The following is a 112,049-nucleotide window of genomic DNA, read 5'->3' on the forward strand; positions in this document are numbered from 1 at the left end:
GCCCGAACCCGAATTGGTGCCGTCGACGTCGAAGCCGATGATGCTGACGTAGTTGCCGCGGTTGTCCCAGGCGTTGTTGTTGCTCGAGCTCGAAGGCGGAACGATTTTGGCGCCCCACTTGGTGGTCGAAACCCAGTAGATGCGTGCCGCGGCGGTGCCGTTGGCGGTGGTCTTGATGCCGCCGGCATAGGTGCCCGGGGCCACCCAGACCGTGGTGCCGGCCTTGGTCGCGGCTTTTGCTGCGCGGGCCAGGGTCTTGAACGGCGCGGCCTTGGTGCCGGCGGCGGTATCCGAACCGGTCGGCGACACATAATAGTTATAGGTGGTGGCCGGGGTCGTGGTCGCGGCGCTCACGGTCGGGCTCGATGCCGAGATCGACGCCAGCAGGCGCGGCGAGCCGTCGGCCGGCGCATCGGCTTGCGAGGAAGCGGCGCCGGTCGAGGCCAGGCTGCCATCGTAAGCGCTCAGTTCGAAGCTGCCTGCAGCGGCTTCGGTCGCCCGGGCGCCGGCGGCGTCGGCAGCGTTCGGCGTGGTGGCGGCACTATTTGCGACGGTGGTGTCGGCGCTGGACATGAGCGCGGCGGCGGTCTGCGATTGCTGGCCGCTGCAGGCGTCGCTCATGCCGCCGCCACAGGCGGTCAGGAGCACGGTGACGCTGGCGCACAGCAGGGCGTTGACACGGCTATCCGAAGCAAAAGTAACGAGTTTTTTCATAAGAAAGTTCCTAGCAGCAAAAAGAGAATGCACCCCTTTGAGCGTAGGAAACTTCCTTGGTTCAATCTTTTTTAAAGAAAATTTTCTCGTTGCAATTAAATATTTACAGAAAATATTTCTGTAAACCGTATAACGCAAAACGGATCAGCTTGTGCGAACAAGGTTATGAGCTACATCGTATTGCGCGCAGCAACTGACTCGCAGTGAAGATGGTCTTAGTACAGAGACCTAAGACCACATGCGAGGACGACGCGATGGGCGAATACCTGAGAATTCAAGAAATGCTCAAGGAAGGCGAGGATTATGCCGGCCTGATCCTGGGCAAGGACGGGGAAGCGGACTACCACCTGGTGCTGCTGCCGGACGACGTCTCGGACGTCAGCTGGCCGACCGCACGCGAGTGGGCGGGCTCGCAGGAAGGCGACCTGCCCACGCGGCGCGAGCTTGCCCTCCTGTTCGCCAACCTGCGCGAACGCTTCGACAGGGTGTGGTACTGGTCGAGCGAACAGCACGACACGCGGCCGCAGCTGGTGTGGGGGCAGAATTTCGCCAGCGGCATCCAGACCGTGTATGGCCGGCCTTTCCGCGGCCACGCGCGAGCGGTGCGGCGGATCGTCGGCGGCTGAGCCGCCGGACTATCCGCGCACCGGGCGCAGCGGTGCGCCGGCAGGGCCCGCCTTATTTGGCGGATGCCGCCGGTGCTGCCGTCACGGGCACGGCCACGTTCGAACGGCCGATTTGTTGGTCCATGTTCGCCAGGAACCAGGCCGTCGTTGCCATGACGGCCGTGTGGCGGCGCAGGTTGTCGGGATCGACCTTGTCGAAGGTGTCGGCCGGCGTATGGTGGTAATTGAAGTAGCTCGCCGAGTCGATCCACGGCTCGAAGCTCGGCACGCCCGAAGTTTCCAGTTCGTGCAGGTCGCCCGACGCAATCACGTCTTCGCGGCGGAAGGCGCCTGCGCCGATCGGGTAGAGCGCTGCCTGCAGCGGGGCCATCAGCTTGGCCGACTGCAGGCCGACGCCGGCGCGCAGGCCGAAGGGGCGGCCCGAGCCGCTGTCGTCTTCGTAGGCGGCGAAATGCTGCTCGGCAGCCGATTTGTAGGCGTCGTTATAGCCCCTGCCGCCGCGGCCGCCGTTTTCTTCGTTCATCCACGCCACCACGCGGATGGTGCGGCGCGGACGGTAGTCGAGCTTGCGCAGGGTATCGATCACGCCCATGGCGCTGACCACACCCGAGGCGTCGTCGTTGGCGCCCGTGGCGAGGTCCCAGGAATCGAGGTGGCCGGACACCAGCACGATCTCGTCCGCCTTGTCGGTGCCGGGCCAGTCGGCGATCACGTTGTAGCTGTCGGCGTCGGGCAGGATCTGCGGGGTCAGGGTCAGGTGCAGGCGCACCGGGCCGCGCTTGGACAGGCGGGTGATCAGCATCGAGTCCTCGATCGTGATCGCGGCTGCCGGGATACGCTTGCCTTCCGGCAGGTTTGTGGCGCCGGTATGGACGATGCGATAGGCGGCGCCGCCGACGGCGCGCACCAGCGCGGCTTGCGCGCCCATCTCGGCCGCCATGCGCGGACCGGCGCCACGGAAGGCGACGGCTTGTCCGTAGGCGGTGCCGGCCAGGCCGCGGTCGGCCATGTCCTGGTCGAAAGGCACGTCGAACAGCACGATGCGGCCCTTCACCTCGGCTGCGCGCGCTTTCAGTTCGTCGAAGGTGCGCACCACGATCACCTCGGCCGTGATGCCGGCCGCCGGGGTCGCGCCCGAGCCGCCGAGGGCGGTCAGCACGACTTTCTGGGTCACGCCGGCCGGACGGCCCTGGTAGTCGACCACTTCGCCTGTCTCGGCGCCGCGCACCCAGTGCGGCACCTTGACCGGCTGCAGGGTGACCTTGGCGCCCAGCTTGCGCAGCTCGCCGGCCACCTGGGTGACGGCGGCGGCGGCGCCGGCGGAACCGGACAGGCGCGGGCCGACCAGGTCGGTCAGGTCTTCGAGGCGCTGGTAGGCATAGTCGCTCTGCATCGCCGTGTCACGCACCTTGGCGAGCGCGGCCGGGTCGTTGCCAGGCGTGGCAGCATTGACGCTGCTGCCCAGCAGGCTGGCGGCGATCAGGGTCAAGGCGGGAAGGCAGATGCGGCGGTTCATGCGTTTGTCCTTTGGTTCGGGTCGAAATGACCGAAACAATAACGCAATCGCCGCCGTTTTAGGAAAATTATTGCGGTAAATACATTGTTGATGGAAGCTCAAGCCGGGACCAGCCGGACCAGGGTGATTTCCGACGGCGCCCCGAAGCGCTTCGGCGGTCCCCAATACCCGGTGCCGCGGCTGGTGTACACCCACAGCGAGCGCACCCGGTTCAGACCGGCAACGAAGGGCTGCTGCAGCGGCACGAAGAAATTCCAGGGGAAGAACTGGCCGCCATGCGTATGGCCGGACAGCTGCAGATCGAAGCCGGCGTCGGCGGCAGCCGGCGCGCTGCGCGGCTGGTGGGCCAGCAGGACCTTCACGGCCACGCCGGCCGGCGCCCCGGCCGCGGCCTGCTGCGGATCGCTCCTGTGGGCCGGGTTGAAATGCTGGGCCGTGTAGTCGGTCACGCCGGCGATCATCAGCGAGGCCGCGCCGCGGTGGCGGATCACGTGCTCGTTCAGCAGCACGCGCAGGCCCAGGCGGCGCACCTCGGCGATCCACTGTTCGGCGCCGGAATAATATTCGTGGTTGCCGGTCACAAAGAACACGCCGTCAGGCGCAGCAAGGCGGGCCAGCGGCGCCGTGTGCAGGGCCAGCCGCTGCACGCTGCCGTCGACCAGGTCGCCGGTCACGGCAATGGCATCCGGCTTGAGCCCGTTGACCTTGTTGACGATGGCATTCAGGTAGGCGCGCTTGATGGTGGGGCCGACGTGGATATCGGAAATCTGGGCGATCGCATAGCCGGCCAGTTCCTCGGGCAAATTGACGATCGGCACGTTCACAGTAACCACACGCGCGAGACGGCGTGCGTTGACGAAGCCGATGACGGACACGAGCAGCGCCAGCAGGGGCACGGCCAAGGCGCTATCGTGCTTGATGGCCGGGCTGCCGGCGCCTGCAAGCGCGATCACCAGCAGGATCACATCGCGCAGCAGGGTCAGCACCAGCAGCGAGGAAAAGAAACCCATCGCCAGCAGGCCGGCCCAGGCCAGCGGTCCGGACCAGCGGCTGCGGCGCAGGCTGGGCGCGACCAGGCCGAGACGCACCAGCACGGCCGAGGCCGCGAGCAAGACGATGCCCAGCAGCATGCCGAACAGGCCGACGTCCATGCCTGGAAGCAAGCGGAGACCGATATACAGGTGCACCAGCACCAGGATTGCAAGAACAGAAATGGAAGATCGTCGGCGCGCCATGGACCTGAGGAGTGAAGGATAGACAGCTGTTAGATGGGGCAAGCGGAAGCGAGTGCAAGTGCTGCACGTTCGAAATGTTACGTCCTCTGATGCAGGTGTAAGAATCTGTATTAACGCGTGGCAGCCTCGCCGGTGGGGAATATAGTACGTTCATGCCTGGCGTCGTTGAGATCATCCTGATCCCCCGTTGAGGCTAAGGAAATAGCCATGTTGAACAAAAAATGCTTTGGTGCGGTACTCCTGGCCGCGGCCGCCGTGTCCTCCACGGCAATGGCTCAAGATCGGGGAGCGAACACTGTCATCGGCGCACTGGCCGGTGCAGCCATCGGTGGCGGCGCGGCAGGTCGCGACGGCGCCCTGGTCGGCGCGGCGATCGGCGCGGCCGTGGGTAACTCGGTGCGCACGAACGACGACTATTATTACCGCGACCGCGGCAACTACGGCTACGCGAACAATTACTACTCGGGTAACTACTACCAGCCGGCGCCGGCCGCCGTCTACGTGGAATCGCGTCCGCGCTACTACTACGAACCGCGCCCGGTGTATGTCGAATCGCGCCCGTACTACGACCGTGGCCGTTACTACGATCGGGGCAGCTACTACGACCGCGACCGCGGTGACCGTCACCACGACCGTGGCGGCTGGGATCGCCACCGCTGATCGGCTCCCGCTGACAAAAACCGCGCTCCGGCGCGGTTTTTTCTTGCCTGCCCTTTCCATCTCCCCCCGCTAGCCGCTCACGGCGGCGCCTGTGCCGCCTTGACGGGAGGACACATGCTCGAAGCGGGCGACATCATCACCCTGACGGCCGGCGCCTGGCGCCTGCGTGAACCGCTGGCCAGTTCCAGCTATGGCCTCCTGTGGCATGCCGAGCCCTCGGGCGGCGGCCCGCCGGCCGTGCTCAAGCTGGTCAACACCGAACAGATGGCGCTGGCACTCCCGCCGCAGCGCGTCCGCTGGTCGGCCTGCCTGCATGCCGAAATCGCCTTCCTGGGCGCCCTGCGTCCCTGGGACCAGCGCCACATCGTGCGCCTGCTCGACAGCGGCGAGCACCTTGGCCAGCCGGCGATGGCGCTCGAACGGCTCGACACCGACCTCGCGCGCCACCTGGATGCGCTGCGCAGCCGCGGCGACGCGCCCTCCTTCCTGCAGGCGCTGGACTGGGCCGCCCAGGCCAACCAGGCGCTGGCGAAAGTCCACCAGTACGGCTGGCGCCACCTCGACCTGAAGCCCGCCAACCTGCTGCTGGACCGCCACGGCGCGCTCAAGCTGGCCGACTTCGGCACCAACCGCCCGCTACTGGACCGCAACGCCCATTCCTATGCGGGCAGCGCCAACTGGCAGGCGCCCGAACAATTCTTCCCCGGCGCCGACGGCCTTTACCTGACGGACGCGCGTAGCGACTACTTCGCGCTCGGCGCCCTGCTCTACCATGTGGTCTCCGGCGCGATGCTGCGCTTCTGCAGCGCCTGCGGCGGCGCCTGGCGCGAGCACGGCCCGGACGCCGCGGCGTCCCTGCGCGCCCGGCACGCCGGCGGGCTACCCGCCATCCTCGCGCCCGACGAGGCGGCGCTCTACCTGCGCCACGCCGGCCTCGCCACCGCCGCTGCCGCCGACGCGGCACTCGGCCTGCTGCGCGCCCTGCTGGCGCCGCGCCCGGAACGGCGGCCCCGCCATGCCCTCGAGATCAGCCGCCTGATCGAACGCGCGCGCAGCGCCTGCGCCAAGGACACGATGCGGAGCGCGGCATGAGCGGCGCCGCCGTGTTGCGCGGCGCCGCGCGCGAAGCCGCGGCGGCTGCCAGGCCGCGCATCCGGATCGACAGCGGCCGGATCATCGCCGGCGCCCTGCTCCTGCTGCTGTGCGCCCTGCAGCTGCTTTGCCTGCTGCGCGCGCCGGCCGCGTGGATGCCGGCGCGGGTCGCGGTGGCGCTGGATGCGGGCAAGGACATGCTGCTGGACGGCGCCGCCCTCGGCTTGCCGCCGGCGGAGGGTGCGCGCATCCGGCTGCGCCGCGATGCCGCGGGAAGCTGGTGGGCCGCGGCCGCCGGACCGTCGCCGCTGCAGGTCCAGCACGGCGACACCCGGCGCCGCGCCGGCAGCGTGCTGCTGGCGCAAGGCCAGCGCTTCCAGCTGGGCGCCTCCAGCTTCAGCGTCGACGCCGCCGACGCCGTCAGCGTCGCCTTCACGCGCGGCGCGACGCGTTGGCGGTACGACGGCGCCGTCTTGTCGAAGGACGGCCTGGCCCAGCCCAGCTGCCCGGACGCGCGGCTGGCCGCGCGCCTGGCCGGCGCCTGGAACCGCTGGCTGCCGTCCGCACTGGGCATGCCGCGACCGCTGGTCTTCGGCGGCAACCTCGATTGCGGCAACCGCATCGCCATCGCCGGCGTGCCGGCGCCGGCCGCCACCATCAAACCGACGCCGGAGGGGATGCTGCTGGCCGGCGGCGCCGGCGCCCAGCAGGCGCCCCTGCTGCTGCAAAGCGCTGGCCGGGCGCAGGATGCCGTCCTGCTGGCGGAGCGCGAGGAAGGGCTGGACCAGGCCGGCGCGCTGCAGTTGGGCCGCACCCGCCTGCTCCTCGAACGCAACGGCGACCTGCTGCACCTGCAGCCGGCATCGCACGTCGCCCTCTACCGCGAAGCCCAGCTGCGCCTGCCCGAAGGCGTCAGCTGGACCTGGTCCCGGCGCGCGGACTGGCGCCTGCCGGAACAGGCCTTCCTGCCGCTTGGCCTGGTTTTCGGCGTGAGCGCGATCGCCGGCGCAGCCATGCTGCTGAGCGGCGCCGCAGCTCGCCTGGGCCGCACCCGCGCGCTGGCTGCGGCGGGCGCCCTGCTGCTGTGCGGCGCCGGCCTGACCCTGCTGTATCTGCAGAAGAGCGGCGCGCCGGCCGGCGCCGGCGTCGGCCTGCTGGTGGCCTGGGCCGCCCTGTGCTGCCTGTGGCTGGCCGGCGGGCGCTCGCTGGCCGCCGGCGCCGCGGTGCTGCTGCTGGCCGCCGGCCTGCTCTCGCAACTGGAGCTGGGACTGGGCGCGCCGGAATCCTCCTGGCTGCGCCACGCCGGCAAGACCGGCGCCCTGCTGGCGATCGGCGCCGGCGCTTTCGGCATGCTGCGCGCGCTGCGTCCGGAACGCGACGCGCGTCCGCTGCCGCAGGCCCGCGTGGAACTGGCCCTGCTGCTCATGAGCGGCGTCGCGCTGCTGTTCCTGCTGCTGCAGGTGGCCTTCGGCGACGAGACCGGGGTCTTCGACCTGCAGCCGGTGGAATTCGCCAAGCTCGCGCTGGCCGCCCTCAGCGCCCACTGCCTCGCGCTGGCGACCGGCGGCCAGCCCGCGCCCGGCGGCGCCCTGCTGCGGGTGCTGCGCCTGGGCGCGCCGGCCCTGCTGTTCCTGGTGCTGCTGGCGGTGGCGCTGGTGCAGGTCGACGATTATTCGCCGCTGGTCCTGCTGACGGTTTGGGGCTGCGCGATGGCGCTGGCCTACGCGCTGGCCAGCCGCAAATACCTGCTGCTTGGCGCCGTGCTGGCCGCCGCGCTGGCCGCGGTGGCGGGGGTGGCGCTGCTGCGCGCCGCCGGGCCGGCCGAGTTCGCGCGCTGGAATTTCTACGCCGACCGCTTCATGGTCTGGCTCGATCCGGGCTCGCATCCACACACCGGCCAGCAGCTGCTGCTGGGCGCGCAGGCCATCGCCGGCGGCGGCTGGTTCGGCGCCGACCACGCCTTCGGCCTGCTGGCGCTGGGCCAGGACCCCGGCGCCGCGCTGCGCATCCCGGCGGTGCAGGACGACTTCGCCCCCTCCTTCTTCCTGAACCGGCACGGCCTGCTCGCCGCCTTGCTGCTGTGGATGCTGCAGGCGCTGTTCCTGGCCGGGCTGCTGCACACGGCGGTGCGCTGCTGGCTCGCGAGCGCCGGCGCGCGCGACTTCCGCCTGGCCTGGTTCGCCCGCTTCCGCTGCTTCCTGCTGTGCGGCGGCGCGGCCTTCGTCGCCGGCCACTTCCTGCTCTCGTGGGGCACTAACCTCGCGATCTTTCCGGTGATGGGCCAGCCGATGAGCTTCCTGTCGGCGGGCGGCTCGCACCTGCTGTTTTTCATCTGCCCCCTGCTAGTCGCGGGTGTCGCCAGCGAACCCGAACATCATTGAAGGAGAACGAATCATGCCAGTCTACGTGCAGCACGAAACCCTAGCCCGGATCAACGATGTGTTCAGCCCCGAGGCGATCTGGCAGGCGCCGGGGCTGGCCCTGTTCTCGCGCCGTCCGCTGCTGCGCGACCTGCTCGAACGCGCGCCGCGCGAACAGCGCGGCCGCGCCGCCACCCGCTGCTTCTCCCACGTGACGCTGGCGCTGCCGCAGGAAGAGGTCGACGACGACCGCCATCTCACGCGCGGCGCCCGCGTGCGCGACCTGGCCGAGGGCCTGGCGGCGCTGCACCAGAAGGATTTCGGCGACCTGTTGAAGGGCGACGAGGTGCGCTACCACGTGGTCGGCGCCGAAGCGCTGGCCCCGGGCGAGGTCGAGGTGCGCTTTGGCCACGCGGTCTACCTGCCGGCGCCCGGCGAAAAGGTCCAGTACACGGTCAGCGTCTCGCGCGACAGCGCGGTCTGGAAAACCGTCTGCCCGATCTACCCGAACCAGCGCCTGACCCTGATCGGCCACGACGAACACGAAGCCACCCACGTCGCGCCCGGCTGGCCCTTCGGCGCGGACGGCGCGATCCTCCTGATCAACGACGGACCGGAATCGCCGCTCGAAATCCAGGTGCGGCCCAAGGACGCCTTCGAATGCAGCTGGGAACAGGCCGGCGGCTACTACGCGATCCGGTCGCGCCGCGGCGGCGTCGACGCCACCGGCGCGCCGCTGCGCCTGCTGCTGCGCGTCACGCCGGCGCCGGGCGCGCGCAGCGTTCCCGCGCCATCCGCACAACCCGCGGCACAGCGCGCCGCCGCGCCGATTCCCGCACCGCTGCGCACTCCGGCCGCACCATCGGCCCGGCCCGCCGTCTGGAAGCCGCGCCAGGCCCTGGCCGCCGACATGACCGCGGTGCCGCTGGCCGCTCAGCCCTCGCCGGCGCCAATGCCGGCAACCGCGGAAGCCGACGCCACCTACGCGCCGGTCGCGCGCCAGCGGGTCGCGCTGGCGGCGCTGGCCCTGCCGCGCCTGTCGCGCTACCGCGAAACCGGCGCCCAGGCGCTGGAGATCGGCCTGAACCGCGCGCTGACGCCGTCCGCACCGGGCCATGAAGCGGTGCTGGGCTTCGCCATCGACGATGCCGACACCATGCACGCGGTCACCAGCGCCGGCCGCGAGCCGGTGGCGGCGCCCTCCTCCTTCAGCCCCCTCGACGGCGCCCGGGTCGACCTGCTGGCGGTCGCGCCCGAGATGGCCGAGCGCTACCTGGCCCTGCTGCGCCTGCCGCAGGCGCCGGCGCTGCCGGTGGCGCCGGGGGCGCGCTTCCTGTTCGGCCGCAGCGCGCCGATGCTGGCCGCGCTGCGCGTGCTCGATTCGCCGCGCTTCCTGCGCGCGGCAGGCGGCGTTGCGCCCTCCAGCGCCGACCGCCTCGGCCTGTCGCGCAATGCCTTCAGCTTCGAGGCGGGGCCCGACGGCTACCGCATCGCCCGCGCCAGCGCCACCCAGGCCCTGTACCACCTCGACGAACAGCTGGGCTTCGTGGCGGCGATTGGCGAGGCCACGCCGGAGCAGCCCTATCTGCTGCCGCCGGGCCACCACCTGGTCGCCGGCCACTACGTGCTGCGCTTCGACGCCTGACGCGCCATGCCTCTCAGCGCACCGACCCCGGCCGCAACGGCGGCCGCCTACGCCCTTGGACTGGCGCTGACCCTGGCGCTGGCCGGCTGCCTGACGCCGCGCCATTGGTGGCGGCGGCCGACCGCTGGCAATGTCTTGTTGACGGGCGCCGCCACGCTGGCCCTCGGTGTTTTATTCTGCCTGATGTTCGCCGCATTGATGCCGCCGGCGCGGCCCGCAAGGCTGGGGGAGCCGCTGCCTTTCGCGGAGAAATTTCCGCCGCCCCCTGCGCACCTGGCGCCGGCAACGCGCTACCGCGTCATCGACGACCTGAACCTGCGCGCAGCCAGGGCCACCGGCGCCCCGCGCCTGGCGGTGCTGCCGGCCGGGACCCTGGTCACGCCGACCGGCGCCCTCGATGGCGACTGGCTGCAGGTGCGCGCCCGCGTCCGGGGACAGCCCGTCGAAGGCTGGGCCAGCAGCCTGTGGCTACGCCGGGTCGACGAGCGCAGGCTGGGCGAGGACTAGGCGCATCGGGTTGTAGCGCACGATGCCGTCCTGCGTCGGCGCGGTCGGCACGAAACCCAGCGAGGCATAGAAGGGCAAGGCGTGGTTGGATGCGTTGACCGTGAAGGCGCCAGGGTGACCGGGTCCGAGGGCGGCCTCGCGCGCGGTCTCCCAAAGCTTGCGTGCGACCCCGCGCCGATGAAACCGGCGGTCGACATAAAGGCTGTAGACATGGCTGCGCTGGCGCATCGCGATGAAGCCGGCCAGCTCGCCCTCGACCTCGGCCACGTGATAGACGAAGCCTTGCGCGAGGAAGCCGCGCATGCCGTCCTCGCCCTGCTCAGCCAGGAATACGGCGGCATCCGCCGGCGTCGATTCGTGCAGGATGAACGCCTCCGCGGCGCGCCGCAGCAGCACGCAAGCAGAGGGAATGTCGTCGGGCGTGAGGGAACGGATCTTCATGGTCTGGTAAGTGTAAGGGAAAAGTGCCGCTAATCGTCGCTTGGCTTTTTGCTATTTGCGGTTAGAGTAAGGGGATGCTGACTCCAGAAGTTTCGATCGCTTCCTCCCTGCGCTTCGGCGCCCTCGACGTCGCCGCCGCCTCGCGGCTGGGCGCCGGGCCGCGCCTGCGCGAAGAAAACCAGGACAACTTGCTGCTGATCGACAGCGGCGGCCGGGCCGTCTGGCTGCAGAACCAGCAGCCGCAACGCCGCCAGCTGGCGCGCTGGCGCCAGGGCCATGCGCGCCTCGCCGTGCTGGACGGGATGGGCGGGCATGGTCACGGACGCGAGGCGGCGGAAGCGGTGGTGGCCGGCCTGCTGGCGATCCCGCCGATGGATTCCGCGGCCGAGCTGGCGCGCCGCCTCGACAGCCTGCACGCCGAGCTGCAGCGTCATTTCGCCCAGCTGGCCGGGCCGGGGCCGCGTCCCGGCACCACGCTCACCATGCTCGAGCTGCCGGAAGGCGCCGACCCCATCCTCTACCACGTGGGCGACTCGCGCCTGTACGAGATCACCCGCGAACGGGTGGCCCCGCTCACCGCCGACCACGTCCCGGCCACCGCCTTCGCGATGGGCGGCCTGCTGGGCGAGCAGGAATGGTGGCAGCAGGTCCACGGCGAGCACCGGCCGCAGGTGTCGCAAGCCTTCATTCTCGGGAACGCCTTCGCCAATCCGGCCCAGTTGAATGATCCGCTGTTCGAACTGACGCCGCTGAACCTGCCGTCCTGGCTGTGCGCCCTGCCGGACCGCCGCGCGCTCCACCTGCGTCCGGACGCCAGCTACCTGCTGGCCACCGACGGCCTGTGGTCCTGTTCCGATCCCTATGGCTGGGTGGGCCAGTGGCCGCAGCTGCTGGGCGGGCGGCTGGATGCGGCCGGCATGCTGGCCACCTTGCTGCGCGCCTACGAATCGCACCCGCCTGCCTTTTTCTACCCGGACAACGTGACGGCCATCCTGCTGCGCACGCCGGGCGCCGGCGCGCGCGAGGAAACCGTGCTGCCGGGCGCCTGAGGCGTTCCGCTTCAGTGTGGCAAAAAAATGCTTTTTAGCAAAAAATCTTGCCGAATGATGAATACGGCGCGCCGCCTCGGCTTAAAATCACGTAAGCTCGACCCGACCGTCCACCGTGTAACCCGCCGCCCATGAAACGCTGCTGCAGCCCCGACCATCCGCACTGTACCGCCTGGGTCATGCCCGGCGATCAGGCCTGCGCGCATGGCCACGGCCAGCCCGCTTTGGCGCCTGCGACGGCGGCGGACGCCCTCGGCTCCAGCTTCGACATGCTGCAATCGGTGCGGGCCCGGCGCGACGCCCCCGACGCCATCCGTCCGAACGCGGCGCCCGCCGCGCGTGCGGAAATCCGGCCGCACCTGCACATCAGCGGCTTCGACCCGCGCGCCGCCGGCGGCCGCCAGGCCATCAAGCTGGAGTTGCGCGGCATGCCGGACGATACCCCGGCCGAACTCACGCTGCTGCTGCAATCGGCCCTGCTGCCCCAGGGCGGCGGCCGCCAGACCTTCACACGCAGCCTGCGCGGCGGCTGGCGGCCACTGGTGGTCGAATTTTCCTCGCGCGGCCGCGAACATGGCCAGTACCGCGTGGACGTCGAGCTGCACGCCCGCGATGAGCAGCACAGCGGCAGTGTCCGCACCTGGGTCGCGACCGTGGTGCTGCTGGTGCCGCGCGCGGACGCGTCCCTGGCCGAGATCCACCAGACCTACCTGGCGGCGCGCAAGAACGTGCGCATCCATGCCGACGACGCCTCGATCGCCCGCCTGCACGGCCTCGACGGCGCCGGCCCGCTCGACATCGCGATCGACGCCCGCAACGCGTCGATCGCCCAGCTGAACTTCGGCGCCCGGCAGGGCAAGATCGACATGGCCCTGCCGACCATCGCCTGGGACGAAGACCTGATCGAAATCGACCTGCCGGCCACGCGCCCGGCCCACCCCTGCCCGGCTTCGAGCGCCTGCCTGGTCTACGCCGAGCCGGATGCGGGCATGCAGCGCCACCTGCGCCTGTTCGCGCTGGACGAGTGGGTCGTCGGCAGGATGGAAGCGGGGCCGGGCGGCAGCCTGCTCGAAGCCGAGGCCGACGTCCTGCTATGCCATTACGGCGAGCACGGCCCGGAGCACGAGGGCCTGACCCGGCGCATCTCGGGACGCCATGCCGTGATCCGCCAGGGCCGGCAAGGATTCGAGATCGAGGATGTGTCGCGCTACGGGGTGCTGCTGGACGGTGTCTGGCCCGGCAAGCACAGCCCGGTCGCGTTGCGGCTCGGCATGCGCATCGAGCTGACCGCCAGCATCAAGGGCGTGGCGGCGCTGGTGGTGACGGCCTTGCTGCCGCATGCCGTGGTCCTGCACCGCATCGACGCCGGCGGCGCCGCCGAGTGCATCATGCTGGTCGCGCCCGACACGGCCCCCTCGGCAAGCGCCGGCGCAGCATTGCCACGCGCAGCCGTGCTGCCGCAACTCTTCCACCGCGACGGTGGCTTCTGGCACCGCGATCCATCCACCGGCGCCGACACCCCGCTCGGCCCGACGGCCGCACTCGAGCGCCTGGCCGGTTTCCACGGCCGGGTTCGTTTTACGGCAAGTCCCTATCCCGACTACCGGGCCGCCCGCGGCGCCGACCGCCGCGCGGCGCTCCAGCTGTCGGGCGCCTGACTCAGCCCGGCCGCAGCACCAGGAAGATCAGGGCCGCACCTGTCAACAGCACGGCCTGCAGCGAAAATACGATCAAGGGAATGCGGATATCGTCGGGGATGCGCATCGCAACCTCCAGTCACAGAAATTACCTGACCGATTATCCCACCATCAGCTCGCGCACGACACGGAAACCGACGATGTCGTTCGACAAGGCGCTCGAAAAGCCGTTGCGCAACGCCGAGCGCAGATAGCGCGGATTGTAGAGCCAGGAACCGCCGCGCAGGATGCGGCGGGCCTGGTCGCCCCCCTCTTCCCAGGCGCTGCCGTCGAGGGGTGCGCCCTCGTAGTTGTCGTGCACCACGTCCTGCACCCACTCCCACACATTCCCGTGCATGTCGAACAGGCCCCAGGGGTTGGGCGGGAACATGCCGGCCGGGGTCGTCCCGCGCCGGTATTCGCCGCGCACGCCGCCATTCCAGGTGAAGTTGCCGTCGTAGTTGGCCTGCTCGGTCGAGATGCTGTCGCCGAAGCTGAAAGCAGTCCTGGTGCCGGCGCGGCAGGCGTATTCCCACTCGGCCTCGCTCGGCAGGCGGTAGTTGCGCCCGGTGGCGTCCGACAGCCAGCGCAGGTATTCCAGCGCGTCGTACCAGTTGACGCCGACCACCGGGTGGGCGTCGGTCTGCGGGAAGCCCGGCGCTTCCCAGTTCACTTCGCCGCTCTGGCGCCAGCCGGTGGCGCGCACGAAGACGCGCCATTCGCCCACCGTCACCGGATAGCGGCCCATCGCGACCGGCTTCTCGATGCCGACCCAGTGCTGCGGCAGCTCGCGCGCCAGCCAGCCCTTCTGCGAGCCGGCTTCCATCGCGATCTTGCGTTCATGATCCGGTGAACCCATCTGGAAGCGCCCGGTCGGCAGCAGCACCAGTTCCGGGCCCTTGCCCTCGCCATCCAGGAAGCGGTCGCGCAGAATGCCTTCGAGGTCGGCCACCGGGCTGGCCGGGGTCGGCAGCATGACCTCGAGCTCGGCCTGGCTGCGCGCCGCCTGCTCGGCGCGGGCGCGCTGCTGCTGGGCGAGATAGGCTGCGGCGGCCTTGGCCTGGGCCAGCTTGCGCTGGGCCTGCTCGGCTTCCTGCCGCGTTTTTTCCGCTTCCTCGGCGCGGCGTTCCGCCAGCTGGCGCCGCAGTTCTTCCTTGCGCACGCGGCGGGCTTCCTCGGCCGCGAGCCGGACCAGCTTTTCCTGCTCGCGGCGCTGGCGGTCGACCGCCGCCTGGGCGGCGGCCCTGGCTTCCGCTTCGATGCGCTTGCGGGCCGCGGCTTCCTGGGCGCGGCGCCGGGTTTCCGCCTCGCCGGCCGCGCGCGCGGCTTGTGCGGCATCGCTTTGGGCGCGCTGCTCGTCCTCGCTGGGTCCGGTCGCCTGCTCCAGGCGGTCGAGCAGCTCGGCGACGCTGCCGGGCCGCTCGGCGGCGCTGGGCGCGAAGCCGGCCTGCAGGGCTGCCCACTGGCCCTCGTTCAGGCCTTCCGGCCGCGCCGGCGTTCCGCGTTCCGCCTGGCCGGGATCGAAAGGCAGGCGTCCGCTCAGCATCCGGTAGACCATGGCCGCCACCGCGTGCACGTCCAGTCCGCGCGCCGGCGCCTCCTGGCCCTGTCCCGCCTCGGGCGCGCGATAGCCGGCGGTGCCGGAACTGGCCGGGGCCTCCAGCGCACCCTTGCCGCCTGCGCCGCTACCGCGCGCGCGCGCGGCGATGCCGAAGTCGAGCAGTTTGACCTCGCCGTCATGGGTCAGGAAGACATTCGCCGGCTTGATGTCGCGGTGGACCAGGTGATGGCGCTCCCAGGCATGGTCGAGGGCAGCCGCCACCGGCCGCAGCAGGGCCAGGGTGCGCGCCAGTCCCAGCCTGCCCTCGCGCGCCAGCAGGCTGTCGAGGTCCTCGCCCTCCAGGCATTCCATGATGATGAAGTAGCTGGACGTGGCCGGATCCTGGGCCCAGTCGTAGACCCGCACGATATGCTCATGCGCCAGCTGGCGCGCGCGCGCCGCTTCCTCGATCAGCAGGCGCGCATGCGCCGTGTGCTGGGTCAGCTGGGGCGGCAGGATCTTCAGCGCGACCTGGGCGCTGTGGCCCAGTTCCGCCTGGGTGGCGAGGTCGGTGGCCTGCCAGACCTGGCCCATGCCGCCGTGGGCGATCAGGCGCTCGAGGCGGTAGCGGCGTTCGAAGGGGCCGACTTCCTGGCCGGCCATCAGGCCGATCTCGGTGCCGCGCAGCGGCGCCGGCGCCGCAACCGCTGCCGGCGCGGACGCAGACGCGCCTTCCGCCTGCGGCGGCGCATAGGCGGCGTCGAGAATGGCGTTCTTGCGGCTGTCGAATTCCTGGCGGCTCAGCAGGCCGTCTTCGTGCAGGGCGAGCAGCTCGCGCAGCTTGTCGATCGCGGTCTGCATCATCCCCGTGCCGGCAGCGCGGCGCCGCAGGCCGCGCAGAAGCGGTCGCCCCGATGCGCGCTCTCGTGGCCGCAGGCCTGGACGGCGCCCGCGAGCGCACCCGCAAGCCCGGCGCCCAGCTGGGCCTGGGTCGCCAGCGCGGTCTTGTTGACGTCGTTCTGCAGCGCCAGCAGCTCGAGCTGGTGGCGCCGCTCGCGCTCCGCTTCGGCAGTGCGGCGGGCGCGTTCCTGCTCGACCTGCTCCTGGGCGAGGCGCCAGGCATCCGTATTCGCGGCGCCGACCACCCCGGCCAGGGCCGCCAGCTGCTCGGCGCTCATGTTGCCATGCTCGCGCGTTTTCATCACGTCCGCCAGCAGGGCCGCGTTGGCGGGGTTCACCAGCGCCAGCTTTGCGCTGTCGTCGAGCGCGCCCAGCGCCTGCGCGCGTTCGATCTCGGCGCGCGCAAGGTCCAGCTCATGGGCCCGCTGTTCGCGCAGGCCTTCGCGCTCGTAGCTGCCGGCCAGCGCCTCGGCCTCGATGGTGCGCAGCAGCTTTTCGTGCTGGGACAGGGCGTCCTGCGAGGCGCCTTGGCGGCGCAGGCTTTCCACCTGCTGGCGCACCTGTTCGGCGTCCACCGACAGGCGGCCCGCGGCCTGGGCTTCCTGCCAATCGAGCACGCGCTCGGCCTCGCGCCGGCGGGCTTCGTTCTCGACCTGCAGCAACTTCAGGCCGGCCACGTGTTCCTCGTCCTCGATCTCTTTCGCGCGCCGCGCCGCGGCCTGCTCGGCTTGGTGCAGGCGGGCGAGTTCCGCGCGCTGGCGGCTGGCGTCCTCGATGCCGCGCGCCTGCTCGATCTTGTTGCGGATCTGCTGCTGCAGCAGCTGGTGCGTGAAGCGCTGCTGGGCGATGGCGCGCCCCTGCGCCGCATCCTGCTTCGCCACCTCGAGCTCGGTGCGCATGTGGATGCCGGCCAGTTCGCGCAGTTGCTGCCATTGCGCGGCCTCGTCCTGGCGCGCGCCGCGCTTGCCGGCCAGCTCGTGCTCCAGCGCCGCCACGGCATCCACGGCGCCGCGCTCGATCGCCTGCTTGCGCGTACGCGATTCGACGATGCGGCCGTACAGCTCGATCTGGCGGCCGCGGATCGCCTGGGCGCGCTCGGCGTTCTTCAGCGACAGGCCGGCGCGTTCCAGGCTCGCGTCCTGGGCCAGCTCGGCGCGGCGGTGGCGCAGGCGTCCTTCCTGCTCCTCGCGGCGGATGCGGTTCCATTCCTGCTCGTCGTACAACTCATCCAGCTGCTTCGCGTGCTCGATGCGTACGCGCTGCTCGTCGGCGGCCAGCCACAGGGTGCCGATGCGGGCGCGGTTGGCGTCGAACTTGTCGTGGCGCAGGGCGATGGTGTCGACCCGCGTCACCGCCAGGCCGTACTGGGAGAGCAGCAGCGCCAGCCCGCCCTGCAGGTGCTGGTCGAGTTCCAGGCGCAGCTCGCTCTTGCCGGCCCGCTGTTCAGCCATATCGCGCAGCGAGCGCGCGGCGACGAATTCGCGCGCCAGTTGGGCGACTTGCGGTGCGATCAGCTCGCGCAGCTGCACGTCCTTGATCGTGCCCGGCATGGTCATGAAGTGGCGCGCGAAGGCCGGCACGTTCTCGATCTTCACCGACAGGGTGAGCGTGGCCTCGACCTGCAGGTGTTCGCAGGTGGCCAGGCCTTCCAGGCTGAATTCGACCGGCAGCGCGCCGCTGCGCGTGACCAGGATCTCGGCATGCTGGTCGCGCAGCAGGTTGTTCAGGCGCGTGAAGAAGCCTTCGATCTCGTATTCGCCCTGCGGCACCTCGGTGGCCTGCTCGCCCTGCAGGATGTAGGCGCGCGCGGTAGCCGGCACGTGCAGGGTCTTGACGAAGATGCCTGACAGTTCGCGCACGCCGAAGAACACGGCCAGCTCGTCCGGTCCCGGCGCCCAGCGGTTATCGACCAGCACGGGCTTGTGGCGCGGCGCGCCCAGCAGCAGGCCGCAGCCGGCGCAGTAAGCGGCTTCGCCGCGGTTCCCGTGCTCGCAGCGGGGACAGGCGCTTCCGCCGATTCCGAACATCTTGAACATACCCTACTCCTTCTTCTACCCACTCAGCAGCCCGACGATTCTAGCAGCCGCCGGACCAGGCCGTTTTGCGCACGCCTATCGTGCGACACCTTCAAATGATCCCGATCCGCTCCACGCAGGCGAGGCTCGCCCCCTGCATGCGCAGCTGTTCCGCAAAGCCGGCCGGCAGCTGCTCCTGCCAGGCGCGCGGCAGCAGGATGCGGTCCCCTGGCCCGGCTTCGCGCAGCAGCAGCGCGCACTTGGGGGGCAGGCCGTCGACCGTGTCGACCCGCCCCGCGTGCCAGGCGCTCGAGCAGCCGCTGGCGATCAGGCGCCCGCGCGGCACGAATTCCCTTCCCCGCGCCAGCCGGTCGGCCATCACCAGCGCCAGCTCCCAGGAGCGGCCGGCGAACTCCCCGGCGCCGAACCGCACCACGCTGCGCCAGCGGCCCAGCGCGCGGCCGTCGAAGTGGCGCGCGCCGCTCAAGACCTGGCGCACGGCCAGCTGGCGCGCCGCGTCCTGGCCTGGCGCGGCGATGGTCTGCTCTTCCTCGACCGCGTCCTGGCCGGCGCCGCGGGCCAGCGGATGTACGCTGACCTCGACCCAGCCCATGCCGCCTTCCGCGCCGCTGTGCAGCGGGAACCAGGCGCGCGCGCTCGATACCGCCGCCGACGGATCCGCATGGCCGCTCAGCAGGCCCAGATGCGGTAGGCCGTCCGGGCCGCCGAACAGCAGCCCGCCAGCCGGCGCCGCGTCCAGCGTATGCCCGTCGATACGGCCGCGCTCCCAGGCGTCCGACCAGCCGTTCGCCGCCGGCGCCGCATCCGGACGCAGCAAGCCGCGCACCATGCGGTCGGCCAGCACCGCCGCCAGCTCCCAGCCACGGTCTCCTTCCGGCGGACGGCGGTCGATGCTGAGCACCACCTGATCGCGGCTGTCGAAACCGGCTTCGGTCAGGCGCGCCAGGCGCAGCACCTGCTGCATGCGCTCGGCCAGGCGCGCATCGTCCGGCACGCTGCATTTGACGTCGGCGCGGTTCATGCGCGGACGCCGGGTGGCGGTCACGGTCAAGCTGGCGCCGTCGGCCAGCGGGCAGCGGCATTGCACGGTGTCCGGCGTCATGGCGTCTCCTCGTCGCTGGACACGCTGCGCCGTCCCGCGCAATCCGCTTCCAGGTTGGCGACGATGCGCTCGGCTTCGCCGTACAGCTGGGGCAGCGCCGCTTCGCCGGCCTGGCGCAGGCGCGCCAGCAAGGCCCAGGCTTCGCCCAGCGAGACGCAGGCGCGGCGGCTGTGGCGCGCGCGGCGCAGCTGCTCGTCCGCCGGCAAAGCCTGCCCGGGCGCCGCCAGCGCCAGCGCCGGCATCGCGTTGACGCCCACCGACACCAGGTCCAGCCGCTGCAGCAAGGCCTGCTGGCGGTGGAACTGCTCCTGGGCGGCCGGCATCGCCGCCAGGCGCAGGCCGCACATCAGGCAAGGCAGTTCCAGGAACAGGCGGCGCAGCGCTCTGGCATCTTCCAGCGCCGGGTCGACATACCCGGCCGCGGCGGGCCTGGCGTCCACGCTTGCGGGCGGCGCCTCGGCGACAGCCAGCGCACGCGCCGAAAGTTCGCGCGCGAAGTCGAGGGTATCGCCCAGGTCGACCGGCACGCAATCGTCGACGGTCACGCCGAAGCGCATGTAGAGCAGCTGGTTCAGGCCCTGGCGGAAGGCGTTCCACTCGTCCAGGGTCGTACAGGGCGGCAGTTCGAGCCCCCCCAGGGCAAGCTCGTGGCGCAGCGCGGCTTCGATCGCCGTTACCAGCGCCGCCAGTTCCAGCCGGCCCGGCACCTCCGACGACAGGTAAAGATCGAAACGCTGCTGGGAAGCCTGCGGGTCCGGCGCGTCGATGGCGAAGCTGGTGCGCAGCCCGATCTCCGGCGCCGTCTCGAAAGGCTGCAAGTCGGCGGTGTACGGGCCGGGGTGGAAGACGTAGGCCGTCTCGCCCTCGCGCGCCTCGATGCGGCGCGCGGCCTGCAGGCGCCGCGTTCGGCCATCGGCGCCGACGACGACCGCCTGGCAGCCTGGCGGCGGCGCGCCGCCCGCCGGCAGCGTCAGCGCGACCACGGTCCGGCCCAGCTCACAGGCATCGACGGCGGGTGCGGCGCGCTTGAAGAAACCCAACCTCATGTTCTCATCCTGTCCTCATCCGGGCAGCGCTTCGACGCTGAAAGCCGCGTCGTGCGCCTGCAAATGGCTGGCCGGCGAGGCGGCGAAGGGCCAGGCCGCTTCGCACTCGCCGTCCGCATCCAGCCGGCCTTCCAGGATCGTGCGGCCGGCGCCGTCGCGTACGCGCAGCGGCGCGCGGGCCGCCAGCAGCGCCGGCGCGAACGGTGCATCGGCGGCCAGCTGGAGGATGGTGCGCCAGCCGCTGCCTTCGGCGAGCAGGTGCAGGGTGAACCAGCCGTCGTCGGTGCGCAGGGCATCGACCTCGCCGCTGCTGGCCGCGCGCAGGCGCCCGTGGCTGCCGCGCCACCCTTGCATGGCGACCTCGCCCGCTTGCGACGCGCGGCGCTCGATCGCCAGCTGGCGCAGTCGCCTTGTGGTCAGCGGCGAGGCCTGCAGGGCCGCGCGTTCGTTCGCCGTCAGCGGCCGGGTGCCGTCCAGCGCCGCCAGCAGCGTCGCGTCAAGCAGCACCAGGCGGTCGCCCTCGACGCGCCGGTCCAGCAGCAGGCTTTCCTGCACGCGCTGCTCCAGCGTGGATTGCGCTGCGGTCTTCGTGTTCATCCGGTTCTCCTCATGGTTGCCGTCTCCAGGCGGGCGATCGCCGCGTCGCGCCGCTTGCGCAGCGTCGGCAGCGATACCTGGGCCAGGCCGGCCAGCTGCTGCATGGTCGGCAGCTCGCCGCTGGCCGGATCGCGCCAGGCGTCCGGGTAGGAATCGTCGCCCGGCCCCAGCAGCTTCGCATACACGGCCAGCCTGACGGCCAGGCCATCGCCGGCCAGCTCGCGCGCCACCCAGCCGGCGCGCTGCTCGGCTTCGCCCGCTGCCTGGATGTAGCCGGGGGGGAGTGAAACCGCCGCGGCCAGCACGTCCAGTTGCGGGTCGTGGACCGGCGCTTCAAGCGGCTCCGGTTCGGGCTCCGCCACGCCGCCAGCGTCCAACGCATCTTCGCATGCTTCGAGGATGCGGTCGGGCCCGGGCGTCGAAGCCTCTTCCGATTCCTGCAGCACGCGCCAGTAATCTTCCATCCACAGCGCGGCATCGTCGCGGTCCCGCAGCCAGTCGCGGTCCTGGTTCGAGGACAGCGCTTCGTACTCGCCGATCTCACGCAGCATCTCACAAATCTTGTCCGGCGCGGTCTTCAGGCTGGCGAAACGCTTGGAACGGGTGTGCAGCGGGCCTGGGCTGCCCGTAAAGGATTCGAGCGTCCCGCTCCAGCGCATCACCCACTCGGCGCGGCAGTCGGCGATGCTGCGCAGCTGGCGGACCTCGATCGGCGTGCCGTGCAGCTCGCGCCCGAGGACGGCGCCGACCTGGGCGCGGTGCTGTTCCCAGTCCGCGAACAGGCGCGCGATCTCGCCATAAGCCGTGTCCAGCATGCGGTAGGCGTAGATGCGGTTGGCGCTGCAGGGACGGCCGCACGCGGCCTGGTAATGATCGGCGTCGACCTTGTCGCGCAGGACCGCGTACATGTCGTTCAGCTTCTTGCGCAGCAGGGCTTCGCCGCCGGCCTCACGCCAGAAGGCTTCGATGCGCGCATGCTCGGCGGCGGCGGCCGTACAAAAGGCGTCCCAATCGGCGCGGCGCGCCTGCAATTCGTAGAGCAGGCCGAGCGCCAGTTCCAGCACGGTGTCGCCATAGCTGTTGCCCGCTGCCACTGCGCGCGGACTGCGGCGGGCCTGGCGCAGGCGCTCGCCGGTCAGCTCGACGTAGTCGGCCAGGAGCCCGTCGCGCGCCTCGGGATCGCGCAGGCGCGCGGGATCGCAGGTGCGCAAGGCCGCCAGCGAGCATTGCCCCAACAGCTTGCGCACTTCTTCCCAACCAGGCTCCTGGTACCGGGTTCCCGGCAGACGCATACCTTCCTCTTTCGTGTGTTCAGCAAATGATGCCATACAAACACAAAAGCGAGGCGCGCTGAAGGACGGTAATCACCCTTCTATTAGTACTAAGGCGTCCATTTGCTGCCTTGCATGGCGCGCAGCACGGCGGCGGCCACCGGCGCGGCATGGGCGCCGCCCGTCTCTTCCGAGCGGCTGACGAACACCGCGAAGGCCAGGCGCCGGGTCTGTCCGGGCAGGCTGCCGGGTTCGAGCCAGCCGGTGAACCAGACCGTGGCCAGCTCGCCGTCGCCGACCGGGGCGGTGCCGGTCTTGCCGTACAGACCGGGGCGCAGCGCCGCCAGCTCGCCACCGCGGAAGGCGCCGGCGGCAGTGCCGGTGTCGATCACGCCCTTCATGCCGGCGCGGATGCGGTCCAGGCGCACGTCCAGCGCCGGCCCCGTCGAGGCCTGCGCCGCGCGCCCATCCAGGCTGGCCAGCAGGCGCGGCGCGACGACCCTGCCCTCGCCCACCGAGGCCGCCACCAGCGCCATCTGCAGCGGCGTGGCCTGCATGCGCAGACCGATCGCCATCTGGCGCAACTCGTGGCGGGTGTGGACCGGGTCGATGCCGCTGGGACTGGCCTGCAGCGCGTCCCAGGCCGACCACGCATAGTCCGCGGGCAGCAGCCCGCCGTCCAGCCGCAGCGCCTGGCCGAAGCCCAGCCGGCGCGCCATCGCGACGATCGGCCGCACCTGGTCCAGCGCCCCCGGGCTCAGGGGCTGCAAGTCGGGCGCGCCGCCCTCGGGCCGGCCCAGCAGGCTGCGGTCGGAAAGCTCCCCGGTCCAGGCGAACCAGGTATTCAGGCTATAGGTCAGAGCCTGCTGCAGGCCGAGACGGCCGTCCTGGGCGCGGCGGTCGAGGCCCTGGTCGCGGAAATTCGTGATGCGCGCGCGGCCGTCGACCGGATAGGTGGGCGCATCGGTGCGGAAGGCGTAGCCGCGCGACGCCGCGCCGGCGTTGATGGCGGCCAGCGGCTCTCCGGCCAGCAGGTTTTCCAGGCGCGGATCCTGGCGCGCCGCCAGCTCCAGTCCGAGGGCGCTGACGATTTTAAACGTCGAGCCGGGACTGCGCTCGGCGCCGCCGTCGTGCTGGAAGGCCGGCAGGCGCAGCGGGCTGGCGGCCGGATCGATGCGGTCGAAGTCGCGCGCCTCCGCCCAGTTGGCGGCGTCGACCTGGCCCGCGCCCGCGCCGGCCGCGGCCAGGATGTCGCCGCTGGACGCATCCAGCAGCACCATGCCGGCCTGGCGCCCGGCCGGGACCGCGGCGCCGCCGCTGCAGCGCCGCCCATCCCAGGCGCCGCGCCGCATCGCGATGCAGTCCAGCGCCCCTTGCGCCTGCGCCTGCAGTTCGAGATCCAGGGTCAGCCCGGCCCGGTGGCCGCCGGCGCCGGGCAGGCGCGCCAGCATGCCCGCCACGCTGTTGGCATGCCCGGCCTGCACGCCCAGCAGCGGCGCCAGGCCGGCCAGGCGCGCGGCTTCGCTAGGGGCGCCATCGGCCCACAGGCTGCGCCCGCGGCGGTCCGCCAGCGCCACTTCGGCCTGCGCGCCGCCGCGCCGTCCCTGCGCCGCCGGCAGTTGCTGCCAGGCGAGCGCACCGTCCTTGAGCGCCAGATGGCGGTAGCGCGCATCGCCCGGCGCCGCCAGCGCGTCCATGCCCAGCGGCGCGGCGTCCAGGACCAGTTCGCGCGCGCCCGGCTCCAGCGCCAGGTCGAGGATCTGCACTTCGCCGGCGCCGGTGCAGGCGCGCCCTCCGCAGGCCGGTGTGGCGGAACGCAGACGCGCGCCGGTCACGCCGGCCAGGCGCCCGACCAGCATCAGCTGCAGCGCCTCGCCCTCGCGCGCCGGCGAAGGCAGGGACAGGCGCAGGCGGGCAAGCTCGCCGCCGAGCGGCCAGGCGGCGACCCGCTGCCAGCCGCCCCAGCCCTGCGGCAGGCGCGCGAACAGGCGGGTCGCGGCGGCCGGCAGGTCGCGGGCCAGCGGCGCCGGCGCACCGGCGGCTTCGACCCGCCAGCTGGGCGCATCGAAGCCTGGCGCGGGACGCAGGCGCCAGGCCAGCAGCCGGCGCTCGCTGTTGAAGATGCGGACCTGCTCGCGCACGAAGTCGCCGTCGGCGTGGCGGTAGAGACGCTCGAGCAGGCGCTGGGTGTCGGGGCCCATGTCCACCTGGTCCCAGCCGGTGCGGCCCTGTGTGCGCCAGGCCGCCAGATCGGGCGGCGCCAGCTCGGCCAGGCCGTCCGCTGTCATGCGCACCAGGCCATGCGCGAGCAAGGCCTCGAACAGGCGCTGGTCTTCCATGGCCGGCGCGGCCTGCCGGGGCACGCGGTAAGCGCCCGGCGCCAGCCAGGCTTCCACCGGCGCGCCCGCGGCCGGGAAAGCCAGCACCAGTGCGCGGGGGCCGGGCGCGCCCGATGGACGGAACAGCTGCAGCACCAGTTCGCCAGCCGCGCAGGCGCTGCTCGGCCGGCGCAGGATGCGCATTGCCTTGCGGTCCCACAGCAGCCAGCCCTGGCGGCCAAGCCGCGCCTGGCCGGCGGCCGCGGCCGCGAACGAAGCAGCGCCGGCATCGCCGGCCCAGCGCGCCGGATAGCCCTCCCAGCGCAGCTCGGGCGCCGCGGCGCTGCCGCTGACCAGCACGTGCGGCATGGCCTCATCCGCCAGCATCACATTGCGCAGCGCGACCGGGCTGCTTGCCGTGGCGTTGCGCGCCGCCAGCGCCGCGACCTCGTCGAAGCGGTAGCCGATCCGCAGCGGCAGCAGGCGTCCGTGCGCCGGGTCCGGCATCTGGCTGCACAGGTCGATGCGCTGGGCCGGTTCGGGACGCAGGCCGGAAAGGATCAGCAGCGCGGCGCCGGCGTGCGGCTCGAGCACGGCCGCCGGCCCGGACGGCACCGTGAAGGCGGCGCCCGGCAGGACAGCCTGCAGCGCTGCCAGCCCGGCTGGTCCTGCAGCCGCCGCTTCGCCCGAGGCCGCGATCCAGCGCGCATGCACGGCAATCGCAGCGGCGCCGGCCAAAGCCAGCAGGCAGCAGGCCGCGCCCAGCCAGCGCAGGGCGCGTGGGCCGCCCGGCAGCGCGCGCGCCGGCGCCTGCTTGCGCGGCCCCGCGCCTGCCTGTCCCGCCCGCAGGTTGCGCGCGCGCCGCCAGCGCGCCTGTCCCGCCGCCAGGGCCTCGAACACCGTCCCCATCATGCCCGCTCTCCCACTCGTCTTTGTCGAGCGTCCCTAGCCGGGGGCGCCGGAAAGGGCGTGGCTTCGGCCGCGCTTTTTCGCATTTCATCCCGCTTTTTTGACCGCCTGTCGCAAGCCGCTGGAGACCAAAGGCCGGCGTGGATACAGTGCTCACATCGAAACACGATTTACCACCCCAACCGAAAGGAGAATCATCATGAACGTCCTCAAGCACATGGAAGCCGCCTTCCTGTTTTCGCTCAGCGTCGCCGGCGTGGCCAGCGTGGCTGTCGATGCGATCCCGCCCGCCCAGGCCGGCGTGCCTGCCAGGATCGAAGTCGCCGTCCAGCCAGACATGCCGATCGTGCACGTGTCCGCCAAGCGCATGACCGAGGCCGAAAAACGCGCCTCGCTGCAGGCCGAACGCGCCGGGAGCAAGATTTGAACGCCGGCGTCCGCGGGCGGCACCGGCATCCCTGCCGGACCCTGCCCGCGGCCGTTTGAATCGCCGCCTCAGCTTCACCGCCCTACCTCCTCCGTCTCACCTCCCCGTTTCATCCCCTTTCCACCGCGCCTCCAGGCCGCGCAGGTTTCCGTACGCTCATTTCCATACGCAATGTGGCTGCCAGGCATCGCAGAACGGCTGAATTCTGTTTCAGATGTAAGCGAGTCTTTCAAGCACGCACAGCCGCTGTGCAGCGGGCTATAGTGGAATCGTCGCAAACGCATCTTGATCCGCACTGGACTGGAGACCGAACATGAAATCTACCTATACCCTCGCAGCATTGATCCTTGCCGGCGCAGCCGCCGCTCCCCTGCCTTCGCTTGCCGCGAGCAACGTGAGCCTCTACATCGGCAGCGCGCCGCCGGCGCCCCTGTACGAACGCGTCCCGGCGCCGCGCCACGGCTATGTCTGGGCGCCGGGTTACTGGAACTGGAACGGCCACCGCCACGTGTGGGCGCCGGGCTACTGGATTGCCGAACGCCCGGGCTATGTCTACAACGCGCCGACCTGGTACCAGGACCGCGGCGGCTGGGCCATGCGCCCGGCAGCCTGGAGCGCCTATGGCGGCTACGACCGCGGCTACCGCGACCGTGACCGCGACGGCATCCCGGACCGTTACGAAGTGCGCCGTGGCTACGACCGCGACCGCGACGGCATTCCCGACCGCTACGAGCACGGCCGCCGCGGCGGGCGCGGCGACCAGGACCATGATGGTGTCCCGAACCGCTATGACCGCGATCGCGACGGCGACGGCGTGCCGAACCGCTACGACCACCGTCCGGAGAACCCCTATCGCCGCTAATCGGCTAGAGCGATCCCTTCCCTTGAAAGCGCCGCTTTGCCGGCGCTTTTTTCATTTTCAGGTATCCTGCCGGCATGATTGAGCATTACCGTCTTCAACAAATCGCCTACAAGGGCGAACGCGCGGCCAGCCGGCGCCTGGCCGCCGCCCAGGGCCTCAGCGACGAACAGGCGCTGCGCCGCACACTGGAGCTCAAGGCCGGCCAGGCCGGTCTCGCCGCCCTGGTCGACGCCCGCACCGCCGACCAGCAGGCGCAGGCCAGCCGGAACGCCGCCCGCGACGCCCTGCGCGAACAGTCGCGCCAGCGCCAGGCCCGCCGCCATGAGGGCGCCGCCAGCACCTGGCGCGCCTGGTTCGACGGCTCGGCGCGCCCCAATCCGGGCCGCTGCGGCATCGGCGCCCGGCTGGAAGGCCCGGACGGCAGCGTCGAGATCTCCCAGCCGGCCGGCTACGGCAACAGCAGCGAAGCCGAGTACCGTGCGCTGATCGCCCTGCTCGACGCCGCGGTCGCGCGCGGCGTGTCCAGCCTGACGGTGTACGGCGACAGCCAGGTCGTGATCGGCGACGTCTCCGGTTCCGATTTCGAGGCCGCGCCGTCCTTGCACGATTACCGCGCCGCCGCGCGCGCCCTGATGGCCCGCATCGACGGCCTCGCGCTGCGCTGGATCCCGCGCCACAAGAACACCCAGGCGGACGCGCTGTCGCAGCGCGCCTTCGACGACTCAACCACTTCCAATACTGATGCAGCTGAACACCCCTGAACTGGACGCCTGGCGCACACGCCTGGCCGCCCTTGCCCTCGAATGCGCCGCCGGCGACACCGACGGCGCCCATGACGCCAGCCACCTGGACCGGGTCTGGCGCAACGCGCAATCGCTGCTGGCCGACCACCCGGAAGCCGACGTGCTGGTGGTGCTGGCCGCCTGCTACCTGCACGACCTGGTCAACCTGCCGAAGAACGACCCGGCCCGCGCCACCGCCTCGCGACTTTCGGCCGAGCTGGCGCGCGAACGCCTGCCGGCGCTCGGCTTCCCGTTCGAGAAAATGGACGCGCTGGCCCATGCGATCGAGGCCCACAGCTTTTCCGCTGCGATCACGGCGCGCACGCTGGAAGCGCAAATCGTGCAGGACGCCGACCGCCTCGACGGCCTTGGCCTGGTCGGGCTGGCGCGCATGTTCTATATTTCCGGGAAAATGGGGCGCGGCCTGGCGCACGGCAGCGACCCGCTGGCGCGCGACCGCCCGCTCGACGACCAGGCGTATTCGCTCGACCACATCATGGTCAAGCTGGCGCGCCTGCCGGGGATGATGCAGACCGCGGCCGGACGGCGGCTCGGCGAAAAGCGCCTTGCCGCGCTGATGGACTTCCGCGACGATTTTGCCGCCGAGTGGTGCGGCGGCTGACTCCTGACAGGATCTGTCGTTGACAGTGCTACCATTAGGGGATGACCAGCACCGCGACCCTCACCAAGCCCTCGGCCGGCAACCTGAACTTCGTCCTGATCTGCGTGTTCATCGACATGCTGGGCATCGGCCTGATCGTGCCGGTGCTGCCGGCGCTGGTCGGCGAATTCGTCCACGGTAACGAGCAGCAGTCGCTGTGGTACGGCTTGATGGCGGCGGTGTTCGGCCTGATGCAGTTTTTGTTCATGCCCATGGTCGGCGCGGCCAGCGACCGCCTCGGACGCCGGCCCATCCTGCTGTATTCGATGGGCGGCATGTGCATCAACTTCCTGGCCACGGCCTGGGCGCCCAACCTGGCCTGCCTGTTCATCGGCCGTGTGATCGGCGGCGCCTCCTCGGCCAGCATGTCGGTGGCCTCGGCCTATGCCTCGGACGTGACCCGCCCCGAAGACCGCGCCAAAAGCTTCGGCAAGATCGGCGCCGCCTTCGGCATGGGTTTCGTCTGCGGCCCGGTGCTGGGCGGCCTGCTCGGCAACGTCTCGCTGCACCTGCCCTTCTACGTGGCCGCCGCGCTGTCGGCCGCCAACTTCGTCTACGGCTGGATCGCGGTGCCGGAATCGCTGGCGCCCGGCCAGCGCAAGCCGTTCCGCTTGAGCGACATTCACCCCTTCGGCGGCCTGGCGCGCCTGCTGCGAAGGCGCGAGATCCGCGGCCTGGTCCTCACCTACACGCTGGTCACCTTCGCCCAGATGATGCTGCAATCGATCTGGGTGCTGTACACCACCTTCCGCTTCGGCTGGACGCCGCGCGACAACGGCATCGCCATGTTCTGCGTCGGCATCGCCAGCATCGTGGTGCAGGCCGGCCTGCTGTCCGCGCTGATCCGGCGCTTCGGCGAAGTGCGCCTTTCCCTGCTGGGTCTTGCCTCGGGCGCCATCACCTACCTGCTGTACGCCCTTGCCACCCAGGGCTGGATGATGTACGTCTTCATCCTGTGTAACCTGCTGGCCTTCGCCGCCGGACCGGCCCTGCAGGGCATCATCTCCAAGACCAGCGGCAGCGCCGAACAGGGCGAGCTGATGGGCTCCCTGCAGTCGGTCGGCAGCCTGGGCGTGATCCTGATGCCGCTGCTCGGCACCTGGCTGCTGGGCGCCGCCAGCCACCTGCCGCCGCAGGACTGGCGCCTGGGCGGGCCCTTCTTCCTGTGCGCGGCCATGCAGGCGGCGGCGATCGTCGTCGCGCGCCGTTACTTCCGCGCCCACGCCCACGCGTGAGCACCGGCATACCGGCTTATGTGATCGCCGCGGTGCTGGGCGCCGCGCTGCTGCATGCCACCTGGAACGCGCTGGTCAAGGGCCGCGCCGGCCAGGGCGATCCGCTGCTGTCCACGGTGCTGGTGGTGGCCGGCGGCGCGCTGGCGAGCGGGCTGCTGCTGCCCTTCCTCGCCGCGCCCGCCGCCGCCAGCTGGCCCTTCATCGCCGCCTCCAGCCTGACCCAGACCGTCTACTACCTGCTGCTGATCGAAACCTACCAGCACGGCGACATGAGCCACGCCTACCCGCTGATGCGCGGCAGCGCGCCGCTGCTGGTGGCGCTGTCGAACGGCCTGCTGACCGGCGAGCGCCTGAGCGGCGCACAGTGGCTGGCCGTCTGCCTGATCTGCGGCGGCGTGCTGGCGATGCTCCTTTCGGCGCCCGCGGCCGCGCAGCCGGCGCGGCACCAGCGCCGCGCCACCGTGTTCGCGCTGGTGACGGCCTGCGTGATCGCGCTGTACACCCTCATCGACGGCGCCGGCGTGCGCCGCTCGGGTGCGCCGGCCGCCTACACGATGTGGATCTTCCTGCTGACCGGTGCGGCGGTCCTTGCCTGGGCGGCGCGCGGGCGCATACGCGCGCTGGCGGCGCTGGCTCGCGCCCGGCCGCTGCTGCTGCCGGTCGGCGGCGTCAGTACCCTCGGTTCCTACGTCATCGCTCTGTGGGCCATGACGCTGGCGCCGGTGGCGGCCATCGCGGCATTGAGAGAGTCGTCGATCCTGTTCGCCACCGCGATCGCGGCGCTGTTCCTGCGCGAGCACGTGGGCCGCGGACGCCTGCTGGCGGCCGGGCTGATCGCCTGTGGCGCGATTGCCATGCGGCTGGCATGAACACGATGAATTCGTGACAATTTGCGTATTTTCGATTCGTCGGATTTGCTAAGGTCGTGTGGCGGGCTCTGCCGGCCCACCATCAACCCGACGGAGGTTTCATGCAAGTCCGTAACAAGCCCCTGCTTGCCGCAGCGTTCCTGCTGGCATCGGCATCGAACCCTGCCTTGGCGGCAAAAGACTATACGTATTCGTATCTGGGAAATCCGGACTATGCGAAATCGAGTCCCACCCCTATCTCGTGCGCGCAGGGCGACTGCAGCCCCTCGGTCGCGCTGGTCGGCGGCGGCTACGACGTCGGCGAGGCATTCCGCTGGATGATTGCGCGGGCCGGCATCACGAAAGTCACGGGCGGCCGCTTCGTGATCATCCGCGCCACCGGATCCGATGCCTACAACCCCTACATCTACAGCCGCCTCGGCGAGGTCGATACGACCACCTCGCGTAATTATGAAATGGTCGGCGGCGTCGACCTGGGACTCACCTCGGTCGAAACCCTGGTCATCCCCAACCGCGCGGCGGCCGAGGATCCCTTCGTGCTGAACGTGATCGCCCGCGCCAGCGCCATCTTTATCGCCGGCGGCGACCAGGCCGATTACTACAACAAGTGGCAGGAAACCTCGCTGAACAAAGCAATCCAGAAAGCCATCCGCGCCGGCATTCCGGTCGGCGGCACCAGCGCCGGCACGGCGATGCTGGGCGAATATGCGTTCGCGGCGCTGAATGGCTCGGTCGAGTCGACGAAGGCCTTGAAGGACCCGTTCAACAAGTACATGACGATCGATCCCTTGAACACCTCGTCGGACAAATTCGTGCAAAAGGGGCCGTTCCTGAATGTCTCTTCGCTGGACAATACCATCACCGACCCGCATTTCAATACCCGCGACCGGCTCGGCCGCCTGTTTTCCTTCGTCGCTCGTATCGGCAACGGCTGCACCGGCGGCGTGGAGAATTTCAGTGACGTGGTGGGCATGGGCATCGACGAGGAGACGGCGCTGCTCATCTCCGGCAAGCCGGGCAAGGCGCGCGCGGAACTGGCGGTGAATCCCTACAATCCGGAAAACACGACGCCCGCCTACACCGCACAGAATTCCGCCTATTTCATCAAGTACAACCGGGCGCCGAGCAAGTGCGTGGACGGCAAGCCGCTGGTCGATAACACCGGCATCCAGGTATATCGCCTGAGCGCGCAGCCGGCCAAGCCTTCGCCTTATCCGGCGGCGCCTCAATTCAGCTTCCGGGTCGCCGCGACTTTCAATGTGGCGGATTGGGCGGCGCAGGCGGTGCAGACTTATGGGGATGGGTCGTCGCTGAGCGGCCCTTACTACTACGGTACTGCGGACGGGAAAGTGCTTGGCAATGCGGTGTACTGACAATCAAACCCTCTTGACGGTACGGCCATGAGCAACCCATTAGTAGAACAAAAACACGTCGAGTTTCATTCACAGACTCTCAACGCGTGGTACGCGTCCGCCCTGGAACACGATCGAAGCATATTGACGTTGGCTGCGGGCGCAACAGGCTGGCTGATAACGCTGTTAACGACCAGGGAGATGACGTCCTCCGGTATCCTTTCCCTATATGTCGCGGCGCTTTTATGCTTTGCCGGAGTAATTGGCGTAATCCTCGTTATGTTCCGTAAAAATCAGATTTATCTCGAAAAGGTTCTAAGGGGTCAGCGCGGCCAGGATCCCGTCCTGGGGTATTTGGATCGCGCTGTGCTCGTGCTGTTTGGGAGTGGGGTAGTTCTTTCGGCATTGATAGGAATAAGCGTCGGTTTAGATTCTCTTGAGAAAGGAAAAAACATGGCAAAACAACACGGTGAGCGCGAGGCAATGGCGCACGTACTCAATAACCCAAACGCCGTTCGGAAAAGTATGAATCGCGCGGGCGGACTGATCGACACAGCATTGAGCCCGGCGCCCACACCTGTGCTGCCAGCCGCGCTCACTGCTTCGCAAGCCGCAGATTCGCCTGACCCGGCTGAAGCGCAGCAGCGTAGCGGCCATACTGCGGGCGCATCCGGTACAAGAGAGCATCCTTAAACCGAATCCGCCACCACCGCCGTCACCTCGATCTCCACCCGGGCCCGATCCTCGATCAGGGCCCGGACTTCCACCGCCGTCATCGCCGGATAATGCTTGCCGATGATCTCCCGGTAAGCCGCTCCCAGATCGGCGGACGCCGCCAGGTACTCGCACTTGTCGACCACATACCAGGTCATGCGCACGATATGTTCAGGCCCGGCGCCTGCTTCGCGCAAGACCTCGACCACGTTCAGCAAAGCCTGGCGCGCCTGCATCGCAAAATCGTCGCTCTCGAAGCGGCCATCGGCATTCCAGCCGATCATCCCGCTCACGAACACCTGGCGGCCGCTCGCCGCGACGCCGTTCGAATAGCCGCGCGGACGCGGCCAGCCTGGGGGTTGGAGTACATCCATCACGTCGATTCCTTTGCTTCGCGCAGCAGTTCGCGCGCGATGATCAGTTGCTGCACTTCGGTCGCGCCCTCGTAGATGCGCAGGGCGCGGATCTCGCGGTAGAGCTGCTCGGCCGGATGCCCACTGGTGACGCCCAGGCCGCCGAACATCTGAACGGCGGCGTCGATGACCTGCTGGGCCGATTCGGTGGCCGTCATCTTGGCCATCGCCGCTTCCTTGGTCACCTTGCCGCCACGGTCGCGCTGCCAGGCGGCGCGGTAGGTCAGCAGCGCGCTGGCGTCGATCCGGGTCGCCATCTCGGCGAGTTTCGCCTGGGTCAGCTGGAAGTCCGACAGCACGCCGCCGAACATCCGGCGCGTCGTCGCATGCGCCAGCGCTTCATCCATGGCGCGGCGCGCGAAGCCGAGCGCGGCGGCGGCCACCGAGGTCCGGAACACGTCCAGCGTCGCCATCGCCACCTTGAAGCCCTGCCCGGCCCCGCCGATGCGCTGCGATGCCGGAATGCGGCAGTTGTCGAAGCGCAGGCGCGCCAGCGGGTGCGGCGCGATCACCTCGATGCGCTCGGCGATCTCGAAGCCCTTTGTTCCGGCATCGACGATGAAGGCGCTGATGCCGCGCGCGCCAGGCGCCTCGCCGGTGCGGGCGAATACGATGTAAAAGTCGGCGATACCGCCGTTCGAGATCCAGGTCTTTTCGCCGTCCAGCACGTAGGCATCGCCGTCCAGCCGGGCCGCGCACTGCATCGCCGCGACGTCCGAGCCGGCGCCGGGTTCGGACAGCGCGAAGGCCGCGATGGCCTCGCCGCGTGCGACGCGCGGCAGATAATGCTCGCGCTGCTCCGCAGTGCCGAACAGGCTGATCGCACCGGCGCCGAGGCCCTGCATGGCGAAGGCGAAATCCGCCAGGCCGTTATGCCGCGCCAGCGTTTCGCGGATCAGGCAGATGGCGCGCGTGTCGATCGCCTCTCCATCGCCGGCGATCGCATGGCGCAGCCAGCCGCCCTCGCCCAGCAGGCGCACCAGCTGGCGGCAGCCGGCATCGACATCATGTCCGTGCACGCCGCGCACGTGATCGCCGGCCCAGCCGTCGAGCGCCGCTTCCAGGTCGGCGTGGCGGCCGTCGAAGAAGGGCCACGCCAGATAAGATTTGTCCGCCATCTCAGTCTCCTTCGAACAGGGGCGTCTGCCTGGCCACGAAAGCGTGGTAGGCGCGGTGGAAGTCGTTGGTCGCCATGCAGATCGCCTGGGCCTGGGCCTCGGCTTCGATGGCTTCGTCGATGCCCATGTTCCACTCCTGCTGCAGCATCTTCTTGGTCATGCCGTGGGCAAAGGTCGGGCCGCCGGCGAGGCCGCGCGCCAGGGCCTGCGCTTCCGCCAGCACCGCGTCCGGGGCGCACAGGCGGTTGAAGAAGCCCCAGCGCTCGCCCTCCTCGGCCGTCATCGAGCGGCCGGTGTACAGCAGCTCGGCCGCCCGTCCCTGGCCGATCAGGCGCGGCAGGATCGAGCAGGCGCCCATGTCGCAGCCGGCCAGGCCGACGCGCGCGAACAGGAAGGCGGTCTTGCTGCGGGTGCTGCCGAGGCGCAGGTCGGAGGCCATCGCCAGGATCGCGCCCGCGCCAGCACACACGCCGTCCACGGCTGCCACGATGGGCTGCGGACAGGCGCGCATGGCCTTGACGGTGTCGCCGGTCATGCGGGTGAAGGCTAGCAGGCCGGGCATGTCCAGCTTCGTCAACGGACCGATGATCTCGTGGACGTCGCCGCCCGAGCAGAAATTGCCGCCCGCGCCGGCGATCACCACGGCTTTCACATCGTCGGCGTAGGCCAGCGCGCGAAACAGGTCGCGCAGTTCCGCGTAAGACTCGAAGGTCAGCGGGTTCTTGCGCTCCGGGCGGTCGAGGGTGATGGTGGCGACGCCATCGACGGCCTCGTACAGGAAATGCTCGGCGCGGTAGCCCGCCAGGTTATTGCGGTTGCGCGGCAGCGTATGCGGTTCGCCGGCTAGGTGTCGCATGGTCTTACTCCTTGTGCTCGTTCAGGTGCCGCTTCATGGTGTCGAGCAGCGATATCATCTTGTTCTTGTCCGAAGGCGGAATGTCGGCAAACAGTTCTGCGATCCAGCCTTCGTGGACGGTGGCCATTTCGGCAAAGGCGCTGCGCCCGGCCGGCGTCAGCGTCACCATCGACGCGCGCTTGTCGAGCGGGTCCGGCACCCGCGCCACCAGCTGCTCGCGTTCGAGCTGGTCGACGATGCCGGTGACGTTGCCGCCGGTGACCATCATGCGCTTCGACAGCTCGCCCATGCGCAGGCCTTCCGGTTCGCGTTCCAGCTGCGCCATCAGGTCGAAGCGCGGCAGCGTGATGCTGAAGGTGGTGCGCAGGCGGCTGCGGATGGCGTCCTCGACCCGCACCGTGCAGGCCAGCATGCGCAGCCACAGCTTGAGCGCCTGGTGGTGCTCGCCGGTCAGGCGCGCTGTCATGTCCGGCGATGCCTCGCCCTGCGGCTTCACATCACCTCCCCGCCGGCCACGGCGATGGCCTGGCCGTTCATGGCGGACGCCGCGGGCAGGCACAGCATCGTCACCGCATGCGCCACCTCGTCGGGCTGCACCAGCCGTCCCTGCGGATTCGCCGACGCCAGCTCGGCGCGCGCCTGTTCTTCGCTGCGGCCGGTCTTGCGCACGATATTGGCGACCGCGTCCTGCACGATGTCGGTGTCGGTATAGCCCGGGCAGACCGCGTTCACGGTCACGCCTTTCGCGGCCAGCTCCAGCGCCAGCGCGCGCGTCAGGCCGACCAGCCCGTGCTTGGCCGCGCAATAGGCGGCGACGTAGCGGTAGCCGGTCAGCCCGGCCGTCGAGGCGAGGTTGACGATCCGCCCCCAACCGGCGTCCAGCATGCCCGGCAGCGCGGCCTGGATGCAGTGATAAGCGCCGCTCAGATTCACGTCCAGCATGCGCTGCCACGTTGCCGCGTCGGTGCGCAGGAAGGGACTCGATACCGCCTGGCCGGCATTGTTGACCAGGATGTCGACCGCGCCTGCCAGCTTGAAGGCTTGTTCGACGCTGGCAGGGTCGGTCACGTCCACCGTCTGCCATGCCACGCCGCCGCCCAAGCCGCGCGCCGCCGCGTCCAGTGCTTCGGCGGAGCGCGCCATCAGCGTGACCCGCGCGCCCTGTTCCAGCAAGCCGCGCGCGATCGCCAGCCCGATCCCGCGGCTGGCGCCCGTCACCACGGCATGTTTCCCCTTGAGCGTTTCCATCAACCCTCCAGCAGCCGCGCCGCGACCTGCTGCGGCGACAGGCCGGTATTCGCGGCCGCCAGCTGGCGTTCGCGCTCCAGGTTACGCTCCAGCTGCGCCTTGCCGGCCAGGTACTGCTTCGGCCAGGCGATGGCGGTGAAGCCGATCTTCGCCGCCTCGTGCAGGGTCCAGGCCGGATCGGCAAGGTGCGGTCGCCCGACCGCGCACAGGTCGGCGCGGCCCGCCGCGATGATGCTGTTGGCGTGGTCGGCCTCGAAGATGGCGCCGACGGCGATGGCCGGAATGCCGGCTTCGTTGCGGATGCGGTCCGCGAACGGGGTCTGGTACATGCGCCCGAACACCGGCTTCTCCTGCTTGCTCACCTGTCCCGACGAGCAGTCGATCATGTCGGCGCCGGCGTCCTTGAACAGGCGCGCGATCTGCACCGCGTCTTCCGGCGTGATGCCGCCCTCGACCCAGTCATGGGCCGAGATGCGCACGCTCATCGGCTTGTGCTCAGGCCAGACGGCGCGCATCGCGCGGAACACGCGCAAGGGATAACGGCAGCGGTTTTCAAGACTGCCGCCGTATTCGTCGGTGCGGCGGTTGGTCAGCGGCGAGATGAAGGAGGACAGCAGGTAGCCGTGGGCGCAGTGCAGTTCCAGCCAGTCGAAGCCGGCTTCATGGGACGCCAGCGTGGCGCGCACGAAGTCGGCTTCCACACGGTCCAGGTCCTCCGCCGTCGCCGCGCGCGCCATCTGGGAGATGCCGGGCAGGTACTGCTGCTCCGAGGCGGAAATCAGCGGCCAGTTGCCGGCGGCGAGCGGCTGGTCGATCCCATCCCACATCGCCCGCGTCGAGCCCTTGGCCCCTGCGTGGCCGAGCTGGATCGCGATCTTCGCATCGGTATGCCCATGCACGAAACCGGCGATGCGCTTCCACGCGGCCGTGTGCTCCGGCGTGTACATCCCCGGACAGTCCGGCGTGATGCGGGCGTCCGCCGAAACGCAGGTCATCTCCGCGAACACCATCGCCGCGCCGCCCATGGCGCGCGCGCCCAGGTGCACCAGGTGGTAATCGCCGGGAACGCCGTCGACGGCCGAATACTGGGCCATCGGCGAGACCACGATGCGGTTCTTCAGCACCACCTCGCGCATGCGGTAAGGCGTCAGCATCGGCGGCACATGGGCGCCCGCGGGGAGCGGGACGCCGGCCTGCGCGCAGGCGCGCTGCGCGAACCAGTCCTCGAAGCGCGCCACATAGCCGGGGTCGCGCAGGCGCAGGTTTTCGTGCGAGATGCGCTGGCTGCGGGTCAGCATCGAGTAGGCGAACTGCTCGGCTTCCAGCGCGCTGTAGCGTTCGACGTTCTCGAACCATTCCATCGAATTGCGTGCCGCGGACTGGATCTTCAGCACTTCCACCGAGCGGCTGGCCTGGTAGGCGGCCAGGGCGGCTTTAAAATCGTCGGCGTGCGCGGAGAAACAGCGCGCCAGCTCGATCGCATCCTCCAGCGCCAGCTTGGTGCCGGAGCCGATCGAGAAGTGGGCCGTGTGCGCAGCGTCGCCCATCAGCACGACCGGCACGCCGCCATGCCAGTGCACCCACCGCTCGCAGACGATGCGCGGGAAGGCGATCCAGTTGCTCGATCCGCGCTGGTGGCGGGCATTCGACATCAGCGGGTGGCCGTCCAGGTGCTCGGCGAACAGGCGCTCGCAGAAGGCGATGGCATCGGTCTGCGGCATGTCGGCCAGGCCGGCCTTGCGCCACACGTCTTCCGGCGTCTCGACGATGAAGGTCGAGGTGTCGCCGTCGAACTGGTAGATGTGGGCCTGGAACCAGCCGAACGCCGTCTCCTTGAACACGAAGGTGAAGGCGTCGAACTTCTTCTTCGTGCCCAGCCAGACGAAGCGACAGCGGCGCGTCTCGACAAAGGGTTGGTAGGTCTCCGCGTAGCGCGTGCGGATGCGGCTGTTCAGGCCATCGGCGGCGATCACCAGGTCGGCGGCGTAGCGCGCCGCGATCGCCTGGTCGTCCCGCACATCGGTCTCGAACACCAGCTCGACGCCCAGCTCCTCGCAGCGCTGCTGCAGGATGTTCAGCAGGCGCTTGCGGCCGATGCCGCAGAAGCCGTGGCCGCCGGAGGTCACGCGCGCGCCCTTGTAGAAGACGTCGATGTCGTCCCAGTGGTTGAAGGCCTGCAGGATCGAACGCGCGGTCGGCTCGTCGCTGGCCTCCAGCTTGCCCAGGGTCTGGTCGGAGAACACCACCCCCCAGCCGAAGGTGTCGTAGGGCCGGTTGCGCTCGACCACGACGATCCGGTGATCGGGACTCTGCTTCTTCATCAGCAGGGCAAAATACAGGCCGGCCGGTCCGCCGCCTATGCAAACGATATTCATAAGATAGTCACTGAGCTCTCAACTTGAAACGCTGCAGCTTGCCCGTTTCCGTGCGCGGCAGCTTGTCGGTAAAGCGCACGGCGCGCGGATACTTGTAGGGCGCGATGTGCTGCTTGGCGTAGTCCTGCAGTGCGCGCACCATGTCGGCGGATGCCTCGTGGCCTGGCTTGAGCACCACATGGGCTTCGACGATCTGGCCGCGCTCCTCGTCCGCCCGGCCGACCACGCCGCACTCGAGCACCGCCGGATGGGTGAGCAGGACGTCCTCGACCTCGGCGCCGGCGATGTTGTAGCCGGCCGAGATGATCATGTCGTCGGTGCGCGCGCGGTAGTGGAAATAGCCGTCGCCGTCCATTTCGTAGGCGTCGCCGGTCAGGTTCCAGCCGTTCAGCACGTAGTTGCGCTGGCGCTCGTCCGCCAGGTAGCGGCAGCCGGTCGGCCCCTTGACCGCCAGGCGTCCTATCGTGCCAGGCCCCACTGGCTGGCCGTCCTTGTCGAGGATGCAGGCGCGGTAGCCCGGCACCGGCTTGCCGGTCGCGCCGGGGCGGATCTCGTCGCCGCTGGCGGAAATGAAGATGTGCAGGATCTCGGTGGCGCCGATGCCATCGATCATGGCGATGCCGGTGGCGGACTGCCACGCCTCGCGGGTGGCCAGCGGCAGCGCCTCGCCGGCCGACACGCATTTCTGCAAGGAGCCCAGGTCGAAGCGCGGCGCCAGGGGCGTCATCTGCCGATAGAAGGTGGGCGCGGTAAAGCAGACCGTGGCTTCGTAGGCCTCGATGGCCGCCAGCAGGCCCTCGGGCGTCAGCTTTTCGAGCAGCACGCCGGCCGCGCCGAAGCGCAGCGGGAACAGCAGCAGCCCGCCCAGGCCGAAGGTGAAGGCCAGCGGCGGCGTGCCGATGAAGACATCGTCCGCGCTTGCCTTGAGCGTGTGGCGCGGGAAGCAGTCGCAGATCGCCAGGATGTCGCGGTGGAAGTGCATGGTGCCCTTGGGGACGCCCGTGGTGCCCGAGGTGAAGCTGATCAGGCAGACGTCGTCGGCGGCCGTATCGACCGCCGCGAAGGGATCCGCATGCCGCGCCATGCGCGCTTCAAGCCCGTCCGCATTGCCGGGATCGTCGAACCAGACGACCGGCGGATGCCCCGCCAGCTGTTCGAGCTCGCCGGCCAGGGACCGCGCGCACAGCACCGCGTTCACCTGCGCCTTGTCGAAGATGACGCCCAGTTCGCGGGCGCGCAGCAGCGGCATCGTCGGCACGGCCACCAGCCCGGCCTTGAGCACCGCGAGAATCGAGGCCGCCATCATCGGGCAATTCGCACCGCGCAGCAGCACGCGGTTTCCCGGCACCAGGCCCATGTCGATGCGCAGCACGCGGGCGATGCGGTCGACCTGGCGCTGCAGGTCCGCATAGGTCCAGCGCAGGCGATCGCCGATGACGGCCGTGCGTTCGCCGCGGCCCGCGGCCACGTGGGCGTCCAGCAGTTCGGCCACGCAGTTCAGCCGCGCCGGGTACTGGAGTTCGGATAGATCGAACACGAGGTCCGGCCATTGCTCGCGTGGCGGAAGGTGGTCCCGCGCGAAGGTGTCGACGTGGGCCGTGAAACTTGATTCTGCAGCGGAAGAGCTTGTAACTGGGCTTGTCATGAAGCGGCTCCGGAGAAAAGATCGTTCGGTGGACACCGGCAGATACTTTAAGCCTAAAGCAAATTCAGGACAAGGGGAATTGCGTTTTTGCAAAAACCCGGCGTATCATCAAACGGTTCGCTGGTTCGCGAATCCTGCCCCACTCCATCGAAAGGTTAGCCCGTGGCTCTGAAAGATGAGATTCAAGCAGCACAAGACCGCCTTGCCGACGCCGTCGCGGCGCGCGACCCTGCACGAGCTGCGGCGCTCTACACCGACGATGCGCGCCTGATCCCCCAGGGCGCGCCCGCCTGCGCCGACCGCGCCGCGATCGCCGCCTTCTTTGCCGGCGCCTTCGACAAGGGCATCGCCGGCGCACGCTTCACCACCGACGAAGTGGACGGCGACGATGCGCTTGCTACCGAGCTCGGCCGCTACCAGCTCTACGCGGCGGCGCCGGGCGGCGACCGTGTCCTCGCGGCGGAGGGTCGCTACCTGGTGGTCTGGCGCAAGGTCGACGGCGCATGGCGCATGCACCGCGACATGTTCAACACAGCTTAGAACTTCATCTCCACCGTCGCCCGCACACTGCGATGCACCGGGTTCAAGGTACGGCTGGTCTGGGTCCCGGCCGCCGTCGTATAGCTGCTCTGGCTGATGTTGTCCTGGGCCAGCAGGTTGGCGGTCGCCACCCGCAGCTGCAGCTTGGGCGTGAACTTCCACAGCGCGTACAGGTCGAGATCGCGGCGCACCGACTGGTAGCTGATCTGGTTGCCCGAGACGCGCACGAAGCCGCCGTTCTTGAAGACATAGCTGCCGCCCAGGGTCAACGCGCCGGTCTTGTAGTCGGCGCCCAGGGTCGCGGACAGCGGGGTCTGGCCGTCCAGGCGGTTGTCCGGGCCCGGCACCGAGTCCACCGTCGACCAGTTGCGCGACAGGCTGGCGCGCAGGTCGAGGTTGGTCGTCGTTTCCATCACCGCCTTCAGCGGGAACTTGGCTTCCAGTTCGACGCCGTAGGTTTTCGCATTGCCGCTGTTGGTCGGGGTCGAGACCCAGCGCGCGCCGTCGAACACCACCAGGCTGCGTGTGTAGTCGGTGATGCGGCGGCTCGACACGCTGGCCGACAGCAGCGCTCCCTCGGCCCAGTAATGCTCGTAGGAGGCGTCGATGCCCAGCGCCAGCTCCGGCTTCAGGTTCGGGTTGCCGATCGAATCGGGTTCGGTCTGGCTGTTGTTCACCGAGGTGAAGCGGTGCGGGATGATCTGCTGCTGGTTCGGCGCCTTGTAGGTGCGGGTCACGGCCAGGCGCAGCTGGTCGCCTTTGGTGCCCGGGATCTTGTACAGGGTCTGCGCGATCGGGCTCAGGACCGAGGAATTGTTCTTCACCTGGGCATAGGTATTCCCTTCGGTCGAGGTGCGGATGCCTTCCCAGCGCGCGCCCAGGTACACCGACCAGGCCGGCGTCACGTTCCACTCGTCCTGGCCATACACGGCCAGGCGCGACACCGCCGATTCATAGAACTCGTCGCCGCCCGGCAGCGGGACCGCCGGCGCGGCGGCGTCGCGTTCGAGACGCCGGTCGTCGCCGCTCTGGTAGCCGCCGTCCCAGCCGAAGGCCAGCGCGTGGCCCTCGAAACGGCTGCTGGTGTACTTGCCGGTCGAGGTCAGGCCGCGGATCGCGGCGTCGGATTCGATGAAGGCGCGCAGCGGCGTGGCGGCCGGATTGCCGCCGCCGAAGCGGTACATCGAGTTGCCGGCGCCGACATACAGGCCGCTCAGCTTCGCATCCAGCTTGGCGCCGGATTCGAACTTGTGGACCCAGTTCAGCTCTTCGCGGAACACGTGGTTATGGTTGGTCATGCTCTGGTCGAGCCGCGGATAGGCGGGGATAGGACCGAGGAGCGTCTCGATACGGCCGGCTTCGACCTGGCTGAAGTTTGCCCAGTTGGCAAAAGTTTGCGAGGTCAGCGTATCGCCGTTCTCGAACGTATAGTTGATGCGCGGGGTCAGGTTCACCGCACTGATACGGGCGTCCTGCGGGGTTTCGCTCTGGCGCAGGCCGGTCATGACGCCGGCCGGATTGAAGAAGCTTTCAGTCGTCTCCGGCTCGTTGGTGAAACGGTTCTGGAACACGTTCATCGCAAACGAGTAGGAGAGCTTGCCGAGCTTGTCCGACAGCTGCAGGCTGGCGGTCGGGCTGTTCTGCGCCGCGCCATGGCCATAGCCCAGCTTCAGTTCGCGCTGCGCGGCCTTGACCGACTTCTTCAGCACCACGTTGATGGTGCCGGCGATCGACTGGGTCGAGAACTCGGCGCTGGCGGCGCGCAGCACCTCGATGCGCTCGATCACTTCCGGCGACAGCGAGCTGATGTCGAAGCCGGCCGGCGCGCGTTCGCCGTTCAACAGGATCTGCGTGTAGCCGTTACCGAGGCCGCGCATGCGGATCTCGCCGCCGCGGCCGCTGCTGCTGACGGTCACGCCGGGCACGCGCTTGAGCACGTCGAGCACGTTGGTGTCGCCGTATTTGACGATCTCCTCGTTATTGACGACGATCTTGCTGGCGGTGTCGTCGCGGCGCGGGTCGTAGGAAGCGGCGGCGCCTTTCACTTCGACCTGCTGGATTTTCCGGGATTCCCCGGCCGGCGCCTGTTCTTTCGAAACAGGCGCCTGCTGGGCGTGGACGGGAGCCATGGCGGCCGCAACGGCGGCAGCGACGAGGCTCAAACGGCATGGAAAGGCGGCTGGCATGTCAATCTGTTCAAAGTTGAAATGGAGCGCCATTTTCCGTCATCTTCACGGGCTTCAGTTGCCGACACGTAAATATTTTTGATATGCATGCATCAAATTAATATGCATGCATATCAAAAACGATGTCAGAATGCAACGCTGTTCCTTTGTCCGGGCCGCCCGTTATAATCAGACATCTTCTATTCGAGGTTTTACCGTGTCCGATCGCATCAAAGTCCTGCCGCAATATTTGCTGCCCAAGCAGCGCCTGACGACCTTTGCCGGCCGCGTCGCCGGCGCCAAGGGCGGCACGATGACGACCAGGCTGATCCGCTGGTTCGTCGGCAAGTACGGCGTCAACATGGAAGAAGCCGAGAATTCGGACATCGCCAGCTACACCAGCTTCAACGACTTCTTCACCCGCCCGCTGAAAGCCGGCGCGCGGCCGCTGGCCGATGCCGCCTTCGTCTGCCCGGTCGACGGTGCGATCAGCCAGTTCGGTGCGATCGACGACCACCACATCCTGCAGGCCAAGGGCCACCGTTTCACCACCACCGAACTGGTGGGCGGCGACGCCGAACTGGCGAAGCAGTTCCGGCACGGCAGCTTCGCCAACCTGTATTTGTCGCCGAAGGATTACCACCGCCTTCACATGCCCTGCGACGGCCGCCTGACCCGCATGATCTACGTGCCCGGCGCCCTGTTCTCGGTGAACCCGACCACGGCGCGCGGCGTGCCCAACCTGTTCGCCCGCAACGAGCGCGTGGTCTGCGTGTTCGAGTCGGAACAGTACGGGCCTTTCGTGATGGTGCTGGTCGGCGCCACCATCGTCGGCAGCATGGCCACCGTCTGGCACGGCGTGGTCAATCCGAAGCGCCCGCAGAAGATCAGCGAGTGGCGCTACGACGACCAGAACATCGTCCTGAAGAAGGGCGAGGAAATGGGACGCTTCCTGCTGGGATCGACCATCGTCATGCTGTTCAAGCAGGACACCATCAGCTTCAACCAGGACTGGGCGCCGGAGCGTTCGGTGCGCCTCGGGGAGCTGATGGGTGACTTCTGCGGCGCCTGAGACTCAGCTCATTCCGCCGGTATTTCGAAGAAGTGCAGCGTCGCATGCGGCCTCGCCAATGCCTTGCCAACTTGCGCAAGGGCATGCCTGGCCGCCTCGTTTTCCACGCCGCAGGTAATGATGAAGTTCTTCATCCCATGCCGCCTGGCCAGCGCAGCCAGCGCCTGGACGGCTGCCTTGCTGTGTCCGCGATTCCGGTAGGGAGGATCGACATGGCCGCCGGCGTTTCCGGTATCGCCGACGAGATCCGGCGGAGCCGGCGTGAAATGATATTGCCCGACATAGCTGCCGTCGGATGCCTGCAGATTGAAAAGATACAGCGGCAGCTTGCGCTCGGGATCGAACCGGTATCCTTCCAGCAGAAGCCTGGTCCGGCCGTGCGCCAGGTGTTGGACATCGTCAAAAAGACCGAACTGCGCCGGCTCGCCGGGCAGATCTTCAAGCAAGGCATTCACCGTCATGCTTAACCTCTCTTCCTTGGGTGTTTTACTACCTGGACGCAAGAGACTTGTTTAAAAGCATGCCGTAAATGCCGGCCCGGGTCGAGCTAGTCGTTTGAAGAGGTAGGCGACGCCATCAGGCCGCCCTGCCCTCCTGCTGCTGCCGCGCCCGCGCACAGCAAGCCTCATCCAGCATGTCCAGGAAAGCCCGGGTCTTGGCCGGCATCAAGCGCCGTCCCGGGAACACCGCCCAGCCGGTGGCCGCCGGTAAATCCCAGTCCGGCAGCACCCGCACCAGTTCTCCCTTCTGCAGCATCGGCCCCGCGAACAGGTCCGAACTGGCCGCGATGCCGGCGCCGCCGCAGGCGATCTTCGCCAGCAGTTCCGGCGAGTTCGCCGTCAGGCGCGCCGCGACCTGCCGCTCCCAGCGCGTCTTGCCGCGTTCCAGCACCCATTGCGCGGCGCCGCCGGTGCGGCTCAGGATGCACAGCAGGTCGTGCTTCAGCAGGTCGTCCGGATGCTCGGGCAGGCCGTGCCGCGCGATGTAGGAAGGGGCCGCGTACAGGCCGAAGCGCTCCAGCGAGACGCGGCGCGCGTTGAGGGTCGAATCGTCGGGCAGGTCGCCCATGCGGATCGCGATGTCGAAGCCCTCGGCCACCAGGTCGACCCGGCGCGGCGACAGATCCAGTTCCAGCGACACCGCCGGATAGCGCGCCAGGAAGCGCGACATCATCTCCGTCATGCCGAGGTTGGCGAAGTCGCCCGGCATCGAAATCCTCAGCTTGCCGCTCGGTTCGGCCTGGCGGTGCTGGGCCAGGGCGCCGGCCGCTTCCACCTCTTCGGCCACCTTGCGGGCGTGCTCGAGCAGGCTTTCGCCGAATTCCGTCAGCACCAGCCGGCGCGTGGTGCGCTGCAGGAGGCGTTCGCCCAGGCTGGCTTCGAGCAGCGCGATACGGCGCGAAACCGTCGATTTCGGCAAGTCCAGGCGCTGCGCGGCCATGCTGAAACTGCCGGCCTCGACGATGCGAGCGAAGAGCAGCATGTCATTCGGTTCAAGGTGCATGATTGTTCCACCAGTTGAATAATGTTATCCATTCTAGCGCCTTCCGCACGATAGATGGAACCGTTAAAGTATCTCCATCGACACACCAACCGACACGAAGGGACACCAAATGAACATCCTGCAAATCAATTCCAGTCTGCGCGGCGCCAACTCCGAATCGAACCGCGTGGCTGGCAACATCGTCGCCAAGCTCAGCGCCGCCAACCCGGGCGCCATCGTGACCGTGCGCGACGTCGGCGCCAACGCCCACCCGGTGCTGGACGAAGCCGCACTGGGCGCCCTGTTCACCCCGGCCGACCAGCGTAGCCCGGCGCAGGCCGCCCGCGTGGCCCTGGACGACGCGCTGATCGCCGAAGTGCAGGCCGCCGACGTGGTCGTGATCGGCGCCCCGATGTACAACTTCGGCATGCCGGTCCAGCTGAAGGCCTGGTTCGACGCGATCGCCCGCGCCGGCGTCACCTTCCGCTATACCGAATCGGGTCCGGAAGGCCTGCTGAAGAATAAAAAAGTCTTCGTGGCGACCGCCCGCGGCGGCATCTACCCGGAAGACGCGGATCCGCAAGTGCCGCATATCCGCATGCTGCTGAACTTCCTGGGCATGACCGACTCGACTTTCGTGTACTCGAACGGCCAGGCTATGGGTCCGGATGCGGCAGGCAAGGGCCAGGCGGAAGCCGACGCGGTCGTCGCGGCGCTGGCATAAGAAAGTTCGCGGCCTGCAGGCCGCTTGTTCGTTTCAAGGGGAGATCGAGATGGACCAGAAAGTTGCAATCGATATTGCGGAACAACGCGTCGCACGCAGCCGCCGCATCGAGCGCGTGCTCGGCGGCCAGTTCGTGATGGATGGCGCGGGCGTGAAGATCAACCGCGTGCTGACCCAGCCGCTGCAACGCCGCCTCGATCCCTTCCTGATGCTGGACGCCTTCGGCAGCGACAAGGCGGGCGACTACATCGCCGGCTTCCCCGAGCACCCGCACCGCGGCTTCGAGACCGTCACCTACATGCTGGCCGGGCGCATGCGCCACCGCGACAGCGCCGGCAACGAGGGCGTGGTCAGCGACGGCGGCGTGCAGTGGATGACCGCCGGCCGCGGCGTGGCCCACTCCGAGATGCCCGAGCAGAACGAAGGCCTGATGGAAGGCTTCCAGCTGTGGCTCAACCTGCCGGCCAAGGACAAGATGTGCGCGCCCTGGTACCGCGACATCCCGAACCAGGAAGTGCCGCGCTTCGCCCTGCCGTCGGGCGCGGCGGTGCAGGTGATCGCCGGCAGCTCGCATGGCGTCGACGGCGCCGTGCAGCGCGAGGCGACCCAGCCGCTCTACCTCGACATCCACCTGCCGCAAGGCGTGGAGTTCGCGCAGCCGCTGCCGGCCGGGCATAACGCCTTCTTCTATGTGTATCGGGGCGAGGTCGTGGTGGACGGCAAGGCGGTCCCGCAGGCGCGCATGGCCATCCTTGACAATGCGGAAGAAGCGGACGGTGTGCGTGTGAAAGCAAGCGCCGATGCGCGCTTCATCCTGATCGCCGGGCGTCCGCTGAACGAGCCGATCGCGCAGTACGGGCCCTTCGTGATGAACACGAATGCCGAGGTATTCCAGGCGGTCGAAGATTTCAGGGCCGGCCGCTTCGCCTGATGCATCTTCGGCTACACTAGCAGGATGCCGTTGCTAGATACCATCTCAAGCCTGCTCGGGCGCGCCAGCCGCGCGCTCGGGCTGGAAACCGTCGACGCCTTCCCGCCGGGCCACCGCTACGCCCACACGCGCTGGGACAAGGCTTATTTCGACATTCCCTCCGACTGGAAGCCCGAGCGCATCGAACAGGCCGTCTCCGAGGCGATCACGAACACCCCCAGCGTGTTCGCGTATATCGCCCATCCGACCCCGCGCATGCAGCGCGCCCTCCTGGCCGTGATCCATGCGCGCCTGCGCCGCGGCGGCACCCCGCCCAACGATTTGCTGGCAATGCTGATCGATGCCTACGCCAGCCCGCGCACGCCGGAGGCCATGCCCGGGCTGCGCGCGGCGATCGCCTCTAACCTCGGCTACGATCCCTCGATGCGGGTCGCCCACCTTGCGGCCTGGCTGGCCGACATGCCGGCCGCCTTCGACGTCATCGACTTCGCCTGAACCCCGCGTTCAGTGGGGCACCGGTGCGCTCAGCACTTCCTGGGGGCTCGGATCCGCATTCGGCTTCATGGCGTACAGGAAGTCGGCAGGCAGGTTTGCGACCGTCTTCTTTTGGCCCGGCAACAGCCTGAAGCGCGCAGCCTCCGTGTAGCGGCAGCTGCGTTCCTTGGTCGCGCCGTCCAGCATTCTTTCCTGGCAGAGGGAATTCAGGAGCAGATAGTGGCAGCTGCCCGTTCCGCTGCAGGAAAACGTGGTGGCGGAAATGCCCAGCCTGGTCGTAGTGGTCGCGAGGGCCGCGGGCTCGGCACACGCAAGGCTGCTTGCCAGCATGGCGCACATCGCCAGCAAGGGGGATAAACGGTTTTTCATCGTCGGTCTCGAAAACGGGCCGCCCGGGTTTGGGCAGAGCGAGCTTATCAGACTGGCATATCCCCGAAATGCACGGATTCTCACCGCGCCGCGGCCGCCGCCTGCGACGCCGCGGCCGTCCCCGGCACATAGCGCTCGCGCAGCCGCATGCAAGGCGTCTCCACCAGGCGATACAGCAGCCAGCCCGCCAGCACCGAAGCCGCCAGCGCCGCGCCGATGGTCAGCGGGTGCGCCGGGCCGTAGCCGGCTTCACCCATGGCCTGGCCGGCCAGGATGCTCACCTGCTTGTGGATCAGGTAGATCGCGTAGGACCACAGCGCCAGTCGGGACGCGCCCGGCACGCGGATGCGGTGCAGCGGCGAGTCCGGCGCCAGCGCCGCCAGGATCAGCAGCGCGCAGCCCAGCGCCAGCAGCGGGAAGCCCAGTACGCTGGTCCAGAAACCGTAGTGGTCGGCCAGGAACCAGCGCAGCGCCAGCGCGCAGGCAAGCAGGGCGGCGGCCAGCAGCAGCCGGCCCTGCCTCATCAGCCGCGTCCACAGCCCGGGGTGCGCATGCTTCAGCAGCGCCAGCGCGACCCCGGCCAGCAGTTCGTCGAAGCGGCACAGGCTCGCGTAATACAGGTGCTTGTAATAGAAATGCATCCAGTTGCGGGCGTCCTGCCCCTCCAGCCAGGTGCCGGCGCGGACTGCCATCCCGGCGCCGAAGACCAGCGCGACCGCGAACCAGGCCAGGCGCATGCTGGCGCCGCGCCGGCCCAGCGCCGCGGCCAGCAGTGCGCAGGCCGGCAGCAGCACGTAGAACTGTTCCTCGATGCACAGCGACCAGGCGTGCGAAAACGCGGTGCCCGGCTCCAGGCCGATGTTCTGGGTGAAGCTGAGGTATTGCCACAGCGGCAGCATGGGCGGTTTGCCGCGGAAGGCCGGCCATAGCGCATACAGCGCCAGCACCACGTAGAAATTCGGCAGGGTGCGCAGCAGCCGGCGCGCGTAGAAGCGGGTCAGGGACAGGCCTTCCGGGCGGCGCAGGGCCTGGAAGATCTGGTTGCCGATCAGGTAGCCGGACAGCGCGAAAAACAGGTCGACGCCGACCCAGCCGATCTCGCCGACCCAGCCAAAGGTAGTGTCGAAGCTGACGAACAGCACGTAGTGATGCAGCACCACCAGCGTGACGGCGAGCGCACGCAGGGTGTCGAGGCCATCGATGCGCTGTGATGCAGGGCTCATGTGGGGGATCGTCGACGAAAACGCCGGATGATGCCACGCGCTTCTCCCTCGTGCCAGGAAATCCCGATAAAATGGCCGGATCGAAATTTCTTTGGAACACCAGCATGAGCTCCGCAGCAAGCCTGTCGCATTTCAAATCCGTCAACTACACCGGCCAGGGCGCCGGACCGCGCGTCATCATCATGGGCGCGACCCACGGTAACGAGATCTGCGGCACCCAGGCCATCAGCCGCGTCATGGCGGAGCTCGACAGCGGCGCGCTGCGCATCGCCAACGGCAGCGTGACCTTCGTCCCCATCGTCAATCCGCTGGCCTACGCGAAGAACACGCGCTCGGGCGACCGCAACCTGAACCGCGACCTGTCGCCGAAGGAAAATCCGCAGGACTTCGAAGACCGCGTCGCCAACTGGCTGTGCCCGCTGCTGGCCCAGCATGATGTGCTGCTCGACCTGCACTCCTTCAACGCCGCCCATGGCGAGCCTTTCGTGATGGTCGGCCCGCTCGACAATGACGGGGATATCGAGCCCTTCAAGCACATGCGCGAGGAACGCGCGCTGGCGCGCCGCCTGGGCGTGCGCCGCTTCGTGACCGGCTGGATGGCGGCCTACGGCGGCGGCGTGCAGCGCCGTTCGCGCGGCGACGCCGCCGAACTGAAAACCGTCCTGCGCTACGGCATGGGCACCACCGAATACATGCGCAGCACCGGCGGCTACGCCCTGACCCTGGAATGCGGCCAGCACCTCGATCCGCAGGCGCCGGAAGTCGCCTACCGCGCCATCCTGAACACCCTGGCCCACCTGAAGCTGATCGAGGCGCCGGCGCCGGAACCTGTCTCCTTCGAGGAGATGGAGGCGCTGCAGATGGTCGTCGTCCACGACAAGCTGGACGCCGGCGACAGCTTCACCCGCACCTGGGCCAGCTTCGACCCGGTGCAGGAAGGCGAGCAGATCGGCGTGCGCGCCGACGGCAGCCCGGTCACGGCCGAGTTCTCGGGCCGCGTCCTGTTCCCGGACACGAACGCCGGTCCGAATCAGGAGTGGTATTACCTGACCCGCCCGAATCCGCAGTTCGGCCGCGAATAAGGTTTACGACGAAGCCTCGCCAGCCTGCGCTTGCTCCACCTTTACCAGGTGCAGGTTGCGCAAATAAATCGCCACCCCCAGTCCCTGGCCGGCGACGAACACGGGATCGCGCCGGTGCACCGCATACGCGAGCAGCACCAGCGCGCCCAGGATGCTCAGGTACCAGAAGGACACCGGGATCACGCTGCGGCCCCGGCGCTCGCTGGCCAGCCACTGGATCACGAAGCGGCCCATGAACAAGGCCTGGCCGCCGAAGCCGAGCAGCAGCCACCAGCCGTCCTCAGCCATCGACGCCCTCCTCGAGCGGCGCCGCCTTGTGCTGCGGCGGCGAACGCGTGCGGCGCCTGCGCAGCTGCGGCAGCATGCGCGCCATTTCCCGGCCGCCCCAGAGCAGGCAGACGCCGCCGACCAGGCGCTGCGCCGGCAGTACCTCAGGGATGCCGATATGCCTGCTGACCAGCAGCGAGGCCGCCACCGCGGCCAGCACCAGGCCTGCCAGCCAACCGGCCACGCCCGAACTGCGCCAACACCGGCGCCCTTGCAGCGCCAGGCCGAGCCCCGCACCCAGCCAGCCCCCCAGCATGCCCCACAGCACATCGGCCGGCCAGTGCACGCCCACCATGATGCGCGACAGGCCGACCAGCGCGGCCAGCAGCAGGGCCAGCGCGCGCAGCAGGCGCTTGCCCTCCACCCCCATCACCCAGATGCCGGCGATGGCGAAGGCGGCCGCCGCGTGCCCCGAGGGGAAAGACACGCGCCGGTATGCCGGCCCGGCCTGGTAGAACTGGTCCAGCGGCAGCGCCGCGAGCGGTCTCGGCAGGTCGATGAACTGCTTGGTGACCTGGGTCCAGAGGGCGGCGAAGACGGCCGCGGCCAGCGCCGCCCAGAAGCAGTGCGGCAGGCGCCGGATGCAGGGCAGCACCAGGGCCAGCGCCACCGCGCCGTCGCCGAACATGGTCAGGTGCAGCCACAGCAGCGGCGGCACGGCATGGCCGGCGTGGTTGAGCGCCAGGAAAACCGGCTGGTTGCCGCCGGTGGCGAGGAGCAGCGCCAGCAGCGCCAGCGCGGTGGCGGGCGGCAGCCAGGCCCAGGGCGAACCCAGCGGCGGCCTCATCCGTTCGCTCCCGGCATGCGGGCCAGCACGATGCCGCCCTTGCGGTACAGCAGCCGGGCCGGTCCGAGCGCGCCCAGGGCGTCGCTGCGCGTCAGGATCACCTGCCCGGCGCCCGGCGACGCCGTGGCCGGCGTGACGGCGCCGCGATAGACGGAAAAGCTGGGCACGTTGATGCGCCAGCTGTGCACTTCCCAGCCCGCGCGCCGCGCCAGCAGCGCCGCTTCCTTGACCGGCCCCTGCTGCAGCGCGGCGGCCGCCGGCAGCAGCAGGCCGGCCAGGGCCAGCGAACACAGCAAACCGGACGCGGCCAGGCGCCGCCACGGCGGCGGCTCGCGCCACAAGGCCAGACCGAGCAAGGCCACGAGCAGCAGCACCGCCCCCGCTTGCCACAGCGGGCCGAACACCCCGTCCTGCCCCAGCGCCTCGCGCACGTAGGGGTTGGCGATGCCCGGCGCGAAACGCCGCAGGAGCTGGGGCAGCGCGGCCACCAGGCCGAGGAACAGCAGCGGCGGCGCGAAGGCCAGCAGCCTCGAGCGCAGGACGCCGCGCCGCTGCGCCATCAGCAGGAACAGCGGCGTCGCGCCGTATAGCAGGTAGTGCGGCAGCTTGGTCCCCGCCAGCGAAAAGAACACGAACACGAACAGGAACCAGCTCCACAGGAAGCAGTCGAGCGGTGAAGCCCGCATGCGGCGCAGCCCGGGCAGCGTGCGCAGGAACAAGCCGCTATAGGGCAGGAGCAGCACTAGGATGGCCGGCAGGTAGTACAGCGGCCCGCCGCCATGCCCCTGCAGCGGCGACAGGAAACGCTCGACGTTGTGGCGCATGAAGAAGCCGGCCAGGAAGGCGCCGCCGCGCTGCCCGTACTCCAGCAGATACCAGGGCAGGCTCACCGCCAGCAGGATCGCCCAGCCGGCCGGGTCGCGCACGGCGCGCCACCAGTCGCGCGTCCTGCCCTGCAGCGCGAAGGCCAGCAGGCTGGCGGCGCCGGGCACCAGCAGCGCCACCGGCCCCTTGGCCAGCAGGCCGAGGCCGATCCAGAGGAAGGCGCGGCGGCGCCAGGCCGGGCGCGCTCCGAAGGCATAGCGCACGATGTCGAACATGGCCAGGGCCAGGAACAGGTTGAGCAGCGCATCGGCGGTCGCGCCGCGTCCGATCACGGTGAGACCGGCCGTGCTGGCGGCGATGAAGGCGGCGGCGTAGCCGGTGTCGCGGTCCAGGTGGCGGCGTCCGAACGCGAAAACCGCCGCGATCCAGGCGCTGGCCGCGAGCGCCGACGGCAGGCGCAGCGCGAATTCGTCCAGCCCGAACATCGTCGCGGACGCCGCCTGCAGCCAGTAGATGAGGATGGGCTTGTCGTAACGCGGCTGGCCGTTCAGCCAGGTGGAGACGTAGTCGCCCCGTTCCAGCATCTCGCGCGTGGCTTCGCCGAAGGCGCCTTCGTCGACGTCGAACAGCGGCATCGCCCCCAGGTTCAGAAACAGCCCGAGCAGCACGGCGGCCGCGAGCAGCAGCGGCAGGGCCGCCGCGCGCAAGCCGGCGCGCCGCGCCAGCCGGCGTTCGCGCGTTCCCTGCGCGCCCAGGATGGAGGCCCCGCCGCGGACGCCCCTCATCGCCGCTCCACGCTGCCCGGCAGCCGCTGGCCGGCGCTGCCGGCGCCGCCGCCGCCCGGGCCGCCCAGGGTCTCGCGCACCAGGTAGGTCCGCGCGGCGCCGGCTTCGAAATAGGTCCGCGCCAGCATTTCGGTCACGATGCCGGTGCACACGAACTGCACCCCGATCACCACCAGCAACACGGCGAGCAGCAGCAAGGGGCGGCTGGCGATGGCCGCCCCCTCCCCCAGCTTCAGCCAGGCCAGCCAGCCCAGCGCCGCCATGCCGGCAAAGCCGCAAGCCAGGCCGATGCGGCCGAAGAAATGGCCCGGGCTGGCGCGGAAGCGCACGAAAAAATACATGGACAGCAGGTCGAGCAGTACCTTGAAGGTGCGCGACAGGCCGTATTTGGAGCGCCCGTGGATGCGCGGGAAGTGGCTCACCTGCTCTTCGCGGATGCGCTCCGGCGCCGTCACGGTCGCCATCCAGGTCGGGATGAAGCGGTGCATCTCGCCGTACAGCCGGACCTGGCGCAGGACCGCGCCGCGGTAGACCTTCAGCGAGCAGCCGTGATCGTGCAGGCGCACCCCGGTGACCAAGGCGATCAGGCGGTTCGCCAGCTTCGACGGCAGCCGGCGCAGCCAGAAGCCGTCCTTGCGCTCGTGGCGCCAGCCGGCCAGCAGGTCGAGGTCTTCATCGAGCAGGCGGCGCACCATGCGCACGATGTCGTGCGGGTTGTTCTGCAGGTCGCCGTCCATGGTGGCGATCACGCTGCCGCGCGCGGCGTCGATGCCGGCCTGCATGGCGGCGGTCTGGCCGAAGTTGCGGCGCAGGATGACCGCCCGCACATGGCGCGGACTGCTGGCCACGGCTTCGCGGATGCGCTCCAGCGTGCGGTCGCGGCTGCCGTCGTCGACCAGGATCAGCTGCCAGGGCCAGGGCGAGGCCGCCATCGCCGCCTGCACCTGGGTGGTCAGCGGCAACACGTTGTCTTCCTCGTCGTGCAGGGGCACCACCAGCGACAGGCTATGCATGACCGCTCTCCTCGGATCGGGGGGCCACGGCCCCGCTTTGCCACCGAGTTTAGGGAGCTGCTGCCGTGTTCATGCCGAACGGATCAAATGTGCGCGCATTGACCGGCGCGCTGTATGGACGCGCTTCGTGGGACAATTCCGCAGCTTGCAAAAACAAGAACGATAACAATGAAGACCTACAAAACAGCGGCCTGGCGCCTTTCCGCCCTCGCCTTCGGGCTGGCGTCGGCGGGCGCCGCAGCGGGCATGGACGTGCGCGTCGCAGCGCAGGAAGCGATCGCGCCGAAATGGTTCCAGCTGCCGGATCGCGCAGCCGGCATCTGCCCGGACTTCATCGCCGCGGTCGAGCGGATCGAGCCGCGCCTGCACTTCACGGGCTACCGCCGCAGCCGCTCGCTGCCGGGCATCGAGACCGGCCTCGAAACGGGCAGCCTGGACGCCGCCTGCGCGCTGATCCCCTCGGCGCGGCGCCATGCGATCGCCGTGCCAGTAGGAAAATACGTGTACATCACCCGCCACATGCTGGCGGTGCGCGCCGGCGATCCGGCCGTCGTGCGCGACATGCAGGACCTGGTGCGCATGGGCGCGCTGGTCACCAGCCAGCGCGGTTCGGTGTTCACAGACGGACTGAAGACGGCCGGGGTGCGCGTCGACGACGCCAGCGACGACAACGGCCTCAACCTGCACAAGATGCTGGGAGGGCACGGTCGCTTCGCGTATCTGAACGAGCTGACCATGAAGCACTACCTGCGCAGCGAAAAGCTGGAAGCGCGCGTGCGCGTGCTGCCGGTGGTGCTGGGAGCGGAGCCTGCCTATTTCTGGGTCAGCCGCAAGGCCGATCCGGCCCTCCCCGCCATGCTCGGCGCCGCCATCGACAAGTTAAAGGCGAGCGGCGAACTCGACCGTATAACAGCGCACTGGAGCGCCGAACCCTGAGAGCGCCGCCAGCGGATTACGCCGGGCTCAGCAGCTTCAGTCCGACGATGCCCGCCACGATCAGCGCGATCGACAGCAGGCGCAGCGCGCCGGCCGGCTCGCCCAGCATGATCATGCCGAACACGGCGGTGCCGACGGTGCCGATGCCGGTCCAGACCGCATAGGCCGTGCCGAGCGGCAGCGCGCGCAATGCCAGGCCGAGCATGCCGACGCTGCCGGCCATGGTCGCCAGGGTCAGCACGGACGGCCACGGCCGCGTGAAGCCGGCCGTGTATTTCAGGCCCACGGCCCAGCCCACTTCCAGCAGTCCGGCAATCACCAGATACACCCAGCTCATCGTCTTCTCCGCCCATCGACACACAAAAGGCGGCAAGTATAGCACTGGCCGCCTGGCGGGGATTTGTGACCCGGAGTCAAAAATGGGGCGGTCCCGGCAGGATTTTTCCGTCTGTCGTAAGATGCCGAGGCCTTACTGAATTCTCAGTCAACAAGAACAGGAGTACTGATGACTACGTTGTTTGATCCCTTGAAAGTCGGCGCCCTGGAGTTGCCGAACCGCATCGTGATGGCGCCGCTGACCCGCTCGCGCGCTGCCGGCGAAGGCCGGGTCCCGAACGCCATGATGGCGGAATATTATGCGCAGCGCGCTTCGGCCGGCCTGATCCTGTCGGAAGCGACCTCGGTGACCCCGATGGGCGTCGGTTACGCCGACACCCCGGGCATCTGGTCCGACGAGCAGGTCGAAGGCTGGAAACTGGTGACCGAGGCCGTGCACCAGGCCGGCGGCCGCATCGTCCTGCAGCTGTGGCACGTGGGCCGCATCTCGGATCCGGTCTTCCTGAACGGCGACACCCCGGTGGCCCCATCGAGCATCAAGCCGGCCGGCCACGTCAGCCTGGTGCGTCCGATCAAGGAATACGAGACCCCGCGCGCGCTGGACCTGGAAGAGATCCCGGGCATCGTCGCCGCCTACCGCAAGGGCGCCGAGAACGCATTGAGGGCCGGCTTCGACGGCGTCGAGATCCACGGCGCCAACGGCTATCTGCTCGACCAGTTCCTGCAAGATAAAACCAACCAGCGCAGCGATGCCTACGGCGGCTCGATCGAGAACCGCGCCCGCCTGATGCTGGAAGTCACCGACGCCTGCATCGCAGTCTGGGGCGCCGACCGCGTCGGCATGCACCTGGCGCCGCGCCGCGATTCGCACGACATGGGTGATTCGACCCCGCTGGAAACCTTCGGCTACGTCGCCCGCGAGCTGGGCAAGCGCGGCATCGCCTTCATCTGCGCGCGCGAAGCGGTCGGCGGCGATTCCCTCGGCCCGGCACTCAAGAAGGCCTTCGGCGGCGTCTACATCGCCAACGAGAAAATGACCAGGGAAGCCGCCGAACAGTTGCTCACCAGCGGCGACGCCGACGCCGTGGCCTGGGGGCAATGGTTCATCGCCAATCCCGACCTGCCGGCCCGCCTCGAGCAGAACGCGCCGCTGAACCCGGCCCGTCCGGAGAAGTTCTATGCACCGGGTCCCGAGGGCTATATCGACTATCCGGCGCTGAACGCCGCCTAAGCACTCCCCGCCCTTCGACGTATGCATGCATATATCGAAGGGCTGTTTCTTCTCCCTCCAGCCCCTCCAGGCAGCAAAAATTCACCATATCGGGCCGCATACCGATACGAATAGTGTTGCCGACATGCTATTCTTGCGCGATCCATTTTCCGTCAATCCGCGCAAGGACAACTGTGAACACCACCGCTCTTCGCCTGCTGCCGCTCGCCATCGCCACCGCGCTGGCTTTTGCACCCGCCACCCAAGCCGCCACCGCCGCCGCGCCGCGTGCCGAGAACGCTTTCCTGTCGCAGGCTGACGCCGCCGCCCGCGCCGCCCGCGTTTCGAACGTCGACTACGTGCTCGACTTCACCCTGACCGGCAAGGAAAACTTCGGCGGCACCACGACCCTGAGCTTCGACCTGAACGACGCCTCGAGCCCGCTGACCATCGACCTCGACAAGGCCACCGTCAAGTCGGTCACCGTCAACGGCAAGCGCGTCACGCCGCAGTACAACGGCTGGTTCGTCACCCTGGCCGCGCAGGACCTGGTCAAGGGCCGCAACACCGTCGCCATCGTCTACGAGCGCCCGCACAGCACCAATGGCGAAGGCCTGCACCGCATGGTCGACCCGGTCGACAAGCGCGTCTACACCTACTCGCACTTCGAGCCGGCCGCCGCGCACCAGATGTTCGCGGTGTTCGACCAGCCCGACCTGAAGGGCACCTACCAGGTCAACGTCAGCGTCCCGGCCGACTGGGAAGTGATCTCGACCACGCGCGAGAGCAAGATCGAAGCGAACGGCGACGCCAAGCGCTGGACCTTCCCGAAGACCAAGAAGCTGAGCCCCTACAACTTCTCGATGCACGCCGGCCCCTACAAGAAGTGGGAAGACAACAGCGGCAAGTACCCGATGCGCCTGTTCGCGCGCCAGTCGGTGGCGGCGCAGATCAAGCCGGCCGAATGGTTCAAGTACACCAAGTCGGGCCTGGCCTTCTTTGACGACTACTTCGGCGTCCCCTACCAGTTCGAGAAATACGACCAGATCCTGGTCCCGGACTTCCTGTACGGCGCGATGGAAAACGCCGGCGCCATCACCTTTGCCGAACGCGGCTTCATGTACAAGGCCGACATGACTTCGGACCAGCGCCAGAACCTGGCGTCCGTGATCATGCACGAGATGGCCCACCAGTGGTTCGGCGACCTGGTGACCATGAAGTGGTGGAACGGCCTGTGGCTGAACGAGAGCTTCGCCTCCTTCATGGGCACCCTGGCGACCGCCGAAAGCACCGAGTTCAAGGACGCCTGGCGCTCCTTCTACTCGCACGGCAAGCAGGGCGCCTACGTGCAGGACCAGAGCTCGACCACCCACCCGATCGAAGTGCCGGTGCCGTCGACCCAGAACGCCTTCGACAACATCGACGCGATCACCTATTCGAAGGGCGCCTCGACCCTGATGCAGCTGCGCCATCTGCTGGGCGCGGACGTGTTCCGCAAGGGCGTGCACAACTACCTGGTCAAATACCAGTACCGCAATGCCACCCTGGACGACTTCATCGGCAGCCTGGGCGACGCCGCCGGCCGCGACCTGAAGGGCTGGACCAGGGAGTGGCTGTACCAGCCGGGCGTGAACACCATCGCCGCCAACTTCAGCTGCAGCGGCGGCAAGATCAAGTCGTTCAATCTCGAGCAGTCGGCCAGCAAGCAGTTCCCGACCCTGCGCGAGCAGCGCGTGCAGGTGGCCAGCTTCCGCATGGACGGCAAGCAGCTCAAACTCGACAAGAACGTCGCCATCATCTACAAGGGCGCGAAGACCGCCGTGCCGGGCATGGTGGGCGCCGCCTGCCCGGACCTGGTGTATCCGAACTTCGAGGACTGGGGCTTCGTGAAGGTCCAGCTGGACAAGCGCTCCTTCGACACCGCGCGCGCCAGCCTGGCCGGCGTCGACGATCCGCTGCTGCGCGCGATGCTGTGGCAAAGCCTGTGGGATGGCGTGCGCGACGCCAAGCTGCCGCTGAACGACTTCATCACCACCGCGCTGAACAACGCGCCGCACGAGCAGGACTACACCCTGCTGGGCGACGTGCTGGGCAAGGTCGGCGCCGCCAAGTACTACCTGACCGCCGGCGATCCGAACAGCGCCTACGCGCAGCAGGCCGGCCGCCAGCTGGAAGAGATGGCCTGGAACGCCGCCGTCGCCGCGAAGGGCAACGACGACTTCCAGCGCCGCTGGTTCGGCACCTATATCGGCATGGCCAGCTCGCGTCCGGCCCTCGACCGCCTCGCCGCCCTGCTGGACGGAAAGCAGACGCTGGACGGGCTCACCGTCAACCAGGACCTGCGCTGGTCCATCATCGCGCGCCTGAACCGCTTCGACTATCCGGGCGCGCTGGAGCTGGTGAAAGCCGAGCAGGAACGCGACAAGTCGGACAGCGGCCAGTCCGCGGCCCTGGCGGCAACCGTCATGCGTCCTGACCCGGCGGTGAAGGCCGAGTGGCTGGGCACGATCCAGGACACCAGGACCAAGCTGTCCTTCTCGAAGGTACGCACGGCGATGGGCAGCCTGTATCCGGCCGAGCAGAAAGCCCTGGCCGAGCAGACCGCCGACCAGCGCCTGGCCAGCTTGCCGGAACTGGACAAGAGCGCGGGCCCGGTCTACATGCGCGCCTACGGCCCGAGCATGATCCCGGCCAGCTGCACCCCGGCCAGCGTCAAGCGCCTGCAGGCGGCCAGCGAGAAGATGAAGGACCTGTCGGCCGGCACCCGCCGCACCCTGCTCGGCACGCTGGAAGACGACCAGCGCTGCGTGGCCATCAAGCAGGCGATGACGGCGAAGTAAGCCGATGCACCAGGACGCCGGCGCGGCAGGTCTCCCGAACAGGAACCGGGCTGCGCTGGCGCTGATCTTCGGCATGCATATGCTGGCGCTGCTTGCCTGGATGGGGCAGCGCCCGCCTCCCTTGCCGGACCTGCCGCAGGTGGCGACCATCCTGCTGCGGCCGCCGCTACCGCAGCCCAGGCCGGACGAACCGCCGCCGCCCTATCCCGAGCCTCGCCCCGCACTTCCGCAGACCCGGGATTTCCCGCCGATGCCGGGGATGGCCCTCGACAAGGCCAGGTTCGCGGCGCCCGACCCTGCGCCCGCCAGGCCCACGGCGCCCGCCCCGGCGGCACAGGCCAGCGCGCCTGCGCTGGAGGATGCGCACGCGCCGATCACCGTCCGGGACGCCATCCGCGAACAAAAGGAAGCCGAGGGCGGCTTCGGCCTCAGCCTGTCCAAACGCCAGGCCGGCCGCATCGACCGCGAACTGCGCAAGGGGAAATCCGGCGTCCCGGACGAGCCGGACACGCCGATGGGCCGCTTCCGGCGCGGCCTGGAAGCGGCCCACATCGACCGCTCGTGGGCCGTCCACGAAGACAGCTATACCTCGCCGGACGGCACCATCATCTACCGCAAGCGCATCGGCAAGGGCGCCATCTGCCGGCGCAGCGGCAACATCAATCCGCTCGGGATGAACGGCATGGCGATGGGCAACCAGGTGAAGGACGACGTCCCCTGTCCAGGCGGGGTGGACTGGAAGAAAGACCAAGAGCGCCTGCCGCGCTAGCGTTTGCCGCCCCGCTCGGGCGCCGGCGCCGCGCTCATCTCGGCCACCCGCGCCCAAGCCCCCTCGGCCTGGCAGCCCAGCGGCGGATTCTGCTGCAGCAGCCGGCCCAGCTCGACCGGCTTCATCTGGTTGACGCTCACGTTCGGGTCGAGCTTGATGCACATGGCGTCCTGCCATGCGGCCTGGACGTTGCGCGGAATCGGGATCGGCCCGCGCAGCTTTTCGGCCGCGGCCTCGCAGCTTGCCCTGGTCCTGAACTCGCCGCGCAGATTGGCCTGGTCCAGGCTCACGTCCAGGCCCGACTGCATATACAACAGCAAAATCATCGTGTACATCATTTCTCCTGCAATTGACGGATGCTTGACCGCGGATTCGCCGCGATGTTCCTGGCGCATGCCTGGCGCGCCGCATGCACGGCCTGTAGAATGGCCGGCCCGACCGCAACCGCCAGGAAGAATGCCGATGCACTGGGATTACGCCACCCCCTTCACGCTGCCGCGCGTGCCCGAGGCCGCCGACATCGACGGGCTGAACCATACCAACAATGCGGTCTACGTCCGCTGGTGCGAGCAGATCGGCTGGGCCCATTCCGAGGCCCTGGGGCTGAGCCTGGAGGATTACCGGCGCCTGGACCGCGCGATGGCGATCCGGCGCGGCGAGTACGATTACATCCTGCCGACCGTCGAAGGCGAGGCGCTGACGCTGGCCACCTGGCTGGTGGGCGGCGACGGCAAGCTGGCGATGGAGCGCCGCTTCCAGCTGGTCCGCAACAGCGACGGCGCCACCGTGCTGCGCGGGCGCTGGGACCTGGTCTGCATCGATATCGCCGCCGGCAAGCCGCGCCGCATGCCGCCCGAGTTCCTCGAAGCCTATATGCCGGCCATTGTCGGCTAGCGCCAATGTCACAGTTTGCACGATTGGATTTGACATGCCCAATTTGACATGACATCATTCCTTTCTTAGTTGCAACAGTTCTATCCTCCATTAAAAGACTCCGCCATGAACGCCGCTACCGACCTGTCCTTTACCGCGCCCGGCCTCCATGGCCAACTCGCGCAACTCACGCCCGAACAACTCGACCGACTGGACTTCGGCGTGATCGGCTTTAACGGCGAGACCGTCGTCGACCAGTACAACCAGACCGAATCCGAAGCCGCCGGCCTGAGCACCTCGCGGGTGCTGGGCCAGCCGCTGTTCACCAACGTCGCGCCCTGCATGAACAACTTCATGGTCGCCCAGCGCTTCGAAGACGCGCAGGATGAGGGCAGCCCGCTCGACGACACCATCGACTACGTGCTGACCCTGCGCATGCGTCCGATCAAGGTGAAGCTGCGCCTGCTGGCCGAACCGGGCAGCGCGCAACGCTACGTGCTGGTCCAGCGCAAGCTGTGAGCCCGGCTGTGGGACTGGATGCGCACGCCCAGCTGGCGGCCGAGCACGAGGCGCTGATCCAGTTCCTGTACCTGGCCCCGGTGGGCCTGGTGCAGACCGGCATCGACGGCGAGATCGCGATGATCAATCCGATCTCCGCCCAGCTGCTGATGCCGCTGTCGCGCGACGGCTGCCTGACCAATCTGTTCGCCGCGCTGGAAGACGTGGCGCCCGAACTGCGCCACCTGTGCGAGACCTTCGCGCGCCCGAACGGCATGATCTGCGACGGCCTGCACATCCACCTGAACAGCGGCGTGGCGGGCAAGCGCATGCGCGTGCCGCAGGTGCTGTCGCTGAGCCTCCTGAAACTGGACGGCGCGCGCCTGATGGCGGTGCTGTCGGACGTCAGCGAGCAGGTGCGCCGCGAACGCCAGCTGCGCCAGAGCGACGCCTGGCTGAACGCCCTGCTCACCAGCATCAGCGATTACGCGCTGGTGGGACTGGACCGCGAAGGCCGCGTGAGCGACTGGAACGAGACCATCGCCCGCGTCACCGGTTTCACGCCGGCGGTGGTCGGGCAGCCCTATTCCGTGTTTTATCCCGAAGGCGCGACCACCCCGGACCTGGTCGGGGACCGCCTGCGCGACGCCGATGCCAACGGCTGGAGCCTGGACGAGGGCCCGCGCCTGCGCGCCGACGGCAGCCAGTTCTTCGGCAGCAGCATGATCTCGCCGATGCCGGACCGCGATCCGGAAGACATCGCCGACGGCGAGCCGGCCTACTGCCTGGTCCTGCGCGACATCAGCGACAAGCGCGACGCCATCGACCGACGCCGCCGGTCGGTGTTCTGCGACCACCTGACCGGCGTCGCCAACCGCCGCGCCTTTTTCGAAGCCGCCGAACTGGAACTGAACCGCAACCGCCGCACGCCGCGCCCGACCGCCCTGATCCTGTTCGACGCCGATCACTTCAAGCAGATCAACGACCGCCACGGCCACCCGGCCGGCGACCGCGTGCTGCGCCAGCTGGGCGCCGCGCTGTCGCTGACCTTCCGCCAGGTCGACGTGGTCGCGCGCGTGGGCGGCGAAGAGTTCGCCGTGCTGCTGCCGTCCTCGACCCTGGCCGGCGCCAACGCCGTCGCCGAGCGCCTGCGCCAGCTGGTCGAAGGCCAGCCGGTCGGCTTCGAAGGCGCCTCGATCGCCTACACGGTCAGCGCCGGCATCGCGGCCATCGGCGCCGGCGAGACCATCGACCTCGACACCCTGATGCAGCGCGCCGACCGGGCCCTGTACGCCGCCAAGGCGAAGGGCCGCAACCGTGTCGTATGCTGGAATGGAGACCTCGATGCAGCCTGAAAACCAGCCGAACACCCCCGACGCCTACGAAGCCCTGGTGCAATTCCTGTACCGCGCCCCGATCGGCCTGGTGCAGTGCAGCCTGGACGGCACGGTCGACATGCTCAACCCCATGTCCTCCAGCCTCCTGATGCCACTGGTGCGCGACGGCAGCATGGACAACCTGTTCACCGTGCTGCAAGGCGTGGCGCCGCAGCTGCGCGGGCTGGCGGACAGTTTCGCCGAGCCCTCCGGCGCGGTCTGCGAAGGCCTGCGCCTGCAGCTCGGCGACGCCGCCACGCCGGGCGCGCCGCAATGGCTGTCGCTGTCGGTGCTGAAGCTCGACCCGAGCCGCCTGATGGCCGTGGTCACCGACGCCAGCCACGAGGTGCAGCGCGAGCAGGAAAGGCTGGCGAAGCGCCTCAAGACGGCGGCCCGCACCGACGCCCTGACCCGCATGCCGAACCGCGAGGCGCTGCTGGAACAGGCGCAGCAGATGCTGGGGCGGCCGGCGGGCAGCAGCGGCTTCGCGCTGCTGTTCATGAATTGCGACCGCTTCCGCCAGATCAACGACGCCCTCGGCCAGAGCGCCGGCGACCGCCTGCTGGTGCAGATCGGCGAGCGGGTCCGCGCCACCCTGCGCCCGCCCAGTGACCGGATCGACCCGAACGCCGGCAGCGGCCAGATGGCGGCGCGGGTCGGCGCCGACGAATTCGCCGTGCTGCTGGACGGCCTGCGTTCGCGCGAAGACGCGCTGAAGATCGCGCTGCGCCTGCTCGAAGCGCTGGCGCGCCCGCACCAGCTGCCGAGCGGCCAGGAGATCACCTGCAAACTGTCGATGGGCCTGGTGTGGGGCGCGGACGCCGGCGATTTCGCGGGCGAGATGCTGCGCGACGCCAGCATCGCCATGGTCGAAGCCAAGCGCACCGGCGGCAACCATTGCACGATGTTCGAGCCGGCCATGCGCGAACGCGCCGCGCGCCGCGCCGACATCGAATCGGACCTGCGCCTGGCCCTGGTCGAAGAGCAGCTGTTCGTGGTCTACCAGCCGGTGGTGGGACTGCGCGAGGATGGCGGCACCGACTTCTCGGCCGGGGTCGAGGCCCTGGTGCGCTGGCAGCATCCGGCGCGCGGCGTGGTGCCGCCTTTCGAATTCATCCAGGTGGCCGAGGAATCGGGCCTGATCGGGGCGCTGGGCGACTTCGTGCTGCGCCGCGCCTGCCGCGACTTCATGGCCTGGCAGCGCGAGCTCGGCTCCGGCGCGCCGCGCCTGCTGGCGGTGAACCTGTCGCGCGCCCAGCTGGCCCAGCCGGACTGGCCGGCCACCGTGCAGCAGATCCTCGACCTCGAAGGCATGCATCCGTCCCAGCTGCAGCTGGAGGTGACGGAAAGCCTGGCGGCCCAGGACCAGCAGGTGCAGGACCGCCTGCACGAGCTGAAGGCGATCGGCATCACGCTGGCGCTGGACGACTTCGGCACCGGCTATTCCTCGCTGTCCAGCTTGCACCAGCTGCCGGTGGACACGGTCAAGATCGACCGCTCCTTCGTCTGCCAGGCCGACACCAGCCAGCACCACCGCGTGCTGATCGAAGCCACCGTCAAGGTCGCCCAGAGCCTGGGCATGAACACGGTGGCCGAAGGCATCGAGACCGAGGCGCAGGCGGCCGCGGTGCGCGGCCAGCAGTGCGCCAAGGGCCAGGGCTACCTGTTCAGCCGCCCGCTCACTTCGCCCGCGCTGCTGGACTGGCTGCGCGCAGCCTTGCCCGCCGCCGCCTAGCGCCCGATAAAGCCCCCATGGCGGCGTTGCATCGTCTCGCCGTACTCGCGTACTGTCTTCGACGATGCGCCTTGCCCTGAGGGCTTTCTCAGGCGCCAGGTATTTAACGCATCGCCAGCGGCCGGCGCCGGCGCGGCGCCGGAAAGCCGGCGTCGAGCTGGGCCAGGTCTTCGGCAGTCAGATCCAGGTCCAGCGCGGCGCGGTTCTCGCGCACGTGCTGCGGCCGCACCGCCTTCGGAATCACCACCACGTCCTCCTGGCGCAACAGCCAGGCCAGCGCCACCTGGGCCGGCGTGACGCCGTGGCGGCGCGCCACCGCCGCCAGTTGCGGATTGCCCAGCATGGCCGCCTGCGAGGCCGGCTCCGATTCCAGCGGAGAATACGCCATGACCGGGATCCGCCGCTCGCGGCACCAGGGCAGCAGCTCCCATTCGACGCCGCGCTGGGACAGGTTGTACAGCACCTGGTCGGCGGCCAGCAGTTCGCCGCCGGGCAGCGCCGCCGCTTCCAGCATGTCGTCGAGGTCGAAGTTGCTGACGCCGAAGTCGCCGATCTTGCCCTGTTCGCGCAGGCGCATGAAGGCGTCCAGCGTCTCCCCGACCGGCACATTGCCGCGCCAGTGCAGCAGGTAGAGGTCGATGCGCTCCGTGTTCAGGCGCCGCAGGCTGCGCTCGCAGGCGGCCTGCACGCCGCGGCGGTCGGCGTTGTGCGGATAGACTTTACTCACCAGGAATACCTCGTCGCGGCGGCCGGCGATCGCCTCGCCCACCACCTCCTCGGCCCCGCCCTCGCCGTACATCTCGGCCGTGTCGATCAGCGTCACGCCCAGGTCCATGCCGAGGCGCAGGGCCGCGACTTCGTCCCGGCGCGCGGACGGGTCCTCGCCCATGTTCCAGGTGCCCTGGCCGAGCACGGGAATCCGGCGGCCCGAAGGTAAAAGCAAACTGTTCAATGCGCCCTCCTTTGCGTGAAGGGCAACGATAACCCAGGGTTTGTGCGCGCTCAAGGGCGAGATTGAGGCAAGCGGCTTTGCATGCCAGATGCTTGGCGCACACTGGACCGGTTAGCTCCCGCATGTAGCGCGACCATGACACCGACACACATCGTTTATTCAAGGCACCGCTTGGCGCGGTGCGCATCGACCGTGATCACCACGCTGTGCGCCTGCGCGGCCCTTGCGGCGGTCGGCTGCACCGTCAAGGACAAGCACCCGGTGGCGGTCACGCCCGAGGTCGTGCCGACCGAACTGTGGGTGGCGCAGGATGGCCTGGACAGCAATCCGGGCACCCGCGCCGCGCCGCTGCGCTCGCTGGCGCGGGCGGCCCAGCTGGTCACGCCCGGCACCACCGTCAACGTGTTGCCCGGCACCTACCAGGGCGGCTTTCGCACCAGCATCAACGGCATGGCGAATGCCCGCATCGTGTTCCGCTCGACGGAACGCTGGCAGGCGCGGCTGGTGCCGCCGCCCGTCTCCGGCACCGACATGGCCTGGGACAACCGCGCCAGCTATATCGACATCCAGGGCTTCGAGGTCGACGGCTCGCCGCGTACCGAGGGCCAGCCCTGGACCACCGGCATCTACAGCGGCGGCTCCTACAACCGCATCGCCTCCAACCACGTGCACCACATCGCCACCACGCTGCCCTGCACCAGCAAGGGCGGCTCCGGGATCGGGGTCGACAGCTATTACAAGGGCATGTATTCGGAGGTCATCGGCAACAGCGTGCACGACATCGGGCCGGCCGGCTGCCGCTACGTGCAGGGGATCTACGTGAACACGCCGGGCACGGTGCGCAACAACATCGTCTACCGCGTTGCCGAGGCCGGCGTCCACCTGTGGCACGACGCGCACAAGGTCATCGTGGTCAACAACACGATCACGGCCTCGAACACCGGCATCCTGGTGGGCGGCGGCGACTTCTATCACACCAGGGGACCGAACGATCACACCCACGTGTTCAACAACATCGTGTACGACAACCGCTACGGCATCTCCGAACAGGGCGCGACCGGAAAGCACAACAGCTACCGCAACAACCTGGTGTTCGGCAACAAGGAAGCCGACTGGCGGCTGGCCGAGGGCATGCGGCACGCCGGCACCATCGCCGCCGCCCCGGGCTTCCTCAGCTACTCGCGCAGCGGCACGCCGGACTTCCGCCTGGCGGCGGACTCGCCGGCCATCGGTAAGGGCCTCGAGCATGGCGCGGATGGGCCCGATTTCTACGGCAAGTCGCGCGACCAGAATGAGTCGGTCGACATTGGCGCCTGCCAGCACTAGGTAGCGTGGGGTGTTGACGAGCGCATGCTCATCGGCTGTACATCGTGGGGCACAGCGTGCCCACCCTAGGTTCTAAAGAATCTCGTTCACCAGTTCGGATGGCCGGCACAGGCGCACACCCTTGGGCGTGACCACGAAGGGGCGGTTGATCAGGACCGGGTTGGCGACCATGGCGTCCAGCAGCGCCTCGTCACCGGCGCCGTCCAGCCCCAGTTCCCCGTAGCGCGCCTCCTTGCTGCGCACCGCCTCGCGCACCGACAGGCCGGCGTCCGCGATCATCTTCTTCAGCTGTTCGCGTGCCGGCGGATTGGCCAGGTAGTCGACCACCTCCGGTTCATGGCCTGCTTCGCGGATCGCGTCCAGCGTGGTGCGCGAGGTGCCGCAGCGTGAATTGTGAAAAATCTTGATGTCCATCGTTAAATTCCTCCTTCGGATAAGCTGCCGTCTTGCTGCTTGGGCAAGGGATCATACCGACGCCGCTACAACGCTTCCAGTCTTTTTGCTTGTCCAGGGTTTTTTCCCGCTATAGAATCCCCCGTTTATTTTCCAGGGCGCAATGAAGACGCCCGCTTGAGAGACTGATCATGCAAGAACACCTGATGCGCCCGGCCACGCTGCCAAGCTGGGGCCAGCGCACCGCCCTGCGGATGCTGAACCTGATCGGCTGGAACGTGTATTTCCAGCCCCTGCCCGGCCCGCATGGCATCGCCGTCGTCTATCCGCACACCTCGAACATCGATTTCTTCGTCGGCCTGCTGGCCAAGTGGGCGCTCGCCCTGCCGTTCCGCTGGCTGGCCAAGGATTCGCTGTTCCGCGGCCCGATGGGCTTCATCATGCGCTACTGGGGCGGCGTGGCGGTCGACCGCAGCGCGCCGCAGGGCGCGATCCGCCGCCTGGCCGAGGACATGCTGGCCTCGAAATGGTTCTGGCTGGCGATCACCCCGGAAGGCACGCGCGGCTACCGTCCCTACTGGAAGAGCGGCTTCTACCGCATCGCGCTGGCCGCCAGGGTGCCGGTGCTGCTGGTGTCGTTCGACTACGGCAGGAAGATCGTCGACGTCACCAGATCGATCACCCTGAGCGGCGACGAAGCCGCCGACATGGCGGCCATCGCCGCCGTCTACGAAGGCGTGCAGGCCAGGTACCCGAAGGATGCGGCGCCGATCCGCCTGGCCGAACCGGGCTCAGACGAGGCCCGTAAGCAGGCATAAGCCTGCGGCGCCGATCGCGGCGCCCGCGATCCGGCGCCGCTGCTCGTCCGGCCGCACGACGATCCCCAAACCCATCACGAGGGCGCTGGCGAGCAGGAAGCCGGCGCCGCTGGGCATCCCCGCCAGTTCGCGCCCATGCGCGAGACCATGCAGGAAGCCGCACAAGCTCGCCAGCAGCACTGCGATCTGCGGCGGCAGCCGCAGCGCCGACGCTGCCAGGGCGCCCAGCAGCAGTACGGTGGCGGCGATCGACATCTCCAGCGCCGGCAGCATGCCGTCCGCGACCATCGCAACACAGGATGCACCCAGCGCCATCAGCGCCAGGAATACCGGCGGCAGCACGAAGCCGCTACGCTGCTGCCGGCTCCACAGTCCCAGCGCCAGCAAGGCCAGCAGGTGGTCCAGTCCCGTGAGCGGGTGCAGAAAGCCGGCCATCATGCCGGCGCCGCCACCGTGTCCGGGGTGGGCCACCGCCGGCAGCGCCGTCATCGTTGCCGCCAGGCCGGCCGCGGCCAGCGCCAGGGTTCTCGTCTTGTATGCCATTGTCGCTCCAGATTAATGGTCCAGCAAACCCTGCTCGCGAATGAAGGCGACCACTTCGTCGACGCCTTCGCCGGTGCGCAGGTTGGTGAACACGAACGGGCGCTTGCCGCGCTGGGTGCTGGCGTCGCGGGCCATCGTGTCCAGGTTCGCGCCCACATGTGGCGCGAGGTCGGTCTTGTTGATGATGAGGAGGTCCGAGCGGGTGATGCCCGGTCCGCCCTTGCGCGGGATCTTCTCGCCGCCGGCGACGTCGATCACATACAGCGTCAGGTCGGACAGCTCCGGGCTGAAGGTGGCGGCCAGGTTGTCGCCGCCGGACTCCACCAGCACCAGTTGCAGCGCCGGGAACTCGGCCTGCAGGCGTGCGATCGCTTCCAGGTTGATCGAGGCATCCTCGCGGATCGCCGTATGCGGACAGCCACCGGTCTCGACGCCCATCAGGCGCTCGGGCGGCAGCGCCTCCGCACGCAGCAGGATGTCCATGTCCTCGCGGGTGTAGATGTCGTTGGTGATGACGGCCATGTCGTAATGCGCGCGCATGCGCCGGCACAGCATTTCGCACAGCGCCGTCTTGCCGGAGCCAACCGGGCCGCCGATGCCGACGCGCAGGGGGTTCGAATCCATGGGTGTCTTTCCTTCCTTGGTCATGAACGGTACAGCCGCCCGTGCTGCACCTCGTGCCGCATCGACAGCATGGACAGGCCCGGCGCCCAGTTCGACAGCGCGCCGTCTTCCAGTGCGCGGGCGGTGCGCGCCGCCGCCTCGATTTCCGGCCGCAGCGACAGCAGCAGCCGCTGTCCGGCGACCTGCCCCAGCGGCACCGACTTCACGCACACCAGCACCTGGTTCTCGACCCAGGTGAACAGCAGCGCCAGCAGCGCCTCCTCGTGCGGGATGCCGAGACCGTCTACCGCGCAGGCAAACGCCGCCGGCAGGGGAGCCTCTTCGCCGAGCACCCCGGCGCCCGCCACGCCCAGCTCGGCGAGCAGTCGGGTCAGCGAATAGCCCATCTGGACAGTCTCGGCGCGGAACTCGGCCGTGTCGCGCGAGGCCAGGAAGCATTCGCTCCACAACGCGACCGCGGCATGGTCGTGCGCCGCGAACGCCTTCAGCAGGCGCCAGAACAAAGGCGCATCCCATTGCGCCATGATGTCGTGCAGGCCACGCCCGATCCAGGCGCGGGCGCTCACGGCATCGTGCACCATGCCCTCTTCCAGCGCCGCTTCCAGTCCCTGCGAATAGCTGTAGCCGCCGACCGGCAGCGCCGGGCTGGCGAACTGCAGCAGGTGCAGCAGGCCGGCCGCGTTCATGGGTTCTCCGCGCCGGCGGCGCTGGCGCAGGCGACGCTGTCCGGGCGGTGGATCTTCTGGCGCACAGGAACCGGCGCCAGCAGGCCGCCGGCAGGGTGCGCATGTCCATGCGCGTGGGCGTGGCCCCCGGCATAGGCGCCCGCCTCCGGCTCGAACTTGGCCAGCTCTTCGTCGACCTGGGCGCCCAGGCCCAGCACCATCTCCTTCAGCACCGGATCGACGCGGATACGCAACCAGCCGGGGCCGACCTGGGTCTGGGTATGGCGGTTGCCGAGGTGGTAGGCGCAGCGCGCCAGCATCGCGGCGTCGACGCAGCGCACCAGGTAGGTCGGCTCCGGCGCCGCGACCACGCGCACTATTCGCCCGCCTTCGCCGCTCAGCAGGTCGCCGTCGCGCAGCACGGTGCCGCGCGCGAGGAACAGCGCCACTTCTTCGCCGGACGCCAGCCGGCCTCGCTGGCGGCAGCGCGCGCGCTGGTCCCAGGTCAGGACCATCAAGGCGTCGACCGCCGCGCCGGGCGGGGCATGGTCACGCGCGACCTTCGTATGCAGGGACATCATCCGTGGCTCCTTTTGCTAGAACAGAAAATAACGCTGCGCCAGCGGCAGCACCGTCGCCGGCTCGCACACCAGCAGGCGGCCGTCGGCCCGCACCTCATAGGTCTCGGGATCGACTTCCATGCGCGGGATGGCGCCGTTGTGGATCATGTCGTGCTTGCGCAGGCCGCGCGTGCCGCGCACCGGAATCACGGTCTTGGCCAGCCCGAGCCGGGCGGCGATGCCGTCGTCGTAGGCCGCCTGGGACACGAAGGTGAAGGATTTTTTCAGCCCGCCGGCGTAGGCGCCGAACATCGGCCGCCAGTGCACGGGCTGCGGGGTCGGGATCGACGCGTTCGGGTCGCCCATCAGGCTGGCCGCGATCATCCCGCCCTTGAGCACCATCGACGGTTTGGCGCCGAAAAAGGCGGGCCGCCACAGCACCAGATCGGCGATCTTGCCGGCCTCGATCGAACCCACCGCATGGGCAATGCCGTGCGTGATGGCGGGGTTGATCGTGTACTTGGCCACATAGCGCTTGACGCGGGTGTTGTCGCTGCGCCCGGAGTCGCCCTCGAGCGGCCCGCGCTGGGCCTTCATCTTGTGCGCGGTCTGCCAGGTGCGCAGGATGGTCTCGCCGACCCGACCCATCGCCTGGGAATCGGAAGACATCATCGAAATGGCGCCAAGGTCGTGCAGGATGTCCTCGGCGGCAATGGTCTCGCGCCGGATGCGCGATTCGGCGAAGGCCACGTCCTCGGCAATGGCGGCGTCCAGGTGGTGGCAGACCATCAGCATGTCGAGGTGCTCGTCCAGGGTATTGACGGTGTATGGCCGGGTGGGATTGGTCGAAGAAGGCAGCACGTTGGCATGGCCGACCGCGGCGATGATGTCCGGCGCATGGCCGCCGCCCGCGCCTTCGGTGTGGAAGGTATGGATGGTGCGGTCCTTGAAGGCTGCCAGCGTGGACTCGAGGAAGCCGGCTTCGTTCAGGGTGTCCGAGTGCAACGCGACCTGCACGTCCATGCGCTCCGCCACCGACAGGCAGTTGTCGATCGCGGCCGGGGTGCTGCCCCAGTCCTCGTGCAGCTTCAGGCCGACCGCGCCGGCCTCGATCTGTTCCTCGAGCGGGCGCGGCCGGCTTACATTGCCCTTGCCGAAGAAGCCGAGGTTCATCGGGAAGGCGTCGGCAGCCGCCAGCATGGCGTGGATGTGCCAGGGCCCGGGGGTGCAGGTGGTCGCCGTGGTGCCGACCGCCGGGCCGGTGCCGCCGCCCAGCATGGTGGTGATGCCGGACGCCAGCGCCTCTTCGATCTGCTGCGGGCAGATGAAGTGGATGTGGGTGTCGACCCCGCCGGCGGTGACGATCATGCCTTCCCCGGCGATGATCTCGGTGGCGCCGCCGATGGCCAGGGTCACGCCGGGCTGGATGTCGGGATTGCCGGCCTTGCCGACGCCGGCGATCAGGCCGTCCTTGATGCCGATGTCGCCCTTGACGATGCCCCAGTGGTCGACGATCACGGCATTCGTGACGACCGTGTCCATGACCTGCGCGTGCGGCAGCTGCGACTGGCCCATGCCGTCGCGGATCACCTTGCCGCCGCCGAACTTCACCTCTTCGCCATACACCGCGTGGTCGCGCTCGATCTCGATCACCAGGCCGGTGTCGGCCAGGCGGATGCGGTCCCCTGTCGTCGGGCCGAGCATGTCGGCATAAGCCTGGCGCGAAACGCTCGTCATGCGGATGCCTCCTGGGCGGGCAAGGGGCCGTTCACGCGGCCCTGGAAGCCGACCGCCACGCGCGCGCCCGCCAGCGCGACCAGCTCCACCGTACGCTGCTGGCCCGGCTCGAAACGGACCGCGGTGCCGGCCGCGATGTTCAGGCGCATGCCGAGCGCCGCCTCGCGCTCGAAGCGAAGCGCCGCATTGACCTCGTAGAAGTGGTAATGCGAACCGACCTGGATCGGCCGGTCGCCGGCATTCGCCACCGCCAGCACCTGCGTGCGGCGGCCGGCATTCAGGAGGATCTCGCCCTCTTCCAGGAAGTATTCGCCGGGGATCATGGCATCTCCAATTAAACGATGGGCTGGTGGACGGTCACCAGCTTGCTGCCGTCCGGGAAAGTGGCTTCGACCTGGATCTCCGGGATCATCTCCGGCACGCCCTCCATCACGTCGGCGCGGCCCAGGATGGCGGCGCCCTCGCTCATCAGCGCCGCCACGCTGCGGCCGTCGCGCGCGCCCTCCATGATTGCCGCGCTGATGAGCGCCATGGCTTCCGGGTAGTTCAGCTTCAGGCCGCGGGCGCGGCGGCGCTCGGCCAGCAGTGCGGCGGTGAATATCAGCAGCTTGTCTTTTTCGCGGGGCGTCAGGTCCATGGGCAGCTCCTAGGTATTCCAGATACGCGGCGCCCTGGCGTCAAGGCCCAGCAGGTGCGGCCGCACGGCCTGCCACACGCGCAGCATGGCGGCGCGCGCGGCTTCGCCGTCATTGCCGAGGTAGCGGGCGACGAACACCGATTTCACCTGGCTCATGGCCAGCCCCGGCACGCCGCCGCGCAAGGCGGCTGCCGCCGCCCCCGGCAGCGGCTTGCCGACCGCCAGCAGGGTTGCGCACACGCTTCGCCCATTCAGCCCCAATGGGCTGGCCAGGCCGGCGGCGCCGAGCCTGCCCTGTTCGTGCCAGACCAGGCGGCCGCCCTGGCGGATCCGGGTGCGCTGGGCGATCTGGCCGTGGCTGAAGCGCTCGCCCATCGCGCGCCGCCCGAAGCACATGATTTCGGCGCCGATGTAGCAGGCGCCCTCGCCCAGCTCGACCTCATGTTCGAGCTCGACGCCGGCGCCGTCGTAGAAGATGGTTTCCAGCGGCAGCCATTCGAGGGCGGCGCCGTCGCCGACGCGCAGGCGCACCTCCTGGCGCGATGCGCGGCCCGGCGCGCGATACCATTTGGCGGCGCCGGGCGTCGTCGCGCACACCCGGCTACCGGCGCCCAGCCGAAGATCGAGCGCCAGCTGGTCGCCGCCGACCACACCGCCGGGAGGATGCACGACAATCACATGGCAGGTCCGCGGCCCCTCGGGATACAGCGCCTTCTGGACCCGCAGCGGCCCCGCATGGGCGCGACTTGCGAGCCGGGTCGTTTCACCGTCGAAGGCGAAGCGCAGATCCAGGCTGGCGCGCCAGGGCGGCGCCGGCGGCGGGTCGGAAACCGGAGTCGAAAGAGAGCAATCGCGCATGCATCCTGTTTAGCAGGATGCGTGCCATGCCGGGAAAGGGCCGCCGGATGCGCCTTGACCGCACCCAAACGGGAAATCGCACCAGTGCAGTGCGCCCCGCGGGCTTAAAAACGCACCCCGGCGGACAGCGCCAGCGTGTCGCGGTCCGTCGACGCGTTGTAGTCGCCGCCCCAGATGCCGACGTAGTGCAGGTCGGCGAACCAGTGCTTGCGGTATTCGAACTGGCAGCCGGCCGACACCATGCGCCGTCCCTCGTTGATCGCGAAATCGCCGGACCAGCCCTTCACCTCGTGGCCGAAGCCGGCCGTCAGCTTCGTCTCCAGCTCGGGCGCCAGTTCGGGCAGCCGCGTGTCCATGCGCAGCCGGTAACTCCAGGCATTGGCAGTGTGGTAGCCGCGCAGGCTGCACTGGCGCGCCGCATCGCCCGTCATCACCATGCAGACGCCGTTTACCGGACCGGGGCCGAACACGTCGGCGCGGCCATAGCGGCGCACGGCCTGGTCCGGCAAGCCGGGCGTGTGCTTGCCAACCAGTTCCAGGAGACCGGTCAGCGGCAGGCCGAACACGTTCCAGCGCTGCTGCGCGCTCAGCTGCAACTGGGCCATCGAATACAGGTCGTAGCCGTGGAAGACGGCGCCGGGCGGCACGGCATTGATACTGGCGCGCAGCAGCGACGGCGCGCTCGGGCTGAGGAAAGCCGGCAGCGCGTCGGCCGGCGACAGCATGAAAGGAATCCTTTCGCGCCAGGACAGCTCGGCGCCGAAGCTCGTGGCGCCGGCACGGTGCCGTGCAGTCAGGGCGGTCAAGCCCGCGTTGTCCACGAACTCGGTGAGGAAACGCATATTGAGGCCGTCCGGATCGCCCGGAATCAGCGGCGCCCCGACGCGCGCCGAGCGCCGCATGCTCGGCATCGGCATGCGCCAGCCGTAGCGCGCATGGTAGAGGCCGAATTCGGTGTCGGCGTCCTGCTGCCAGAACAGCGCCAGGCCGCGGTTCGGCGCGCCGGGCTTCACGCTCGGCAGGCGTTGTATGACCGCCCCCTGGGCCACGCGCGCACGGTCGTTCAGGCCGAGCGGCGGGCCGCCCATCACGGCGTTGCAGCCTTCGGCCGCGTAATCGCTGATCGCCCAGAACGTGCCGCAGGTATCGCTCACGCTGGGACGGAAGCCCTGCACGAAAGCTTCCAGCGCCCAGCCGGGCGCGAGGCCGGCGCGCGCGAACAGCATCGGCGCCGCGATCCGTGTCTCCTGCGGCAGGCTGCCGGCACGCCGCAGGGCCGGAAAATCGCGCGGCCCCATGGCTTCCAGGGCCGGCCCGCGCTCGCTCCACGGCGTCAGCTGGCGGCCGGCGCGCAGCAGCAGGCTGCTGGAACCCAGCGCCATGCTGCGCTCGATCCAGGCTTCGCCCAGCGCCACGCCCGAAAAGCGGCCCAGGGGGTCCGTACCCGCATCGCCGAGCGGCTGCCCGACAGCGTAGCGGCTGATCGAATTGCCCCAGGGCCGGGCGTCGTGGCGCTGGCCGTCGTCGTACCAGGCCTCGATGCGCGCCAGCCCGGCAATGCCCGCGCCCTCGTAGCGCAGGTCGAGGTTGCCGAGCCAGGCCCGCGACACCCAGTCGTGGCGCGCATAATTCAGGTTGGCGTCGTCGGCGTTGGCGCCCATGCCAACGCCGACCAGGCCGATGGCGGCCGAGTTGCTGGCGGTGAGCAGGCGCGGATCGGGGGCCTCCAGGCGCTTGACGCCGCCGAAGGCGATGCGGCCGGACAGGCTCAGCCCATCGGTGCCGGCGCATGCAGGCCAGGCAGCAAGGGTGGCTAGCGCCAGCACGCCGGACTTGAGCCCGGGCATGGGAGATGCGTGGGAGGATTGCAGGAACAAGACTGGCTTGATTCGTTTCAACATGCCTCCTCACGGAAGTATTGACACAAATTATATTGCCATACCGATAGAATCCTGGCAATCATCTCCCTTGCTGGAAAGTGCATGCCACGCATTCGCCGTGCTGAGGAAGACCTGGCCGCTCAGGCGCTCGAGCAGGGTCGACTGCTTGAGGCGGTCCATCACCGGCCCCTTGACCTCGGCCAGGTGCAGGCGCACGCCGCGCTGCGCGAGCGTGGCGTTCAGCTCCAGCAGGCCGAACAGCGCCGAAGTGTCGATCGCGTTCACCGCCGACAGCACCAGCACCAGCTCGCGCACGCCTTCGTGCAGCGCCAGCTCTTCCTCGGCGCGGGCGCTGACCGCTTCGACGTTGCCGAAAAAGAGACCGGCATCGACGCGCAGCAGCAACACCCCGCTGCGGGTCTCGGTGTCGTAGCGGTCGACGTTGCGGAAATGCTCGGTGCCGGCGATGCGGCCCAGCACCGCGATGTGCGGCCGGCTCTCGCGCCAGATCATCGCCCCCATCGACAGCAGCAGGCCGACCACGACCCCGGCCTCGACGCCCATCAGCAGCACCCCGCCGGCGGTGGCCAGCAGCGCCAGCGCATCGGCGCGGTCGTAGCGCCAGGCGGTGCGCAGGGTGCCCGACTCCAGCATCCCCAGCACCGCGACGATGATGGTGGCCGACAGCACCGGCAACGGCAGCAAGGCCAGCCAGCCGGTCGGCAGCACCAGGGCCGCGCCCAGCAGCAGCGCGGTGACGACGCCCGCCAGCTGGGAGTTGGCGCCGGCCGAGAAATTCACGGCGGAGCGCGACAGGCTGGCGGTGACGGGAAAGGCGCCGCTCAGGAAACTGCCGATGTTGGCGGCGCCGAGGCCTACCAGCTCGGCGTTCGTCAGCAGCTTCTCGCCCTTCTTCGCGGCCAGCGCCTGGGCGCCGGACATCGACAGCAGGAAGCACATGAAGCCGATCAGGAGGGCCGGCTTGAGCAGCAGCAGCCAGTGCGCGCCGGACGTGGCCAGGTTCAGGTGCGGGAGGCCGGCCGGCACTTGGCCGATGACGCGTACGCCCATCCGGTCCAGGCCCAGCACGGCCACCGCCGCGATCGCGCCCAGCACCACCAGCATCGGCGCCAGGCGCGCGCCGATGTCGGCGCTTGATGCCGGCAGCCCGCAGCGCCGCAGCAGCGCGGCCCCGCGGCGGCGCGCCAGCACCAGCAGCGCCAGCGCGCCCAGCCCCAGCGCGGCGCTGGGCCCATGCCAGTGCGGCGGCGCGGCCCCCAGCAGGGTGCCCAGCTGGTCCCAGGCGATCAGGATCGAGGAGCCGATCGTGAAGCCGTTCATGACCGGGCGCGAGAAGAAATTGGCGAGGAAACCCAGGCGCAGCAGGCCGCAGGCCAGCAGCACCACGCCGGACAGCAGGGCCAGCTGGCCGGCCAGCGCGACGTAGAGCGCGCTGCCCGGCGCGGCGAGCGGCGCCAGTGCGGACGCCGTCATCAGCGAAATGATCGCCATCGGTCCCACCGACTGGCTGCTGCTGGTGCCGAACAGCGCGTACAGCAGCAGCGGCAGGATGCTGGCATAGATGCCCGCGACCGGCGGCAGGCCGGCCACCAGCGCATAGGCCATGCCCTGCGGGATCATCATCATGGCGACCACCGCGCCCGCGGCCAGGTCGCCCGCCAGCCACGCGCGGCGGTAGTTCTTCGCCCAGGCCAGCATCATTGCATCGCCAGTTCGACGCAGTTGCGCCCTGCCCGCTTGGCGCGCGCCATCGCGGCCTCGACCCGCCGGACCAGCGAATCGGCGTTCTCCTGCTCGGCCAGCTGGGCCACGCCGATGCTGACCGTGACGTGGTCGCAACCGGGAATCGCCGCCTGCTCGACCCCGTGGCGGATCTTTTCGGCCATCTTGAGGCCGTCGATCGCGCTGGTATGCGGCGCGATCACGTGGAATTCCTCGCCCCCCGAGCGCACCAGCACATCGCTCGAACGCAGCAGCGCGCGCACGCAGTCGGCCACCGTGCGCAGCGCGACGTCGCCGACCGGATGGCCATAGGTGTCGTTGATCGCTTTAAAACGATCGATGTCGAAGGACAGCAGCGCCAGCGGCGCGCGGTAGCGGCGCGCGCGCTTCACTTCGCGCTCCAGCAGCTCTTCGCCATGGCGGCGGTTGGCGACGCCGGTCAGGGCATCGGTGGTGGATACATAAGTCAGGCGCGCCAGCAGCTGCTCGGCTTCGAGATTCATGTCGGCCAGGCGCAGGCCCAGCGCAGCCATGGCGGCGCAATCGCCCAGCGTGGACCAGGCTTCCGGCGCCAGCGCGGCGGGGCTGTCCAGCAGCAGCGACAGCGCGCCGCGCGGGGCGCCCGGACCGTCGGCCGGAACCGGCAGGCCCAGCGCCTGCGCGACGCCATGCGCGCGCAGGTCGCGCGCCAGGGCGGGCTCGCCGGCCTGGTCAAGGGTGTCCAGCAGCGCCGGCTCGCCGGTGGCGGCGGCCAGCAGGCCCGGGAAGGCGTGGCGCAGCGGCGCCTGCAGCAGGCGCTCGCTGCGCTGCAGGAGAACGCCCAGGCGCAGCCCGGCCGCGCTGTCCCTTCCCAGTTCGGCCTCGAGCTGGAGGTTGCCGTCCGGCCGCATGCGGAACATGGCGGCATGCAGCACGCCCGGCCACGCCAGCAGGGCCTGGCACAGGCGTTCGTCCAGGCCGGGCGCGTCATCCGGCGCCTCGAGCGCGGCCTGCACGCGGGCGCGCAAGGCGAGCAGCGCGCGCAGGGTAGCCGCATCGGCGGCGGGGACGGCGCCGCCAGGCGTATCCAGGCATTGCCGGACGGTGGTGCGCAGGCGCGCCGGCTCGATCGGGGTGATCGCATACGCCGCCGGCCTGGCGCGGTTCAGCAAGGGCAGCCAGCGCGCGTACGCGTAGGGGCACAGCAGCAGGACCGGCCCCTCGCCGCGGCGCGCCAGCAGGCCGGCCAGCGCATCCAGGTCGATGCTCGGCTCGAAGCGTTCGAGGTCGACCACCAGCAGGCCGGCAGGCGCCGCGGCCAGCAGGCCGGCGGCGGCATCCACGCTGTCGGCCAGGTGCAGCTGCGCGAACAGCGGGCCGCAAGCCTGGTCGAAATCCGCGCGCCGCTGCGCCATCGGGCTGAGGTAGATCCCGGTCGATCCTGCGTGCTGCTGGTCCTGCTGCGACATCTGCGCTCCTGGTATAGCCGGTCAATCAAGCTTGTTACAGGCCGAAGTTTGCCACAAAGCACCTGATGCGGCCAGCAAATGCGGCGCTGTGTGTGGAAGCGCACGGTAGCAAGCGCGCTGCGGCGTGAATACTGCTGGATCGGGAAACACGCTTCGGACAAGGAGAATCAGCATGGCCAATCAGGACGACGTAGCGAACAAGCAGAAGGCAATCCAGAACCGCCAGGACCAGCACGACGCCAGCATGCAAAAGGGCGATCAGGGCGGCGGCGGAGGTGGGCAAGATGCGGCAGCCCAGACCGGCGTCAAGCAGCCCTCGGGCGACTTCCCGGCCCAGCACCTGGCCAAGCCGGGCCTGGAAGCGCAGATGGCGCTGAAGCCGAAGTTCATGGCCGAAGGCTACAAGGGCAGCGGCAAGCTGGAAGGCCAGGTCGCGATCGTCACCGGCGGCGACTCCGGCATCGGCCGCGCGGTCGCGATCCTGTTCGCGCGCGAAGGCGCCGACGTCGCCATCCTCTACCTGAACGAACACGAGGATGCCGCCGAGACCCAGCGCTACATCGAAGCCGAAGGCCGCCAGTGCGTGACCGTGGCCGGCGACGTCAAGGACATGGAATTCTGCCAGCAGGCCGTCGACCAGGTCGTCGCCAAATTTGGCCGCCTGGACGTCCTGGTCAACAACGCCGCCTTCCAGGAACACGCCGAATCGCTGCTGGACCTGACCGAAGACCGCTTCGACGAGACCATGCGTACCAATATCTACGGCTACTTCCACATGGCCAAGGCCTGCCTGCCCTACATGAAGCGCGGCGCCGCCATCGTCAATACAGGCTCGGTCACGGGCCTGAAGGGCTCGAAGAAGCTGCTCGACTATTCGACCACCAAGGGCGCGATCCACGCCTTCACGATGTCGCTGGCGGCCAACCTGCTGGACAAGGGCATCCGCGTGAACTGCGTGGCCCCGGGCCCGGTGTGGACGCCGCTGAACCCGGCCGACCAGTCGCCGGAAGACATCACCAAGTTCGGCCAGCAGACCACCTTCGGCCGCCCGGCGCAGCCGGAAGAGCTGTCGCCGGCTTATGTATACCTGGCGTCGAGCGTGTGCTCGGGCTATGTGACGGGCGTTATCCTGCCGATTACCGGCTCGGTGGGCGAATAATCTTTTTTGAGGAGTCGACGATGGCACGCAGCATGTGGAAGGGCGCGATCAGCTTCGGGCTGGTGCACATTCCGGTCGAGCTGTACCCGGCAACCAGCGAGCACTCGCTGGACCTCCACATGCTCGACCGCCGCGATTTCGCGCCGATCGGTTTCAAGCGCTACAACAAGAACACCGGCAAGGAAGTCTCCTGGGACGACATCATCAAGGGCTACGAATACGCCGACGACGAATACGTGGTGCTGTCCGACGAGGACCTGCGCCGCGCGAACCCGGAGGCGACCCAGACCATCGACATCCTGGCTTTCGTCAACGCCGGCGAGGTGCCGCTGATCTACTACGAGCAGCCCTACTACCTCGCGCCCGGCAAGGGCGGCGACAAGGTCTATGCGCTGCTGCGCGAGACCCTGCGCGACGTCGGCAAGATCGGCATCGCCAACGTCGTCATCCGCGTCAAGCAGCACCTGGCGGCGCTGGTGTGCGTGGACGATGCGATCGTGCTCATCACCCTGCGCTATCCCGACGAGATCCGCGGCACGGGCGAACTCGAGATCCCCGGCGAGCACTCGAAGGCGGCCATGGTGACGGCGAAGGAGCTGCAGATGGCCAAGGCCCTGGTCGAAGGCATGAGCGAGAAATGGAAGCCGACGCAGTACCACGACACTTACCGCGAAGACGTGCTGGCGCTGGTGAAAAAGAAGATCAAGGCCAAGCAGACCAAGACCATCACCGAGCCCGACCCGGATGAGGACAAGAAGCCGGCCAAGGCCAAGGTCATCGACCTGGTCTCGCTGCTGCAGGCCAGCCTGGGCAGGAAGCCGGCGGCCGCCACCGCAGACGACGACGATGACGACGACGATCCGCCGCCGCGCAAGGCGCGCAAGCCTGCCGCCGATGAAGACGACGATGCCTCGGATGCGCCGCCGCGTGCGCGCAAGTCTTCCTCGCGTGCGACCGTGCATGCGCACACGGCTGCGGCCAGGAAGCCGGCGGCCAAGAAGGCTGGCGCCAAGACCGTGCCCAGGCGCACCACCGCCGCGTCCAAGACCGCCACCGCCGCCAAGGCCCCGGCCAAGCGCAGGAAGGCGGCCTGAGTGGATCTGGATACGCTGATCGACTTCCTGCAATGGCCGGCCATGGCGGTGACGCTGGGCGCGGCCTTCCTGGTCGGGGCCCGCCATGCGCGGCGCCGGATCTTCGGCTTCTATACCTTCATTGCCTCGAACATCCTGTGGATCGCCTGGGGCCTGCATGACGAGGCCTGGGCCTTGATCCTGCTGCAGGCGGGGCTGCTGGCGATGAACGTGCGCGGGATTTTCCGCAATCACAAGGAAGCCGAGGCGGAGACGCGGGAAGAAGCCGCTGCCTAGGGGCGGCGCCTGCCCACCGCTCTGCCGCACACGATACACGGCTCGGCGCATTTCCTTGGACAAAAAGAAGCTGCATTCCTATCTTGGGCAGACTATCCATCGCCATCGAGGAGCCGAGATGAAGGCAGCAGTGATCCTGTCATACCTGGCCGCCGGCCTGCTCCTGGCCGCGCCGCACATGGCCCGCGCCGAAGGTCCCGCAGACAGCAGGCAGCAGATCGAAGCCGTGGTCGAGAGCTTCCGCAGCGCCCTTGTCAAGAAGGACAAGGAGGCCTTCCTGCAGCTGTTCATGAAGGAAGACATCACCTGGGCCGGTGTGACGACCGATGCGTCCATCGAGATGCTCTACGCTAACCGGCCCAAGCCCGAGATGCGGCGTCCGTTCAAGTTCTTCACCAGCACGCCGCGCAAGTTCATCGACATGGTCGCCCAGGATCCCGCCTCGGTCGAGGAGACATTCTCGAACCTGCGCATCGAGACCGATGGCGAGGTCGCGCAGGTCTGGTTCGACTACGTTTTTCTCCAGGAGAGCTACCGCAGCAACTGGGGCAAGGAGAGCTGGCAGCTGGTGCGCACCGGGAACGGCTGGAAGATCGCCTCCGTGGTCTGGTCGCAGGAAATCAACCCGGCCCCGCCGCCGAAGCGGTGAGCGGCGCGGCCGCGCCGTGTTACTTCGCCGGCTTGAACCCCAGCGCCTTCATCGCCCTGGTCAGCGTCACCGCGCTGTCCTCGTAATCCTCCCAGGGCGCATTCCCGATCGCCAGCCGCTCGCCCACCGTGCGCACGGTCCAGTGCGCACCCGAGCTCAGATCCATCAACTCCTCCCAGCGCACCGGCACCGAAATCCCCAGCCCGGGACGCGTGCGCGCCGACCAGGCCGCGACGGTGGTCGCGCCGCGGCCGTTGCGCAGGTAGTCGATGAAGATGCGGCCGACCCGGTTTTTTGCGCCGCTCTTGTCCGAGAAGCGGTCCGGCAGGGTCTTGGCCAGGTGGGTCACGATGGCGTGCGAGAAGTCCTTCACGGTGTCCCAGTCCAGCTTGGGCTTGAGCGGCACCACAATGTGCAGGCCCTTGCCGCCGCTGGTCTTGAGGAAGGGGTTCAGGCCCAGCTCCTGCAGGAAGGCGCGCACCACCTGGGCCGCTTCCTGCACCATCGCGAAGCTGATGCCCTCGCCCGGGTCGAGGTCGAAGATGAAGCGGTCCGGCGTGTCGTAGCGCTTCTCGACCGCGTTCTGGCTGTGGATCTCGACCACGTTCCACTGCGCGCAGGACAGGATGCCTTCGACGCTGTCGATGCGGGTCATGCGCGGATGCTCGGGATCGAGGGCCTGCGCCAGCTGGCCGAGGCCCGGCATCTTGCGCGGATCGGCGACGTGCTTCTGGAAGAACAGCTCGCCGCCCACGCCCTCGGGGGCGCGCACCAGCGAGACCGGGCGGCCCTTCAGGTGCGGCATCATCAGCTCGCCGACCAGCGCGTAGTACTCGACCAGTTCGAGCTTGGTGACGCCGCTTTCCTTGTCCATCACGCGTTCGCCGTGCGTGACCTTGAAATTTGCCGGCACGCCGCTCAGGTCCGGCCCCGCCCCGGCTGGCTTGCTTGCCTTCGCTGCCTTGGCTGCCTTCGCCGCCTGCCCTGCCCGTCCTGCCCTGGTGGCCGGCCTGGCCTCCGCCTGCTCATCGGATTTCATGTCTGACTTCTCCTGAACGTGCTTGGCCTGCTCGCGCACCACACTCTTGGCCGGCTTGTCCTTGCGCAGGCCCTGGAACACGGGGTGGCGGATCGAATCGGTGGCGGTCCACTCCGAAAAACTCACCTCGGCCACCAGATTCGGCTTGACCCAGTGCTTGCCGCGGCCGGGCACCGCGCGCGGCGGGAAGGGATTCTCGTCGGTCGCGATGGCTTCCAGCGTCTCGCGCATGTGGCGCAGCGAGGCGCCGTTGAAGCCGCTGCCGCAATTGCCGGCGTAGCGCAGCACGCCCTGCTCGTCGTAGTAGCCGAGCAGCAGCGAGCCGATGCCGGTGCGCGCGCCCTGCGGATCGGTCCAGCCGCCGATGACGAATTCCTGGCGCATCCCGCATTTCAGCTTGATCCATTCGGGCGAGCGGCGGTTCACGTAACGCGAATCGCGGCGCTTGCCGATCACGCCTTCCAGGCCGATCTGGCAGGCCGCCACCATCAGCTGGCTGGGGTCGGTGCCGAATTCGGCCGAGAAGCGCACGGTGTCGGAGGGCTTCGCCGCCAGCACCTCCTCGAGCAAGGGGCGGCGCTGGTCGAGGCGCACCTCGCGCAGGTCATAGCCCTTCATCCAGGGCGCGTCGAAGATGAAATAGACGATCTGCGCGCGGTTGGAGCCGTCGAAGGCCAGCTGCAGCAGGTTGAAGTTCGGCTTGCCGTTTTCGTCGTGGACCACGATCTCGCCGTCGTACCAGCCGTCCGGCAGCTTCATGCGCTTGATCTCCTGCTGCAGCGGGCGCAGCTTGTCGGTCCAGTCGTTGCCGTTGCGGGTGATCAGGCGGATGTCCTTGCCTTTGTCGGCGACCCGGGTCAGCATGCGGTAGCCGTCGAACTTGATCTCGAAGATCCATTCCTCGGGACGCTCGGGCGGGCCGTCGACCAGGGTCGCCAGCTCCGCGCTCATGGTCTCGGGCAGCTCGGCCTTGATTGCGCCTTCGGGCATGGCGCCGCGTTTGGCGGTCTTCGCGGTTGCAGGCTTCGCGGCCGATTCAGCGGCCGGCTTGTTCGCCTCCGCCTTCAGTTTCGCCACCTTGGCCCGCGCCGCCGCACGGTCCTCGGGCGCCCCCGGCATCGGCAAGTCCTTGACGCTGTCCGGGAACGCGTCGACCACCGAGAACTCGGCGCCTGGGCGCATGTACTCGTCGTTTTCCTTGATCAGCAGCCAGGGTTCCTGCTTGTCGCTGTCGTGAGCACCGCGATGGCCGCGCATCCGCACCAGCACCCAGCGTCCGTGCATCTTGTGGCCATGGATCTCGAACTTGATCTCGCCCTTCGCATAGCCCTTGCGCGGGTCGCCGATCGGCTCCCAGGTCCCCTTGTCCCAGACGATGACCTCGCCCGCGCCGTACTGCTTGGGCGGGATCGTGCCTTCGAAATCGGAATAGGAGATCGGGTGGTCCTCGACGTGGATCGCCATGCGTTTGTCATGGCTGTCGTAGCTGGGGCCTTTCGGCACGGCCCAGCTCTTCATGGTGCCGTCGAGTTCGAGACGGAAATCGTAGTGCAGCCTGGTGGCCCAGTGCTTCTGGATCACGAAGGTCAGCGCGCCCTTGCTGGCGTCGCCGCCTTCCGCGGGTTCCGACGTGATCGAAAAATTCCGCTTGGCCTTGTATTCCTTGAGTGCGTCGGGCATGGCATCACCTGTACATCAGCAGCAATATTGCCAATGTACCGGCGGAGCGCGGGCGCAACTGTACGGCAGTTAACCGTTGCGCGCCCCGTTCAAGGCCGGCTCAAATCCTGCTCAAATGAGCAATTACTTTCGCTCGGATGAGCTCTGGTCGCGCGCCGCGCGGAACTCCGAATCCTTCGCCCAGTTCGGCCAGGCGTTCGAATCCGCCAGCTCGCGGCCCACCGCGTACAGGATGCCGAGATCGCGCGCCATGCCTTCGAAGGTCCACTCCGGACGCCATTCGTCGGACGGCTGATGGTAGTTTTCAAGCGTGTAGCGATCCGATTCCTTCTTGCCGGCCGCGACGCCGCCCTGCTCCCAGTGCTCGCCCGAGCCGAAGGAAATCGCCGGCACGCCGCGCTTGGCGAAGGGGAAGTGGTCGGAGCGGAAGAAGTGGCCGGCTTCCGGTTTCGGGTCCGGCGAATAGCTCAGCTTCGCGACCTTGGCCTTGGCCACCAAGCGGTCCAGCAGGTCCAGCTTGGCGCTGCCGGAAATCGTGAAGTCGCGCGCGCGGCCGAAGGGGCTGAGCGCGTCCATGTTGATCACGCCGACCGTCTTCGCCAGCGGGTACACCGGGTTCGAGGCATAGTATTCGGAGCCCAGCAGGCCCTTCTCCTCGGCGGTCACGGCCAGGAAGACCACGCTGCGCTGCGGCGCCGGCGCGGCCGCGTAGACGCGCGCCAGCTCCAGCAGGGCCGCGATGCCGGTCGCATTGTCGACGGCGCCGTTGTAGATGCGGTCGCCCTTCGCATCCGGCAGGCCGATGCCGAGATGGTCCCAGTGGCCGCTGTAGACCACGTATTGGTCTGGATGCTGGCTGCCCTCGCGCAGGGCGATCACGTTCTTCGAGACGATGGTCTGGGCGTCGACGGCGTACTTGCCCGACATCGCCACGCCGCTCAGCTCGACCGGCTTGAAGCTGCGCGTCTGCGCCGATTTCTTCAGCTTGTCGAAGTCCAGGCCGGCGCGCCTGAACAGGTCGATAGCGACATCGCGCTGGATCCAGCCCTCGACCGGCGCGTGGAAGGCGCTCGGGTGGGTGCGCACCACGTCGTACATGACGTTGGTGTTCGAATTCTTGACGGTCGCCCAGCCGTAGGAAGCCGGCGCGCTCTCGTGGACGATCAGGGTGCCGAGCGCGCCGCGGCGGGCCAGCTCTTCGAATTTGTAGGTCCAGCGGCCGTAATAGGTCATGGCCTTGCCGCCGAACTCGCCCTTGCCGGTTTCGAAGTCGGGGTCGTTGATGAGGACGACCGCCAGCTTGCCCTTCAGGTCCTGGCCCTTGAAGTCGTCCCACTTGCGCTCCGGTGCGGTGACGCCGTAGCCGACGAAGACCAGCGGCGCATCCTTGAACTCGACGCTCCTGGCGCCGTTCATCGCCGCGCGCACGGCAATCTGCTCGCCCTGGGTCAAAGTCTCATCCTTGCCGCCGCCCTTGACGCTCACCACGACCGGGCCCTTGATCTCGAAGCGGCCCAGCGGCACGTCCTGGGTCCAGCCGCGCTTGCCGTTGACCAGGTCGCCGCCCGGCTTCAGGCCGGCCGCTTCGAACTGGTTGATCAGGTAGGCGACGGTCTTGGCTTCGCCCGGCGTGTTCGGGCCGCGGCCTTCGAAATCGTCCGAGGACAGCACCTTGACGTCGTGCGACAGGTGGGAAGCTTCGATCTGCACGGCCTGCGATGCGGGCACGGCGGGTTTGACGGCCGGGGCGGCCGGGGCGGCATGCACGGACGCCGCCAGGGCAGCCGCGGACAGGATGGCGAGGGAGGTGGTGGTCTTCACGGTCTCTTGGTTTTGTTAGTGGATGGAAATGCCGAATGAGTATCCTGTTTATAAATTCCAATGTCAAACATGCATCAATCGTGCGCATCGCCTATAGTGGCATTTCCATTCCGCACTCAATAGAGAGGTCCCGTGAAACCGTCCGCCGTGCTCGCTCCTTCCGCCCTTTTCCTTACGCTCAGCCTGGCCCTGCCCGCCGTCCAGGCGCAGACGGCGCCGCCAGCCAAACCGGCAACGGCCGCCGACCCGGTCGCCCAGCTGGTCGGCCAGCTCGACCTCGGCCGCTACAAGGAGACGATCCGCGGCCTGGCCCGCTTCGGCGACCGCAAACAGGGCACGGAGCGCAACCGCAAGGCGATCGACTGGATCGAAGCCCAGCTGAAGTCCTACGGCTGCGCCACCGAGCGCATCCATTACGAATACGTGGCCGCGCCGCGCGAGCGTGTGCCGGCGACGGGCGGCGGCCGCGGCGGCCCGTCCGGCCAGGGCGGCAGCACCCTGTTCGGCACCCGCGCACCGACCGGCGTCAACCAGGACCCGATGGCCCAGCCGGACGAGCGCTTGCGCGCGCTGAATGCCGAACAACCCGATCCGAAGGGCGGCCCGCGCGAAGAGGTCTACTGCACCAAGGTCGGCAGCACCCATCCCGAGGAGATGTACATCGTCGCCGCCCACATGGACGGCCTGGGCTTCGGCGAGGCGGCCAACGACGACGCCTCCGGCACCGCCCTGGTGATGGAACTGGCGCGGATCCTGAACGCGCCCGGCGTGACGCTTGATCGCAGCATCCGCTTCGCCCTGTGGAACAACGAGGAGACCGGCCTGAACGGCGCCTCGGCCTATGTGGCCCAGCGCAAGGATCTGCAGGGCATCGAGTCGCCGAAGGAATCGGGCCGCTACCCGGAACCGCGCTGGCTGGGCATGATCCAGCACGACATGATGATGTTCGACCACGGCATGCCCATTGCGCATACGGACGCGAACGGAAAGACCGTCACCAGTCCGCTGCCCGGGCAGCGCCGCGAAGCCGACGTCAACATCGAGTTCCAGGCGACGTCGAAGCAGGCCGAGGGCGCGCAAAAGCTGGCCTGGGCCTTCCGCGCCGCGAACGACAAGTACGCGGCCGACTACCCGGCCGCGGTCGGCCCGCACATGACCAACACGGACTCGACCCCGTTCATGGACCATGTGCCCTCGATCTCGGTGCGCGAAAACGAACGCGGCCAGCAGATCGGCGCCGGCTGGAACCCGCACTGGCACCAGCCGACCGACCTGGTATCGACCTTCAGCGACAAGGATTACCTGCTGGGGCTGAACGCGGCGCAGACCACGCTGGCGGCGATTGCCCAGCTCGCCGGGGCGCGGGTCAAGAACTGATAGCTATTTGTAAGTGGATGTAAAAAGGCGTCAACTGACCGGCGAACAGGCGCGTTGAGGGCCAGTAGCACCCCGGGAATGTCCCACCATATCAACGACACTGAAGGAAACATCGCCATGAGCAAAATCGTCGCTACCCTGATCGCCGGTCTGTTCGCCACCTCGGCATTCGCCGCCCAGTCGACCGCCACGTCGCCGGCGCCGGCAACGGCCCATGCCGCCAAGGCCGATGCAAAAGCAGACAAGGACATGGCCAAAGCCGAAGCCAAGGAAGCGAAAAAAGCAGCCAAGGCCGATGCCAAGGTAGAGAAGAAGGAAGCCGAAGCCAGCTCGGACGTCGCCGTCGCCAAGGCCGACGCCGCCAAGACCAAGGCTAAAGCACACAAGAAGGCCGCAAAGGCCAAAGCGGACGCAGCTGCCGACAAGGCCGCCGCCAACGCAGACCAGAAAGCCGACGCGGCAGCTCACTAATCGCCCAGCGGCTCAAGCCCCATCACTTCCAAAAGACAGGCCAAGGCCTGTCTTTTTTTGCGGCCAGCCTCCGCCGGATACAAATTTCGTAAACTTTGCTACAAAGCGAGAACCCGGCGGCATCTATCATGGCGTCGCCTACCAAAACCAGAAAAACCTGAAGGAGACACAGTGAATAAAACGAGCCTCTTTGGACTGCTCGCGGCCATCCTTGCACTGCAAGGCTGCGCCGTACAAAAAGAGATGGTGGCGACCGGCGGCAGCCGCGCCGACGGCACCGTCAAACTGTCCTACGAATTCAAGTCGTTCGAGAAGCCCGTCATCGACATGCAGCGCGGTGCGGCCACGGCGGCCGAGCGCTGCAAGGCCTGGGGCTACAGCGGCGCCGAGCCCTTCGGCGGCGAGACCAAGGTCTGCAACGACAGCAACCGGGAAGGCTGCACCCGCTGGCAAGCGAGCGTCGAGTTCCAGTGCACCGGAACACCCAGGACCGCCATGCAGTAAGCGCCCGGCATCCGCAGTAAAATGGCGGTCTGTCCTCATCCGGAACCGCCATGCACAAGATCGTCTTCCTCGACCGCGACAGCCTGATCGCCACCGTCCGTCCGCCCGCCTTCGAGCATGCCTGGCAGGACTATCCCGCCACCGCCCCGCACGAGCTGGTAGAACGCCTGCGCGGCGCCACGGTCGCGATCACCAACAAGGTGCCGCTGCGCGCCGCCGAGATCGCCCAGCTACCGGACCTGAAACTGGTGGCCGTGGCCGCCACCGGTACCGACAACGTCGATCTCGCCGCCTGCCGCGAGCGCGGGATCGCCGTCTGCAATATCCGGGATTATTCGGTGGTCTCGGTGCCGGAACACTGCTTCGCGCTGATGCTGGCGGTGCGGCGCAACCTGCTGGCCTATGCCGCCGACGTCGCCGCCGGGCGCTGGGAGCAGTCGACCCGCTTCTGCCTGCTCGACCACCCGATCGGCGACCTGGCCGGCAGCCGGCTCGGCATCGTCGGCTATGGCGCGCTGGGGCGGCGCGTGGCGCAGATCGGGCGCGCGTTCGGGATGGAGATCGCGGTCGCCTCGCGCTCGCCGGTACCCGATACGGATGTCGTACAGCTGCCGCTGCCCGAGCTGCTGGCGAGCGCCGACGTGATCAGCCTGCACCTGCCGCTTACCGGGCAGACCCGCCACATGATAGGCGCGGCGGAACTGGCATCGATGAAAAAAACCGCCATCCTGATCAATACCGCGCGCGGCGGCCTGGTCGACGAGGCCGCGCTGGCCGAGGCCCTGAAGACGGGCGTGATCGCCGGCGCCGGCTTCGACGTTCTGAGCAAGGAACCGCCGGTGCCCGAGAATCCCCTTTTGAAGCTGAATCTGCCGAACTTCGTCCTGACCCCGCACGTGGCCTGGGCCAGCGGCGGCGCCATGCAAACCCTGGCCGACATGCTGGTCGATAACATCGACGCCTGGGCGGCCGGCACGCCCAGGAACCTCGTATGAGCATCACCGCTTCCAGCATCGTCCAGCTGGTGGACACCTTTTATGCCCGCGTCCGTGAAGACACCGTGCTCGGACCCGTGTTCGAGGAAAAGCTGGCCGGCCACTGGCACGAGCACATGCCGCGCATGGTTGCCTTCTGGACCAAGGTCCTGCTCGACACCGGCGACTTCCAGGGCAACGTCTTCGGCAAGCACATGGCCTTAAGCGGCATCGGCAAGGAGCACTTCGTGCACTGGCTGACCCTGTTCAGGATGACCGCGATCGAAGTGTTCGGGCCGGACGGCGCCGGCCCGGCGATCCTGGTCGCGAACCGCATCGCCAGCAGTTTGCAGCTGGGCTTCTTTGGCGACATCCAGGTGCAGGTCTGATCAGTCCAGCCGCGCGATCCGCAACAGGTTGGTAGTGCCGGCGGCGCCAAAAGGCATGCCGGCGGCGATGACGATGGTCTGCCCCGGCCCTGCCAGCCCTTCGCGGCGGGCGGTGGCGCAGGCGAAGTCGGTCATCTCCGGCACCTCGGCCACGTCGTGGGTCAGCACCGCATGCACGCCCCACACCAGGGCCATCGCGCGCGCGGTGGCGAGCTTCGGGGTCATGCCGATGATGGGCGCCCGCGGCCGTTCGCGCGCCAGGCGCAGGGCCGAGTGGCCGGAGCTGGTGTAGGCGACGGCGGCCGCCACGTCGAGCAGCTCGGCGATATTGCGCATCGCCAGGCCGATCGCGTCGGCGATCTCGGCCCGGGCCGGGCCCTGGCTGGCCGCGATGGCATCAACGTACACCGGGTCGGACTCGGTCTGGACGATGATGTTGTTCATCATGGTGACCGCCTCGACCGGGTACCGGCCGGACGCCGATTCGGCCGACAGCATGACCGCGTCGGCGCCGTCGTAGATCGCGGTCGCCACGTCCGAGGCTTCGGCGCGCGTCGGCACCGGGGCCGTCACCATCGATTCCAGCATCTGCGTGGCGACGATGACCGGCTTGCCGAGGCGGCGGCAGACCCGCACGATGCGCTTCTGGATCGCCGGCACCTGCTCGGCCGGCATCTCGACGCCGAGGTCGCCGCGCGCCACCATGATGGCGTCGGCTTCCCGCACGATCGCTTCGAGATCCTCGACGCCCGCCGGCTTCTCCAGCTTGGCGACGATGCGGGCGCGGCCCTGCACGATCTCCTTGATCTCGCGGATGTCCTCGGCCCGCTGCACGAAGGACAGCGCGACCCAGTCGATACCCAGACCCAGGCCGAACGCCAGGTCCTTGCGGTCCTTCTCGGTCAGCGCCGACAGCGGCAGCACCACGCCCGGCACGTTGACGCCCTTGCGGTCGGACAGCACGCCGCCGTTGACGACCGTGGTATCCGCCGACTCGGCATTGCATTTCTCGACTTTCAGCGCGATGCGCCCGTCGTCGAGCAGCAGGGTGGCGCCGGCTTCGAGCGCCGCGAAGATCTCGGGATGCGGCAATGCGACGCGCCTGCGGTCGCCCGGCTGGCCGGCGTTCAGGTCGAGCCGGAACGGCGCGCCGGCTTCCAGGGCAATGCGGCCTTCGGCGAAGCTGCCGATCCGCAGCTTCGGTCCCTGCAAGTCGATCAGGACGCCGACCGGGCGGCCCAGCGACTGTTCGAGGGCGCGCAGCTTGTCGAGGCGCGCTTTGTGATCGTCGTGGCTGCCGTGGCTGAAGTTCAGGCGGAACACGTCGGCGCCGGCACGGAACAGGGCCTCGATGGTGGCGGCGTCCGTGCTGGCCGGCCCGAGGGTGGCGACGATTTTCGCCTTGCGGCTACGATGCATTTGTTTTCTCCTCATGGCGCGATGCGATCAGGATGGCGCGGAAGTCGTTCACATTGGTCAGCGTGGGACCGGTGACGATGGCGTCGCCGAGGGCCTGGAAGAAGCCGTGGCCGTCGTTGCGGTCCAGGCTTTGCATGGGCCGGATCGCCTTGTCGAAAGCGCGCTCCAGCGTATCCGGCGCGAACCAGGCGCCGGCGATTTCTTCCTGCCCGTCGACGCCGTCGGTATCGCCGGCCAGGCCGTAGACGCCGGGTTCGCCGCGCAGGGCGATGGCGGCCGACAGCAGGAATTCGACGTTGCGTCCGCCGCGCCCATCGCCGCGCACGGTCACCGTGGTCTCACCGCCGGACAGCAGGATGCAGGGCGCCTCGAAGGGCTGCCCGCGGCGGGCAACCTGCAGCGCCATGCCGGCCATGACCTTGCCGACCTCGCGCGCCTCGCCTTCCAGGCTGTCGCCGAGGATGTGCACGGCGAGGCCGGCTTCCCCGGCCACGCGCGCCGCCGCCTCCAGGGCCATCTGCGGGGTGGCGACGAAGCGCAGCTCGTGCCCGGCCAGGCGCGGGTCGCCCGGCTTGACCGACTCCCCTGCCCCGCTCTCCAGCACCTGCCTCACCTTGTCCGGCAGGGCGATGCCGTAGCGGCGCACGATGTCGAGGGCGTCCGCGCAGGTGCTGGCGTCGGCCACCGTCGGTCCCGAAGCGATGTCGCAGGCTTCATCGCCCGGCACGTCCGAGATCAGGAGGGTCACCACATGCGCCGGGTGGCAGGCCGCGGCCAGCCTGCCGCCCTTGATGGCGGACAGGTGGCGGCGCACGCAGTTCATTTCGCCGATGCTGGCGCCCGAGGCCAGCAGCGCGCGGCTGACCGCCTGCTTGTCCTCGAGCGTGATGCCGTCGAGGGGCAGCGGCAGCAGCGAGGAGCCGCCGCCGGAGATCAGGCACAGGACCGTGTCGTCGGCGCTCAAGCCGCGCACCAGCGCCAGCATGCGCCGTGCCGCCCGTTCGCCCGCGGCATCGGGCACCGGGTGGGCCGCCTCGACGATCTCGATGCGTTCGCAGGGGACCGCATAGCCGTAGCGCGTGACGACCAGGCCTTCCAGCTTGCCGGGCCAGGCGCCTTCGACAGCGCGCGCCATCGCCGCCGATGCCTTGCCGGCGCCGATCACCACCAGCCGGCCGCGCGGCTGGGCAGGCAGGTGGGGCGGGACGCATTTGTCCGGCTGGGCCGCGGCGATGGCGGCGTCGAACATCGCCTTCAGTAGTGCTTTGGTGTCCATGGCTTCAGGCGGATGCGTTCCGGGTCTTCGCCAGGCCGACCGCGACGCCTTCGCGCACGTCGTGCTCGTGCGGGACGATCAGGGCTTCCTGTTCCGGCGCGGGCGCCTGGCCGTCCAGGATACGGTTCATGCGGCTCTTGTCGACCGCGCCGACCCAGCGTGCCACCACCAGGGTGCCGACGCCGTTGCCGATCGTGTTGGTGATGGCGCGCGCTTCGGACATGAAGCGGTCCACGCCGAGCAGCAGCACCATGCCCGACACCGGGATCTTGCCCATCGACGCCAGGGTGGCCGCCAGGGTGATGAAGCCGGAACCGGTCACGCCGGCCGAGCCCTTCGAGGTGATCATCAGCACGCCCAGCACCACCAGCTGGTCCATCAGCGACAGCGGGGTATTCGTGGCCTGCGCGATGAAGATCGCCGCCATGGTGTAGTAGATGCACTGGCCGTCCGGGTTGAAGGTGACGCCGGACGGCACCACCAGTCCCACCACCGGCTTCGACACGCCCAGGTACTCCAGCTTCTTCATGAGCTGCGGGACCACCGATTCGGACGAGCTGGTGCCGAGCACGGTGAAGATCTCTTCGCGGATGAATTTCAGGAATTTCCAGATGCTGAAGCCGCAGATCCGGGACACCGCGCCGAGCACGATGAACACGAAGGCGATGCAGGTCAGGTACATGGAACCCATCAGCTGGCCGAGCGACAGCAGCGAACCCAGGCCGTATTTGCCGACCGTGAAGGCGATCGCGCCGAAAGCGGCGATCGGCGCGATCCGCATCACCATGCCGAGCACCATGAACATGCCGGTATTGAAGGCTTCGAGCATGTCGACCACCGGCTTGGCGTGGCGGCCCATGCGCGACAGCGCGATGCCGAACATGGTGCCGAACACCAGGATCTGCAGGATGTCGTTCTTGGCCAGCGCATCGATCGCGCTGGTCGGGACCATGTTCAGCAGGAAGTCGACGAAGCCGGTCGATTTCGCGGCCGCCGCCGTGTAGCTGCTGATGCTCTTGGTGTCGAGGTGGGCGGGATCGACGTTCATGCCGACGCCCGGTTGCACCACGTTCACGACGATCAGCCCGAGCAGCAGCGCGAAGGTCGACATGACTTCGAAATAGATCAGGGCGCGTGCCCCGACGCGCCCGAGCTCCTTCAGGCTCTCCATCCTGGCGATGCCGAGCACCACCATCGCGAAGATCACCGGTGCGAACACCATCTTGATCAGGCGGATGAACAGGTCGCCGAGCGGCTTCAGGTCGGTGCCGAGCTTGGGGTACAGGTAGCCGAGCAGGCCGCCCGCGATAACGCCGAGCAGAACCTGGACGTATAGCCTTCCAAAGAAATTCCTGGACATGATGTCTGTCTCCAATATGTGTTGTGTTTCGGTTCCCCCGGCTCTGGCGGCCGGTCGGGGACGGGCTGGCTTGCGGCGCTGGCGCTCAGGCGGCGGCGCGCTCCTGGCTGCCGTTCAGGATGTCGCACACGGCGCGGGTGACGTCGGCGGTGGTGGCCTTGCCGCCCAGGTCGCGGGTGTGCAGGCTCGGGGTCGCCGTCACGGTTTCGATCGCCGCCATGACCTGCTTTGCGGCGTCGGCTTCGCCCAGGTGCTCGAGCAGCATCACCACCGACCAGAAGGTGCCGATCGGATTGGCCAGGCCCTTGCCCATGATGTCGAAGGCCGAACCGTGGATCGGCTCGAACATCGACGGATAGCGGCGCTCCGGATCGATGTTGCCGGTCGGGGCGATGCCCAGGCTGCCGGCCAGCGCCGCCGCCAGGTCGGAGAGGATGTCGGCGTGCAGGTTGGTGGCGACGATGGTGTCCAGCGTGGCCGGACGGTTGACCATGCGCGCGGTGGCGGCGTCGACCAGCTCCTTGTCCCACTTCACGTCCGGGAAGTCCTTCGACACTTCCACCGCCACTTCGTCCCACATCACCATCGCATGGCGCTGCGCATTGCTCTTGGTGATGACGGTCAGCTGCTTGCGCGGACGCGATTGCGCCAGCTTGAAGGCGAAGCGCAGGATACGCTCGACGCCGACGCGGGTCATCATGCTGACGTCGGTCGCGGCTTCGATCGGGTGGCCCTGGTGCACGCGGCCGCCGACGCCCGAGTATTCGCCTTCCGAGTTCTCTCGGACGATGACCCAGTTCAGGTCTTCCGGCGCGCAGCGCTTCAGCGGGCCGTCGATGCCCGGCAGGATGCGGGTTGGACGCACGTTGGCGTACTGGTCGAAGCCCTGGCAGATCTTCAGGCGCAGGCCCCACAGGGTGATGTGGTCGGCGATGTCCGGATCGCCCGCCGAGCCGAACAGGATCGCATCCTTGCTGCGCAGCGCGTCCAGGCCATCGGCCGGCATCATCACGCCGTGCTTGCGGTAGTAATCGCCGCCCCAGTCGAAATCCTCGAAGGCGAATTTGAACTTGCTGCTGCCTGCGGCCAGCGCTTCCAGCACTTCGCGGCCGGCCGGCACCACTTCCTTGCCGATGCCGTCGCCGGGGATCGTTGCGATTTGGTAGGTCTTCATGTTTCCTGTCTCCTGTCTGGGTCTGTCTGGGTGATCGGTAAAAGTGCATCCGTGGAAAGCACTTTATGCCCTGGACGAAGGCAAGGATCTTGGCTAGACTTAATCCGTCTTTAACCCAGGGTTAACAATCAACATGAGTAGCGGCATCCAACCGGCTGAACTTGGCTTCTTCGTCTCCTTGGGCACCTGCGGCAGCCTGAGCGGCGCCGCGCGCGAACTCGGGATCAGCACCGCGGCCGTCAGCAAGCGCCTGTCGCAGATGGAAGCGCGGCTGGGCGTGCCGCTGGTGAACCGCACCACCCGGCGCATGAGCCTGACGCCCGACGGCGAAGTCCTGTTCGAGCACGCCCGCCGCATCCTGGGCGAGATCGGCGACCTCGACCAGCTGTTGAGCAGCTCGAAAAGCCAGCCGAAGGGTTTGTTGAGGGTGAATGCCACGCTCGGCTTCGGCCGCCTGCACATCGCGCCCGCGATCTCGCAATACGTCCTCAAATACCCGGAGGTCGACGTCCAGCTGCAGCTGTCGGTGAACCCGCCGCCGCTGACCGAAGACCAGTTCGACGTCTGCATCCGCTTCGGCGAACCCGGCGACACGCGCGTGATCGCCAGGAAGCTGGCCGGCAACCGCCGCCTGCTGTGCGCCTCGCCCAGGTATCTGGCCGCGCGCGGCGAACTGTCGACGCCCTCCGACCTGGTGCGCCACAACTGCATCTGCATCCGCCAGGGCGACGAAGCCTACGGCACCTGGCGCCTGTACAAGGACCGCGACGCCGGCGGTCCGGGCGAAACCGTCAAGGTGCGCGGCAACCTGACCACCAACGACGGCGAGATCGCCGTCAACTGGGCGCTCGACGGCCACGGCATCCTGATGCGCGCGGAATGGGACATCGAGCGCTATCTGGAAAGCGGACGCCTGGTGCGCGTGCTGCCCGCCTACCGCACGCCGGACGCGGATATCTACGCCATCTATCCGCAGCACCAGCACCAGTCGGCGCGGATCCGGACCTTGATCGAATTCCTGTCGCAGTCTTTCGGGCGTTTTGCCGGGCATCGCGCGCAGGGAGCGGCGGCCTGATGCTGTCGGCGATACGCGATTTGATGCGGCCGCCCGCGGGCATGGAATTCGACTTCAGCCAGCCGCCGGGCGAGCCGGCGCTGACGCCGGCGGATGGCGTTTCGTGGCGGGTGTTTGCGAATCCCGTTTCCTTATTCGTCGGCGGCGTGGCGGCGGTGCTGCTGGAGCTGGCCGAACCCTCGGTGCGTTCCGGCGTGTGGGACCACAGCGGCTTCCGGCGCGATCCGGTGACGCGCCTCCGGCGCACCGGCTTTGCGGCGATGATGACCGTGTACGGGCCGCGCTCGGCCGCGGAGAAGATGATCGCCCACGTGGTGCGGATGCATGGGCGTGTAGCCGGCACGACGCCCGACGGCCTGGCGTATCGGGCCGACGACCCGCGCCTGCTGGATTGGGTGCATGCGACGGCCAGCTTCGGGTTCACCGAGGCTTACCACCGGTACGTGCGGCCTTTGTCTGCGCCTGAAAAGGATGCGGCGTTTGCCGAGGGCCGGGCTTCTGCGCTGCTGTATGGGGCGCTCGGGGCGCCGGCATCCTGGGCTGGGTGGGAAGGGATGCTGTCGGCTGTTGCGCCAGGGCTGGAGGGATCGGAGGTTCTTTCAGAGTTCTTGCGGATCATGGCCGAGGCGGCGATCGTGCCTGGGCCGATGCGGCCGCTTCAGCGCTTGCTGGTGCGTGCTGCGGTGGAGATCACGCCGGAGCCGGTGCGGTCCCTGCCGCAGTTGCGGGGGTGGGGATTACGGTTTGGGGAGGGAGCGCTGGTGCGGGCGCTCGGGCGCGGGGCGCTGTTCGTGCCGCTGGGGGATCCGCCGCCGGTGCAGGCGGCGCGGCGGCTGCGCGCTCACCACTTGCAACCGCTGTCGTCGTAGGCGTTCTTCGCCAGATCCACGGCAAGCCCGATCACATTCGCCAACAAGTTGGTACTTTCCGCACGCGCCTTCTGGCAATCGACACGGCGCGCGCGCTCCAGCGCGCCGACGATGGGCGCCTCGGCCTTCGCTTCGAGCACCGGCTGGCGGCCCGGGAGCGCCACCAGGCCCTTGCCGCTTTCGCGCGCGATCAAACGCGCGGTGGCGCGCGCGGACGCCAGGTCGACGGTGGGTGCATGCGTTTCGCTGCCGGAAAGCTCGGCGGCGGCGGCCGGCGGCGCAGGGACGGCAGCCGGCGGCGGTTCGGATTCCGCGCTCGTGGACGGCACTAGCCGTGGCAGCGCCGGTCCGCGCGCCGGGCGCAGCGGCACAGGGCCGGGATGCGGCATGGTCTGGTCCGGCAAGGGCGCCGGGAGCGGCGCTTCAGGGACGATAGCCACCAGCCTGAGCTCGATCCGCTTGCCCGGACCGGCGTCCGTGTCGGCCCGGTGGGGAAGCCAGGTATGCCACAGGCACGCCACGGCGATGGCGTGGGCCGCCAGGCTGATGCCCCAACCGAGCATGGGGCCGCGGGCACCGGGTCCTTTCGGCATGGCGGTTTGGTACAGGCTGGCGGCTTGATTCATCCAGCCATTTTAGCTTGGGGCTGGACGGTAAAAGCTCACGAAATTCCACGGTGCGCATGTTGGCGGTTTGCGAGCCAAGGTGCTGTTACGGAATCCTTATGTAACCCGCCCCGACATCGATTGCGCTTACGCCTACTGAGTGGGTCGCTCTGCCGTTTTGCATTACGTATCCGGTATCGGCAAGCCCGCCACCAAAATCCGATGTATTCACTTTAACTGTTAGGGTCTTCATCCTGGCTCCAACGTCGGACGTGATAAAAATTGGCGGTTCGGCAGACCCGCGCACCCCTACACCGCAGAAACCGAAGCACCCACCCCCTGCACCGCGCGCAACGGCAAATCAAGAACAAACACCGTCCCCTGTCCAATGACGCTGTCCACCCGAATCGTCCCGCCCAACAAAGTAGTCGCAATGTTATAAGCGATATTCAATCCAAGCCCAGTCCCGCCCTGCCCCATCCGCGTGGTAAAGAAAGGATCGAAAATCCGCGACAGGTATTCAGAAGGAATCCCCCGCCCGTTATCCCGGAACTCGATCCGCACCCGCTCCGCGCCGGACAAGGAAGCCGACAGCACCATCACACCGCCCGGCCCCTCGAAGGCATGCAGCAGCGCGTTGTTGACGAAGTTGATCACCACCTGCCCCAGCGGCCCGGGATAACTGTCCATCACGATCCCCGGCGGCACCTCCAGTGACAGCGTATGCCCACCGCGCCGCACCTGGTTCATGATGGTCGCCGCAATCTCCTGGCAAGCCTGGGCCAGGTCGAAGCGCCGGCGCTGGGTGCTGGCCTGGTCCACCGACACCTGCTTGAAGCTGTTCACCAGCTCGGCCGCGGCATGCAGGCTGCGCTGGATCAGCGCGCTGGCTTCACCCGCCGCCCCGATCCACCCTTCCAGCTCCGACTTTTTCAGACTGGCCGACGCAAAGCGCGCCGCCAGCTGTTCGGTCTTTTCCTGCAGGGTACTGGCCATCAGCAGGCTGTTGCCGATCGGGGTATTCAGTTCGTGGGCGACACCGGCCACCAGCGAGCCGACCGAAGCCAGGCGCTCGTGGGCAGCGAGCTGGGCCTGGGTGTCTTTCAGCTGGCGGTAGGCGTCGGCGTTGTCCAGCGCCACGCCGACGTAGGCGGCCAGGGTACTGAGCATGTCCAGCTGCAGGTGCTGGTAGGCGTGGCGCTCGCGGCTTTGCACACACAGCACGCCGAGCGCGCGGGCGCCGAGCAGCACCGGCACCAGGATCAGCGAGGCCGGCGGGCGGGCGCCCGTTTCGTCCTTCAGGTCACCGACCCAGCGTGCGGCGTCACGCTCGAAGTCGTCGATCAGGATTTCCTCGCCGTTCCCGGCGCAGCGCATTGCCATCGCCATCACGCGGGCGCCGCACTGCTCGGCGCCGTCGACCCGCTTGCCGTCTTCGATCACGAAGGGGCAGTCCAGGCGCTCGCCGCGCAGCACGCCGATCGCGAACACGTTCACGTCCATCAGCTGGCGCACCTGGCCGTAGACGTTTTTCATGATCGCTTCGCTGTCCAGGTTGGCCGTCAGTTCGCGGCCGATGTCGGACAGCAGCGCGATGTTGCGGCGCGCCTGCAACGCCGCTTCCTTCTGCTGCTCGGCGGCTTCCTTCTGCAGCACCAGTTCGGCGGTGCGGGCGCCGACGGTGCGTTCCAGCCTTTCGGTCTGCTGCACCAGCACGCGGATGCGCAGGCGGTAGACGGCGACGCCGGCGCCGATGACGGCCAGCCCGGCCAGCAGGCGGAACCACCAGGTCATCCAGAACGGCGGCGCGATGTCGATGCCCAGGCGCGCCGGGGTGTCGCTCCACAGCCCGTCTTTATTAGCCGCGCGGACCTCGAACACGTAATGGCCCGGGTCCAGGTTGGTGTAGGTCGCGAAGCGCTTGCTGGCGTCGGTCTCGGTCCAGTCGCGGTCGAAGCCCTGCAGGCGGTAGGCGAAGCGGTTGCTCTGCGGGTCGGCGAAGTGCAGCGCCGCGAACTCCAGCGTGAACACGGAATCGCGGTAAGGCAGCTCGACCTGCTTCGACAGGCCCGGCCCATGCGGCAGGCGCGAGCGGTTCTGCACCAGGAAGTCGGTGATCACCGGCTGCGCGGGATAGGGATTGTCGCGCACCGCGTCCGGCATGAAGGAAGTCATGCCGTTGGCGCCGCCGAAGTGCAGCTCGCCGTCGGCGCCCTTGGCGGCCGCGCCCACGAAATACGTGCCGTCCAGCAGGCCGTCCTTCGCGCTGTAGCCCTTGAATTCGCCGGTGGATGGGTCGATGCGGGTCAGGCCCACGGTGGTGCTGACCCAGAGTTCGCCGTGGCTGTCTTCGAGGATGCCGCCGATCGGCACCGGTTCGTGCGTGTTCGTCACCGGGAAATAGCGGAACATGGTGGCGCCGCCGGCATCGCGCTCCATGCGGTGCAGGCCGGCGGCGGTGCCGACCCAGATCTCGCCGCGGCCCGACTCGTACAGATAATAGACGCGGTTGTGGCGCAGGGAAGCCGGGTCCTTGTCGTCGTGGCGGAAATGGGTGAAGGTGCCGCTGGCGCGGTCGAGGCGGTCCAGGCCGTTGTCGGTGCCGAGCCAGATATTCCCGGCGCGGTCTTCGAGCAGCGCGAAGCCGTAATTCTCGCCCAGGCTCCTGGCGTCGAGCGGGTCGTGGCGCCAGGCGCTGAGCGTGCGGCCATCCGGGTCGAGCAGGAACAGCCCCCCGCGGGTCGCCACCCACAGGTTGCCGGCGCGGTCGAGCAGCAGGTCCTGGACGTAGTTCGACGCTGAATCCGTCCCCAGCGGCACCGTGGTGAACAGGCCGCTGGACGCGTCGCGCCAGGACAGGCCGGTGGCGGAGCCGACCCACAGGCGCCCGCGCCCGGGCAGCACGGCGGTGATGGTGTCGTCCGGCAGGCTGCCCTTGCGCGCCGGATCGTGGCGGATGCGGTCGGCCCGGCCGCTGATCGGTTCAAGGTGAATCAGCCCGGAGCCGGTCGTGCCCAGCCACAGGCGGCCGTCGGCGCCGGCGGCGATCGTGCGGATCTTCCGGCTCAGGGTGGCGGTGCGGTCGCCCGGCTCTCCCGGCAGCAGGGTGAAACTGCCGAAACCGCCGCTGGCGAGGTCGGCGCGGTTGACGCCGCTGAACAGGGTGCCGACCCAGAGCGTGCCGGTGCGGTCGACCCGAACCGCGCTGACCTGGTTGTCCGACAGGCTGTGACGGTCGAGCGGCACATTGGTATAGGCGACGAAGCGCTGGCTGGCGGGATCGAGCCATTTCAGGCCGTCGAGGTCGGTGCCGACCCACAGGTTGTTGCCGGCGTCGTGGTAGAGGGTCAGGATGCCGGTCTCGCCGACGCCTTCCCCGGCGCCGACGTGGCGGCGCTGCGGCTGGCCCTCGCCGGTGCGCCAGGCATCGAGGCCGGCCGCGGTGCCGACCCACAGCGTGCCGTTCTGCGCCATCGACAGCGACAGCACCGTGTTGCGCTTGGCCCCGCCGCGCGGATCGATGTCGTAGTGGTCGAAGCTGGCGGCGCCGGCCGGCAGGTGATCGATGCCGACGCCGGTGCCGACCCACAGCCCGCCGCGCCCGTCCAGCGCCAGCGCGCTGACGCGGTCGTCGCGCAGGCTGCCGGCGTCGTTGCCGTTATGGCGGAACATGCGGAAGCGTCCGCTGGCGGTGTCGAGGTGGACCAGGCCCTCGCCGGTGCCGACCCACAGCCCGCCGGCGCCGTCGCCGACGATGGCGGCCACGGCGCGGTTGCGCGCCACCGGTTCGCTGCCGGAGACGAAGGGATAACGCACGAACTTCTGACGCACATCGTCGAAACGGGCCAGACCACCGCGCGTGCCGAACCACAGCCGCCCTTCGGCATCTTCATACGAGGCCAGGACATAGTTGTCGGGCAGGCTGGAGGGATCGGCCGGATCGCTGCGGTAGGCGCGGATGCGATAGCCGTCATAACGGTTGAGTCCGCTTTGGGTGCCGAACCACATGAAGCCGGCCCGGTCCTGCAGGATGGTCTTCACGGTTTCCTGCGACAGGCCCTGCTCCAGGCTCAGGTGCTCGAAGCGCAGGCTGCGCGGCGCGGCGGCCTGGGCCGGCATACTGGCAAACGAGATCAGGACAGCGGCTGCGGCGGCGAAAAGAAAGCGGAACATAGGCGGTTTTCCGGAGTACAGCCTTCAATCTACCAGAAGCCCCCTTGCTGTTGAAAAAAATTAACTCTTCCCCCTCCGGGATGTCGCTGCTATAATAGTGGCTTGGGCGGCTGTAGCTCAGCTGGATAGAGTACTTGGCTACGAACCAAGGGGTCGTGGGTTCGATTCCTGCCAGCCGCACCAAACTTATACTTGAGGAACGCCTCAGAGAGCTTAGCTTTCTGGGGCGTTTTTCTTTTTATCGTCGCCGTTCGTGGTGAGCAATCGCGCATTTTTGCGGTACGCATCCTTGTTATTGTGAAACTCGGTGTTGAGCATCGCGCCGACCAGCGCCGAGGCTTTACCAAACTTCAAAGGGCCGCTATAATGCGTGCCTCGGGCGGCTGTAGCTCAGCTGGATAGAGTACTTGGCTACGAACCAAGGGGTCGTGGGTTCGATTCCTGCCAGCCGCACCACTTATGCATCAGAGATGGCTCAGAAAGTTCGCTTTCTGGGCCATTTTTGTATGCCCTCTTCCATTGTCGGCAGCTTGGCGCCTGGCGATCCGCAAGCGGTCCACGAGCTCCGATCGATTGGGGAAGCAGTAAGCGAAATATCAACCAAGCGGATCATGCACTTGGCCAAACGCCAACCCGCTGCTATAATGCGTGCCTCGGGCGGCTGTAGCTCAGCTGGATAGAGTACTTGGCTACGAACCAAGGGGTCGTGGGTTCGATTCCTGCCAGCCGCACCAACTTCTTCAGGACGAATGGCTCAGATAGCGATATCTGGGCCATTTTTCTTTTCTGCAAGTATTATCCCCCTCTTTCCCGGCCATACTGTCAGCCAAGTCTGACCAATCTTCTTTCCACGATTTTTGCCATCCTGCCCACTTTGCCAATTGGCAAAACTTCGCTATAATACGGCCTCGGGCGGCTGTAGCTCAGCTGGATAGAGTACTTGGCTACGAACCAAGGGGTCGTGGGTTCGATTCCTGCCAGCCGCACCACTTTTTCATGATGAACGGCTCAGATAGCGATATCTGAGCCGTTTTTCTTTGACTCTTCCATACGCTCTTCCATACCAACAGTCCCAGCCGGCAAGCTTTTTGCCGAGCGTTCAATAAAAGTTCGCCAACGGAAATGAACTCGTCCGAGGAGTTTCTCGCGTCTTAGAGTAGGACCGATCCTACAAATACTTGGCAACCCTGATAGGTTTTTCTACTCGTTAATGCAAATCGACCCGCCTCCTCTATGAGAATCGGGTATTAGCCGAGTCCTGCCGGAAAATATTGTGCAGATGCATTTTTCTTCGCAGAAGTGCACACATAGACCGTTTTCCCCGCGCTTTATCGACGTTTTGCTACGATGAAGTTCCCCGATTCTTGAAAACCAAGCTGCAGGACGCGGCTGTTTCTTTGCGAGGTAAGAAATGAATAAATCTTTGATCGCCGGTATCGTGTTTGCTACCGCAACCTTCGGTTCGTCGGCCGTCATGGCCCAAACGACTCCGCCTACCCCCACCATGATCGGCAACACCCCGCAGGTCCTGGACCTCACCGACGGCAGCGGCTTCTTCGGTGACACCTTTGCCATGAACAACAATGGCGCCATGTTTGCTGACCACTTCACCTTCTCGGTGAACGGCACCATGGGCATGAACTTCGATGCCATCGTGTCGTCGATCAGCCGCACTGCAGACACCGGCCTGGATTTCAGCGGCCTGTCGCTGTACCGCGTGGGTGGCGGGACTGGCACCGGCGGCACTGCTGGCGACACCCTGGTCAGCAACGGCACCTCGCTGCACTCCGGTGAAATGGACGTCTGGACCCTGTCCAGCGACAACCTGACGGCCGGGGACTACTACGTCCTGGTGAGCGGCAACCTCGTGTCGGACACCTCGGCCTCGTTCGGCGGCGCCGTGATGCTGGCCCCGGTTCCGGAACCTGAAACCTACGGCATGATGCTGGCTGGCCTGGGCGTCCTGGGCTTCCTGGCTCGCCGCCGCAAGCAGGCTGCCAACCAGGCCACTGCTTAAGTTCCAGCGTCCGTCTACACGGCATTGGAGCGGAGGCGCGCAAGCGCTTCCGCTTTTTTTATGCCCGCTTCTCTTATGTCCGCAGTTTCTTGATCAGGCTGCGGTTGCCGAGGATTTCCTCGATCTGCTCGAAGCGCACCGGCTTGACCATGTGATGGTCGAAGCCGGCCTCGAAGGCCAGCTGGCGGTCCTTTTCCTGGCCCCAGCCGGTCACGGCGATCATCACCGTCATCGCGCCGCAGGACAGGTTGCGGATCCCACGCGCCAGGTCGTAGCCGGACATCTGCGGCAGGCCGATGTCGAGGAAGGCGTAGTCCGGACAAAAGCGCTTGGCGGCGGCCAGCGCGTCCGGGCCGTTATGGGTGATGACGACGCTGTGGCCCATCGCCGTCAGCAGCGCGCCGATGCTGTTGACGAAGTCGACGTTGTCGTCCGCCAGCAGGATGCGGTAGGTCTCGGCGCTGATGAAGGAGGCCGGCGTCGGTTTCGCCGGCAGCTCCGGGTCGACCACGATCGGCAGGCGTACCACGAACTGGCTGCCGTGGCCCAGCCCGGCGCTATGCGCCTCGATGCTGCCGTTGTGGAGCTCCACCAGCTTGCGCGCCAGCGACAGGCCGACGCCCAGGCCGGCCGTCGAGCGCTCCAGCGTCGAATCGACCTGCACGAACATTTCGAACACGGTGTCCAGCATGTCCGGCGCGATGCCGATGCCGGTGTCGGCCACCACCACCATCAGGGTGCGGTCTTCCACCGTCGCCTTCAGGCTCACGCGGCCGCCGCGGTTGGTATATTTGGCGGCGTTGTTCAGCAGGTTGGACAGGATCTGCGCCAGGCGGGTGGCGTCGCCGTTCAGGAACACGGGGCGGTCCGGCAGGTCGATCTGCAGCTCGTGCCCGTGCAGGTCGATGTAGGGACGGACCACCTCCAGCGCGTCGTTGACCACCGCCTTCAGCTCGACGCGGCCGGACTTGATCGTGAACTTGCCGGTATTGATGCGCGAGACGTCCAGCAGGTCGTCCACCAGGCGCACCATCTGGCGCAACTGGCGTTCCATGATGTCGGTGGCGCGCTGGGTAGCCTGGGCGTCGCCGCTGCGCAGGCGCAGGATGTCGAGGCCGGTGCGGATCGGCGCCAGCGGATTACGCAACTCGTGCGCCAGGGTCGCCAGGAATTCGTCCTTGCGGCGGTCGGCCAGGATCAGCGCCTGTTCCGCGCGCTGGCGCACCTGCATCTCGTGTTCCAGCGTGGCGTTGGCTTCCTGGAGCGCGTCCGAACGGCGCCCGATCTCGGCCAGCATCTCGTTGAAAGCGTCGATCAGCACGCCGATCTCGCCGCTCTCCTTGCCCGGCACGCGCAGGCCGTAGTCGCGCCGCTGCATCACCTGGCGGGCGACGCTGGTGACCGATTCGAGCGGGCGCGTGATCGCTTCCTGCAGGCGCGAGGCCACCAGCCAGGCGATCGCCAGCGCGCCCAGCATCACCGCGCCGAGGATGGCGCCGTAGCTGAGCAGGCGGTCGAACAGGCCGTAGCGCGCGCGCAGGTAGACCGTGCCGACCATGTCGCCGTTCTCGACGATGTTGCGGAATACGACGATCTCGCTGCCCTCGATGCGATAGCCGGAGGCCTGCGGACGCGGCGGCAACCGGGAGGCGTTGCCCGCCGTGCCCGGCGCCACATAGCCGGCGAAGCGGGCGCCGCTGCTGGTATAGATGGCGGCCGCGAGGATCTGCGGACGTACCCGCAGCACCGCCAGGTTCTGGCGCGCCGTCTCTTCGTCGTTGAAGGCCAGCGCCGGCGCGGTCACGCGCGCCATGATGTCGGCCTGGGTCATCAGGTCGTCGGTCCAGTAGCGCTGGAAGGCGCGCAGGTCGACCAGCAGCATCGCCACCGAGGCCGCGACCAGGGCCGCCAGCGTGGTCGACACCGCCATCAGGATGAGTTTGCGGCGCACCGAGCTGTCGCGCACTTTGGCGATCGCGCCTGTCATTGCAGCGCTCCTTTCTGCACCCGGTTCGCCACCGTCAGCAGGCGCGAACTCAGCTTGATGCCATTGCGTTCCGCCGCGTCCAGCGCGACATCGAAGCGCACGCGTTCGTCGACGATACGGAAATTGATGGCGCTGCCCTGCTGAAGGCCGCCGTCGCACTCGGTCACGACCAGCAGCGCGTTGCCTGCCGCGCGCACCATGCGCCCTACCCGGCCGGCGTCGAACCCGCCGATGAACAATAGATGCACCGGCGCGCCCAGATCGGCTTCGCGCAGCACGCGCACCACGATGGTCCGGTTGTTCACGGTGCGCCCGCCGACAATGCGCGCCAGCTCGGCGGCGAGCTCGTCGGCGCCGAGCACGCCGATGGTGACCGGGCTGGCGCCGTCGGCAAAGGCGCCGGCAGGAAATTCGGCATAGCCGAGAAATTTATACAGGAAGGCCGCCTTCACGCGCCGCTCGAGGGCCGGGCTGGTGACGGCGTTCTCGGCGTGCGCCGGCGGCACCAGGCCATGCTCGCCGCAAAGCGCGGCGGCGCACAGCAGCGCCCAGCCGGCCAGCTTGCGGCGCATGCCGCGGTTCTGTGAAGAGCGCATTGGCGGGTGCATCGGCCGGGTCAGGAAGCGAAGACTTCGGTTAACGTGGCGGCCCGCAACGCGGCGGGACGCGACTCGGCCGACGCCCGGATGCGCAGTGCCTCTCGACCATACGGCGCCCCGGGGTAGGCAAAAAACTGCGAGTAACTCTTCATCATCTTGCTATCGTAGAGCATTTTCCCGAGTGCACCAAGCGTGCGCGAGGGGAAGACGGCTCAAGCGGACTCTGCTGTGCCATTTGAACCATCAATAACTGTCATTACGAATATCAATTGGATTTCTTTTTTGCGATGCAGCATGATGCTCCTGTCTCCTCTATTCTCCTCCAAGGATAGATTCAGCCCGCTCCCTGAGCGGGCTTTTTTTTGTCCGCGTGCGCGCCGCCCCCGCTCGCCGATTTGGTGTAGGATTTCGTTCTTTTCGTTTAGATAACACTGACTATCCTGCCATGACCCAACCCGGACAATCCGCCCGCTCCTCCAGCACCTACGACTGGTCTGCCACCCGGCTCGGCGATCCCGGACAATGGCCATGGCCCTTGCGCATGGCCGCCGACCTGCTGTTCAACCTGCCGCTGCCGGCGCTGCTGGTGTGGGGCCGCGACATGACGGTGGTCTTCAATGAATCCTACGCGGCGCTGGCCGGCCCCGGCTACGGCAAGCTCCCGGGCGGCAATGTGCCGCCGGTGCTGCCACCGCCGCTCGCCGTCGCCGGCGCGGAACTCGAGCGCGCCTGGAACGGCGAAGCCGCCATCGCCGCCGCGCGCAGCTTCGGCTTTGCCGGCGCCGCCGGCGGAACGGAGCTCACGCAGGACCTGCACTTCACGCCGCTGCGCGCGGCCGACGGCAGCGTCGCCGGCGCACTGTGCGTGCTGGCCCCGGCCACCGGCGGCGCCGGCCCGGCCGGGGAAGCGGCCGCCGGTCCACTGCGCATCCTCGTGGTCGAAGACAATGTCGACTCCCAATACCTGGTCTGCGAGATGCTGCGCGCCTTCGGCCACCATGCCGACGGCGTCGGCCACCCGGACGATGCGCTGAGCCGCCTGGCCGCCGGTCCCTACGACGTGCTGTTCACCGACGTCAGCCTGCCCGGCATGTCGGGCGTCGAGCTGGCGCGCAAGGCGGTGGGCGAGGCCCCGGCCATGCAGGTGATCTTCGCATCCGGCTATGGCGATACGCTGCTGCGCCACGTCGAATTCCCCTACCTGTCTCTGCAAAAACCCTACGAACTCGACCAGCTTCAGGCGGCGCTCGACAAGGTGGCCGGCCAGAAGCAGGCGCGTGCCTGAAGCGGGCAACGGTGTGTATCAAACCGGCTCCGCTGGGCTAGAATCCATGTACGGCTTGCCAAGTACGCAGGGCGGGACCGTCCGCGCCTCCCGCGCGGCAGGCCCTTGCGCACGTCCACAGCCACGGAACATGATTCAAACCGCTTCTACCTGCAGCACCCCCAGACCCTCCGCGCCAGCCTGGCCCGGCGCCGCGACGGCACAGGAGCGGCGATGAGCGACGAGCTGAGCCAGGCCAGGGAAGCGCTGCGCCGCGCCAACGAGCGCATGGAAAACATGCTCGAAAGCCTGACCGACGGCTTCTGCGCCGTCGACAAGGAATGGCGCATCACCTATATCAACGGCCGTGCGCTCGAGATGCTGTCGCCGGTACAGAAGGCCCGCAGCGAGCTGATCGGCCGCGACCTGTGGGATACCTTCCCCGAACTGCGCGGCAGCGCACTCGAAACCATCTACCGGAATGCCATGGAGCGCCATGCATCGGCGATCCATGAATTCTTCTATCCGGCGCTGCGCCACTGGTTCGAGGTGCGCGCCCTGCCCTCGGCCGAGGGCCTGACCCTGTACTTCCAGGACATCGACCGCCGCAAGGCCGACCAGCAGGCCCTCCTGCTCGGCAACAGCCGCCTGCAGGTGGCGCTGGCCGCCGGCGGCCTGGGCGACTGGCGCTGGGATGCCGCCAGCGACCGCCTGGTGCTGGGCGACCGCGCCGCCGCCATCTTCGGCCTGCCCGCCGAAACCCCGCTGGCCTGGACCGAGCTGCGCGCCCGCCTCGACCCGAACGACCGCGAAGCCGTGCGGCGCGCGGTGCTGCAGGCCTTTGCCGGCCAGAGCGAAGTCGACCTCGAATGCCGCCTGCTGGGCGAAGGCGGCGAGACCCGCTGGGTGACGCTGGTCGGACGCGCGGACTATGCCGAGCCGAACCGCCGCGGCGGCGTGCTGGGCATGACCGGCGTGGTGCAGGACATCAGCGCGCGCAAGAGCGCCGAAGATACCCTGCGCCAAAGCGAGGAAGTGCTGCGCGCGCTGGCCAACACGATCCCGCAGCTGGCCTGGATGGCCCAGGCCGACGGCGCCATCGTCTGGTTCAACGAGCGCTGGTTCGACTACACCGGCACCACGCCCGACCAGGTGGTCGGCTGGGGCTGGCAATCGACCTGCGAGCCGACCGTACTGCCGCTGGTGCTGGAACGTTGGCAAGCCAGCGTGCGCAGCGGCGACCCCTTCGAGATGGAGTACCCGATCCGCGGCGCGGACGGCAAGTACCGCTGGTTCCTGACCCGCGTGAATCCGGTGCGCGACCGCCACGGGCGGGTGGTGCGCTGGTTCGGCACGAATACCGACGTCGACGAGGTCAAACGCGCCGAGCAGGCCTTGCGCGACGAGTCGCACGTGCTGGAGCTGCTGAACAGCACCGGCAGCGCCCTCGCCTCCACGCGCGAGCTGCATTCGCTGCTGCAGGCCGCCACCGACGCCGCTACCGGCATCGCCGGCGCCCGTCACGGCGCCTTCCTGTACCACGGACGCGACGGCGCGGACGGCAAGATGTTCTCGCTGTACACCGTGTCGGGCGCCAGCACCGCCGAATTCGAACCCTTCGGCGAGACCGGGCCGAACGCCCTGTTCGGGCCGGGCGTGGCGGCGCCGGGCCATGCCTTGCAGGACGTCTTGCGCGCCGACGACATCGCCAGGGATCCGCGCTTTGCCGGCCACTCGCCGTTCGGCGTGCGCGCCGGCACGCCCGCCGGCCACCCGCCGGTGCGCAGTTACCTGGCGGTGCCGGTGATCGCGCATTCGGGCGAAGTGCTGGGCACCATGTTCTTCGGCCACCCGGAGCCCGGCGTGTTCACCGAGCGTACCGAGCGCATCGTGCGCGGCATCGCCGCCCAGGCCGCGGTCGCGATCGACAACGCGCGCCTGTACGAAGCGGCCCAGCGCGCCGCCGAGGAGCGCAAGGTGCTGCTCGAAAACGAAAGGCTGGCGCGCCTGGATGCCGAGCGCACCAGCCAGATGAAGGACGAGTTCCTGGCCACCCTGTCGCACGAGCTGCGCACCCCCCTGTCCGCGATTCTCGGCTGGGCCCAGGTGCTGCGCCGCGGCGGCCGCGACCAGAACGACCTGGCCAAGGGCCTGCAGACGATCGAGCGCAACGCCCGCGCCCAGGCCCAGCTGATCGAGGATTTGCTGGACATGAGCCGCATCACTTCCGGCAAGGTACTGCTCGACATGCAGGTAGTGGCCCCGGCCGCCTTCATCGACGCCGCCGTCGAGACCGTGCGTCCGGGGGCCGACGCCAAGAACATCCGCATCGAGAAGCATTACGCGCTCGACCCCGGGATGATTGCCGGCGACCCGGCGCGCCTGCAGCAGGTGGTGTGGAATCTGCTGTCGAACGCCATCAAGTTCACGCCGCGCGACGGCCTGATCGAAGTGCTGCTGACGCGCAACGAAGCCAATGTGGTCATTACCGTGCGCGACAACGGCGCCGGCATCAAGCCCGAGTTCATTACCCACGTGTTCGAGCGCTTCCGCCAGGCCGACGCCTCGATGACGCGCCGCCACGGCGGCCTGGGCCTGGGCCTTGCGATCGTCAAGCAGCTGATCGAGCAGCATGGCGGCACGGTGCGCGCGGAGAGCCCCGGCGAAGGCCGCGGCGCCAGCTTCACCATCGAACTGCCGCTGGCCAAGCAGCAGCCTACGGCCAAGAGTGCGGCGCGCGCGGCCATGATCCTGCCGAACCCGAGCACGCCGGACATGACGGTGCGCAACCTCAACGGCGTGGATGCGCTGGTGGTCGACGACGACCGCGACAATCGCGAGCTGATCAACCGCATCCTGACCGATTGCGGGGCCACCGTCACCGTCGCCGCCAGCGCGCGCGAAGCTTTCGCGCGTTTCAAGGAATCGGCGCCCAACCTGCTGATCAGCGATCTCGGCATGCCCGAGGTCGACGGTTTCGAGCTGCTCGACTGGGTGCGCCACCTGCCCCGGGAGCAAGGCAGCCAGGTGCCGGCCATTGCCCTGACCGCGTTTGCGCGTTCGGAAGACCGCCTGCGCGCGCTCGAAGCGGGCTTTTCCGCGCACATCTCGAAGCCCGTCGAACCAAGCGAATTGATCGCCACCGTGGCATCGGTGGTGGGGCCGACGGCGCCCCTGGTGCACCGCGTCGCGGCGCCCGCCATGGGGCAAAACGGGGGACGCTAGCGTGCGGTTGTTGTTCCTACCCACGCACGCGGCGCTGTCCTACAAGAAATTCTTTGCTGTTTGCTAGACTAGAAAAAAGTTGTAGTAAAGGTGGGTTCGGAGTATTGTTGTCCGGGCCGTCAGCCTTGATTTGACGAGAGTACGCATGCCAAGCCGCCAAGACATCCTGAACGCAAAGATTCTGGTCGTAGACGATTCGCCCGACAATATCGAATTGATGGAAGAGATATTGAAGGAAGAAGGCTACACCGATGTCAGCTCCACGATGCTGCCGGAGCAGGTATGCCCATTGCATCGCGAACATAACTACGACCTGATCCTCCTCGACCTGCAGATGCCCGGCTTGAACGGCTTCCAGGTGATGAAGGGTCTGAAAGAAATTGAACAAGGCGGTTATCTGCCGGTATTGGCGCTGACCGCCCAGCCCAGCTTCAAGATCGCGGCCCTCGAAGCCGGCGCCCGCGACTTCATCAGCAAGCCCTTCGACCTGCTGGAAGTGCATAAGCGCATCCACAACATGCTCGAGGTTCGCCTGCTCTACAAGGAGCTGGCCCAGTACAGCCGCGCCCAGCAGGAACTGGCGCTGCACGACGCCCTCACCGGCCTGCCGAACCGCCGCCTGCTCGAAGACCGCATCGAAACCGCCCTCCAGCACGCCAGCCGCAACCACCACAAGGCGGCGGTGATGTACCTGGACCTGGACGGCTTCAAGGCGATCAACGACACCTATGGCCACGCCTACGGCGACGAAATCCTCAAAATGGTGTCGCAGCGCCTGCTGTCGAACTCGCGCAAGGAAGACACGGTGGCCCGCCTGGGCGGCGACGAATTCATCGTCCTGCTCGGCGACATCCATTGCCTGGCCGACGCCCAGGGACCGGCCGCCAAGCTGGTCGAAGCCCTGTCCGAGCCCTTCTTCATCAACGACCTGACCCTGCAGCTGTCGACCAGTATCGGCATCAGCATGTATCCGGACGACGCCGAGAACGTCACCGACCTGATCAGCATCGCCGACTACGCCCTCTACGAAGCCAAGCGCGGCGGCAAGAACCGCTTCTGCGCCAACGGCAGCGCCGCGCGCCAGGCGGCGCAGGCAGTGAAGCCGCAAGTGCCGGCGGTGACGCCGTCGCCGGCGCCGGAGCTGGCGCAGCATCGCTGACCAAATACCAGTCGCCTACCTGTAAACGTCGTCCCCGCGC

Annotated in this window: 100 protein-coding genes and 4 tRNA genes; 51 read left to right on the forward strand and 53 right to left on the reverse strand. The window is 68.4% G+C overall.

The window, feature by feature from the left end; all coding sequences use genetic code 11:
* A partial coding sequence (locus tag ACFPO9_RS02555; protein ID WP_379766583.1) for a DUF1565 domain-containing protein occupies nt 1-714 on the reverse strand: 714 nt, incomplete at its 3' end.
* A gap of 254 nt (nt 715-968) precedes the next feature.
* Between ACFPO9_RS02555 and ACFPO9_RS02560 the strand changes: the two genes are divergently transcribed.
* Nucleotides 969-1,340: an Lcl C-terminal domain-containing protein gene (locus tag ACFPO9_RS02560; protein ID WP_379766586.1), complete on the forward strand. Its 372-nt coding sequence runs from the start codon at nt 969-971 to the stop codon at nt 1,338-1,340.
* A 52-nt stretch (nt 1,341-1,392) separates the two neighbouring features.
* Here the strand turns inward: ACFPO9_RS02560 and ACFPO9_RS02565 are convergent, their stop codons facing one another.
* Both ACFPO9_RS02565 and ACFPO9_RS02570 read right to left on the reverse strand, forming a co-directional pair.
* Nucleotides 1,393-2,856, reverse strand: coding sequence for a M20/M25/M40 family metallo-hydrolase (locus ACFPO9_RS02565; protein WP_379766588.1), 1,464 nt, complete (start codon nt 2,854-2,856; stop codon nt 1,393-1,395).
* A gap of 98 nt (nt 2,857-2,954) precedes the next feature.
* Nucleotides 2,955-4,091, reverse strand: coding sequence for a metallophosphoesterase (locus tag ACFPO9_RS02570; RefSeq protein WP_379766591.1), 1,137 nt, complete (start codon nt 4,089-4,091; stop codon nt 2,955-2,957).
* A gap of 207 nt (nt 4,092-4,298) precedes the next feature.
* Here ACFPO9_RS02570 and ACFPO9_RS02575 point away from each other — a divergent pair, with 207 nt between their 5' ends.
* The 5 genes from ACFPO9_RS02575 to ACFPO9_RS02595 all read left to right on the forward strand — a co-directional run bounded on the left by ACFPO9_RS02575 (nt 4,299) and on the right by ACFPO9_RS02595 (nt 10,355).
* On the forward strand, nt 4,299-4,751 hold the full coding sequence (locus ACFPO9_RS02575) for a glycine zipper domain-containing protein (protein ID WP_379766594.1): 453 nt from the start codon (nt 4,299-4,301) through the stop codon (nt 4,749-4,751).
* Between the two features lie 114 nt (nt 4,752-4,865).
* Nucleotides 4,866-5,843 (forward strand): protein kinase domain-containing protein, encoded by a 978-nt coding sequence (locus tag ACFPO9_RS02580; protein WP_379766596.1) that lies wholly within the window; start codon nt 4,866-4,868, stop codon nt 5,841-5,843.
* Entirely contained in the window at nt 5,840-8,224 is a 2,385-nt protein-coding gene (locus ACFPO9_RS02585) for an FtsW/RodA/SpoVE family cell cycle protein (RefSeq protein WP_379766599.1), read from the forward strand. Before ACFPO9_RS02580 ends, ACFPO9_RS02585 begins: the two co-directional genes overlap by 4 nt.
* A gap of 13 nt (nt 8,225-8,237) precedes the next feature.
* Nucleotides 8,238-9,848, forward strand: coding sequence for a hypothetical protein (locus tag ACFPO9_RS02590; protein ID WP_379766602.1), 1,611 nt, complete (start codon nt 8,238-8,240; stop codon nt 9,846-9,848).
* Between the two features lie 6 nt (nt 9,849-9,854).
* A complete protein-coding gene (locus ACFPO9_RS02595) occupies nt 9,855-10,355 on the forward strand; it encodes an SH3 domain-containing protein (protein ID WP_379766605.1) in 501 nt (166 codons plus the stop codon).
* Here the strand turns inward: ACFPO9_RS02595 and ACFPO9_RS02600 are convergent.
* Entirely contained in the window at nt 10,317-10,796 is a 480-nt protein-coding gene (locus ACFPO9_RS02600) for a GNAT family N-acetyltransferase (protein ID WP_379766608.1), read from the reverse strand. The genes ACFPO9_RS02595 and ACFPO9_RS02600 overlap by 39 nt on opposite strands.
* 74 nt (nt 10,797-10,870) lie before the next feature.
* Here ACFPO9_RS02600 and ACFPO9_RS02605 point away from each other — a divergent pair, with 74 nt between their 5' ends.
* Both ACFPO9_RS02605 and ACFPO9_RS02610 read left to right on the forward strand, forming a co-directional pair.
* Nucleotides 10,871-11,845: a PP2C family protein-serine/threonine phosphatase gene (locus tag ACFPO9_RS02605; RefSeq protein WP_379766611.1), complete on the forward strand. Its 975-nt coding sequence runs from the start codon at nt 10,871-10,873 to the stop codon at nt 11,843-11,845.
* 131 nt (nt 11,846-11,976) lie between these two features.
* Nucleotides 11,977-13,503, forward strand: coding sequence for an FHA domain-containing protein (locus ACFPO9_RS02610; protein ID WP_379766614.1), 1,527 nt, complete (start codon nt 11,977-11,979; stop codon nt 13,501-13,503).
* 139 nt (nt 13,504-13,642) lie between these two features.
* Here ACFPO9_RS02610 and ACFPO9_RS02615 read toward each other — a convergent pair whose 3' ends face one another.
* From ACFPO9_RS02615 to ACFPO9_RS02645, 7 genes are all read right to left on the reverse strand, one after another.
* A complete protein-coding gene (locus tag ACFPO9_RS02615) occupies nt 13,643-15,925 on the reverse strand; it encodes an SUMF1/EgtB/PvdO family nonheme iron enzyme (RefSeq protein ID WP_379766617.1) in 2,283 nt (760 codons plus the stop codon).
* A complete protein-coding gene (locus ACFPO9_RS02620) occupies nt 15,922-17,997 on the reverse strand; it encodes a coiled-coil domain-containing protein (protein WP_379766620.1) in 2,076 nt (691 codons plus the stop codon). Before ACFPO9_RS02620 ends, ACFPO9_RS02615 begins: the two co-directional genes overlap by 4 nt.
* A 91-nt stretch (nt 17,998-18,088) precedes the next feature.
* The gene (locus tag ACFPO9_RS02625; protein WP_379766623.1) at nt 18,089-19,099 is read right to left on the reverse strand and encodes a hypothetical protein; all 1,011 of its coding nucleotides are present in this window, start codon (nt 19,097-19,099) and stop codon (nt 18,089-18,091) included.
* Complete coding sequence (locus ACFPO9_RS02630; RefSeq protein ID WP_379766626.1) at nt 19,096-20,145, reverse strand: hypothetical protein; 1,050 nt, start codon at nt 20,143-20,145, stop codon at nt 19,096-19,098. The genes ACFPO9_RS02625 and ACFPO9_RS02630 overlap by 4 nt, the downstream gene beginning before the upstream one ends.
* Nucleotides 20,146-20,160: 15 nt before the next feature.
* Nucleotides 20,161-20,742, reverse strand: a complete 582-nt coding sequence (locus tag ACFPO9_RS02635; protein ID WP_379766630.1) for a hypothetical protein — start codon at nt 20,740-20,742, stop codon at nt 20,161-20,163.
* Nucleotides 20,739-22,034, reverse strand: coding sequence for a hypothetical protein (locus tag ACFPO9_RS02640; RefSeq protein WP_379766633.1), 1,296 nt, complete (start codon nt 22,032-22,034; stop codon nt 20,739-20,741). The genes ACFPO9_RS02635 and ACFPO9_RS02640 overlap by 4 nt, the downstream gene beginning before the upstream one ends.
* A gap of 89 nt (nt 22,035-22,123) precedes the next feature.
* A complete protein-coding gene (locus ACFPO9_RS02645) occupies nt 22,124-25,243 on the reverse strand; it encodes a penicillin-binding transpeptidase domain-containing protein (protein WP_379766636.1) in 3,120 nt (1,039 codons plus the stop codon).
* A gap of 196 nt (nt 25,244-25,439) precedes the next feature.
* Here ACFPO9_RS02645 and ACFPO9_RS02650 point away from each other — a divergent pair, with 196 nt between their 5' ends.
* The 8 genes from ACFPO9_RS02650 to ACFPO9_RS02685 all read left to right on the forward strand — a co-directional run bounded on the left by ACFPO9_RS02650 (nt 25,440) and on the right by ACFPO9_RS02685 (nt 32,121).
* Nucleotides 25,440-25,667: a hypothetical protein gene (locus ACFPO9_RS02650; RefSeq protein ID WP_379766639.1), complete on the forward strand. Its 228-nt coding sequence runs from the start codon at nt 25,440-25,442 to the stop codon at nt 25,665-25,667.
* A gap of 313 nt (nt 25,668-25,980) precedes the next feature.
* The gene (locus ACFPO9_RS02655) at nt 25,981-26,529 is read left to right on the forward strand and encodes a hypothetical protein (protein ID WP_379766642.1); all 549 of its coding nucleotides are present in this window, start codon (nt 25,981-25,983) and stop codon (nt 26,527-26,529) included.
* A 74-nt stretch (nt 26,530-26,603) separates the two neighbouring features.
* Entirely contained in the window at nt 26,604-27,290 is a 687-nt protein-coding gene (locus tag ACFPO9_RS02660) for a ribonuclease HI family protein (RefSeq protein WP_379766645.1), read from the forward strand.
* On the forward strand, nt 27,271-27,933 hold the full coding sequence (locus ACFPO9_RS02665) for an HD domain-containing protein (RefSeq protein ID WP_379766648.1): 663 nt from the start codon (nt 27,271-27,273) through the stop codon (nt 27,931-27,933). The genes ACFPO9_RS02660 and ACFPO9_RS02665 overlap by 20 nt, the downstream gene beginning before the upstream one ends.
* Nucleotides 27,934-27,974: 41 nt before the next feature.
* Nucleotides 27,975-29,207, forward strand: a complete 1,233-nt coding sequence (locus ACFPO9_RS02670) for an MFS transporter (protein WP_379766651.1) — start codon at nt 27,975-27,977, stop codon at nt 29,205-29,207.
* Nucleotides 29,204-30,076, forward strand: a complete 873-nt coding sequence (locus ACFPO9_RS02675) for an EamA family transporter (protein ID WP_379766654.1) — start codon at nt 29,204-29,206, stop codon at nt 30,074-30,076. Before ACFPO9_RS02670 ends, ACFPO9_RS02675 begins: the two co-directional genes overlap by 4 nt.
* A gap of 101 nt (nt 30,077-30,177) precedes the next feature.
* Entirely contained in the window at nt 30,178-31,449 is a 1,272-nt protein-coding gene (locus tag ACFPO9_RS02680; RefSeq protein WP_379766657.1) for a cyanophycinase, read from the forward strand.
* A gap of 27 nt (nt 31,450-31,476) precedes the next feature.
* On the forward strand, nt 31,477-32,121 hold the full coding sequence (locus ACFPO9_RS02685; protein WP_379766660.1) for a hypothetical protein: 645 nt from the start codon (nt 31,477-31,479) through the stop codon (nt 32,119-32,121).
* On the opposite strand, the gene ACFPO9_RS02690 is transcribed toward ACFPO9_RS02685, so the two are convergent.
* The 7 genes from ACFPO9_RS02690 to ACFPO9_RS02720 are packed head-to-tail and all read right to left on the reverse strand — an operon-like array spanning nt 32,118 to nt 39,797.
* Complete coding sequence (locus ACFPO9_RS02690) at nt 32,118-32,516, reverse strand: RidA family protein (protein ID WP_379766662.1); 399 nt, start codon at nt 32,514-32,516, stop codon at nt 32,118-32,120. The two genes, ACFPO9_RS02685 and ACFPO9_RS02690, sit on opposite strands and share 4 nt — an antisense overlap.
* Complete coding sequence (locus tag ACFPO9_RS02695) at nt 32,516-33,673, reverse strand: acyl-CoA dehydrogenase family protein (RefSeq protein ID WP_379766665.1); 1,158 nt, start codon at nt 33,671-33,673, stop codon at nt 32,516-32,518. The genes ACFPO9_RS02690 and ACFPO9_RS02695 overlap by 1 nt, the downstream gene beginning before the upstream one ends.
* Nucleotide 33,674: 1 nt before the next feature.
* On the reverse strand, nt 33,675-34,529 hold the full coding sequence (locus ACFPO9_RS02700) for an enoyl-CoA hydratase family protein (RefSeq protein ID WP_379766668.1): 855 nt from the start codon (nt 34,527-34,529) through the stop codon (nt 33,675-33,677).
* Nucleotides 34,530-34,533: 4 nt separating this feature from the next.
* Nucleotides 34,534-34,995: a MarR family winged helix-turn-helix transcriptional regulator gene (locus ACFPO9_RS02705; protein ID WP_379767585.1), complete on the reverse strand. Its 462-nt coding sequence runs from the start codon at nt 34,993-34,995 to the stop codon at nt 34,534-34,536.
* A 26-nt stretch (nt 34,996-35,021) separates the two neighbouring features.
* Complete coding sequence (locus ACFPO9_RS02710) at nt 35,022-35,777, reverse strand: SDR family NAD(P)-dependent oxidoreductase (RefSeq protein ID WP_379766671.1); 756 nt, start codon at nt 35,775-35,777, stop codon at nt 35,022-35,024.
* Nucleotides 35,777-38,152, reverse strand: coding sequence for a bifunctional salicylyl-CoA 5-hydroxylase/oxidoreductase (locus tag ACFPO9_RS02715; RefSeq protein ID WP_379766674.1), 2,376 nt, complete (start codon nt 38,150-38,152; stop codon nt 35,777-35,779). The genes ACFPO9_RS02710 and ACFPO9_RS02715 overlap by 1 nt, the downstream gene beginning before the upstream one ends.
* A gap of 7 nt (nt 38,153-38,159) precedes the next feature.
* A complete protein-coding gene (locus ACFPO9_RS02720; protein ID WP_379766677.1) occupies nt 38,160-39,797 on the reverse strand; it encodes an AMP-binding protein in 1,638 nt (545 codons plus the stop codon).
* A gap of 162 nt (nt 39,798-39,959) precedes the next feature.
* Between ACFPO9_RS02720 and ACFPO9_RS02725 the strand changes: the two genes are divergently transcribed.
* Nucleotides 39,960-40,337, forward strand: a complete 378-nt coding sequence (locus ACFPO9_RS02725; protein WP_379766680.1) for an SgcJ/EcaC family oxidoreductase — start codon at nt 39,960-39,962, stop codon at nt 40,335-40,337.
* Here ACFPO9_RS02725 and ACFPO9_RS02730 read toward each other — a convergent pair.
* Nucleotides 40,334-42,466 (reverse strand): TonB-dependent receptor plug domain-containing protein, encoded by a 2,133-nt coding sequence (locus ACFPO9_RS02730; protein WP_379766683.1) that lies wholly within the window; start codon nt 42,464-42,466, stop codon nt 40,334-40,336. The genes ACFPO9_RS02725 and ACFPO9_RS02730 overlap by 4 nt on opposite strands.
* 253 nt (nt 42,467-42,719) lie before the next feature.
* On the opposite strand from ACFPO9_RS02730, the gene asd reads away from it, so the two are divergent.
* A complete protein-coding gene (asd, locus tag ACFPO9_RS02735; RefSeq protein ID WP_379766686.1) occupies nt 42,720-43,574 on the forward strand; it encodes an archaetidylserine decarboxylase in 855 nt (284 codons plus the stop codon).
* An 8-nt stretch (nt 43,575-43,582) separates the two neighbouring features.
* Here the strand turns inward: asd and ACFPO9_RS02740 are convergent, their stop codons facing one another.
* Together ACFPO9_RS02740 and ACFPO9_RS02745 are read right to left on the reverse strand one after the other, a co-directional pair.
* On the reverse strand, nt 43,583-44,035 hold the full coding sequence (locus ACFPO9_RS02740) for a GNAT family N-acetyltransferase (protein WP_379766689.1): 453 nt from the start codon (nt 44,033-44,035) through the stop codon (nt 43,583-43,585).
* A 115-nt stretch (nt 44,036-44,150) separates the two neighbouring features.
* Nucleotides 44,151-45,077, reverse strand: coding sequence for a LysR family transcriptional regulator (locus ACFPO9_RS02745; RefSeq protein WP_379766692.1), 927 nt, complete (start codon nt 45,075-45,077; stop codon nt 44,151-44,153).
* 109 nt (nt 45,078-45,186) lie between these two features.
* On the opposite strand from ACFPO9_RS02745, the gene ACFPO9_RS02750 reads away from it, so the two are divergent.
* Genes ACFPO9_RS02750 through ACFPO9_RS02760 form a run of 3 tightly spaced genes read left to right on the forward strand, consistent with a single transcriptional unit; the run spans nt 45,187 to nt 47,206 of the window.
* Complete coding sequence (locus ACFPO9_RS02750) at nt 45,187-45,780, forward strand: FMN-dependent NADH-azoreductase (RefSeq protein WP_379766695.1); 594 nt, start codon at nt 45,187-45,189, stop codon at nt 45,778-45,780.
* A gap of 49 nt (nt 45,781-45,829) precedes the next feature.
* On the forward strand, nt 45,830-46,711 hold the full coding sequence (locus ACFPO9_RS02755; protein ID WP_379766698.1) for a pirin family protein: 882 nt from the start codon (nt 45,830-45,832) through the stop codon (nt 46,709-46,711).
* A 24-nt stretch (nt 46,712-46,735) separates the two neighbouring features.
* Nucleotides 46,736-47,206 (forward strand): hypothetical protein, encoded by a 471-nt coding sequence (locus ACFPO9_RS02760; RefSeq protein WP_379766701.1) that lies wholly within the window; start codon nt 46,736-46,738, stop codon nt 47,204-47,206.
* Nucleotides 47,207-47,215: 9 nt separating this feature from the next.
* On the opposite strand, the gene ACFPO9_RS02765 is transcribed toward ACFPO9_RS02760, so the two are convergent.
* Together ACFPO9_RS02765 and ACFPO9_RS02770 are read right to left on the reverse strand one after the other, a co-directional pair.
* On the reverse strand, nt 47,216-47,575 hold the full coding sequence (locus ACFPO9_RS02765) for a hypothetical protein (RefSeq protein ID WP_379766704.1): 360 nt from the start codon (nt 47,573-47,575) through the stop codon (nt 47,216-47,218).
* An 80-nt stretch (nt 47,576-47,655) separates the two neighbouring features.
* On the reverse strand, nt 47,656-48,798 hold the full coding sequence (locus ACFPO9_RS02770; protein ID WP_379766707.1) for an acyltransferase family protein: 1,143 nt from the start codon (nt 48,796-48,798) through the stop codon (nt 47,656-47,658).
* A gap of 104 nt (nt 48,799-48,902) precedes the next feature.
* Here ACFPO9_RS02770 and ACFPO9_RS02775 point away from each other — a divergent pair, with 104 nt between their 5' ends.
* A complete protein-coding gene (locus ACFPO9_RS02775) occupies nt 48,903-49,880 on the forward strand; it encodes a M14 family metallopeptidase (protein ID WP_379766710.1) in 978 nt (325 codons plus the stop codon).
* A gap of 3 nt (nt 49,881-49,883) precedes the next feature.
* Here ACFPO9_RS02775 and ACFPO9_RS02780 read toward each other — a convergent pair whose 3' ends face one another.
* From ACFPO9_RS02780 to ACFPO9_RS02795, 4 genes are read right to left on the reverse strand one after another with little or no spacing between them, the layout of a single operon-like run.
* Nucleotides 49,884-50,168 carry a lipid-A-disaccharide synthase N-terminal domain-containing protein gene (locus ACFPO9_RS02780; RefSeq protein WP_379766713.1) on the reverse strand — a complete coding sequence of 95 codons (285 nt, stop codon included), beginning with the start codon at nt 50,166-50,168 and terminating at the stop codon, nt 49,884-49,886.
* The gene (locus ACFPO9_RS02785; RefSeq protein ID WP_379766716.1) at nt 50,161-50,994 is read right to left on the reverse strand and encodes a phosphatase PAP2 family protein; all 834 of its coding nucleotides are present in this window, start codon (nt 50,992-50,994) and stop codon (nt 50,161-50,163) included. Before ACFPO9_RS02785 ends, ACFPO9_RS02780 begins: the two co-directional genes overlap by 8 nt.
* Nucleotides 50,991-52,604 carry an ArnT family glycosyltransferase gene (locus ACFPO9_RS02790; protein WP_379766719.1) on the reverse strand — a complete coding sequence of 538 codons (1,614 nt, stop codon included), beginning with the start codon at nt 52,602-52,604 and terminating at the stop codon, nt 50,991-50,993. Before ACFPO9_RS02790 ends, ACFPO9_RS02785 begins: the two co-directional genes overlap by 4 nt.
* Nucleotides 52,601-53,617 (reverse strand): glycosyltransferase family 2 protein, encoded by a 1,017-nt coding sequence (locus tag ACFPO9_RS02795; protein WP_379766723.1) that lies wholly within the window; start codon nt 53,615-53,617, stop codon nt 52,601-52,603. The genes ACFPO9_RS02790 and ACFPO9_RS02795 overlap by 4 nt, the downstream gene beginning before the upstream one ends.
* Before the next feature lie 168 nt (nt 53,618-53,785).
* On the opposite strand from ACFPO9_RS02795, the gene ACFPO9_RS02800 reads away from it, so the two are divergent.
* Nucleotides 53,786-54,553, forward strand: coding sequence for a substrate-binding periplasmic protein (locus ACFPO9_RS02800; protein ID WP_379766726.1), 768 nt, complete (start codon nt 53,786-53,788; stop codon nt 54,551-54,553).
* Nucleotides 54,554-54,569: 16 nt separating this feature from the next.
* On the opposite strand, the gene sugE is transcribed toward ACFPO9_RS02800, so the two are convergent.
* Nucleotides 54,570-54,890 (reverse strand): quaternary ammonium compound efflux SMR transporter SugE, encoded by a 321-nt coding sequence (gene sugE, locus ACFPO9_RS02805; RefSeq protein ID WP_379766729.1) that lies wholly within the window; start codon nt 54,888-54,890, stop codon nt 54,570-54,572.
* Nucleotides 54,891-55,058: 168 nt separating this feature from the next.
* On the opposite strand from sugE, the gene ACFPO9_RS02810 reads away from it, so the two are divergent.
* The 3 genes from ACFPO9_RS02810 (at nt 55,059) to ACFPO9_RS02820 (ending at nt 59,708) form a co-directional block, all read left to right on the forward strand.
* The gene (locus ACFPO9_RS02810) at nt 55,059-56,120 is read left to right on the forward strand and encodes an alkene reductase (protein ID WP_379766732.1); all 1,062 of its coding nucleotides are present in this window, start codon (nt 55,059-55,061) and stop codon (nt 56,118-56,120) included.
* A 173-nt stretch (nt 56,121-56,293) separates the two neighbouring features.
* Nucleotides 56,294-58,939: an aminopeptidase N gene (gene pepN, locus ACFPO9_RS02815; RefSeq protein ID WP_379766735.1), complete on the forward strand. Its 2,646-nt coding sequence runs from the start codon at nt 56,294-56,296 to the stop codon at nt 58,937-58,939.
* Between the two features lie 4 nt (nt 58,940-58,943).
* The gene (locus ACFPO9_RS02820) at nt 58,944-59,708 is read left to right on the forward strand and encodes a hypothetical protein (RefSeq protein ID WP_379766738.1); all 765 of its coding nucleotides are present in this window, start codon (nt 58,944-58,946) and stop codon (nt 59,706-59,708) included.
* On the opposite strand, the gene ACFPO9_RS02825 is transcribed toward ACFPO9_RS02820, so the two are convergent.
* Complete coding sequence (locus ACFPO9_RS02825) at nt 59,705-60,043, reverse strand: hypothetical protein (protein WP_379766741.1); 339 nt, start codon at nt 60,041-60,043, stop codon at nt 59,705-59,707. The two genes, ACFPO9_RS02820 and ACFPO9_RS02825, sit on opposite strands and share 4 nt — an antisense overlap.
* 127 nt (nt 60,044-60,170) lie before the next feature.
* On the opposite strand from ACFPO9_RS02825, the gene ACFPO9_RS02830 reads away from it, so the two are divergent.
* The 4 genes from ACFPO9_RS02830 (at nt 60,171) to ACFPO9_RS02845 (ending at nt 64,190) form a co-directional block, all read left to right on the forward strand.
* The gene (locus ACFPO9_RS02830; RefSeq protein ID WP_379766744.1) at nt 60,171-60,602 is read left to right on the forward strand and encodes an acyl-CoA thioesterase; all 432 of its coding nucleotides are present in this window, start codon (nt 60,171-60,173) and stop codon (nt 60,600-60,602) included.
* Nucleotides 60,603-60,707: 105 nt separating this feature from the next.
* Nucleotides 60,708-61,100 carry a phosphonate transporter gene (locus ACFPO9_RS02835; RefSeq protein WP_379766747.1) on the forward strand — a complete coding sequence of 131 codons (393 nt, stop codon included), beginning with the start codon at nt 60,708-60,710 and terminating at the stop codon, nt 61,098-61,100.
* Nucleotides 61,097-62,434 (forward strand): sensor domain-containing diguanylate cyclase, encoded by a 1,338-nt coding sequence (locus ACFPO9_RS02840; RefSeq protein WP_379766750.1) that lies wholly within the window; start codon nt 61,097-61,099, stop codon nt 62,432-62,434. The genes ACFPO9_RS02835 and ACFPO9_RS02840 overlap by 4 nt, the downstream gene beginning before the upstream one ends.
* Nucleotides 62,424-64,190 carry a putative bifunctional diguanylate cyclase/phosphodiesterase gene (locus ACFPO9_RS02845; RefSeq protein ID WP_379766753.1) on the forward strand — a complete coding sequence of 589 codons (1,767 nt, stop codon included), beginning with the start codon at nt 62,424-62,426 and terminating at the stop codon, nt 64,188-64,190. The genes ACFPO9_RS02840 and ACFPO9_RS02845 overlap by 11 nt, the downstream gene beginning before the upstream one ends.
* Before the next feature lie 103 nt (nt 64,191-64,293).
* On the opposite strand, the gene ACFPO9_RS02850 is transcribed toward ACFPO9_RS02845, so the two are convergent.
* Nucleotides 64,294-65,142, reverse strand: coding sequence for an aldo/keto reductase (locus ACFPO9_RS02850; RefSeq protein ID WP_379766756.1), 849 nt, complete (start codon nt 65,140-65,142; stop codon nt 64,294-64,296).
* A 192-nt stretch (nt 65,143-65,334) separates the two neighbouring features.
* Here ACFPO9_RS02850 and ACFPO9_RS02855 point away from each other — a divergent pair, with 192 nt between their 5' ends.
* Nucleotides 65,335-66,468 carry a DUF1565 domain-containing protein gene (locus ACFPO9_RS02855; RefSeq protein WP_379766759.1) on the forward strand — a complete coding sequence of 378 codons (1,134 nt, stop codon included), beginning with the start codon at nt 65,335-65,337 and terminating at the stop codon, nt 66,466-66,468.
* Nucleotides 66,469-66,540: 72 nt separating this feature from the next.
* On the opposite strand, the gene arsC is transcribed toward ACFPO9_RS02855, so the two are convergent.
* Nucleotides 66,541-66,882 (reverse strand): arsenate reductase (glutaredoxin), encoded by a 342-nt coding sequence (gene arsC / locus ACFPO9_RS02860; protein WP_379766762.1) that lies wholly within the window; start codon nt 66,880-66,882, stop codon nt 66,541-66,543.
* A 170-nt stretch (nt 66,883-67,052) separates the two neighbouring features.
* Here arsC and ACFPO9_RS02865 point away from each other — a divergent pair, with 170 nt between their 5' ends.
* Complete coding sequence (locus ACFPO9_RS02865; protein ID WP_379766766.1) at nt 67,053-67,679, forward strand: 1-acyl-sn-glycerol-3-phosphate acyltransferase; 627 nt, start codon at nt 67,053-67,055, stop codon at nt 67,677-67,679.
* Here ACFPO9_RS02865 and ACFPO9_RS02870 read toward each other — a convergent pair.
* The 11 genes from ACFPO9_RS02870 to ACFPO9_RS02920 all read right to left on the reverse strand — a co-directional run bounded on the left by ACFPO9_RS02870 (nt 67,653) and on the right by ACFPO9_RS02920 (nt 78,374).
* Nucleotides 67,653-68,222 carry a HupE/UreJ family protein gene (locus ACFPO9_RS02870; protein ID WP_379766769.1) on the reverse strand — a complete coding sequence of 190 codons (570 nt, stop codon included), beginning with the start codon at nt 68,220-68,222 and terminating at the stop codon, nt 67,653-67,655. The genes ACFPO9_RS02865 and ACFPO9_RS02870 overlap by 27 nt on opposite strands.
* A 12-nt stretch (nt 68,223-68,234) precedes the next feature.
* Nucleotides 68,235-68,846 carry an urease accessory protein UreG gene (gene ureG, locus ACFPO9_RS02875; protein WP_379766771.1) on the reverse strand — a complete coding sequence of 204 codons (612 nt, stop codon included), beginning with the start codon at nt 68,844-68,846 and terminating at the stop codon, nt 68,235-68,237.
* A 20-nt stretch (nt 68,847-68,866) separates the two neighbouring features.
* Nucleotides 68,867-69,532 (reverse strand): urease accessory protein UreF, encoded by a 666-nt coding sequence (locus ACFPO9_RS02880; RefSeq protein WP_379766774.1) that lies wholly within the window; start codon nt 69,530-69,532, stop codon nt 68,867-68,869.
* Nucleotides 69,529-70,092 carry an urease accessory protein UreE gene (gene ureE / locus ACFPO9_RS02885; protein WP_379766777.1) on the reverse strand — a complete coding sequence of 188 codons (564 nt, stop codon included), beginning with the start codon at nt 70,090-70,092 and terminating at the stop codon, nt 69,529-69,531. Before ureE ends, ACFPO9_RS02880 begins: the two co-directional genes overlap by 4 nt.
* Before the next feature lie 15 nt (nt 70,093-70,107).
* Nucleotides 70,108-71,808, reverse strand: coding sequence for an urease subunit alpha (gene ureC, locus ACFPO9_RS02890; RefSeq protein WP_379766780.1), 1,701 nt, complete (start codon nt 71,806-71,808; stop codon nt 70,108-70,110).
* Entirely contained in the window at nt 71,805-72,131 is a 327-nt protein-coding gene (locus ACFPO9_RS02895) for an urease subunit beta (protein ID WP_379766783.1), read from the reverse strand. The genes ureC and ACFPO9_RS02895 overlap by 4 nt, the downstream gene beginning before the upstream one ends.
* 11 nt (nt 72,132-72,142) lie before the next feature.
* Nucleotides 72,143-72,445, reverse strand: coding sequence for an urease subunit gamma (locus tag ACFPO9_RS02900; protein ID WP_379766786.1), 303 nt, complete (start codon nt 72,443-72,445; stop codon nt 72,143-72,145).
* Nucleotides 72,446-72,454: 9 nt separating this feature from the next.
* Nucleotides 72,455-73,303: an urease accessory protein UreD gene (locus tag ACFPO9_RS02905; RefSeq protein ID WP_379766788.1), complete on the reverse strand. Its 849-nt coding sequence runs from the start codon at nt 73,301-73,303 to the stop codon at nt 72,455-72,457.
* Nucleotides 73,304-73,407: 104 nt separating this feature from the next.
* Entirely contained in the window at nt 73,408-75,204 is a 1,797-nt protein-coding gene (locus ACFPO9_RS02910; protein ID WP_379766791.1) for a DUF1302 domain-containing protein, read from the reverse strand.
* Nucleotides 75,205-75,231: 27 nt separating this feature from the next.
* Complete coding sequence (locus ACFPO9_RS02915) at nt 75,232-76,902, reverse strand: SulP family inorganic anion transporter (protein WP_379767588.1); 1,671 nt, start codon at nt 76,900-76,902, stop codon at nt 75,232-75,234.
* Complete coding sequence (locus ACFPO9_RS02920) at nt 76,902-78,374, reverse strand: GGDEF domain-containing protein (RefSeq protein ID WP_379766794.1); 1,473 nt, start codon at nt 78,372-78,374, stop codon at nt 76,902-76,904. Before ACFPO9_RS02920 ends, ACFPO9_RS02915 begins: the two co-directional genes overlap by 1 nt.
* 172 nt (nt 78,375-78,546) lie before the next feature.
* Between ACFPO9_RS02920 and ACFPO9_RS02925 the strand changes: the two genes are divergently transcribed.
* The 4 genes from ACFPO9_RS02925 to ACFPO9_RS02940 all read left to right on the forward strand — a co-directional run bounded on the left by ACFPO9_RS02925 (nt 78,547) and on the right by ACFPO9_RS02940 (nt 81,552).
* A complete protein-coding gene (locus ACFPO9_RS02925; protein WP_379766797.1) occupies nt 78,547-79,533 on the forward strand; it encodes an SDR family oxidoreductase in 987 nt (328 codons plus the stop codon).
* Between the two features lie 20 nt (nt 79,534-79,553).
* On the forward strand, nt 79,554-80,627 hold the full coding sequence (ku, locus tag ACFPO9_RS02930) for a non-homologous end joining protein Ku (RefSeq protein ID WP_379766800.1): 1,074 nt from the start codon (nt 79,554-79,556) through the stop codon (nt 80,625-80,627).
* A complete protein-coding gene (locus tag ACFPO9_RS02935) occupies nt 80,628-80,903 on the forward strand; it encodes a hypothetical protein (RefSeq protein WP_379766803.1) in 276 nt (91 codons plus the stop codon).
* Nucleotides 80,904-81,021: 118 nt separating this feature from the next.
* The gene (locus ACFPO9_RS02940; RefSeq protein WP_379766806.1) at nt 81,022-81,552 is read left to right on the forward strand and encodes a Cif family virulence factor; all 531 of its coding nucleotides are present in this window, start codon (nt 81,022-81,024) and stop codon (nt 81,550-81,552) included.
* Nucleotides 81,553-81,571: 19 nt separating this feature from the next.
* Here ACFPO9_RS02940 and ligD read toward each other — a convergent pair whose 3' ends face one another.
* A complete protein-coding gene (gene ligD / locus ACFPO9_RS02945) occupies nt 81,572-84,271 on the reverse strand; it encodes a DNA ligase D (protein WP_379766809.1) in 2,700 nt (899 codons plus the stop codon).
* 123 nt (nt 84,272-84,394) lie between these two features.
* Nucleotides 84,395-86,092 carry a M28 family metallopeptidase gene (locus tag ACFPO9_RS02950; RefSeq protein WP_379766812.1) on the reverse strand — a complete coding sequence of 566 codons (1,698 nt, stop codon included), beginning with the start codon at nt 86,090-86,092 and terminating at the stop codon, nt 84,395-84,397.
* 132 nt (nt 86,093-86,224) lie between these two features.
* Here ACFPO9_RS02950 and ACFPO9_RS02955 point away from each other — a divergent pair, with 132 nt between their 5' ends.
* The 5 genes from ACFPO9_RS02955 to ACFPO9_RS02975 all read left to right on the forward strand — a co-directional run bounded on the left by ACFPO9_RS02955 (nt 86,225) and on the right by ACFPO9_RS02975 (nt 89,807).
* Nucleotides 86,225-87,469: a M28 family peptidase gene (locus ACFPO9_RS02955; protein ID WP_379766815.1), complete on the forward strand. Its 1,245-nt coding sequence runs from the start codon at nt 86,225-86,227 to the stop codon at nt 87,467-87,469.
* A 117-nt stretch (nt 87,470-87,586) separates the two neighbouring features.
* Nucleotides 87,587-87,940 carry a hypothetical protein gene (locus ACFPO9_RS02960; protein ID WP_379766817.1) on the forward strand — a complete coding sequence of 118 codons (354 nt, stop codon included), beginning with the start codon at nt 87,587-87,589 and terminating at the stop codon, nt 87,938-87,940.
* A 171-nt stretch (nt 87,941-88,111) separates the two neighbouring features.
* On the forward strand, nt 88,112-88,444 hold the full coding sequence (yecR, locus tag ACFPO9_RS02965) for a YecR family lipoprotein (protein WP_379766820.1): 333 nt from the start codon (nt 88,112-88,114) through the stop codon (nt 88,442-88,444).
* A gap of 50 nt (nt 88,445-88,494) precedes the next feature.
* A complete protein-coding gene (locus ACFPO9_RS02970; protein WP_379766823.1) occupies nt 88,495-89,439 on the forward strand; it encodes a D-2-hydroxyacid dehydrogenase in 945 nt (314 codons plus the stop codon).
* Nucleotides 89,436-89,807: a group III truncated hemoglobin gene (locus ACFPO9_RS02975; protein WP_379766826.1), complete on the forward strand. Its 372-nt coding sequence runs from the start codon at nt 89,436-89,438 to the stop codon at nt 89,805-89,807. Before ACFPO9_RS02970 ends, ACFPO9_RS02975 begins: the two co-directional genes overlap by 4 nt.
* On the opposite strand, the gene pyk is transcribed toward ACFPO9_RS02975, so the two are convergent.
* The 4 genes from pyk to ACFPO9_RS02995 all read right to left on the reverse strand — a co-directional run bounded on the left by pyk (nt 89,808) and on the right by ACFPO9_RS02995 (nt 95,036).
* Nucleotides 89,808-91,226, reverse strand: a complete 1,419-nt coding sequence (gene pyk, locus ACFPO9_RS02980) for a pyruvate kinase (RefSeq protein WP_379766829.1) — start codon at nt 91,224-91,226, stop codon at nt 89,808-89,810.
* Entirely contained in the window at nt 91,216-92,502 is a 1,287-nt protein-coding gene (locus tag ACFPO9_RS02985) for a glycerate kinase type-2 family protein (RefSeq protein ID WP_379766832.1), read from the reverse strand. The genes pyk and ACFPO9_RS02985 overlap by 11 nt, the downstream gene beginning before the upstream one ends.
* Before the next feature lie 4 nt (nt 92,503-92,506).
* The gene (gene dctA, locus ACFPO9_RS02990) at nt 92,507-93,862 is read right to left on the reverse strand and encodes a C4-dicarboxylate transporter DctA (RefSeq protein WP_379766835.1); all 1,356 of its coding nucleotides are present in this window, start codon (nt 93,860-93,862) and stop codon (nt 92,507-92,509) included.
* 85 nt (nt 93,863-93,947) lie between these two features.
* A complete protein-coding gene (locus ACFPO9_RS02995) occupies nt 93,948-95,036 on the reverse strand; it encodes a tartrate dehydrogenase (protein WP_379766838.1) in 1,089 nt (362 codons plus the stop codon).
* 133 nt (nt 95,037-95,169) lie between these two features.
* Between ACFPO9_RS02995 and ACFPO9_RS03000 the strand changes: the two genes are divergently transcribed.
* Nucleotides 95,170-96,111 carry a LysR family transcriptional regulator gene (locus ACFPO9_RS03000; protein WP_379766841.1) on the forward strand — a complete coding sequence of 314 codons (942 nt, stop codon included), beginning with the start codon at nt 95,170-95,172 and terminating at the stop codon, nt 96,109-96,111.
* Nucleotides 96,111-96,980, forward strand: a complete 870-nt coding sequence (locus ACFPO9_RS03005; protein WP_379766844.1) for an oxygenase MpaB family protein — start codon at nt 96,111-96,113, stop codon at nt 96,978-96,980. The genes ACFPO9_RS03000 and ACFPO9_RS03005 overlap by 1 nt, the downstream gene beginning before the upstream one ends.
* On the opposite strand, the gene ACFPO9_RS03010 is transcribed toward ACFPO9_RS03005, so the two are convergent.
* Both ACFPO9_RS03010 and ACFPO9_RS03015 read right to left on the reverse strand, forming a co-directional pair.
* On the reverse strand, nt 96,953-97,606 hold the full coding sequence (locus ACFPO9_RS03010; RefSeq protein WP_379766847.1) for a hypothetical protein: 654 nt from the start codon (nt 97,604-97,606) through the stop codon (nt 96,953-96,955). The genes ACFPO9_RS03005 and ACFPO9_RS03010 overlap by 28 nt on opposite strands.
* Before the next feature lie 288 nt (nt 97,607-97,894).
* Nucleotides 97,895-101,758 (reverse strand): two-component regulator propeller domain-containing protein, encoded by a 3,864-nt coding sequence (locus ACFPO9_RS03015; protein ID WP_379766850.1) that lies wholly within the window; start codon nt 101,756-101,758, stop codon nt 97,895-97,897.
* A gap of 106 nt (nt 101,759-101,864) precedes the next feature.
* Between ACFPO9_RS03015 and ACFPO9_RS03020 the strand changes: the two genes are divergently transcribed.
* Nucleotides 101,865-101,941, forward strand: a tRNA-Arg gene (locus ACFPO9_RS03020).
* Nucleotides 101,942-101,971: 30 nt separating this feature from the next.
* On the opposite strand, the gene ACFPO9_RS03025 is transcribed toward ACFPO9_RS03020, so the two are convergent.
* A complete protein-coding gene (locus ACFPO9_RS03025) occupies nt 101,972-102,112 on the reverse strand; it encodes a hypothetical protein (protein WP_379766853.1) in 141 nt (46 codons plus the stop codon).
* A gap of 25 nt (nt 102,113-102,137) precedes the next feature.
* Here ACFPO9_RS03025 and ACFPO9_RS03030 point away from each other — a divergent pair.
* From ACFPO9_RS03030 to ACFPO9_RS03045, 4 genes are all read left to right on the forward strand, one after another.
* Nucleotides 102,138-102,214, forward strand: a tRNA-Arg gene (locus ACFPO9_RS03030).
* Between the two features lie 201 nt (nt 102,215-102,415).
* Nucleotides 102,416-102,492: transfer RNA gene (locus tag ACFPO9_RS03035), tRNA-Arg, on the forward strand.
* A gap of 178 nt (nt 102,493-102,670) precedes the next feature.
* Nucleotides 102,671-102,747, forward strand: a tRNA-Arg gene (locus ACFPO9_RS03040).
* A gap of 422 nt (nt 102,748-103,169) precedes the next feature.
* Nucleotides 103,170-103,775 carry an FxDxF family PEP-CTERM protein gene (locus tag ACFPO9_RS03045; RefSeq protein WP_379766856.1) on the forward strand — a complete coding sequence of 202 codons (606 nt, stop codon included), beginning with the start codon at nt 103,170-103,172 and terminating at the stop codon, nt 103,773-103,775.
* Between the two features lie 73 nt (nt 103,776-103,848).
* On the opposite strand, the gene ACFPO9_RS03050 is transcribed toward ACFPO9_RS03045, so the two are convergent.
* A complete protein-coding gene (locus tag ACFPO9_RS03050; RefSeq protein ID WP_379766859.1) occupies nt 103,849-105,762 on the reverse strand; it encodes a sensor histidine kinase, YfiR-like protein-associated in 1,914 nt (637 codons plus the stop codon).
* Nucleotides 105,759-106,358 (reverse strand): TOL_0243 family YfiR-like periplasmic protein, encoded by a 600-nt coding sequence (locus tag ACFPO9_RS03055; protein WP_379766862.1) that lies wholly within the window; start codon nt 106,356-106,358, stop codon nt 105,759-105,761. Before ACFPO9_RS03055 ends, ACFPO9_RS03050 begins: the two co-directional genes overlap by 4 nt.
* Before the next feature lie 448 nt (nt 106,359-106,806).
* Between ACFPO9_RS03055 and ACFPO9_RS03060 the strand changes: the two genes are divergently transcribed.
* From ACFPO9_RS03060 to ACFPO9_RS03070, 3 genes are all read left to right on the forward strand, one after another.
* Nucleotides 106,807-107,646, forward strand: a complete 840-nt coding sequence (locus ACFPO9_RS03060; RefSeq protein WP_379766864.1) for a response regulator — start codon at nt 106,807-106,809, stop codon at nt 107,644-107,646.
* A gap of 213 nt (nt 107,647-107,859) precedes the next feature.
* Nucleotides 107,860-110,850, forward strand: a complete 2,991-nt coding sequence (locus ACFPO9_RS03065; protein WP_379766867.1) for an ATP-binding protein — start codon at nt 107,860-107,862, stop codon at nt 110,848-110,850.
* Between the two features lie 145 nt (nt 110,851-110,995).
* Nucleotides 110,996-112,009 (forward strand): GGDEF domain-containing response regulator, encoded by a 1,014-nt coding sequence (locus ACFPO9_RS03070; protein WP_379766870.1) that lies wholly within the window; start codon nt 110,996-110,998, stop codon nt 112,007-112,009.
* Nucleotides 112,010-112,049 lie beyond the last annotated feature (40 nt).

The sequence above is a fragment of the Massilia aerilata genome (assembly GCF_042656905.1).
GTDB classification, from domain to species: domain Bacteria; phylum Pseudomonadota; class Gammaproteobacteria; order Burkholderiales; family Burkholderiaceae_D; genus Telluria; species Telluria aerilata.

Coding starts and splice junctions, on each gene's coding strand:
- ACFPO9_RS02560 (WP_379766586.1), top strand. CDS start 969: ATGGGCGAATACCTGAGAATTCAAGAAATGCTCAAGGAAGGCGAGGAT.
- ACFPO9_RS02565 (WP_379766588.1), bottom strand. CDS start 2,856: ATGAACCGCCGCATCTGCCTTCCCGCCTTGACCCTGATCGCCGCCAGC.
- ACFPO9_RS02570 (WP_379766591.1), bottom strand. CDS start 4,091: ATGGCGCGCCGACGATCTTCCATTTCTGTTCTTGCAATCCTGGTGCTG.
- ACFPO9_RS02575 (WP_379766594.1), top strand. CDS start 4,299: ATGTTGAACAAAAAATGCTTTGGTGCGGTACTCCTGGCCGCGGCCGCC.
- ACFPO9_RS02580 (WP_379766596.1), top strand. CDS start 4,866: ATGCTCGAAGCGGGCGACATCATCACCCTGACGGCCGGCGCCTGGCGC.
- ACFPO9_RS02585 (WP_379766599.1), top strand. CDS start 5,840: ATGAGCGGCGCCGCCGTGTTGCGCGGCGCCGCGCGCGAAGCCGCGGCG.
- ACFPO9_RS02590 (WP_379766602.1), top strand. CDS start 8,238: ATGCCAGTCTACGTGCAGCACGAAACCCTAGCCCGGATCAACGATGTG.
- ACFPO9_RS02595 (WP_379766605.1), top strand. CDS start 9,855: ATGCCTCTCAGCGCACCGACCCCGGCCGCAACGGCGGCCGCCTACGCC.
- ACFPO9_RS02600 (WP_379766608.1), bottom strand. CDS start 10,796: ATGAAGATCCGTTCCCTCACGCCCGACGACATTCCCTCTGCTTGCGTG.
- ACFPO9_RS02605 (WP_379766611.1), top strand. CDS start 10,871: ATGCTGACTCCAGAAGTTTCGATCGCTTCCTCCCTGCGCTTCGGCGCC.
- ACFPO9_RS02610 (WP_379766614.1), top strand. CDS start 11,977: ATGAAACGCTGCTGCAGCCCCGACCATCCGCACTGTACCGCCTGGGTC.
- ACFPO9_RS02615 (WP_379766617.1), bottom strand. CDS start 15,925: ATGATGCAGACCGCGATCGACAAGCTGCGCGAGCTGCTCGCCCTGCAC.
- ACFPO9_RS02620 (WP_379766620.1), bottom strand. CDS start 17,997: ATGTTCAAGATGTTCGGAATCGGCGGAAGCGCCTGTCCCCGCTGCGAG.
- ACFPO9_RS02625 (WP_379766623.1), bottom strand. CDS start 19,099: ATGACGCCGGACACCGTGCAATGCCGCTGCCCGCTGGCCGACGGCGCC.
- ACFPO9_RS02630 (WP_379766626.1), bottom strand. CDS start 20,145: ATGAGGTTGGGTTTCTTCAAGCGCGCCGCACCCGCCGTCGATGCCTGT.
- ACFPO9_RS02635 (WP_379766630.1), bottom strand. CDS start 20,742: ATGAACACGAAGACCGCAGCGCAATCCACGCTGGAGCAGCGCGTGCAG.
- ACFPO9_RS02640 (WP_379766633.1), bottom strand. CDS start 22,034: ATGCGTCTGCCGGGAACCCGGTACCAGGAGCCTGGTTGGGAAGAAGTG.
- ACFPO9_RS02645 (WP_379766636.1), bottom strand. CDS start 25,243: ATGATGGGGACGGTGTTCGAGGCCCTGGCGGCGGGACAGGCGCGCTGG.
- ACFPO9_RS02650 (WP_379766639.1), top strand. CDS start 25,440: ATGAACGTCCTCAAGCACATGGAAGCCGCCTTCCTGTTTTCGCTCAGC.
- ACFPO9_RS02655 (WP_379766642.1), top strand. CDS start 25,981: ATGAAATCTACCTATACCCTCGCAGCATTGATCCTTGCCGGCGCAGCC.
- ACFPO9_RS02660 (WP_379766645.1), top strand. CDS start 26,604: ATGATTGAGCATTACCGTCTTCAACAAATCGCCTACAAGGGCGAACGC.
- ACFPO9_RS02665 (WP_379766648.1), top strand. CDS start 27,271: ATGCAGCTGAACACCCCTGAACTGGACGCCTGGCGCACACGCCTGGCC.
- ACFPO9_RS02670 (WP_379766651.1), top strand. CDS start 27,975: ATGACCAGCACCGCGACCCTCACCAAGCCCTCGGCCGGCAACCTGAAC.
- ACFPO9_RS02680 (WP_379766657.1), top strand. CDS start 30,178: ATGCAAGTCCGTAACAAGCCCCTGCTTGCCGCAGCGTTCCTGCTGGCA.
- ACFPO9_RS02685 (WP_379766660.1), top strand. CDS start 31,477: ATGAGCAACCCATTAGTAGAACAAAAACACGTCGAGTTTCATTCACAG.
- ACFPO9_RS02690 (WP_379766662.1), bottom strand. CDS start 32,516: ATGGATGTACTCCAACCCCCAGGCTGGCCGCGTCCGCGCGGCTATTCG.
- ACFPO9_RS02695 (WP_379766665.1), bottom strand. CDS start 33,673: ATGGCGGACAAATCTTATCTGGCGTGGCCCTTCTTCGACGGCCGCCAC.
- ACFPO9_RS02700 (WP_379766668.1), bottom strand. CDS start 34,529: ATGCGACACCTAGCCGGCGAACCGCATACGCTGCCGCGCAACCGCAAT.
- ACFPO9_RS02705 (WP_379767585.1), bottom strand. CDS start 34,995: ATGACAGCGCGCCTGACCGGCGAGCACCACCAGGCGCTCAAGCTGTGG.
- ACFPO9_RS02710 (WP_379766671.1), bottom strand. CDS start 35,777: ATGGAAACGCTCAAGGGGAAACATGCCGTGGTGACGGGCGCCAGCCGC.
- ACFPO9_RS02715 (WP_379766674.1), bottom strand. CDS start 38,152: ATGAATATCGTTTGCATAGGCGGCGGACCGGCCGGCCTGTATTTTGCC.
- ACFPO9_RS02720 (WP_379766677.1), bottom strand. CDS start 39,797: ATGACAAGCCCAGTTACAAGCTCTTCCGCTGCAGAATCAAGTTTCACG.
- ACFPO9_RS02730 (WP_379766683.1), bottom strand. CDS start 42,466: ATGGCTCCCGTCCACGCCCAGCAGGCGCCTGTTTCGAAAGAACAGGCG.
- ACFPO9_RS02740 (WP_379766689.1), bottom strand. CDS start 44,035: ATGACGGTGAATGCCTTGCTTGAAGATCTGCCCGGCGAGCCGGCGCAG.
- ACFPO9_RS02745 (WP_379766692.1), bottom strand. CDS start 45,077: ATGCACCTTGAACCGAATGACATGCTGCTCTTCGCTCGCATCGTCGAG.
- ACFPO9_RS02750 (WP_379766695.1), top strand. CDS start 45,187: ATGAACATCCTGCAAATCAATTCCAGTCTGCGCGGCGCCAACTCCGAA.
- ACFPO9_RS02755 (WP_379766698.1), top strand. CDS start 45,830: ATGGACCAGAAAGTTGCAATCGATATTGCGGAACAACGCGTCGCACGC.
- ACFPO9_RS02760 (WP_379766701.1), top strand. CDS start 46,736: ATGCCGTTGCTAGATACCATCTCAAGCCTGCTCGGGCGCGCCAGCCGC.
- ACFPO9_RS02765 (WP_379766704.1), bottom strand. CDS start 47,575: ATGAAAAACCGTTTATCCCCCTTGCTGGCGATGTGCGCCATGCTGGCA.
- ACFPO9_RS02770 (WP_379766707.1), bottom strand. CDS start 48,798: ATGAGCCCTGCATCACAGCGCATCGATGGCCTCGACACCCTGCGTGCG.
- ACFPO9_RS02775 (WP_379766710.1), top strand. CDS start 48,903: ATGAGCTCCGCAGCAAGCCTGTCGCATTTCAAATCCGTCAACTACACC.
- ACFPO9_RS02780 (WP_379766713.1), bottom strand. CDS start 50,168: ATGGCTGAGGACGGCTGGTGGCTGCTGCTCGGCTTCGGCGGCCAGGCC.
- ACFPO9_RS02785 (WP_379766716.1), bottom strand. CDS start 50,994: ATGAGGCCGCCGCTGGGTTCGCCCTGGGCCTGGCTGCCGCCCGCCACC.
- ACFPO9_RS02790 (WP_379766719.1), bottom strand. CDS start 52,604: ATGAGGGGCGTCCGCGGCGGGGCCTCCATCCTGGGCGCGCAGGGAACG.
- ACFPO9_RS02795 (WP_379766723.1), bottom strand. CDS start 53,617: ATGCATAGCCTGTCGCTGGTGGTGCCCCTGCACGACGAGGAAGACAAC.
- ACFPO9_RS02800 (WP_379766726.1), top strand. CDS start 53,786: ATGAAGACCTACAAAACAGCGGCCTGGCGCCTTTCCGCCCTCGCCTTC.
- sugE (WP_379766729.1), bottom strand. CDS start 54,890: ATGAGCTGGGTGTATCTGGTGATTGCCGGACTGCTGGAAGTGGGCTGG.
- ACFPO9_RS02810 (WP_379766732.1), top strand. CDS start 55,059: ATGACTACGTTGTTTGATCCCTTGAAAGTCGGCGCCCTGGAGTTGCCG.
- ACFPO9_RS02820 (WP_379766738.1), top strand. CDS start 58,944: ATGCACCAGGACGCCGGCGCGGCAGGTCTCCCGAACAGGAACCGGGCT.
- ACFPO9_RS02825 (WP_379766741.1), bottom strand. CDS start 60,043: ATGTACACGATGATTTTGCTGTTGTATATGCAGTCGGGCCTGGACGTG.
- ACFPO9_RS02830 (WP_379766744.1), top strand. CDS start 60,171: ATGCACTGGGATTACGCCACCCCCTTCACGCTGCCGCGCGTGCCCGAG.
- ACFPO9_RS02835 (WP_379766747.1), top strand. CDS start 60,708: ATGAACGCCGCTACCGACCTGTCCTTTACCGCGCCCGGCCTCCATGGC.
- ACFPO9_RS02845 (WP_379766753.1), top strand. CDS start 62,424: ATGCAGCCTGAAAACCAGCCGAACACCCCCGACGCCTACGAAGCCCTG.
- arsC (WP_379766762.1), bottom strand. CDS start 66,882: ATGGACATCAAGATTTTTCACAATTCACGCTGCGGCACCTCGCGCACC.
- ACFPO9_RS02865 (WP_379766766.1), top strand. CDS start 67,053: ATGCAAGAACACCTGATGCGCCCGGCCACGCTGCCAAGCTGGGGCCAG.
- ACFPO9_RS02870 (WP_379766769.1), bottom strand. CDS start 68,222: ATGGCATACAAGACGAGAACCCTGGCGCTGGCCGCGGCCGGCCTGGCG.
- ureG (WP_379766771.1), bottom strand. CDS start 68,846: ATGGATTCGAACCCCCTGCGCGTCGGCATCGGCGGCCCGGTTGGCTCC.
- ACFPO9_RS02880 (WP_379766774.1), bottom strand. CDS start 69,532: ATGAACGCGGCCGGCCTGCTGCACCTGCTGCAGTTCGCCAGCCCGGCG.
- ureE (WP_379766777.1), bottom strand. CDS start 70,092: ATGATGTCCCTGCATACGAAGGTCGCGCGTGACCATGCCCCGCCCGGC.
- ureC (WP_379766780.1), bottom strand. CDS start 71,808: ATGACGAGCGTTTCGCGCCAGGCTTATGCCGACATGCTCGGCCCGACG.
- ACFPO9_RS02895 (WP_379766783.1), bottom strand. CDS start 72,131: ATGATCCCCGGCGAATACTTCCTGGAAGAGGGCGAGATCCTCCTGAAT.
- ACFPO9_RS02900 (WP_379766786.1), bottom strand. CDS start 72,445: ATGGACCTGACGCCCCGCGAAAAAGACAAGCTGCTGATATTCACCGCC.
- ACFPO9_RS02905 (WP_379766788.1), bottom strand. CDS start 73,303: ATGCGCGATTGCTCTCTTTCGACTCCGGTTTCCGACCCGCCGCCGGCG.
- ACFPO9_RS02910 (WP_379766791.1), bottom strand. CDS start 75,204: ATGTTGAAACGAATCAAGCCAGTCTTGTTCCTGCAATCCTCCCACGCA.
- ACFPO9_RS02915 (WP_379767588.1), bottom strand. CDS start 76,902: ATGCTGGCCTGGGCGAAGAACTACCGCCGCGCGTGGCTGGCGGGCGAC.
- ACFPO9_RS02920 (WP_379766794.1), bottom strand. CDS start 78,374: ATGTCGCAGCAGGACCAGCAGCACGCAGGATCGACCGGGATCTACCTC.
- ACFPO9_RS02925 (WP_379766797.1), top strand. CDS start 78,547: ATGGCCAATCAGGACGACGTAGCGAACAAGCAGAAGGCAATCCAGAAC.
- ku (WP_379766800.1), top strand. CDS start 79,554: ATGGCACGCAGCATGTGGAAGGGCGCGATCAGCTTCGGGCTGGTGCAC.
- ACFPO9_RS02940 (WP_379766806.1), top strand. CDS start 81,022: ATGAAGGCAGCAGTGATCCTGTCATACCTGGCCGCCGGCCTGCTCCTG.
- ligD (WP_379766809.1), bottom strand. CDS start 84,271: ATGCCCGACGCACTCAAGGAATACAAGGCCAAGCGGAATTTTTCGATC.
- ACFPO9_RS02960 (WP_379766817.1), top strand. CDS start 87,587: ATGAGCAAAATCGTCGCTACCCTGATCGCCGGTCTGTTCGCCACCTCG.
- ACFPO9_RS02970 (WP_379766823.1), top strand. CDS start 88,495: ATGCACAAGATCGTCTTCCTCGACCGCGACAGCCTGATCGCCACCGTC.
- ACFPO9_RS02975 (WP_379766826.1), top strand. CDS start 89,436: ATGAGCATCACCGCTTCCAGCATCGTCCAGCTGGTGGACACCTTTTAT.
- pyk (WP_379766829.1), bottom strand. CDS start 91,226: ATGCATCGTAGCCGCAAGGCGAAAATCGTCGCCACCCTCGGGCCGGCC.
- ACFPO9_RS02985 (WP_379766832.1), bottom strand. CDS start 92,502: ATGGACACCAAAGCACTACTGAAGGCGATGTTCGACGCCGCCATCGCC.
- dctA (WP_379766835.1), bottom strand. CDS start 93,862: ATGTCCAGGAATTTCTTTGGAAGGCTATACGTCCAGGTTCTGCTCGGC.
- ACFPO9_RS02995 (WP_379766838.1), bottom strand. CDS start 95,036: ATGAAGACCTACCAAATCGCAACGATCCCCGGCGACGGCATCGGCAAG.
- ACFPO9_RS03000 (WP_379766841.1), top strand. CDS start 95,170: ATGAGTAGCGGCATCCAACCGGCTGAACTTGGCTTCTTCGTCTCCTTG.
- ACFPO9_RS03005 (WP_379766844.1), top strand. CDS start 96,111: ATGCTGTCGGCGATACGCGATTTGATGCGGCCGCCCGCGGGCATGGAA.
- ACFPO9_RS03010 (WP_379766847.1), bottom strand. CDS start 97,606: ATGAATCAAGCCGCCAGCCTGTACCAAACCGCCATGCCGAAAGGACCC.
- ACFPO9_RS03015 (WP_379766850.1), bottom strand. CDS start 101,758: ATGTTCCGCTTTCTTTTCGCCGCCGCAGCCGCTGTCCTGATCTCGTTT.
- ACFPO9_RS03045 (WP_379766856.1), top strand. CDS start 103,170: ATGAATAAATCTTTGATCGCCGGTATCGTGTTTGCTACCGCAACCTTC.
- ACFPO9_RS03050 (WP_379766859.1), bottom strand. CDS start 105,762: ATGACAGGCGCGATCGCCAAAGTGCGCGACAGCTCGGTGCGCCGCAAA.
- ACFPO9_RS03055 (WP_379766862.1), bottom strand. CDS start 106,358: ATGCGCTCTTCACAGAACCGCGGCATGCGCCGCAAGCTGGCCGGCTGG.
- ACFPO9_RS03060 (WP_379766864.1), top strand. CDS start 106,807: ATGACCCAACCCGGACAATCCGCCCGCTCCTCCAGCACCTACGACTGG.
- ACFPO9_RS03065 (WP_379766867.1), top strand. CDS start 107,860: ATGAGCGACGAGCTGAGCCAGGCCAGGGAAGCGCTGCGCCGCGCCAAC.
- ACFPO9_RS03070 (WP_379766870.1), top strand. CDS start 110,996: ATGCCAAGCCGCCAAGACATCCTGAACGCAAAGATTCTGGTCGTAGAC.